The sequence below is a fragment of the Knoellia tibetensis genome (genome assembly GCF_048606415.1).
Taxonomy (GTDB): Bacteria; Actinomycetota; Actinomycetes; order Actinomycetales; family Dermatophilaceae; genus Knoellia; species Knoellia tibetensis.
Window position 1 is genome coordinate 2,042,017 of sequence record NZ_JBMBWF010000001.1, and the last position, 110,842, is coordinate 2,152,858.

Annotated in this window: 115 protein-coding genes (2 of these 115 running past the window's edge); 68 read left to right on the forward strand and 47 right to left on the reverse strand. The window is 71.9% G+C overall.

Annotation, left to right across the window (positions count from 1 at the left end; all coding sequences use genetic code 11):
- The 3 genes in view from ACOJV7_RS09425 to ACOJV7_RS09435 are tightly spaced (at most 3 nt apart) and all read right to left on the reverse strand, a layout consistent with a single transcriptional unit that may run on beyond the window.
- On the reverse strand, positions 1-578 hold the 5' portion of the coding sequence (locus ACOJV7_RS09425; RefSeq protein WP_420189882.1) for an ABC transporter permease. It extends 337 nt beyond the left edge of the window; 578 of the gene's 915 nt are visible here — the first part of the coding sequence; the start codon lies at positions 576-578; the stop codon falls past the left edge of the window.
- On the reverse strand, positions 575-1,663 hold the full coding sequence (locus ACOJV7_RS09430) for an ABC transporter permease (RefSeq protein WP_420189883.1): 1,089 nt from the start codon (positions 1,661-1,663) through the stop codon (positions 575-577). The genes ACOJV7_RS09425 and ACOJV7_RS09430 overlap by 4 nt, the downstream gene beginning before the upstream one ends.
- 3 nt (positions 1,664-1,666) lie before the next feature.
- A complete protein-coding gene (locus tag ACOJV7_RS09435) occupies positions 1,667-3,496 on the reverse strand; it encodes an ABC transporter substrate-binding protein (protein WP_420189884.1) in 1,830 nt (609 codons plus the stop codon).
- Positions 3,497-3,678: 182 nt separating this feature from the next.
- On the opposite strand from ACOJV7_RS09435, the gene ACOJV7_RS09440 reads away from it, so the two are divergent.
- Positions 3,679-4,380: an alpha/beta fold hydrolase gene (locus tag ACOJV7_RS09440; RefSeq protein ID WP_420189885.1), complete on the forward strand. Its 702-nt coding sequence runs from the start codon at positions 3,679-3,681 to the stop codon at positions 4,378-4,380.
- A 95-nt stretch (positions 4,381-4,475) separates the two neighbouring features.
- Positions 4,476-5,768 carry a hypothetical protein gene (locus ACOJV7_RS09445; RefSeq protein WP_420189886.1) on the forward strand — a complete coding sequence of 431 codons (1,293 nt, stop codon included), beginning with the start codon at positions 4,476-4,478 and terminating at the stop codon, positions 5,766-5,768.
- On the opposite strand, the gene ACOJV7_RS09450 is transcribed toward ACOJV7_RS09445, so the two are convergent.
- The 4 genes from ACOJV7_RS09450 to ACOJV7_RS09465 are packed head-to-tail and all read right to left on the reverse strand — an operon-like array spanning position 5,746 to position 8,101.
- A complete protein-coding gene (locus tag ACOJV7_RS09450; protein ID WP_420189887.1) occupies positions 5,746-6,414 on the reverse strand; it encodes a hypothetical protein in 669 nt (222 codons plus the stop codon). The genes ACOJV7_RS09445 and ACOJV7_RS09450 overlap by 23 nt on opposite strands.
- Complete coding sequence (locus ACOJV7_RS09455) at positions 6,411-7,010, reverse strand: hypothetical protein (RefSeq protein WP_420189888.1); 600 nt, start codon at positions 7,008-7,010, stop codon at positions 6,411-6,413. The genes ACOJV7_RS09450 and ACOJV7_RS09455 overlap by 4 nt, the downstream gene beginning before the upstream one ends.
- Positions 7,007-7,627: a hypothetical protein gene (locus ACOJV7_RS09460; protein ID WP_420189889.1), complete on the reverse strand. Its 621-nt coding sequence runs from the start codon at positions 7,625-7,627 to the stop codon at positions 7,007-7,009. The genes ACOJV7_RS09455 and ACOJV7_RS09460 overlap by 4 nt, the downstream gene beginning before the upstream one ends.
- Positions 7,628-7,663: 36 nt before the next feature.
- Entirely contained in the window at positions 7,664-8,101 is a 438-nt protein-coding gene (locus ACOJV7_RS09465) for a MarR family winged helix-turn-helix transcriptional regulator (protein WP_420189890.1), read from the reverse strand.
- Between the two features lie 97 nt (positions 8,102-8,198).
- Here ACOJV7_RS09465 and ACOJV7_RS09470 point away from each other — a divergent pair, with 97 nt between their 5' ends.
- Both ACOJV7_RS09470 and ACOJV7_RS09475 read left to right on the forward strand, forming a co-directional pair.
- On the forward strand, positions 8,199-9,218 hold the full coding sequence (locus ACOJV7_RS09470) for an NADP-dependent oxidoreductase (RefSeq protein ID WP_420189891.1): 1,020 nt from the start codon (positions 8,199-8,201) through the stop codon (positions 9,216-9,218).
- A 107-nt stretch (positions 9,219-9,325) separates the two neighbouring features.
- Positions 9,326-9,658: a hypothetical protein gene (locus ACOJV7_RS09475; RefSeq protein WP_420189892.1), complete on the forward strand. Its 333-nt coding sequence runs from the start codon at positions 9,326-9,328 to the stop codon at positions 9,656-9,658.
- A gap of 8 nt (positions 9,659-9,666) precedes the next feature.
- On the opposite strand, the gene ACOJV7_RS09480 is transcribed toward ACOJV7_RS09475, so the two are convergent.
- Positions 9,667-9,855, reverse strand: a complete 189-nt coding sequence (locus tag ACOJV7_RS09480) for a hypothetical protein (RefSeq protein ID WP_420189893.1) — start codon at positions 9,853-9,855, stop codon at positions 9,667-9,669.
- A 58-nt stretch (positions 9,856-9,913) separates the two neighbouring features.
- Positions 9,914-10,720, reverse strand: coding sequence for a hypothetical protein (locus tag ACOJV7_RS09485; protein ID WP_420189894.1), 807 nt, complete (start codon positions 10,718-10,720; stop codon positions 9,914-9,916).
- Positions 10,721-10,921: 201 nt separating this feature from the next.
- Here ACOJV7_RS09485 and dnaK point away from each other — a divergent pair, with 201 nt between their 5' ends.
- The 8 genes from dnaK (at position 10,922) to ACOJV7_RS09525 (ending at position 19,618) form a co-directional block, all read left to right on the forward strand.
- Positions 10,922-12,823, forward strand: a complete 1,902-nt coding sequence (gene dnaK / locus ACOJV7_RS09490) for a molecular chaperone DnaK (protein WP_420189895.1) — start codon at positions 10,922-10,924, stop codon at positions 12,821-12,823.
- Positions 12,820-13,491: a nucleotide exchange factor GrpE gene (gene grpE, locus ACOJV7_RS09495; RefSeq protein WP_420189896.1), complete on the forward strand. Its 672-nt coding sequence runs from the start codon at positions 12,820-12,822 to the stop codon at positions 13,489-13,491. Before dnaK ends, grpE begins: the two co-directional genes overlap by 4 nt.
- A 79-nt stretch (positions 13,492-13,570) precedes the next feature.
- Positions 13,571-14,602 (forward strand): DnaJ C-terminal domain-containing protein, encoded by a 1,032-nt coding sequence (locus ACOJV7_RS09500; protein ID WP_420189897.1) that lies wholly within the window; start codon positions 13,571-13,573, stop codon positions 14,600-14,602.
- Between the two features lie 2 nt (positions 14,603-14,604).
- Complete coding sequence (locus tag ACOJV7_RS09505) at positions 14,605-15,063, forward strand: heat shock protein transcriptional repressor HspR (protein ID WP_420189898.1); 459 nt, start codon at positions 14,605-14,607, stop codon at positions 15,061-15,063.
- Between the two features lie 124 nt (positions 15,064-15,187).
- On the forward strand, positions 15,188-15,457 hold the full coding sequence (locus tag ACOJV7_RS09510; RefSeq protein ID WP_420189899.1) for a hypothetical protein: 270 nt from the start codon (positions 15,188-15,190) through the stop codon (positions 15,455-15,457).
- 191 nt (positions 15,458-15,648) lie between these two features.
- Positions 15,649-17,181: a multiple monosaccharide ABC transporter ATP-binding protein gene (gene mmsA, locus ACOJV7_RS09515; RefSeq protein ID WP_420190396.1), complete on the forward strand. Its 1,533-nt coding sequence runs from the start codon at positions 15,649-15,651 to the stop codon at positions 17,179-17,181.
- The gene (mmsB, locus tag ACOJV7_RS09520) at positions 17,178-18,428 is read left to right on the forward strand and encodes a multiple monosaccharide ABC transporter permease (RefSeq protein WP_420189900.1); all 1,251 of its coding nucleotides are present in this window, start codon (positions 17,178-17,180) and stop codon (positions 18,426-18,428) included. The genes mmsA and mmsB overlap by 4 nt, the downstream gene beginning before the upstream one ends.
- Positions 18,429-18,511: 83 nt before the next feature.
- Entirely contained in the window at positions 18,512-19,618 is a 1,107-nt protein-coding gene (locus tag ACOJV7_RS09525; protein WP_420189901.1) for a substrate-binding domain-containing protein, read from the forward strand.
- 131 nt (positions 19,619-19,749) lie between these two features.
- On the opposite strand, the gene ACOJV7_RS09530 is transcribed toward ACOJV7_RS09525, so the two are convergent.
- Complete coding sequence (locus ACOJV7_RS09530; RefSeq protein WP_420189902.1) at positions 19,750-20,505, reverse strand: FadR/GntR family transcriptional regulator; 756 nt, start codon at positions 20,503-20,505, stop codon at positions 19,750-19,752.
- Between the two features lie 137 nt (positions 20,506-20,642).
- Between ACOJV7_RS09530 and ACOJV7_RS09535 the strand changes: the two genes are divergently transcribed.
- The 7 genes from ACOJV7_RS09535 to ACOJV7_RS09565 all read left to right on the forward strand — a co-directional run bounded on the left by ACOJV7_RS09535 (position 20,643) and on the right by ACOJV7_RS09565 (position 27,132).
- Complete coding sequence (locus ACOJV7_RS09535) at positions 20,643-21,935, forward strand: ABC transporter substrate-binding protein (protein ID WP_420189903.1); 1,293 nt, start codon at positions 20,643-20,645, stop codon at positions 21,933-21,935.
- Between the two features lie 149 nt (positions 21,936-22,084).
- Positions 22,085-23,002: a carbohydrate ABC transporter permease gene (locus ACOJV7_RS09540; protein WP_420189904.1), complete on the forward strand. Its 918-nt coding sequence runs from the start codon at positions 22,085-22,087 to the stop codon at positions 23,000-23,002.
- Positions 23,002-23,817 carry a carbohydrate ABC transporter permease gene (locus tag ACOJV7_RS09545; RefSeq protein WP_420189905.1) on the forward strand — a complete coding sequence of 272 codons (816 nt, stop codon included), beginning with the start codon at positions 23,002-23,004 and terminating at the stop codon, positions 23,815-23,817. Before ACOJV7_RS09540 ends, ACOJV7_RS09545 begins: the two co-directional genes overlap by 1 nt.
- Before the next feature lie 3 nt (positions 23,818-23,820).
- On the forward strand, positions 23,821-25,002 hold the full coding sequence (gene dgoD, locus ACOJV7_RS09550) for a galactonate dehydratase (RefSeq protein ID WP_420189906.1): 1,182 nt from the start codon (positions 23,821-23,823) through the stop codon (positions 25,000-25,002).
- A gap of 8 nt (positions 25,003-25,010) precedes the next feature.
- Complete coding sequence (locus tag ACOJV7_RS09555) at positions 25,011-25,655, forward strand: bifunctional 4-hydroxy-2-oxoglutarate aldolase/2-dehydro-3-deoxy-phosphogluconate aldolase (RefSeq protein ID WP_420189907.1); 645 nt, start codon at positions 25,011-25,013, stop codon at positions 25,653-25,655.
- On the forward strand, positions 25,652-26,596 hold the full coding sequence (locus ACOJV7_RS09560; RefSeq protein ID WP_420189908.1) for a sugar kinase: 945 nt from the start codon (positions 25,652-25,654) through the stop codon (positions 26,594-26,596). Before ACOJV7_RS09555 ends, ACOJV7_RS09560 begins: the two co-directional genes overlap by 4 nt.
- Complete coding sequence (locus ACOJV7_RS09565; RefSeq protein ID WP_420189909.1) at positions 26,593-27,132, forward strand: gluconokinase; 540 nt, start codon at positions 26,593-26,595, stop codon at positions 27,130-27,132. The genes ACOJV7_RS09560 and ACOJV7_RS09565 overlap by 4 nt, the downstream gene beginning before the upstream one ends.
- 71 nt (positions 27,133-27,203) lie before the next feature.
- On the opposite strand, the gene ACOJV7_RS09570 is transcribed toward ACOJV7_RS09565, so the two are convergent.
- Entirely contained in the window at positions 27,204-28,025 is an 822-nt protein-coding gene (locus ACOJV7_RS09570) for an SGNH/GDSL hydrolase family protein (RefSeq protein ID WP_420189910.1), read from the reverse strand.
- A 133-nt stretch (positions 28,026-28,158) separates the two neighbouring features.
- On the opposite strand from ACOJV7_RS09570, the gene ACOJV7_RS09575 reads away from it, so the two are divergent.
- From ACOJV7_RS09575 to ACOJV7_RS09595, 5 genes are all read left to right on the forward strand, one after another.
- Positions 28,159-28,977: an SGNH/GDSL hydrolase family protein gene (locus tag ACOJV7_RS09575; RefSeq protein ID WP_420189911.1), complete on the forward strand. Its 819-nt coding sequence runs from the start codon at positions 28,159-28,161 to the stop codon at positions 28,975-28,977.
- Positions 28,978-29,007: 30 nt separating this feature from the next.
- Entirely contained in the window at positions 29,008-30,534 is a 1,527-nt protein-coding gene (locus tag ACOJV7_RS09580; protein ID WP_420189912.1) for an LCP family protein, read from the forward strand.
- 89 nt (positions 30,535-30,623) lie between these two features.
- Positions 30,624-33,188: an ATP-dependent chaperone ClpB gene (clpB, locus tag ACOJV7_RS09585; RefSeq protein ID WP_420189914.1), complete on the forward strand. Its 2,565-nt coding sequence runs from the start codon at positions 30,624-30,626 to the stop codon at positions 33,186-33,188.
- A 29-nt stretch (positions 33,189-33,217) separates the two neighbouring features.
- Complete coding sequence (locus tag ACOJV7_RS09590; protein ID WP_420189915.1) at positions 33,218-33,922, forward strand: LppX_LprAFG lipoprotein; 705 nt, start codon at positions 33,218-33,220, stop codon at positions 33,920-33,922.
- Positions 33,903-35,576, forward strand: coding sequence for an MFS transporter (locus tag ACOJV7_RS09595; protein ID WP_420189916.1), 1,674 nt, complete (start codon positions 33,903-33,905; stop codon positions 35,574-35,576). Before ACOJV7_RS09590 ends, ACOJV7_RS09595 begins: the two co-directional genes overlap by 20 nt.
- 488 nt (positions 35,577-36,064) lie before the next feature.
- On the opposite strand, the gene ACOJV7_RS09600 is transcribed toward ACOJV7_RS09595, so the two are convergent.
- Positions 36,065-36,592: a superoxide dismutase family protein gene (locus tag ACOJV7_RS09600; RefSeq protein ID WP_420189917.1), complete on the reverse strand. Its 528-nt coding sequence runs from the start codon at positions 36,590-36,592 to the stop codon at positions 36,065-36,067.
- Between the two features lie 146 nt (positions 36,593-36,738).
- Here ACOJV7_RS09600 and ACOJV7_RS09605 point away from each other — a divergent pair, with 146 nt between their 5' ends.
- From ACOJV7_RS09605 to ACOJV7_RS09615, 3 genes are all read left to right on the forward strand, one after another.
- The gene (locus ACOJV7_RS09605) at positions 36,739-37,281 is read left to right on the forward strand and encodes an RNA polymerase sigma factor (protein ID WP_420189918.1); all 543 of its coding nucleotides are present in this window, start codon (positions 36,739-36,741) and stop codon (positions 37,279-37,281) included.
- Entirely contained in the window at positions 37,278-37,922 is a 645-nt protein-coding gene (locus tag ACOJV7_RS09610) for a hypothetical protein (RefSeq protein WP_420189919.1), read from the forward strand. The genes ACOJV7_RS09605 and ACOJV7_RS09610 overlap by 4 nt, the downstream gene beginning before the upstream one ends.
- A gap of 76 nt (positions 37,923-37,998) precedes the next feature.
- Positions 37,999-39,849 carry a hypothetical protein gene (locus ACOJV7_RS09615; RefSeq protein ID WP_420189920.1) on the forward strand — a complete coding sequence of 617 codons (1,851 nt, stop codon included), beginning with the start codon at positions 37,999-38,001 and terminating at the stop codon, positions 39,847-39,849.
- A gap of 3 nt (positions 39,850-39,852) precedes the next feature.
- Here ACOJV7_RS09615 and ACOJV7_RS09620 read toward each other — a convergent pair whose 3' ends face one another.
- The 5 genes from ACOJV7_RS09620 to ACOJV7_RS09640 are packed head-to-tail and all read right to left on the reverse strand — an operon-like array spanning position 39,853 to position 44,186.
- Positions 39,853-40,734 (reverse strand): alpha/beta fold hydrolase, encoded by an 882-nt coding sequence (locus ACOJV7_RS09620; protein WP_420189921.1) that lies wholly within the window; start codon positions 40,732-40,734, stop codon positions 39,853-39,855.
- On the reverse strand, positions 40,731-41,516 hold the full coding sequence (locus tag ACOJV7_RS09625; RefSeq protein WP_420189922.1) for an exodeoxyribonuclease III: 786 nt from the start codon (positions 41,514-41,516) through the stop codon (positions 40,731-40,733). The genes ACOJV7_RS09620 and ACOJV7_RS09625 overlap by 4 nt, the downstream gene beginning before the upstream one ends.
- A gap of 4 nt (positions 41,517-41,520) precedes the next feature.
- Complete coding sequence (locus tag ACOJV7_RS09630; protein ID WP_420189923.1) at positions 41,521-42,135, reverse strand: response regulator; 615 nt, start codon at positions 42,133-42,135, stop codon at positions 41,521-41,523.
- Positions 42,132-43,622: a sensor histidine kinase gene (locus ACOJV7_RS09635; RefSeq protein ID WP_420189924.1), complete on the reverse strand. Its 1,491-nt coding sequence runs from the start codon at positions 43,620-43,622 to the stop codon at positions 42,132-42,134. The genes ACOJV7_RS09630 and ACOJV7_RS09635 overlap by 4 nt, the downstream gene beginning before the upstream one ends.
- A complete protein-coding gene (locus ACOJV7_RS09640) occupies positions 43,623-44,186 on the reverse strand; it encodes a hypothetical protein (RefSeq protein ID WP_420189925.1) in 564 nt (187 codons plus the stop codon).
- A gap of 163 nt (positions 44,187-44,349) precedes the next feature.
- Here ACOJV7_RS09640 and ACOJV7_RS09645 point away from each other — a divergent pair, with 163 nt between their 5' ends.
- Complete coding sequence (locus tag ACOJV7_RS09645) at positions 44,350-45,120, forward strand: SDR family NAD(P)-dependent oxidoreductase (RefSeq protein WP_420189926.1); 771 nt, start codon at positions 44,350-44,352, stop codon at positions 45,118-45,120.
- Positions 45,121-45,149: 29 nt separating this feature from the next.
- On the opposite strand, the gene ACOJV7_RS09650 is transcribed toward ACOJV7_RS09645, so the two are convergent.
- Positions 45,150-46,205, reverse strand: coding sequence for a TolB family protein (locus tag ACOJV7_RS09650; protein ID WP_420189927.1), 1,056 nt, complete (start codon positions 46,203-46,205; stop codon positions 45,150-45,152).
- Between the two features lie 138 nt (positions 46,206-46,343).
- Between ACOJV7_RS09650 and pyrE the strand changes: the two genes are divergently transcribed.
- The 8 genes from pyrE (at position 46,344) to ACOJV7_RS09690 (ending at position 52,788) form a co-directional block, all read left to right on the forward strand.
- The gene (gene pyrE, locus ACOJV7_RS09655; protein ID WP_420189928.1) at positions 46,344-46,898 is read left to right on the forward strand and encodes an orotate phosphoribosyltransferase; all 555 of its coding nucleotides are present in this window, start codon (positions 46,344-46,346) and stop codon (positions 46,896-46,898) included.
- Between the two features lie 113 nt (positions 46,899-47,011).
- Positions 47,012-47,779, forward strand: a complete 768-nt coding sequence (locus ACOJV7_RS09660; RefSeq protein WP_420189929.1) for a LemA family protein — start codon at positions 47,012-47,014, stop codon at positions 47,777-47,779.
- A gap of 10 nt (positions 47,780-47,789) precedes the next feature.
- Positions 47,790-48,215 (forward strand): FHA domain-containing protein, encoded by a 426-nt coding sequence (locus ACOJV7_RS09665; RefSeq protein WP_420189930.1) that lies wholly within the window; start codon positions 47,790-47,792, stop codon positions 48,213-48,215.
- Between the two features lie 125 nt (positions 48,216-48,340).
- The gene (locus tag ACOJV7_RS09670) at positions 48,341-49,117 is read left to right on the forward strand and encodes an SDR family NAD(P)-dependent oxidoreductase (RefSeq protein WP_420189931.1); all 777 of its coding nucleotides are present in this window, start codon (positions 48,341-48,343) and stop codon (positions 49,115-49,117) included.
- 75 nt (positions 49,118-49,192) lie between these two features.
- Positions 49,193-50,095, forward strand: coding sequence for an ABC transporter ATP-binding protein (locus ACOJV7_RS09675; protein WP_420189932.1), 903 nt, complete (start codon positions 49,193-49,195; stop codon positions 50,093-50,095).
- A complete protein-coding gene (locus ACOJV7_RS09680; protein ID WP_420189933.1) occupies positions 50,092-50,889 on the forward strand; it encodes an ABC transporter permease in 798 nt (265 codons plus the stop codon). Before ACOJV7_RS09675 ends, ACOJV7_RS09680 begins: the two co-directional genes overlap by 4 nt.
- A gap of 7 nt (positions 50,890-50,896) precedes the next feature.
- Complete coding sequence (locus ACOJV7_RS09685) at positions 50,897-52,159, forward strand: sensor histidine kinase (RefSeq protein ID WP_420189934.1); 1,263 nt, start codon at positions 50,897-50,899, stop codon at positions 52,157-52,159.
- Positions 52,156-52,788: a response regulator gene (locus tag ACOJV7_RS09690; RefSeq protein WP_420189935.1), complete on the forward strand. Its 633-nt coding sequence runs from the start codon at positions 52,156-52,158 to the stop codon at positions 52,786-52,788. Before ACOJV7_RS09685 ends, ACOJV7_RS09690 begins: the two co-directional genes overlap by 4 nt.
- A 17-nt stretch (positions 52,789-52,805) precedes the next feature.
- Here the strand turns inward: ACOJV7_RS09690 and ACOJV7_RS09695 are convergent, their stop codons facing one another.
- The gene (locus tag ACOJV7_RS09695) at positions 52,806-53,789 is read right to left on the reverse strand and encodes an NYN domain-containing protein (RefSeq protein WP_420189936.1); all 984 of its coding nucleotides are present in this window, start codon (positions 53,787-53,789) and stop codon (positions 52,806-52,808) included.
- Positions 53,790-53,831: 42 nt separating this feature from the next.
- A complete protein-coding gene (locus ACOJV7_RS09700) occupies positions 53,832-54,506 on the reverse strand; it encodes a DedA family protein (protein WP_420190397.1) in 675 nt (224 codons plus the stop codon).
- A gap of 103 nt (positions 54,507-54,609) precedes the next feature.
- Between ACOJV7_RS09700 and ACOJV7_RS09705 the strand changes: the two genes are divergently transcribed.
- Positions 54,610-54,894: a DUF7218 family protein gene (locus ACOJV7_RS09705; RefSeq protein ID WP_420189937.1), complete on the forward strand. Its 285-nt coding sequence runs from the start codon at positions 54,610-54,612 to the stop codon at positions 54,892-54,894.
- A gap of 64 nt (positions 54,895-54,958) precedes the next feature.
- Here ACOJV7_RS09705 and ACOJV7_RS09710 read toward each other — a convergent pair whose 3' ends face one another.
- The gene (locus ACOJV7_RS09710) at positions 54,959-55,447 is read right to left on the reverse strand and encodes a DinB family protein (protein WP_420189938.1); all 489 of its coding nucleotides are present in this window, start codon (positions 55,445-55,447) and stop codon (positions 54,959-54,961) included.
- A gap of 19 nt (positions 55,448-55,466) precedes the next feature.
- Between ACOJV7_RS09710 and ACOJV7_RS09715 the strand changes: the two genes are divergently transcribed.
- Together ACOJV7_RS09715 and ACOJV7_RS09720 are read left to right on the forward strand one after the other, a co-directional pair.
- A complete protein-coding gene (locus tag ACOJV7_RS09715; RefSeq protein ID WP_420189939.1) occupies positions 55,467-56,126 on the forward strand; it encodes a TrmH family RNA methyltransferase in 660 nt (219 codons plus the stop codon).
- 119 nt (positions 56,127-56,245) lie between these two features.
- On the forward strand, positions 56,246-58,255 hold the full coding sequence (locus ACOJV7_RS09720; RefSeq protein WP_420189940.1) for a HelD family protein: 2,010 nt from the start codon (positions 56,246-56,248) through the stop codon (positions 58,253-58,255).
- Here ACOJV7_RS09720 and ACOJV7_RS09725 read toward each other — a convergent pair.
- Positions 58,212-59,525 (reverse strand): acyltransferase family protein, encoded by a 1,314-nt coding sequence (locus tag ACOJV7_RS09725; RefSeq protein WP_420189941.1) that lies wholly within the window; start codon positions 59,523-59,525, stop codon positions 58,212-58,214. The two genes, ACOJV7_RS09720 and ACOJV7_RS09725, sit on opposite strands and share 44 nt — an antisense overlap.
- A 148-nt stretch (positions 59,526-59,673) precedes the next feature.
- On the opposite strand from ACOJV7_RS09725, the gene ACOJV7_RS09730 reads away from it, so the two are divergent.
- From ACOJV7_RS09730 to ACOJV7_RS09765, 8 genes are all read left to right on the forward strand, one after another.
- Positions 59,674-60,027 (forward strand): YciI family protein, encoded by a 354-nt coding sequence (locus tag ACOJV7_RS09730; protein WP_420189942.1) that lies wholly within the window; start codon positions 59,674-59,676, stop codon positions 60,025-60,027.
- A 9-nt stretch (positions 60,028-60,036) separates the two neighbouring features.
- The gene (locus ACOJV7_RS09735) at positions 60,037-60,399 is read left to right on the forward strand and encodes a YciI family protein (RefSeq protein WP_420189943.1); all 363 of its coding nucleotides are present in this window, start codon (positions 60,037-60,039) and stop codon (positions 60,397-60,399) included.
- Positions 60,400-60,415: 16 nt separating this feature from the next.
- Positions 60,416-60,784: a YciI family protein gene (locus tag ACOJV7_RS09740; protein ID WP_420189944.1), complete on the forward strand. Its 369-nt coding sequence runs from the start codon at positions 60,416-60,418 to the stop codon at positions 60,782-60,784.
- Positions 60,781-62,010, forward strand: coding sequence for an RNA polymerase sigma factor (locus ACOJV7_RS09745; protein WP_420189945.1), 1,230 nt, complete (start codon positions 60,781-60,783; stop codon positions 62,008-62,010). The genes ACOJV7_RS09740 and ACOJV7_RS09745 overlap by 4 nt, the downstream gene beginning before the upstream one ends.
- A 100-nt stretch (positions 62,011-62,110) precedes the next feature.
- The gene (gene fbaA / locus ACOJV7_RS09750; protein ID WP_420189946.1) at positions 62,111-63,142 is read left to right on the forward strand and encodes a class II fructose-bisphosphate aldolase; all 1,032 of its coding nucleotides are present in this window, start codon (positions 62,111-62,113) and stop codon (positions 63,140-63,142) included.
- 11 nt (positions 63,143-63,153) lie between these two features.
- A complete protein-coding gene (locus ACOJV7_RS09755; RefSeq protein ID WP_035945500.1) occupies positions 63,154-63,558 on the forward strand; it encodes a DUF3151 domain-containing protein in 405 nt (134 codons plus the stop codon).
- A gap of 242 nt (positions 63,559-63,800) precedes the next feature.
- Complete coding sequence (locus tag ACOJV7_RS09760) at positions 63,801-64,607, forward strand: hypothetical protein (RefSeq protein WP_420189947.1); 807 nt, start codon at positions 63,801-63,803, stop codon at positions 64,605-64,607.
- Positions 64,608-64,703: 96 nt separating this feature from the next.
- Positions 64,704-66,002, forward strand: coding sequence for an adenylosuccinate synthase (locus ACOJV7_RS09765; protein ID WP_420189948.1), 1,299 nt, complete (start codon positions 64,704-64,706; stop codon positions 66,000-66,002).
- Between the two features lie 171 nt (positions 66,003-66,173).
- Here the strand turns inward: ACOJV7_RS09765 and ACOJV7_RS09770 are convergent, their stop codons facing one another.
- Both ACOJV7_RS09770 and ACOJV7_RS09775 read right to left on the reverse strand, forming a co-directional pair.
- Complete coding sequence (locus ACOJV7_RS09770) at positions 66,174-68,393, reverse strand: HelD family protein (protein WP_420189949.1); 2,220 nt, start codon at positions 68,391-68,393, stop codon at positions 66,174-66,176.
- A 120-nt stretch (positions 68,394-68,513) separates the two neighbouring features.
- Positions 68,514-69,503 carry a helix-turn-helix transcriptional regulator gene (locus ACOJV7_RS09775; RefSeq protein WP_420189950.1) on the reverse strand — a complete coding sequence of 330 codons (990 nt, stop codon included), beginning with the start codon at positions 69,501-69,503 and terminating at the stop codon, positions 68,514-68,516.
- Between the two features lie 367 nt (positions 69,504-69,870).
- Here ACOJV7_RS09775 and purD point away from each other — a divergent pair, with 367 nt between their 5' ends.
- On the forward strand, positions 69,871-71,151 hold the full coding sequence (gene purD / locus ACOJV7_RS09780) for a phosphoribosylamine--glycine ligase (RefSeq protein WP_420189951.1): 1,281 nt from the start codon (positions 69,871-69,873) through the stop codon (positions 71,149-71,151).
- On the opposite strand, the gene ACOJV7_RS09785 is transcribed toward purD, so the two are convergent.
- Complete coding sequence (locus ACOJV7_RS09785) at positions 71,138-72,073, reverse strand: LLM class F420-dependent oxidoreductase (RefSeq protein WP_420189952.1); 936 nt, start codon at positions 72,071-72,073, stop codon at positions 71,138-71,140. The two genes, purD and ACOJV7_RS09785, sit on opposite strands and share 14 nt — an antisense overlap.
- A gap of 45 nt (positions 72,074-72,118) precedes the next feature.
- On the opposite strand from ACOJV7_RS09785, the gene ACOJV7_RS09790 reads away from it, so the two are divergent.
- Positions 72,119-72,565 (forward strand): VOC family protein, encoded by a 447-nt coding sequence (locus ACOJV7_RS09790; protein ID WP_420189953.1) that lies wholly within the window; start codon positions 72,119-72,121, stop codon positions 72,563-72,565.
- Positions 72,566-72,607: 42 nt separating this feature from the next.
- Here the strand turns inward: ACOJV7_RS09790 and ACOJV7_RS09795 are convergent, their stop codons facing one another.
- The 4 genes from ACOJV7_RS09795 to ACOJV7_RS09810 all read right to left on the reverse strand — a co-directional run bounded on the left by ACOJV7_RS09795 (position 72,608) and on the right by ACOJV7_RS09810 (position 76,042).
- Positions 72,608-73,216 carry an energy-coupling factor transporter transmembrane component T family protein gene (locus ACOJV7_RS09795; RefSeq protein ID WP_420189954.1) on the reverse strand — a complete coding sequence of 203 codons (609 nt, stop codon included), beginning with the start codon at positions 73,214-73,216 and terminating at the stop codon, positions 72,608-72,610.
- Positions 73,216-73,911, reverse strand: a complete 696-nt coding sequence (locus ACOJV7_RS09800) for an energy-coupling factor ABC transporter ATP-binding protein (RefSeq protein ID WP_420189955.1) — start codon at positions 73,909-73,911, stop codon at positions 73,216-73,218. Before ACOJV7_RS09800 ends, ACOJV7_RS09795 begins: the two co-directional genes overlap by 1 nt.
- Before the next feature lie 21 nt (positions 73,912-73,932).
- Positions 73,933-74,520: a biotin transporter BioY gene (locus tag ACOJV7_RS09805; RefSeq protein WP_420189956.1), complete on the reverse strand. Its 588-nt coding sequence runs from the start codon at positions 74,518-74,520 to the stop codon at positions 73,933-73,935.
- A gap of 61 nt (positions 74,521-74,581) precedes the next feature.
- Positions 74,582-76,042 carry an MFS transporter gene (locus ACOJV7_RS09810; RefSeq protein WP_420189957.1) on the reverse strand — a complete coding sequence of 487 codons (1,461 nt, stop codon included), beginning with the start codon at positions 76,040-76,042 and terminating at the stop codon, positions 74,582-74,584.
- 54 nt (positions 76,043-76,096) lie between these two features.
- Between ACOJV7_RS09810 and soxR the strand changes: the two genes are divergently transcribed.
- The 5 genes from soxR to ACOJV7_RS09835 all read left to right on the forward strand — a co-directional run bounded on the left by soxR (position 76,097) and on the right by ACOJV7_RS09835 (position 82,392).
- Positions 76,097-76,549 carry a redox-sensitive transcriptional activator SoxR gene (gene soxR / locus ACOJV7_RS09815; RefSeq protein WP_420189958.1) on the forward strand — a complete coding sequence of 151 codons (453 nt, stop codon included), beginning with the start codon at positions 76,097-76,099 and terminating at the stop codon, positions 76,547-76,549.
- A 31-nt stretch (positions 76,550-76,580) separates the two neighbouring features.
- The gene (locus ACOJV7_RS09820; protein WP_420189960.1) at positions 76,581-77,471 is read left to right on the forward strand and encodes a phosphoribosylaminoimidazolesuccinocarboxamide synthase; all 891 of its coding nucleotides are present in this window, start codon (positions 76,581-76,583) and stop codon (positions 77,469-77,471) included.
- A gap of 3 nt (positions 77,472-77,474) precedes the next feature.
- Complete coding sequence (locus tag ACOJV7_RS09825) at positions 77,475-78,149, forward strand: class I SAM-dependent methyltransferase (protein WP_420189961.1); 675 nt, start codon at positions 77,475-77,477, stop codon at positions 78,147-78,149.
- A gap of 78 nt (positions 78,150-78,227) precedes the next feature.
- Positions 78,228-82,139: a phosphoribosylformylglycinamidine synthase gene (gene purL / locus ACOJV7_RS09830; protein ID WP_420190398.1), complete on the forward strand. Its 3,912-nt coding sequence runs from the start codon at positions 78,228-78,230 to the stop codon at positions 82,137-82,139.
- Positions 82,140-82,143: 4 nt separating this feature from the next.
- Positions 82,144-82,392, forward strand: a complete 249-nt coding sequence (locus tag ACOJV7_RS09835) for a hypothetical protein (protein ID WP_420189962.1) — start codon at positions 82,144-82,146, stop codon at positions 82,390-82,392.
- Positions 82,393-82,432: 40 nt separating this feature from the next.
- Here ACOJV7_RS09835 and ACOJV7_RS09840 read toward each other — a convergent pair whose 3' ends face one another.
- Positions 82,433-82,894, reverse strand: coding sequence for a MarR family winged helix-turn-helix transcriptional regulator (locus tag ACOJV7_RS09840; protein WP_420189963.1), 462 nt, complete (start codon positions 82,892-82,894; stop codon positions 82,433-82,435).
- A gap of 45 nt (positions 82,895-82,939) precedes the next feature.
- Here ACOJV7_RS09840 and ACOJV7_RS09845 point away from each other — a divergent pair, with 45 nt between their 5' ends.
- Both ACOJV7_RS09845 and ACOJV7_RS09850 read left to right on the forward strand, forming a co-directional pair.
- The gene (locus ACOJV7_RS09845) at positions 82,940-83,167 is read left to right on the forward strand and encodes a hypothetical protein (RefSeq protein ID WP_420189964.1); all 228 of its coding nucleotides are present in this window, start codon (positions 82,940-82,942) and stop codon (positions 83,165-83,167) included.
- Between the two features lie 170 nt (positions 83,168-83,337).
- Entirely contained in the window at positions 83,338-84,072 is a 735-nt protein-coding gene (locus tag ACOJV7_RS09850; RefSeq protein WP_420189965.1) for a hypothetical protein, read from the forward strand.
- Between the two features lie 40 nt (positions 84,073-84,112).
- Here ACOJV7_RS09850 and ACOJV7_RS09855 read toward each other — a convergent pair whose 3' ends face one another.
- Both ACOJV7_RS09855 and ACOJV7_RS09860 read right to left on the reverse strand, forming a co-directional pair.
- Complete coding sequence (locus ACOJV7_RS09855; RefSeq protein WP_420189966.1) at positions 84,113-84,913, reverse strand: spermidine synthase; 801 nt, start codon at positions 84,911-84,913, stop codon at positions 84,113-84,115.
- An 84-nt stretch (positions 84,914-84,997) separates the two neighbouring features.
- On the reverse strand, positions 84,998-87,022 hold the full coding sequence (locus ACOJV7_RS09860) for a bifunctional metallophosphatase/5'-nucleotidase (protein WP_420189967.1): 2,025 nt from the start codon (positions 87,020-87,022) through the stop codon (positions 84,998-85,000).
- 167 nt (positions 87,023-87,189) lie between these two features.
- On the opposite strand from ACOJV7_RS09860, the gene ACOJV7_RS09865 reads away from it, so the two are divergent.
- From ACOJV7_RS09865 to ACOJV7_RS09875, 3 genes are read left to right on the forward strand one after another with little or no spacing between them, the layout of a single operon-like run.
- Positions 87,190-87,570, forward strand: a complete 381-nt coding sequence (locus ACOJV7_RS09865; protein WP_420189968.1) for a sterol carrier family protein — start codon at positions 87,190-87,192, stop codon at positions 87,568-87,570.
- A 7-nt stretch (positions 87,571-87,577) separates the two neighbouring features.
- Positions 87,578-88,438 (forward strand): LLM class flavin-dependent oxidoreductase, encoded by an 861-nt coding sequence (locus ACOJV7_RS09870; protein WP_420189969.1) that lies wholly within the window; start codon positions 87,578-87,580, stop codon positions 88,436-88,438.
- Between the two features lie 10 nt (positions 88,439-88,448).
- Positions 88,449-88,694: a hypothetical protein gene (locus ACOJV7_RS09875; protein ID WP_420189970.1), complete on the forward strand. Its 246-nt coding sequence runs from the start codon at positions 88,449-88,451 to the stop codon at positions 88,692-88,694.
- Positions 88,695-88,853: 159 nt separating this feature from the next.
- Here ACOJV7_RS09875 and ACOJV7_RS09880 read toward each other — a convergent pair whose 3' ends face one another.
- The 5 genes from ACOJV7_RS09880 to ACOJV7_RS09900 form a co-directional block, all read right to left on the reverse strand.
- Entirely contained in the window at positions 88,854-89,819 is a 966-nt protein-coding gene (locus tag ACOJV7_RS09880) for an NAD-dependent epimerase/dehydratase family protein (protein WP_420189971.1), read from the reverse strand.
- A gap of 31 nt (positions 89,820-89,850) precedes the next feature.
- On the reverse strand, positions 89,851-90,699 hold the full coding sequence (locus ACOJV7_RS09885; protein WP_420189972.1) for an anti-sigma factor: 849 nt from the start codon (positions 90,697-90,699) through the stop codon (positions 89,851-89,853).
- Positions 90,696-91,289 carry an ECF RNA polymerase sigma factor SigK gene (gene sigK, locus ACOJV7_RS09890; RefSeq protein WP_420189973.1) on the reverse strand — a complete coding sequence of 198 codons (594 nt, stop codon included), beginning with the start codon at positions 91,287-91,289 and terminating at the stop codon, positions 90,696-90,698. Before sigK ends, ACOJV7_RS09885 begins: the two co-directional genes overlap by 4 nt.
- Before the next feature lie 42 nt (positions 91,290-91,331).
- Positions 91,332-91,976 (reverse strand): fasciclin domain-containing protein, encoded by a 645-nt coding sequence (locus tag ACOJV7_RS09895; RefSeq protein ID WP_420189974.1) that lies wholly within the window; start codon positions 91,974-91,976, stop codon positions 91,332-91,334.
- 275 nt (positions 91,977-92,251) lie between these two features.
- Positions 92,252-93,853, reverse strand: a complete 1,602-nt coding sequence (locus tag ACOJV7_RS09900; protein ID WP_420189975.1) for a molybdopterin-dependent oxidoreductase — start codon at positions 93,851-93,853, stop codon at positions 92,252-92,254.
- A gap of 89 nt (positions 93,854-93,942) precedes the next feature.
- Between ACOJV7_RS09900 and purF the strand changes: the two genes are divergently transcribed.
- The 3 genes from purF (at position 93,943) to ACOJV7_RS09915 (ending at position 97,112) form a co-directional block, all read left to right on the forward strand.
- Complete coding sequence (purF, locus tag ACOJV7_RS09905; RefSeq protein WP_420189976.1) at positions 93,943-95,517, forward strand: amidophosphoribosyltransferase; 1,575 nt, start codon at positions 93,943-93,945, stop codon at positions 95,515-95,517.
- 16 nt (positions 95,518-95,533) lie between these two features.
- Positions 95,534-96,655, forward strand: a complete 1,122-nt coding sequence (gene purM / locus ACOJV7_RS09910; protein ID WP_420189977.1) for a phosphoribosylformylglycinamidine cyclo-ligase — start codon at positions 95,534-95,536, stop codon at positions 96,653-96,655.
- A gap of 67 nt (positions 96,656-96,722) precedes the next feature.
- Positions 96,723-97,112: a hypothetical protein gene (locus ACOJV7_RS09915; protein ID WP_420189978.1), complete on the forward strand. Its 390-nt coding sequence runs from the start codon at positions 96,723-96,725 to the stop codon at positions 97,110-97,112.
- Between the two features lie 82 nt (positions 97,113-97,194).
- Here ACOJV7_RS09915 and ACOJV7_RS09920 read toward each other — a convergent pair whose 3' ends face one another.
- The 7 genes from ACOJV7_RS09920 to ACOJV7_RS09950 all read right to left on the reverse strand — a co-directional run bounded on the left by ACOJV7_RS09920 (position 97,195) and on the right by ACOJV7_RS09950 (position 102,813).
- Positions 97,195-97,770 (reverse strand): cysteine hydrolase family protein, encoded by a 576-nt coding sequence (locus ACOJV7_RS09920; RefSeq protein WP_420189979.1) that lies wholly within the window; start codon positions 97,768-97,770, stop codon positions 97,195-97,197.
- Complete coding sequence (locus ACOJV7_RS09925; RefSeq protein WP_420189980.1) at positions 97,767-99,266, reverse strand: purine-cytosine permease family protein; 1,500 nt, start codon at positions 99,264-99,266, stop codon at positions 97,767-97,769. Before ACOJV7_RS09925 ends, ACOJV7_RS09920 begins: the two co-directional genes overlap by 4 nt.
- A gap of 73 nt (positions 99,267-99,339) precedes the next feature.
- On the reverse strand, positions 99,340-99,534 hold the full coding sequence (locus ACOJV7_RS09930) for a DUF3073 domain-containing protein (RefSeq protein ID WP_420189981.1): 195 nt from the start codon (positions 99,532-99,534) through the stop codon (positions 99,340-99,342).
- A 286-nt stretch (positions 99,535-99,820) separates the two neighbouring features.
- Positions 99,821-101,008 (reverse strand): Glu/Leu/Phe/Val family dehydrogenase, encoded by a 1,188-nt coding sequence (locus ACOJV7_RS09935; protein WP_420189982.1) that lies wholly within the window; start codon positions 101,006-101,008, stop codon positions 99,821-99,823.
- A 78-nt stretch (positions 101,009-101,086) separates the two neighbouring features.
- Positions 101,087-101,554: a nitroreductase/quinone reductase family protein gene (locus ACOJV7_RS09940; protein WP_420189983.1), complete on the reverse strand. Its 468-nt coding sequence runs from the start codon at positions 101,552-101,554 to the stop codon at positions 101,087-101,089.
- Between the two features lie 70 nt (positions 101,555-101,624).
- Positions 101,625-102,296: a DUF6766 family protein gene (locus ACOJV7_RS09945; RefSeq protein WP_420189984.1), complete on the reverse strand. Its 672-nt coding sequence runs from the start codon at positions 102,294-102,296 to the stop codon at positions 101,625-101,627.
- An 85-nt stretch (positions 102,297-102,381) separates the two neighbouring features.
- Entirely contained in the window at positions 102,382-102,813 is a 432-nt protein-coding gene (locus tag ACOJV7_RS09950) for a hypothetical protein (protein WP_420189985.1), read from the reverse strand.
- Positions 102,814-102,852: 39 nt separating this feature from the next.
- Here ACOJV7_RS09950 and fgd point away from each other — a divergent pair, with 39 nt between their 5' ends.
- From fgd to ACOJV7_RS09980, 6 genes are read left to right on the forward strand one after another with little or no spacing between them, the layout of a single operon-like run.
- Positions 102,853-103,875: a glucose-6-phosphate dehydrogenase (coenzyme-F420) gene (gene fgd / locus ACOJV7_RS09955; protein WP_420189986.1), complete on the forward strand. Its 1,023-nt coding sequence runs from the start codon at positions 102,853-102,855 to the stop codon at positions 103,873-103,875.
- Positions 103,872-104,414, forward strand: coding sequence for a DoxX family protein (locus ACOJV7_RS09960; RefSeq protein WP_420189987.1), 543 nt, complete (start codon positions 103,872-103,874; stop codon positions 104,412-104,414). Before fgd ends, ACOJV7_RS09960 begins: the two co-directional genes overlap by 4 nt.
- On the forward strand, positions 104,411-105,187 hold the full coding sequence (locus tag ACOJV7_RS09965) for an enoyl-CoA hydratase-related protein (protein WP_420189988.1): 777 nt from the start codon (positions 104,411-104,413) through the stop codon (positions 105,185-105,187). Before ACOJV7_RS09960 ends, ACOJV7_RS09965 begins: the two co-directional genes overlap by 4 nt.
- On the forward strand, positions 105,184-106,164 hold the full coding sequence (locus ACOJV7_RS09970) for a glucosyl-3-phosphoglycerate synthase (protein ID WP_420189989.1): 981 nt from the start codon (positions 105,184-105,186) through the stop codon (positions 106,162-106,164). Before ACOJV7_RS09965 ends, ACOJV7_RS09970 begins: the two co-directional genes overlap by 4 nt.
- Positions 106,161-107,033 (forward strand): dihydropteroate synthase, encoded by an 873-nt coding sequence (gene folP, locus ACOJV7_RS09975; protein WP_420189990.1) that lies wholly within the window; start codon positions 106,161-106,163, stop codon positions 107,031-107,033. Before ACOJV7_RS09970 ends, folP begins: the two co-directional genes overlap by 4 nt.
- Positions 107,030-107,689: a class III extradiol ring-cleavage dioxygenase family protein gene (locus ACOJV7_RS09980; protein ID WP_420189991.1), complete on the forward strand. Its 660-nt coding sequence runs from the start codon at positions 107,030-107,032 to the stop codon at positions 107,687-107,689. The genes folP and ACOJV7_RS09980 overlap by 4 nt, the downstream gene beginning before the upstream one ends.
- Positions 107,690-107,696: 7 nt before the next feature.
- On the opposite strand, the gene ACOJV7_RS09985 is transcribed toward ACOJV7_RS09980, so the two are convergent.
- The 3 genes in view from ACOJV7_RS09985 to ACOJV7_RS09995 are tightly spaced (at most 47 nt apart) and all read right to left on the reverse strand, a layout consistent with a single transcriptional unit that may run on beyond the window.
- Positions 107,697-108,341 (reverse strand): response regulator, encoded by a 645-nt coding sequence (locus ACOJV7_RS09985; RefSeq protein ID WP_420189992.1) that lies wholly within the window; start codon positions 108,339-108,341, stop codon positions 107,697-107,699.
- A complete protein-coding gene (locus tag ACOJV7_RS09990; protein WP_420189993.1) occupies positions 108,334-110,286 on the reverse strand; it encodes a sensor histidine kinase in 1,953 nt (650 codons plus the stop codon). The genes ACOJV7_RS09985 and ACOJV7_RS09990 overlap by 8 nt, the downstream gene beginning before the upstream one ends.
- Before the next feature lie 47 nt (positions 110,287-110,333).
- Positions 110,334-110,842, reverse strand: partial view of a hypothetical protein gene (locus ACOJV7_RS09995; protein WP_420189994.1) — the 3' portion only. It continues 208 nt past the right edge of the window; the window shows 509 of its 717 coding nt (coding positions 209-717); the start codon falls outside the window, past its right edge; its stop codon occupies positions 110,334-110,336.

The window sequence follows — 110,842 nt, forward strand, 5'->3', positions numbered from 1 at the left end:
TAGGGACGCGCCTCGACCGCGAGGGTCTGCGCGCGCACGAGCCGGGCCGTCGTCGGCCACGACGTCACACCTATGGCGATGACGATCGTCGACAGGCTGCGGCCGAGGACGGCGGCGAGTGCCACGGCGAGCACGAGCGTCGGCATGACGAGGAACCAGTCGGTGATGCGCAGCAGCAGCCCTGACAGCCAGCCCGAGAAGTGCCCGGCGAGGATGCCGATGAGCGAGCCGAGGGCGATCGAGATGAAGGTCGCGGCGAAGCCGACGGTGAGCGAGACGCGCGAGCCCCAGAGGATGAGGTCGAGGACCGAGCGACCCGAGCGGTCGGTGCCGAGCAGGAACTCACCGCTCGGCGGTTGCAGGGGCTCGCCGGGCGGGCGGGTGACGCTCAGCGCATCCTCGCCGACGAGCCACGGCACGAGGAGCGCCGAGAGGACGAAGGCGGCGAGCACGACGAGGCCGAAGAGCCCGGCGCGGTTCTGCCGGTAGGAGCCCCAGAAGGTGCCCACCGCACGGCGGCGGCGAGCCCAGGTGAGCTGGCGGGGAGACGCGTTCGCGGGGGAGGCGGCGGAGGTCATGGACGCACCCGGGGGTCGATGAGCGGGTAGATGAGGTCGGAGACCAGGTTCATGAGGATGACCGCCCCCGAGAAGATGACGAACAGCCCCTGCACGAGCGGCAGGTCGGGCACGCTCAGGCCCTCGTAGAAGAGCTTGCCGAGCCCGGGCCACGAGAAGACCGTCTCGACGAGCACGGCTCCGAAGAGCACGAACCCGATGTTGATGAAGACGAGCGTCGTCGTCGGCAGCAGCGCGTTGGGGACGGCGTGCTGGCGCTTGACCTCGGTGTCGCGCAGGCCCTTGGCTCGCGCCGTCGTGAGGTAGTCCGAGCCCATCTCGTCGAGCAGCGAGGACCGCATGACGAGGAGGTACTGCGCATAGACGACGGCGACGAGGGTCACGAGCGGCAGCACCATGTGGTGCGCCACGTCGAGCACGGCCTCGAACCCGGTCACGCCGGGTGTCTTCATGCCCGAGGTCGGGAACCAGCCCAGCCCCGAGGCGAAGACGACGATGAGGATGAGCCCGAGCCAGAAGCTGGGCACCGACCAGAGCGTCAGCGCGACACCGGTGTTGACGCGGTCGGCGGTGCTGCCGTGCTTCCACGCGCCCTGCACGCCGAGCCACAGCCCGAGCGCGGCCGAGACGGCGAGGCTGGCGCCGACGAGCAGCAGCGTCGGGCCGAGCCGCTCACCGACCATCGACAGGACCGGCCGGTTGTACTGGAAGGACTCCCCGAAGTCGAAGCGCAGCACCCCGAGCAGGTAGCTGACGAACTGCTCGAGCATCGGCTTGTCGAGCCCGAACTCGCGAGCGAGCGCCTCCTTCTGCTCGATCGTCACGGGGCGGCCGTGCGTCATGACGCGCACCGGGTCGCCGGGGATGATCCGGAAGAGGAAGAAGCTCGTGAAGATCACGGCCACGAGCGAGACGGCCGCACCGAGCAACCGCTTGCCGAGGTATGCCGCGTTGCGGCGCAGGCGGTCGTCGTCGCGCCCGCGTCGGTCGGCGGTGCCGACGACGCCGACGCCGCCGGCGGCGCCCCCACGGTCCCGCACCTCGTCGAGGTGCGGGACCGCGTCACTGGGTGGGAGCTCGGTCATCCGTCACTCACGGTCGTCGGCGGTGGTCCCACCGCGACGACGCAGGAAGACGGCGCCGGCCGCGAGGGCGGCGAGGACGACCGCACCGCCACCGAGCATGAGGCCCGAGCCGGTGCCACCGGACTCACCGGCGGCCTTGTCCTCCCCGCCGACGGGCGTCGCCGACCACCAGCTCCAGTAGCCGTCCTGGCTGTCGTAGTTGCCGCCCGGGTCGGGCTGCGGCTGCATCGAGGCGATGGTGTCGGAGCGGAAGGCCTCGAGCTGGTCGGCGTAGCCCCAGACGACGAAGATGTTGTCCTTGTAGAGCATCTCCTGCATCTGCTTGACGATCTCGGCCCGCCTGGGCTGGTCGAGCTCGGCCAGCTGCGCGGCATACAGCTTGTCGTACTCAGGGTTGCAGTAGTACGCGTCGGACAGGTAGGGGCCGCCGACCTTGGCGGGCAGGCCCGAGCACCGGTTGATGCCCAGGATGTAGTCGGGGTCGGGGTTGACGCTCCAGCCGGTCGTGAGGATGTCGTAGGTGCCCGCGTCGAGCAGGGCGCCAACCTCGGACACGGGCTCGACCTTGAGGTCGATGCCGGCCTCCTTGGCCCACTCGCGCATCATCTCGGCGGCCTGGACGTACTGCGGGTTGTCGGCGTGCACGTTGAAGCGGAACGAGAGCTTGGTGCCGCCCTTGGCGCGGATGCCGTCCGAGCCCTTGACGTAGCCGGCGCCCTCGAGAAGCGAAGCCGCCTTCGCGGTGTCGAAGCCGATGACGGCGTCGCCCTCGGGCTCCCAGTGGTAGTCCTTGTAGCGAGAGGGGATGTAGCCGCCGTTGGCCTCGCCGAAGCCGCCGTAGGCGGTCTTGTAGATCGCCTCGCGGTCGATGGTGCGCACGAGCGCCTCACGCACGACCGGGTCCTGCAGCGCCTTGTTGCCGTCACCGAAGGCGGTGCCGTCCTGGAGCTTCGCGCCGGGGTTGAGGGTGATCGCCTGGAAGCGCTTGCCCTTGGCCTTGTTGACGGTGATGTTGTCGGCGGACTCGAGCGCCTTGGCCTGCGCCGGCGTGAGACCAGAGACGAAGTCGACCTCGCCGGCCTTGAGCGCCTCGACCTGCGCATCGCTGTCGTCGATGTAGCGGAAGACGAGCTTGTCGAACTTGGGGGCGCCCCGCCAGAAGTCCTTGTTGGGGGTGAGGGTGATCGACTGGTTCACCTCGTAGGCGCTGACGACCCAGGGGCCACTGCCGACGATCGGGAACTCCGTGTCGTTGTTGAACTTCGAGTAGTCGCCCACGCCCTCCCACTTGTGCTTGGGCAGGATCGGCACGTCGAGCGCGAGCATCGTCGCCTGCGGTGCCTTGAGCTTGACCTCGAGGGTGCGCGGGTCGGGGGCGCTGACGCTCTCGAAGTTCTCGACGAAGTTGCCGTTCGCGGTCGCCGCGGCCTCGTCCTTCATCATCGTGTCGAAGGTCCAGCGGGCGTCCTCGGCGGTGACGGGCCGGCCGTCGGTCCACTTCGTCTCACGGATCTTGTAGGTCCACGTGAGCCCGTCCTCGGACGTCGTCCACGACTCGGCGAGGGCCGGGATCGTCTTGCCGGTCTTGGGGTCGTAGTTCGTGAGGAAGTCGTAGGAGAGCCGGCCGAGTGCGGTCGTGATCCGGCGCACGGCGAGGAAGGGGCTGAGCGAGTCGACCTCCTGGCTCACTGCGACCGTGAGGGTCTTCTCGTCCTTGGTCTCCGCCTGGGCGCCGGTGCCGCTGACGAGCGCCACGGCACAGGCGAGCAGGGTGACGAGCAGTCCGGAGAGCACGGTTCGGAGCCCCCGGCCGCCTTGGTTCGTGTGGAACATCTTCGGTCCTCGATCCTCGGGCCTACGCGGAGGATCGCCCCCGCGCCCCACGCGAAGGCGCGGTTGTCGATGAGGTCTACACGGCTCCGGAGGCTCCGTCAATAACTACCGCGAGGATGGCTCTGTTCCGTAACTTTCCGTCGCGCCCTTGCAGGGGGTGGCATCGCGGGCAGACTGGCGGCATGAGGAGGGAGACCCGACACGCCGCCGGCGTCGACCTCTCCGTGCTCGTGTGGGACGCCGTGAGCCCGGCCCACCCACCGGTCGTCCTCCTGCCCGGCACCGGTCTCACCGCCGAGAACTGGTCCGAGGTGGCGGCCGACCTCTCCCGCGACCGGACCGTCCGTGCCGTCGACCTGCGTGGGCACGGAGGGTCGGACCGGCCGGGCACCTACTCGGTCGAGCTCATGACCGCCGACGTCCTCGCGCTGCTTGCCTCGATGGGGGAGGAGAGCGACGTCGTCGGGCACTCGCTCGGCGGTCTCGTCGCCTGCCGGGTCGCCGCCCGTTCACCCCTCGTGCGACGTCTCGTCCTCGAGGACGTCGGTCTCCTGCGCCCCCGTATGCCGGCCGCCCCCGTCCGTCCCGACGGTGACCTCGCGTTCGACTGGGCCGTCGTCGAGCAGGTGCGACCCGAGGTCGACACCCCGGCGGCCGACTGGCCGAAGGTGCTGGCCGGTATCGCCGCCCCGGTCCTCGCGGTGGGCGGGGGCCCCACCAGCTTCGTGCCGCAGGAGTGGGTCGACGACCTCGTCGCAGTCGTGCCTCGCGCCACCACGGTCACCATCGACGTCGGGCACGAGGTCCACGCGGCCCGGCCGCGGGAGTTCCTCGACGCCGTGCGCGCGTTCCTCGACGCGGACGAGGTCGACTCGGCGTCCTGACTGGATATGCTCCGGGGCGTCAGGACGGCGCCAGGACGGCGTCACGCGACGTCCGTGGGGCGGCCGCACGGGCGACGACATTCGGGGGATGGGCGATGAACGACGAGATGAGGGTGCGCGACATCCCGGCGGTGCTCGTGTCCGCCTGGCGGGTGCTCCGCGTCTACTGGGCGCCCTTCGTCGTCATCGCCTGCCTCGGGCTGGCGCTGCGCAGCGGTGCGCTCTGGGTCGCCGTCGAGGTGAGCGACCACAACGCCTTCGTCGCCCAGCTCATCCTCGTCCTCGCACCGCTCGGCTTCCTGCTCGCGATGATCGCGATGCTCTGGATGACGCGCGGTGCCCTCCCCAACGTCGCCGAGCTGTCCCGCCGCGAGGCCCGTCAGGCGCCGACCGAGAAGCGCGAGATGCGGCTCGTCGACGTCGCGGTGAGCGTGCTCGTGCCCTTCCTCGCGGTCTACGTCTCCTACGGGCTGCTCAAGGAGGACCTCTACCGCTTCACCAACGAGGCGGCATACGACGAGTTCAACCAGTTCACGCTCGGGGAGCCGCCCGACATCGACTTCGCCGGCCGGCTCGCGATCTACGACTGGCAGGTGGTTCTCGCCATCGTCGTCATCGCCTGGGTGGTGCGCTACGCGCTGGGCCGGATCGAGAGCGTGACCCGCTTCCTCTGGCTCGCGTTCGCCGGTGCGCTCGTCGAGGTCTACTACACCTCGCAGGTCGCGCAGAAGATCGCCGACTTCCGCGAGGACGGGATCGCCTGGGTGCAGGAGCGCCGGGCGTCGCGCCTCGTCCTCGACCAGTACGACCAGGTCGTCACGTCACTCGGCCCGCTGGCGAACCCGGTCGACACCGCGACGACGTGGCTCTTCGGCCTGCTCGGCGCGGTCGACGCGGTCGTCATCGTGCCGCTCGCGTGGCTCACCGTCGGCGCCGTCGTCCTCGGGCACAAGCTCTCGGCTCCCGAAGCGCCCACGGCACAGCCGAACCCGCGCTGGGAGCGGATCCCGGCGCCGGTGCGCAGGGTCGGCGGCGGGCTCGTCGCCGACGTGCGCGAGCGGTGGTCGGCGTTCTGGAACGGCCTGCGGATGATGGCGACCGCGGGACTGCTGCCGATGCTCACCTTCTGCCTCGCCTTCCTCCTCGTCATCCGCATCCCGTGGCTCGTCGGGCAGCTGCTCCGTCTCGTCATCGGCCCGCTGCAGACCGACACCTGGCTCGCGATCTCGCCCATGGAGAAGGCCGTCGGCCTCGCGATCACCATGGTTCTCGCCGCCGCCCTGCTCGCCGCCGCCATCGACTGGCTGCTCGGGCCGAAGCTGCGTCCGACCGCTGACGCCCCCCAGCCGGCGGCCCCGCACGAGGTCAGTCCGGCAGCCGGAGCGTGACGTAGTCGGGGTTCTCGAAGGAGATCCGCACCTCGACGAACCGGGCGTCCTTTGGTGCGGCGACCGTCGGCGACGTCGACCACTCCCGCGGCCGTGGCAGCTCCTTGGGGGGAAGCGCTCCACGACGTTCGGTCTCGAAGATCGCGACGCTGGGTCCCGGCGTCTCCTCGGGAACGCAGTTGGTCACCGTGGGCCCGATGCCGTCTTGGACGTGGCCGACCCTGTACTGCCTGCCCCGGTCGTCGACGAGCGTCACCGCACAGTTCTTGAGGGTCTGGTCCGGCTCCGCGCGGAAGTCGAGGTCGACCGTGCGCGCGACCATGCCGTCGGCGAGCGTGAACTCGTCCCCGCCCCGGTCCTCGTATGCCGTGTCGGCACCTCCCAGCCCTGCGAGGCGCACCTCGTAGGTGCGGGTCGTGTCGCCGAGGGCGTCGGTGTAGTCCTCGGTGACCCGCACCCATTCGTCACGGTCGCCGGAGGCGATCTCGTGGTGCTGGCCGGACTGCCACCAGAAGACCGGGACGCGGTAGCCGTTCGCGGCGAGCATCGCGACGATGGCGACGGGCACGGCCGCCATCCACCAGCGGCTGGGCCGGCGGGGGCGGTCGGCGCGGGTGGGCGGCGTCGTCGTCTCCGTGGCGCTCATCGTCGGGCCTCCGCAGGCGGCACGGGTCCGCTCTCCTTGACGTTGACCGGGTCGGTGCCTGCCCAGAGCTCGTCGACCTCTGAGGCATCGATGCCGAGGTCGACCTCGGCGAGGTCGTCGCGGCGGAACTCGGACTCGTGCGAGGTCCACATCCCTCGGGTGGCGACGAGCCGCGCGCCCGAGAGGGCGCGCTTGGGCACGTCGAAGCAGATGCTCGCGTAGTGCTTGACGCCGGTCGACAGCTCGGCGCTCGTCACGCACTCGCTGCCGCGCGTCGAGGCGATCCAGCGGTGGTCACGACCGTCGACGAGGAAGAAGCCGGCCATGAAGACCGGCTCGCGAGTGGCGACGAGCTCGGTGTCGACGACGAGGAAGCGGCCGCCGGCGGCCGAGGCCGGGTTGCCCATGATCGTCGGCGTGACGTGGACGGCGGTGACCGTGACGTCGGCGTAGTCGAGGGCGACCTTCGCGCCGACGGTGCCGGCGTGCGTGAAGGGCTTGTCGGCGACGTCGCCCATAGGCACGTGGTCGGTGATGAGCCGGCCGATACCCATGGCCGCGAGGACGAAGGCGGCCAGGGCGATGCTGCGCCTCATGAGCGCCTCACGAGGGGGAAGGTCCCGCGCGACTCGATCTCGTCGCGGGCGACCCAGGCGTCCGGGTCGAGGGTCTGCTTGTCCTCCTCGCGGAACTCCACGAGGTTGGTGCTCAGCGTGAGCGAGTCCCCCTGCCACGGGCCCGAGGTCGTGTAGGTGAGCGCGAGCCGGTAGGTGAGGCCAGGGTTGATGTTCGACATCCGCGTCGCGTCCTCGACGAAGTAGAGGTCCGGACCGTCGACGACCTTGACCCCGCCACCGGCGACCGAGACGTTCTTCGTCAGCGTGACGGCATACTCCGGGCGGTCACCCGTCAGCGTCACCTTCATGTCGACGACGATGACCCGCTCGGAGGGATCGGGGGAGACCGCCGGCTTGAGGTCGGGCAGCTCGACGACCTGGTCGACGACGACCTCGTAGGGCCCGACCATGACGGCCTTGCCCTTGGCGATCGGCGCGGGCCCGGGCTCGGGCACCCCGGCGAGCCCGCCGAACGGAGCACTCGCGAGCAGCGCGGCGGCGACGCCGCCACCCACCTTCTGGCTCGCCGGCCTGCCCTTGACGAAGCCGCGGGCGCGCCCGAGCACGCCTCGCCCAGCCGTCACGTTCTCCCCCATGGCAGGGAGTGTAGGGAATCGCGGCGCCCCGGGAGGTCAGGAGCCGTCGGGGTCGCCGACCATCCTCTGCAGGAGGTCGCGCAGGGTCGTCCGCTCGGCCTGGGAGAGCTCGGCGAGCGGCTCCTTGGCGAACCCGAGCGACGCCCGCAGCCGCCGCGCGGTGCGAGTGCCCTCGGGGGTCGCCGCAGCGACCTTGACCCGGCGGTCCGCGGGGTCAGGGCGACGCTCGACGAGCCCGCGGGCCTCGAGCCGGTCGACGATGCCGGTGACGTTGGAGGGCTCGCAGCGCAGGGTCCGGGCGATTCTGCGCATGGGAAGCGGCTCGAGCGCGAGCAGTGCCAGCAGCCGTGCCTGGGCTCCGGTGAGCGAGTGCGCGGCCGCGGCCCGGTCGTACTCCGCGTGGTAGCGCGCCACCACGGACCCGATGAGGTCGACGACCTCGGAGGTGAGCGGGTCGGTGCGAGAGGTGGCCATGCCCTAACGATAGCCAAGTATTTGACAACCTGAAATATCTCGGAGCATGGTGTTTCACGTACTGAAGTTTTGTCCCACCCGAGGAGAGCCTCCACCCATGACCGCAGCACTTCCCACGTCCAGCCGTGAGTGGCACCTCGTCGCCCGCCCCCAGGGGTGGCCGACGACCGACGACTTCGCCCTGCGCGAGGCGCCGGTCAGCGCTCCCGCCGAAGGCAAGGTGCTCGTGCGCAACCTCCACTTCTCGGTCGACCCCTACATGCGGGGCCGGATGAACGCCGTGAAGTCCTACACCCCGCCCTTCCAGCTCGACCGCCCGATGGAGGGTGGCGCCGTGGGCGAGGTCGTCGTGTCCGCCGCCGAGGGCATCGCCGTCGGCGACCACGTCCTGCACGGGCTCGGCTGGCGCGAGTACGCCGAGGTCGACGGCGCCGCCGTCGTCACGGTCGACCCCTCGCGGGCCCCGCTCTCCGCCTACCTCGGCGTCCTCGGCATGACCGGGCTCACGGCATACGCGGGTCTGCTCGAGGTCGCATCCTTCACGTCCGGCGACGCGGTCTTCGTCTCGGGAGCGGCCGGTGCCGTCGGCAGCCAGGTCGGCCAGATCGCGAAGCTCAAGGGCGCGTCCCGCGTCATCGGCTCGGCCGGCTCCGACGAGAAGGTCCGCCTGCTCGTCGAGGAGTACGGCTTCGACGCCGCCTTCAACTACAAGAACGGCCCGGTCGCCGAGCAGCTGCGCCAAGCCGCTCCCGACGGCATCGACGTCTACTTCGACAACGTCGGCGGCGAGCACCTCGAGGCCGCGATCTCGTCGCTCAACGTCCGTGGCCGCGCCGTCATCTGCGGGATGATCGCGCAGTACAACGCCACCGAGCCGACCCCGGCTCCCCGCAACCTCGCGCTCGTCATCGGCAAGCGGCTCCGCCTGCAGGGGATGCTCGTGGGCGACCACGCCGCGCTCCAGCCGCAGTTCGTCGAGGAGGTCGGCGGCTGGCTGGCCTCCGGCGAGCTCACCTACGCCGAGACGCGGGTCGAGGGCATCGAGAACGGCGTCGACGCCTTCCTCGGGCTCATGCGCGGCGAGAACACCGGCAAGATGGTCGTCTCGCTCGGCTGACCGCGCCTCATGACGCCGACGCGGGCGACGACATCGCCGGTCGCGACCCGACGTGTGGGGACCTAACCCGGTTGTGTCCGAGCCCGTCCCGCTGGGACTCTCGGGAGATGACCGACGCCGCCCTGCAACCGCCCTACGACCGGCTGCTGGCCACCGCCGATGGGGTGGCCGACGCCAGGCCGGAGGTCGACCGCGAGATGGCGCGCGAGGTCTTCCGCGAGGCGGCCACGCTGCTCCACAACGGACTCGCGCTCGACGGCCTCGACGAGCACGATGCGGCCGCAGTCGTCGCCGGCCTCTGCGAGGACCTCGTCGCCGAGGACCCCGGAGCGGCGGTGCGGACTCGGGCGGACCGGGTCGTCACCGAGCCGGGGGAGCTGCACGACCCCAAGGGCGTGCACTCCTCGCTCCTCGTCTCGGCCGTCATCCTCCAGCTCTGACGGTCGCGTCAGCCCGCGAGCAGGCGGGCCCGCTCTGCCCGCAGTGCCTCGAGCCGCGCCCAGTAGGCCTCGCGCTCGAGGTCGCTGGCGACCTCGGCGGTCATGACGACATCGACGGCAACCGGCCGCTCCTCGCGGACGACCGGCCGCTCCTCGCGGACGACCCGCAAGCGCCTCGTGGTGCTCTCCTCAGCCATGGAGACACCGTAGGGCGGGCCACCGACAACGGGTGCCGGTCGGACTCGCGCCGCGTCGTCAGGCCATGCCCCACACGGCTCGGTGGGTCGGATACCACTGGTCGATGACGTCGAGGTCGAGGACCGAGTAGCTCGTCCGCGCACCGGGGCTCACCCAGAGCAGCGTGCCCGACGGGGAGCGGACGAAGAGGTGGCCGGTCGGCGAGAAGCCCGCCACCGAGCCGGGCACGGAGGTCCGCGTCTGCCACGCCACGGTGGAGTTCCGGCGGAGGACGAGGTTGCCGTCGGCCTGCATCGTCAGGGTGGACCGGGTCGTGCTGTTGGGGAGCTGGCCGTAGGTGGCGAGCATCCCCTCGCTCGGCAGGATGGCGCCCGGGCCGAGCGCCCCGGCGGTGGTCCCGCTCTGCCAGAGCACGGCGCCGGCGGCGTTCTTGAGCAGCAGGTTCCCCCAGGGGCTCAGCGTTGCCGTGACGATCCCGCGGTTCGCCGTGTTCGAGTGCCAGATGAGCGAGTGGTCGGCGCGGCGGAGGGCGAGGTCGCCGTTGCAGTGCAGGGCCAGGTAGGTGGCACTGGCACGGGTCACCTGCCGTGGGTCCGACCGGTTCCACGTCGTCGTCGCGAAGTAGCGATCGCCCTCGCCGCCGTACATCCGCACGTACTGCACGACCTCCATCGAGGAGGTGTACACGGCGAGGGTGTAGAGCCCGTTCGACAGCCTGTCGTTGGACGTCGTCGCGGTGATCCGGGTGCAGGCCTTCAGGCTGGCCGGGGTCGTCGCCTGCGCCGTGGGTGCGTGGCTCACCTGCGACGTCGCGAGGACGGCGACGAGCGATGCCGCAGCCGTCACGGCTCGCAGGATGCGCATGAGTAACCCCCAGATCTGGGCCCCACCGGCCCGCTGTCAGGACAGTAGCGGGTGCCGTGAGCTCGCGCGGAACAATCGCGAGCGACCGAGAGTTGAGCCAAGTGAACGCAAGTTTGGACGCACGGATTTGCCACCCGGCATACGGGCTCCTAACTTGAGTGACAGCAACTCAACCCACGCTCAACGCAAGGAGACAGTCACATGGCCCGTGCAGTCGGTATCGACCTCGGAACCACCAACTCCGCCGTCGCCGTCCTCGAGGGTGGCGAGCCCACGATCATCGCGAACGCCGAGGGGGGCCGCACCACCCCGTCGGTCGTCGCCTTCTCCAAGGGCGGTGAGGTCCTCGTCGGTGAGATCGCCAAGCGCCAGGCCGTGACCAACGCCGACCGCACCCTCCGCTCCGTCAAGCGCCACATGGGCACCGACTGGACGAGCGAGGACATCGACGGCAAGAAGTACACCGCGCAGGAGATCAGCGCCCGCACGCTCCAGAAGCTCAAGCGCGACGCCGAGTCCTACCTCGGTGAGCCCGTCACCGACGCGGTCATCACCGTCCCCGCCTACTTCGACGACGCCGAGCGCCAGGCCACCAAGGAGGCCGGTGAGATCGCGGGCCTCAACGTCCTGCGCATCGTCAACGAGCCCACCGCCGCCGCGCTCGCCTACGGCCTCGACAAGGGCAAGGAGGACGAGCTCATCCTCGTCTTCGACCTCGGTGGTGGCACCTTCGACGTCTCCCTCCTCGAGGTCGGCAAGGACCCGGAGGACGGCTTCTCGACGATCCAGGTCCGCGCGACGAGCGGTGACAACCAGCTCGGTGGTGACGACTGGGACGACCGCGTCGTCAAGCACCTCCTCACGACCGTCAAGAACAACACCGGCGTCGACCTGTCCAAGGACAAGATCGCCATGCAGCGTCTGCGTGACGCCGCCGAGCAGGCCAAGAAGGAGCTCTCCTCCGCCAGCTCGACGACGATCTCGATGCAGTACCTCTCGATGAGCGAGAACGGCCCCATCCACCTCGACGAGACGCTCACCCGCGCCCAGTTCGAGCAGATGACCAAGGACCTCCTCGACCGCACGAAGCAGCCGTTCCAGAACGTCATCAAGGACGCCGGGATCCAGCTCTCCGACATCGACCACGTTGTCCTCGTCGGTGGCTCGACCCGTATGCCGGCCGTGACCGAGCTCGTCAAGGAACTCACCGGTGGCAAGGAGCCCAACAAGGGCGTCAACCCTGACGAGGTCGTCGCGCTCGGCGCCGCCCTGCAGGCCGGTGTCCTCAAGGGCGAGCGCAAGGACGTCCTCCTCATCGACGTCACGCCGCTCTCGCTCGGCATCGAGACCAAGGGTGGGCTCTTCACCAAGCTCATCGAGCGGAACACGGCCATCCCGACCAAGCGCTCCGAGGTCTTCTCGACGGCCGAGGACAACCAGCCGTCGGTCCTCATCCAGGTCTTCCAGGGTGAGCGCGAGATCGCCCAGCAGAACAAGGCGCTCGGCACCTTCGAGCTCTCCGGCATCGCGCCCGCCCCCCGCGGCGTGCCGCAGGTCGAGGTCACCTTCGACATCGACGCCAACGGCATCGTCCACGTGACGGCCAAGGACCGCGGCACCGGCAAGGAGCAGAAGATCACCATCTCGGGCGGCAGCGCGCTGTCCAAGGAGGAGATCGACCGCATGGTCAAGGACGCCGAGGCCCACGCCGACGAGGACAGGAAGCGTCGCGAGGAGACCGAGACCCGCAACATGGCCGAGTCGCTCGTCTTCTCGACCGAGAAGTTCCTCAGCGAGTCCGGTGACAAGCTCACCGACGAGCAGCGCAGCCCGGTCGACACCGCGCTCGCGGACCTCAAGGAGGCGATCAAGCCCGAGTCGACGCTGTCGCGAGACGAGATCCAGGCCAAGATCGACCATCTCAACGAGGAGTCGCAGAAGATGGGCGCCGCGATGTACGCCGCGGCGGCCGAGCAGGGCGAGTCCGGTGACGTGCCCGGTGGCGAGGCCTCCGATGGCGCCGAGCAGGCCGGCGCCCAGGCCAACGACGACAGCGACGTGGTCGACGCCGAGGTCGTCGAGGACGACGAGGAGAAGAAGTGACCGACCCCCGTATGCCGGGTGAGGACGAGGTCGTCGACGCCGAGCTCGTTGACGAGACAGTCGACGAGTCCTCCGACGACGCGATCAACACCGAGTCCGCCAACGACGGTGAGGAGGTGGCCCCGGCCGGCGACGCCGGGGCCACCGCCCCCGCGGGCGAGCGCGAGCCCGTCTACGGCGACAGCGGCGACCGCGGCGACAGTGGCCGGGGCGGCGAGCACCCCGACACGGCGCTCGCGGCCCAGCGGCTCGACGACCTCCAGCGGCTCAACGCGGAGTACGTCAACTACAAGCGCCGCGTCGACCGGGACCGCGCCGCGGTCCAGGAGCGCGCCGTGCGTGACGTCCTCGACTCGCTGCTTCCGGTCCTCGACGACATCCAGCTCGCTCGCGAGCACGGAGACCTCGCCGAGGGCCCGTTCGTGGCGATCGCCGACAAGCTCGAGTCGAGCCTGGGCAAGTTCGGTCTGACCCGCTTCGGCGCGGTCGGCGAGCCCTTCGACCCGATGCACCACGAGGCGCTCATGCACTCCGCCTGGGACGCCTCCAACGCCGAGCTCCCCACCGACGCGACGACGACCACCGTCGTCCAGGTGCTCCAGCCCGGCTACCGCACCGGCGACCAGGTCCTGCGTCCCGCGCGGGTCGCGGTCGCCGACCCCGAGTGACGCGGCCCGGCACCACGCCGGTTCGCACGCCGAACGCCCCTGTGGCGCAACGGCATACGATGTCCGAAAGGAGGCGCTGATGGCGAGCCAGGACTGGTTCGAGAAGGACTTCTACGCGATCCTCGGCGTCCCCAAGGACGCCGACTCCGGTGCGATCAAGAAGGCCTACCGCAAGCTCGCGCGCACCCACCACCCCGACAAGAATCCCGGGGACGCGGCTGCCGAGCAGAAGTTCAAGGACATCGGCGAGGCCCACGCCGTGCTGTCCGACCCCAAGCAGCGTGAGGAGTACGACGCGGTGCGCCAGATGGCGCGCGGCGGCGCGCGCTTCACTGCCGGCGGGCCGGGCGGCAACGGCGGCTTCGACGACATCTTCAGCCACTTCGGCGGCGGTGGGCAGCGCGTCCGGTTCGACACTGGTGGTGGCTCCTACGGCGGCTACCCCGGCGGCGGCGGGGAGGACATCAACGACCTCTTGTCGCAGATGTTCGGGGGTGCGGCCGGTGGCGGTGGTCGTCCACAACCCGGGTATGCCGGCTACGGCGCCCCCCGCGGTCCCCGCAAGGGCGCCGACGTCCAGGCCTCCACGACCCTCCCCTTCCGGGACGCGGTCGAGGGCTCGACGGTGACCCTGCGGACCGCCGAGGGGCGCACGATCACCGCGCGCATCCCCGCCGGGGTCAAGGACGGTCAGAAGATCCGGCTGCGCGGCAAAGGCCAGCCGGGCGAGCCGGGTGCGGCCGCCGGCGACCTCATGCTCACCGTCGCCGTCGAGAGGCACCCGGTCTTCGGGCGCGACGGCGACAACCTCACCGTCGACCTGCCGGTGACCTTCGCGGAGGCCACGCTGGGAGCGACCGTCGCCGTGCCGACGCTCGACGGCTCGAGCGTCAAGGTGCGCATCGCGCCGGGCACCCCGTCCGGACGCGTGCTGCGCGTCAAGGGCCGCGGGGTCGCGGGCAGGTCCGGGACCGGTGACCTGCTCGCGAAGGTGCAGGTCGTCGTGCCCGCCGAGCTCTCCGAGCGCGCCCGCGAGGCCGTCGAGGTGCTGCGGGCCGAGGCCGAGGGCACCGACCCGCGGGCCGACCTCGCAGAGCGGGCCAGGGCCTGACCATGGCAGCGCGCCAGGGCCAGCCGCGACCGGACGACGAGGCACCCGTCTTCGTCATCTCGGTCGCGGCCGAGCTCGCCGGCATGCACGCGCAGACCCTGCGCCAGTACGACCGGCTCGGGCTCGTCACCCCGTCGCGGACCCGCGGCGGCGGTCGCCGCTACTCCGCCCGCGACGTCGCGCAGCTCCGCGAGGTCCAGCGGCTCTCGCAGGAGGAGGGCGTGAGCCTGGCCGGCATCGCCCGCATCCTCGAGCTCGAGAACTCCGTGGCCGCCCTGCGCGCCCGCGTCGTCGAGCTGTCCCGCGAGGTCGAGCGTCTCGAAACAGCAGCCTCGGGCGGCCCGCGCGTCTTCTCGGTCGGCCCCGGCGGCGAGATCTTCGCCAGCCGTCTCGGCGAGCGACCTCGTCGCCGCCCCGGGTCCGGCTCGGCGTCGCAGGCGCTCGTCCTCTGGCGTCCCTGACCCGCCACCCCTCCGCCCACAACTCGCCAATTCCTCCCGTTCGGTACACACGCACTCCGTACCGAACGGGAGGAATTGGCGAGTTGTGTCCGCGTGCTCGCCGGCACGGCATACGCTTCGGCTCGTGACCGAGCACCTCCTCCTCTTCCCCGAGCGCGGCACCGCCGACGAGATCGCGACCGAGCTCGCCGAGGAGGGCTTCACCGAGGTGCGGGTGCTGCGCGTCGCGCACGCGGGGGAGGACGACGCCGAGGACGCGGAGTGGGCGGTCCACATCCGCGAGGAGATGGTCGAGGACCCGGCCGGCCCGGTCGAGAGCGGACTGCGAGAGCGCTTCTCGGCCCTCGCCGAGGAGCGGGGCGGCTGGTACGACCCGGAGCCGACGATCCCCTGACCGGAGCGACTCCCGGGGAGACGCCCGATTTGTCCACTTCTGCTTGTCCACCGGACAAGCCGCGCGTCCGGCTCGAGAACGTCGCGCTCCTGACAGCGTCTGGGTCTAGCATCCAAGCACCGAGGCCACTGAGGTCCGCGGTGGCGATTCGACGAGGAGACGACGTGGCCGATCCGGCACCCATCCTTGAGATGACGGGCATCACCAAGACATTCCCCGGTGTCAAGGCTCTGTCCGACGTCAACCTGACGGTCCGTCGTGGTGACGTCCACGCGATCTGCGGCGAGAACGGCGCCGGCAAGTCGACCCTCATGAAGGTCCTGTCGGGCGTCCACCCGCACGGCTCCTACGAGGGCACGATCCGCTACAACGGCGCCGACGTGACCTTCAACAACATCCGCGACTCCGAGCACGCGGGCATCGTCATCATCCACCAGGAGCTGGCGCTCATCCCCGAGCTCTCCATTGCCGAGAACATCTTCCTCGGCAACGAGGAGACCAAGCGGGGCGCCATCGACTGGGTCAAGACCAACAACCGCGCCCGCGACCTCCTCGCGCGCGTCGGCCTGGCCGAGGACCCCGAGACCCCGATCAAGAACATCGGCGTCGGCAAGCAGCAGCTCGTCGAGATCGCCAAGGCCCTCGCCAAGGACGTGCAGCTGCTCATCCTCGACGAGCCGACGGCGGCCCTCAACGAGGAGGACTCGCGCCACCTGCTCGACCTCATCCGCGGCCTCCAGGCCAAGGGCATCACGTCGATCATGATCAGCCACAAGCTCAACGAGATCGAGGCCATCGCCAACGCGATCACGATCATCCGCGACGGCCAGACGGTCGAGACGCTCGACGTGCGCGCGGGCGCCGTCGACGAGGACCGCATCATCCGCGGCATGGTCGGACGCTCTCTCGAGTCGCGCTTCCCGGACCACACCCCCGAGATCGGCGAGGTGATGTTCGAGGTCAAGGGCTGGACCGTCGCCCACCCGCAGGTGCCCGAGCGGCTCGTCGCCAAGCAGTCCGAGTTCTTCGTCCGCCGCGGCGAGATCGTCGGGTTCGCCGGCCTCATGGGTTCGGGCCGCACCGAGCTCATGCGCTCGATCTTCGGCCACTCCTACGGCACGTGGCTCGGCGGCGAGATGACCCTCAACGGCAAGAAGGTCGACCTGCGCAGTGTGCCGGCGGCCATCGACGCGGGCATCGGCTACGTGACCGAGGACCGCAAGTCGCTTGGCCTCAACCTCCTCGACGACATCAAGACGACGACGGTCTCGGCCAAGCTCAAGAAGATCGCGCACAACCTCGTCATTGACCGGCGCGCCGAGCACTCGGCCGCGGACGACTACCGCAAGCAGCTGCGCACCAAGACCCCGTCGGTCGACTACGGCGTGGCCAAGCTCTCGGGTGGCAACCAGCAGAAGGTCGTGCTGAGCAAGTGGCTCTTCACCGACCCCGACCTGCTCATCCTCGATGAGCCCACCCGCGGCATCGACGTCGGCGCCAAGTACGAGATCTACGGGATCATCCAGCGCCTCGCGAGCCAGGGCAAGGGCGTCATCGTCGTCAGCTCCGAGCTCCCCGAGCTGCTCGGGCTGAGCGACCGGATCTACACGATCAGCGAGGGCCGGGTCACCGGTGTCCTCGACAAGGCCGAAGCCAACCAGGAGTCGCTCATGCGGCTCATGACCAGGACGTCGCAGTCCAGCACCCCGAAGGACGCTGCATGAACAAGATCAAGGAAATCTTCGGTGGGGACACCCGTCAGTTCGGGATGATCTTCGCCCTGGTCTTCCTCATCGTGCTCTTCCAGATCCTCACGGACGGGCTGACCCTCGACCCCGGCAACGTCATCAACATCTTCCAGGGCAACAGCTACATCCTCGTCATGGCGATCGGCATGGTGCTCGTCATCATCGCCGGCCACATCGACCTCTCGGTCGGCTCGGTCGCGGCCTTCGCCGGCATCGTCGTCGCCATCGCGATGCGCGACTGGGGCATCCCGTGGTGGCTCGGCATCCTGCTCGGCCTCGGCATCGGTGCGCTCGTCGGTGCGTGGCAGGGCTTCTGGGTCGCCCAGGTCGGGATTCCGGCCTTCATCGTCACCCTGGCGGGCATGCTCATCTTCCGCGGCGCCAACCAGTACGTCGGCAAGTCCAACACGGTCCCGGTGGGCGAGGAGTTCCAGACCATCGGCGCGGGGTACCTCCCCGAGGTCGGCCCCAAGACCGGCTACAACAACCTCACGGTGCTCATCGGCATCCTCGTCTGTGCGGCGATCATCGTCGGCACGCTGCGCAACCGGCGCAACCAGAAGAAGATCGGCGCCGAGCTCGAGGACGGCACCGTCATGTGGATCCGGCTCGCCCTCATCTCGGTCGCCATCCTCGCCGTCGCGCTGCTCATGGCCTCGGGTCGCCCGGGGACGTCGCTGCCGATCTCGGCGCTCATCCTCGGCGCCCTCGTCCTCCTCTACGGCTTCATCTCGACGCGCACGATCATCGGTCGCCACGTCTACGCCGTCGGTGGCAACAGGCACGCCGCCGAGCTGTCGGGCGTGCGCTCCAAGCGGGTCAACTTCCTCGTCATGATGAACATGTCGGTCCTCGCCTCGCTCGCCGGGATGATGTTCGTCGCCCGCTCCAACGCCTCCGGTCCCTTCGACGGCGTCGGCTGGGAGCTCGACGCGATCGCGGCGGTCTTCATTGGTGGTGCCGCCGTCACCGGTGGTGTCGGCACCGTGGTCGGGGCCGTCATCGGTGGTCTCGTCATGGCCGTCCTCAACAACGGCCTCCAACTGCTCGGCGTCGGCGCCGACATGACCCAGATCATCAAGGGCCTCGTGCTCCTCACCGCCGTCGCGTTCGACGTCTACAACAAGAGCCAGGGCCGGCGCTCGATCACCGGCCTCCTCATGCAGAACTTCGGTGGCCGGGCGACCAAGGAGACGGGCGAGACCGTCAAGCAGGAGTCCTGAGCCGCGCCACCGCACAACTGAATAGGCACGACAGTGACGCTTCCGCCCCGGGTGCGCCACGGCATACGAAAGAAAGAGACGACATGCGTTCCCTCACCAAGCTGATGGCGGCCACCGCCGTCGCCGCACTCGCTCTGACCGGCTGCGGCCGGGCGGACGAGGACACCCCTGCCTCGGGCTCCGACAGCTCCGCCTCCGGCGGCGCCGGCGGCTTCGGGGCCGACTCGCTCATCGGTGTCTCGCTCCCGCAGAAGACCTCGGAGAACTGGGTCCTCGCCGAGCAGCTCTTCAAGGACGACCTCGCAGGGGCCGGCTTCAAGGCCGACGTCCAGTTCGCCAACGGTGGTGTGGGCGAGCAGCAGAACCAGATCCAGTCCATGGTGACCAAGGGCGCCAAGGTCATTGTCGTCGGGGCCATCGACGGCGCCCAGCTCGGCACCCAGGTCAAGGCGGCCAAGGACGCCGGCGCGACCGTCATCGCCTACGACCGCCTCATCAAGAACACCGACGCGGTCGACTACTACGTCGCCTACGACAACTTCAAGGTGGGCGAGCTTCAAGGCAACGCGCTCCTCGAGGGCATGAAGGCCAAGAAGCCGAGCGGCCCCTACAACATCGAGCTCTTCGCGGGTTCGCCCGACGACGCCAACGCGCAGGTCTTCTTCGACGGCGCCATGAGCGTCCTCAAGCCGAAGATCGACGACGGCACGCTCAAGGTCACCTCGGGCCAGACGAACTTCAACCAGGCCGTGACCCAGGGCTGGAAGGCCGAGAACGCGCAGAAGCGCATGGACACCCTCCTCTCGGCGTCCTACTCCTCGGCCGCCCTCGACGGCGTCCTCTCGCCGAACGACACCCTCGCCCGCGCGATCATCACCTCGGTCAAGGCCGCCGGCAAGCCCGTCCCGGTCGTCACCGGTCAGGACTCCGAGGTCGAGTCCGTGAAGTCGATCATGGCCGGCGAGCAGTACTCGACGATCAACAAGGACACCCGCAACCTCGTCAAGGCCACCATCGAGATGGTCCAGGCGCTGCAGAAGGGTGAGAAGCCGACCGTCAACGACGACAAGTCCTACGACAACGGCGTCAAGGTCGTCCCGGCCAACCTGCTCGAGCCGCTCATCGTCACCAAGACGAACGCCAAGGAGGCCTACGCCAACGACCCGACCCTGTCCAAGCTCACCCAGTGAGCTGAGACCTCTCGGTCCGATGGCCTCGGCCCCGTCACCCTCGTGGTGGCGGGGCCGAGGTGCGTCCGGGAAACCGAAGCGGTATGCCGTCCGCCCCGTATGCCGTCCCCCAGGGGAAAGTGCCTCTGCCGTCAGGCCTCGACGGCTGCCTCGGCCTCGTTGCCCTGCTGTTCCCAGAGCTGGCGGGTCTCGCCCATCGTCCGGTTCATGATCGCCACCATCGCCTCGTGGGCGCGGTCGCCGTCGCCGCGCTGGATAGAGGCGGCGACGTCGCTGTGCAGCTGGAGGGCGTCGACGTGGGGGTGGTGGGGCATGAGGCCGTAGGCATGGCGGCCGGCGAGGACCTCGGCGACCTGCTTGTGCAGGTGCTCGAACATCTCGTTGCCCGAGGCGGCGAGCACCCGCTTGTGGAACTCGACGTCGAGGCCCAGGAAGTCGTCCATCCGGCCGTCCTGGCCCGCGGCCCAGAGCTGGCCGGCGAGGGTGACGAGCTCGGAGGCCTCGAGCGGCTTGGCGCGCTCGGCCGCGAGGCGCGCGGCCTGCGGCTCGACGGCCGTGCGCAGCTCGGTGATGGAGCGGAGCTGGGTCAGGCGGCCACCGGTCGCGAGGCGCCAGCGGATGACGAGCGGGTCGTAGACGTTCCAGGCCGACCGGTCGTGCACCACGGTCCCGACCCGGCGGCGCGAGGTGACGAGGCCCATGGACGACAGCACCCGCAGCGCCTCACGGACGACGGAGCGCGAGACGGAGTGCCGCGCCATGAGGTCGTCGATGAAGAGGATCGTGCCGGGGGAGAGCTCGCCCCCGCAGATCGAGAGTCCGAGGGACTCGACGAGGCGCCCGTGGAGGCCGGAGGAGTCGTCATCGTGGAGCGCATCGGTGGGCACGTCACAAATCATACGAGCGAGCGCAGACTCTTGCACAAGTCTGACTTATGACCTTATGCTCGCTGACAAGACGGACGAGAGTCCGCCGCGGCGACGGCTCCAATGGCGGGGCGGCCGAGCAATCCAAGGAGATCGACGTGTTGCGACGCTCAGCAATCGGATCGACCCTCGCACTCGCCGCGGCGCTCAGCCTGGCGGCGTGCGGTGGCGGTGGCGACGACGAGGGCAGCGGGTCCAAGACCCTGCAGGTGACCCTCGCGAACCACGTGTGGACCGAGAACATCAAGGCGGCCCTGCCCGAGTTCGAGAAGAAGACCGGCCTCAAGGTCGAACTCACCCAGCTCGGTGAGGACCAGCTCTCCGACCAGTACAACGTCAAGCTCAACGCGGGCACGAGCGACCTCGACGTGATGATGTACCGCCCCCTGCAGGAGGGCAAGCTCTTCGGCAAGAACGGCTACCTCTCCGACATCACCGAGGACACCAAGGGTGCCTCGGAGTGGAACTGGGGTGACTTCCAGGCCGGCCCGGTCGAGGCGACCACCTACGACGGCAAGGTCGTGGGCGTCCCGCTCATCACCGAGACCGAGGTCCTCTACTACCGCAAGGACCTGCTGCAGAAGGCCGGCTACTCGGCGCCCCCGAAGACGCTCGACGAGCTCAAGGAGGCAGCCGCCAAGGTCCAGGCCGCGAACCCCGGGGTCGCCGGCTTCGTCGCCCGCACCGGCAAGTCCGCCGCCGTGACCCAGTTCTCGGGCTTCCTCTACAGCTTCGGCGGCAAGTGGGCCGACGACTCCGGCAAGGCCGCCGTCGCCTCGCCCGAGGCCAAGCAGGCCTACGCCTACTACGGCGGGCTCATCCACGACCACGGCCCCAAGAACGTCAGCACCGACATGAGCTGGCCCGAGGCGATGGCGATCTTCACCCAGGGCCAGGCCGCGTTCTACACCGAGGCGAGCTCGCTCTACAAGAACGCCACCGACCCGGCCAAGTCCAAGGTCGCCGACACGGTCGGCTTCGCCCCCTTCCCCGAGGGTCCGGCCGGCTCGAAGCCCTACAACGTCCCGTCGTGGGCGCTCGGCATCAACGAGGCCTCCGAGAACAAGGCGAACGCCTGGAAGTTCATCGAGTGGGCGACGAGCAAGGAGCAGACGCTCGCCAACCAGAAGGCCGGTGTCCCCGGTGCCCGCACGTCGGTCGCGGGTGACGCCGACGCCACCTCGACCTACCCGAAGGACCTCGTCGAGGCCGCCAAGGCCGGCGCCGAGAACGGTGTCGGCTTCGACCGCCCGCAGGTCGTCAAGGTCCCCGAGGCGCGTGAGCTCGTCGGCCAGCCCATCGTCGACGCGATCACGGGCAAGGACTCGAGCGCCGCTGCCGACAAGGCGGCAGAGGCCTTCCAGGCCCTGCTCGACGACGAGAACAAGTGACGTTGTGGCCCTCCCCGGGCCCACGTCCTGACGTCCTGACCGCCTGACGTCTCGACCCCGGTGGCCGCGCCGCGCGAGTGGCGCGGTCACCGGGACGGGACGGCACGGCATACGACTTCCTTACCGACGGCACACGAAGGCGCACTCCGATGTCTGCTGACGCTCTCCCCGTGACGGGCACGTCCGGGTTCTCCCGATGGGCCAACACCCACCGCAAGTGGCTCTTCGCCGCGCCCGCCATGGCGTTCGTCGTCGTGCTCATCATCTTCCCGGTGGCGTGGACGCTCTATCTCAGCCTCACGGACGCCGAGGGCTCGGTCCGCGCAGAGAAGGAGTTCGTCGGCGCGCAGAACTACCTCGACGTCCTCGCCGACACCGCCCGCTTCTGGCCGGCCGTGTGGCGCACCGTGCAGTTCACCGGTGTCGTCCTCCTCGTCGAGGTCGTCCTCGGCATGGCGATCGCGCTGCTCCTGTGGCGCCCGTTCCGCGGTGAGAAGTGGGTGCGGGTCGCGATCCTCATGCCGCTCGTCGCGACGCCCGTCGCCGTCGGCATGATGTGGCGGCTCATCTTCGACCCCAACATCGGTGTCGCCAACCAGGTCCTCGGCTGGTTCGGGATCCCCGAGCAGCCGTGGCTCGCCGGCCCGAGCTCGGCGCTGTGGACCACGATGCTCATCGACATCTGGCAGTGGACGCCGATGGTCGTCCTCATCCTCCTCGCCGGGCTCACCTCGCTCTCGGACGAGCCGCAGGAGGCCGCGCTCATCGACGGCGCCAGCGGGTGGCAGCGCTTCCGCTACATCACCCTCCCGCTCATGAAGTCGACGATCATCGTCGCCGTCCTGCTGCGCGGCATCGACGCGCTCAAGACCTTCGACATCCTCTATGCCACCAAGGGCAAGGGCGGCGGCAGCTACCACGAGGTCGAGACGCTCAACGTCTACGCCTACGGCCTGAGCTTCGACTACAACGAGTACGGCACGAGCTCGACCGTCCTCATTCTCTTCTTCCTCATCATCATCGGGTCGATGTGGGCCCTCACGTCACGTCGGAAGGCGGACTACTGATGCGCGGCGGCACGGCATACAAGACGTTCCGCGTCGGGGCGCTCGTCCTCGTCGTCCTCGGGCTCCTCATGCCCCTCATCTGGATGGTCGCGGCGTCGCTCAAGACCAACGTCGACATCTACGACTCGAGCAAGGCGCTGCTCTTCTCGCCGACGGTCGACAACTACAAGACCGTCCTCGAGCAGGCGAACTACGTCACCTTCATCCTCAACAGCCTCTGGGTCGCGTTCGTCTCGACGGTGCTCTCGCTGCTGCTCGGCGTGCCGGCGGCCTACTCGATGAGCCGGTTCTCGATGAAGCGCTCGGCGCTCGTCGTCCTCATGGCGCGCGTCATCCCGGGTGTCTCGCTGCTCGTGCCGTGGTTCTACGTGTTCAGCAACCTCAAGCTCGTCGGCGGCTTCACGGTCCTCGTGCTCAGCCACATGTTCGTGTCGCTGCCGCTCGTCGTCTACATCATGATGGGCTACTTCGACGGGCTGCCGCTCGAGCTCGAGGAGTCCGCCCAGGTCGACGGGCTCACCCCGATCGGGGCCTTCCGCCTGATCACCCTGCCGCTCTCGACACCGGGCATGGCGACGGCGGGGATCCTCGCCTTCATCTTCTCGTGGAACAACTTCATGTTCGCCCTCGTGCTGTCCGGGGCGAAGACGAAGACCCTGCCCGTGGCGATCTTCGACTTCGTCGGGTACGCCGCGATCGACTGGGGCGGCCTCATGGCGGCGGCGACCGTCGTCACCGTGCCGATCATGGTCATCGCCCTCCTCGCACAGAAGTACGTCGTCTCCGGCCTCACCGCCGGCGCCACGAAGGGCTGACCCATGACGTCGACCACCGCCACCACCGCGTCCACCGGGTCCGTCATCGACCGCGTCGAGACCTTCCTCGTCGCCCCCCGCTGGCTCTTCGTCCGCATCGAGACCTCGGACGGCCTCGTCGGCTGGGGCGAGGCGACCTGCGAGGGTCGCTCCGAGACCGTGCGCACCGCGGTCGAGCAGCTCGCCGAGGTCATCCTCGGGGGCGACCCCGAGCGGATCGAGGACCACTGGGCCGTCATGACCAAGGGCTCGTTCTACCGCGGCGGCCCCATCCTCGGCAGCGCCGTCTCCGGCATCGACCAAGCCCTCTGGGACATCAAGGGCAAGAGGTACGCCGCACCCGTGCACCAGCTGCTCGGGGGCGCCGTCCGCGACCGTGTCCGCGTCTACGGCTGGGTCGGCGGCGACGAGCCGAACGAGGTCCGCGACCACATCGCGGAGCAGGTCGCCGCGGGCCTCACCGCCGTGAAGATGAACGCGAGCGGGCGCATGTCGCCGCTCGGGACCGTCGCCGAGGTCGACGGCGTCGTGGCCCGGGTCGCCGCTGCGCGCGAGGTCCTCGGGGAGCACGGCGACGTCGCCGTCGACTTCCACGGCCGGTTCAGCCTGGCGGGCGCGCGCCGGGTCGCCCCGCTGCTCGAGCCCTACCGTCCGCTCTTCCTCGAGGAGCCGGTGACGCCGGAGAACTCGCACCTCATCGCGCAGTTCGTGCAGTCGACGACGACGCCGGTGTCGACGGGTGAGCGGCTCTACTCCCGCCAGGAGTTCCTGCCGGTTCTCCACGCCGGTGTCGCGGTCGTCCAGCCGGACCTCTCGCACGCCGGCGGCATCACCGAGGTGCGCAAGATCGCCGCTCTCGCCGAGGCCTACGACGCCGCGCTCGCGCCACACTGCCCGCTCGGTCCGCTCGCGCTCGCGTCATCGCTGCAGGTGGCGTTCGCGACGACGAACCACCTCATCCAGGAGCAGAGCATCGGCATCCACTACAACCGTGGCGCCGACGTCCTCGACTACCTCGTCGACACCGAGCCGCTCGAGTTCGTCGACGGTCACATCGCCCGGCTCACCGGTCCCGGCCTCGGCATCGAGATCGACGAGGCTGCCGTGCGCGCCGCCGACAAGGTCGGTCACGCCTGGCGCGGCCCCGTGTGGCGCCACCCCGACGGCGCGTTCGCCGAGTGGTGACGGGCTCGATGGGTCCCGGTCAGCTGCGCGAGGTGCTCGCCTCGCACCCGGTCATGGCGATCGTGCGGGGGACGTCCGCGCAGGCGTCGCTCGACGCCGGTCGAGTCCTCCTCGAGGAGGGCATCCGGCTCGTCGAGGTCACCCTGACGACGCCGAATGCGCTCGCGACCATCGCGTCGCTGCGCGAGTCTGCGCCCGCGGGCGCCTTCGTGGGCGCCGGCACGGTGCTCACCGACGAGGACGTCGAAGCCGTCGCTCGCGCGGGTGGGGACTTCGTCGTCACGCCGGCGGTCGTGCCGGCTGTCGCCGCTGCCGCCCGACGCGGGATCCCCTGTGCCGCGGGGGCTTTCACCGCCACCGAGTCGTATGCCGCGTGGTCGGCCGGCGCTGACGTCGTCAAGCTCTTCCCTGCGTCCGCCGGTGGGCCCGGGCTGCTCAAGGCGCTGCGTGACCCCTTCCCGGACATCGCCTTCATGGCCGTCGGGGGAGTGGGCGTCTCGGAGGCCCGCGCCTACCTCACCGCCGGGGCTGTCGGCGTCGGTGTGGGTGGTCCGCTCGTCGGTGACGCCGCCTCCGGTGGGTCGCTCGACGCGCTCCGGGGCAGGGCTCAGGCGTTCGCCTCGTGGGCTGCCGACGCAGGTCAGTCGTCATGACGGCTGACGTCGTCACGCTCGGCGAGGCGCTGGCGTCCTTCCGCTCACCCGGGCCGCTGGGCTTCGGTGTGCCCGTCACGCCGGACCTCGCGGGCGCCGAGACCAACGTCGCCATCGGGCTCTCGCGTCTCGGCCACCGCGTCGCGTGGGTCGGCCGGGTCGGGTCCGACCCCTTCGGCGAGGCCGTCGTCCGCACCCTGCGTGGTGAGGGGGTGGGCGTCGAGGACGTCGTCGTCGACGGCTCGGCGGCGACCGGGCTCATGTTCCTCGAGCAGCGCGCCGCCGACCTCACCCGCGTCCACTACGTCCGCGCCGGCTCGGCGGGGTCACGGCTCGGGCCGGACGACCTGCCGCTCGACGCGATCCGCTCCGCGCGACTGCTCCACGTCACCGGTGTCACCCCGGCGCTGTCGCCGACCGCCGCAGAGGCCGTGAGCCGTGCCGTGTCGGTCGCCCGTGAGGCCGGCGTTCGGGTGAGCCTCGACGTCAACCACCGCGCCCGGCTGTGGAGCCGCGACGCGGCCGCGCCGGTGCTGCGCGCCCTCCTGCCGGCCGTGAGCCTGCTCGTCGCCGGGGAGGACGAGCTCGGCATCGTCGCCGACGGTCCCGAGGACGAGGCCGTGGCCGGTCTGCTCGACAGCGGCGTCGACGCCGTGGCCGTGAAGCGCGGCGCATCCGGTGCCAGCCTCTTTACGTCCGACGGTCGCTCGGACCGTGGGGCCGTGGCGGTCTCGGCCGTCGACACGGTCGGCGCCGGCGACGCCTTCTGCGCGGGCCTCCTCTCGGCCGTGCTCGACGACCGCGCCGACGGTGACGCGCTCGACCGAGCGGTCGCCCTCGGGGCCTGGGCCGTGAGCACCCGGGGCGACTGGGCCGGGCTGCCGACGCGCTCCGAGCTCGGTGACCTGACCTCGCTCGGTCCCGGCGAGACGCTGCGATGAGCGCGGACAGGACCGCCCGCCACGTCGTCGTCATGGGCGTCTCCGGGAGCGGCAAGACGACGGTCGCGCACGGTATCGCCGAGGCGACGGGCTTCGAGTTCGCCGAGGCCGACGCGTTCCACTCCCCGGAGAACATCGCCCGGATGGAGCGCGGCACCCCGCTCACCGACGCCGACCGCTGGCCCTGGCTCACGGCGCTCGCCGAGTGGATGGCGGCGCGTGACGAGGCCGGGGTCTCGACGATCATCACCTGCTCGGCGCTGAGGCGGTCCTACCGCGACGTCCTGCGCACCGGCCCCCCGTCGGTGGCCTTCGTGCACCTCGATGGTCCCGCCGACGTCATCAGGGACCGGCTGTCGGTGCGCTCGGGCCACTTCATGCCGTCGAGCCTGCTGCAGTCGCAGATCGACACCCTCGAGCCGCTCGACCTCGACGAGAGCGGGGTCGTGCTAGACCTGCGGAAGTCGCCGGAGGATCTCGTCGACGACGCCGTCGCCTGGCTCTCCGGCGGTGACGGGGCCGACGCGGTGCCCTGAGGCGCGGAGGTGGTCACGGTCCGCGCAGCTGCCGGCCGGCCCTCTCCGAGCGGAGGGGGCACTGCCTCGACCTACTCGGCCCCCCGAGCCACGGCCGGACGGGATCGGCGACGGGCGAGCCGCTTCATCCCCTCGGCGGGGCGGATGGGCTCGGGCCACTTGGGCTGTGCCGTGTCACCGTCGTAGCGGCCGCTGAGCCGGCGGCGGACGAGGGGCAGGACCTCGGTGCGGAGGAAGCGCCCCTCGTCGCGGACGGCCCGACGCCAGTCCCGCCGCTCGGGCTCTCCGAGGTCGCGCAGCCGCAGGGTGTGCGGCACGCCGAGCTCGTGCAGCACGAAGGCCGCCATCCGCTTGTGCCCGAGCCGGCTCATGTGGATCTTGTCCGGCGCCCACAGCCGCCGGTCCTCGTACTCGCGCATGAGCGTGTGGTCGAGCAGCGTCGCGCCGTGGGTGCCGGCGAGGTCGCGCACGGCGTCGTTGAAGGCGAGCACCCGGCGGCGCAGCGGCTCGAGCAGCGCGGTCGTCCTCGTGTCGAACGCCGTGAACACGAGGACCTGGGCACCGGTCGACCCCAGGCGGAGCATCGCGGCCTCGTGCCGACGGACCAGCGAGTCGAGATCGGTGCGCAACGAGAGGATGTCGTTGCCGCCGGCATAGAACGAGACATGGGTGGGCTCGAGCGCGAGAGCGGCGTCGACCTGCTCGGCCACCACCTGGTCGAGGACCTTGCTGCGGATCGCGAGGTTGGCGTACTCCCACCGTGGGTCTGCCCGTCCGAGCTGGCGGGCCATGCGGTCGGCCCAGCCGCGGAAGCCGTTGGGGTAGTGGAGGTGCGGGTCTCCGACCCCTTCGCTGAAGGAGTCGCCGACGACGACGAGACGGCCCGGGTGCACGACGCCTGTCTGCCATGTCGACGCCGTCGGGCGCCAGTGCGACGTGCGCCGGTCCCCTGATGTTCGCCGCGACGTTCCCGGCCCGTCGCGTGAGGGCCACGGGAGCGGCGGCCGGACGGCATACGGTCCGCTCGTGACCAGGTTCGTCGCCCTGGGCGACTCGCTCACCGAGGGCGTCGGCGACCCACACCCGGCGTGGCCCAACGGGCTCCGTGGCTGGGCCGACCGCTTCGCGGCACGCTTGTCGGTCGAGGACCCCCTCGTCGAGTACGCCAACCTTGCGCTGCGCGGGCGGACGGCCCGGGACGTCGTCGTCGACCAGCTGCCCGCGGCGCTGCGGTTGCAACCTGACGTCGTCACCGTCTGGGCCGGCGGCAACGACATCCTGCGGCCGGTCGTCCGGCTCGACGACGTCCTGGCGTCGGTCGAGCACGCGCTCGATCGCCTCGCCGGCACGGTGGGCACCGTCGTCGTCTTCACCGGCTTCGAGCTGAGCGGTTCGCCCGTCCTGCGTCCGGTGAGCTCGAGGGTGCGCGCGCTCAACGCCGGCCTGCGCGAGGTGGCCCGGGCCCGTGGCGTGCTCGTGGCCGACGTCTCCGGGCGGCAGGAGTGGGCCGACCGCCGGCTGTGGGCGCCGGACCGGGTGCATCCGTCGCCGCTCGGCCACGAGCGCCTCGCCTCCATCGTCGGTTCCGTGCTGGGCCTGGGGCCGCCCGCGACACCGGACGTCGCCGGCCTCCCGTCGCCGCCACGCCGGTTGGCCGCCTCGGCGCGCGAGGAGCTTCTCTGGTGGCGCGAGCACGTGGCGCCCCACGTGCGTCGCTGGGCCAGCGGTGCCTCACGCCGGGAGGCCGTCCCGCCGAAGTGGATCGAGCCCGTGCGACCGGCCGGCTCGGCGCCGTGGTTCGGCAGCGACAACGATCCGGCGCGAACTTCGGTCCAGCCTCACTGATCCCGTGGCGTCGCGCGGCATGATGTGCTCGTGCACAATGACGACGCCCGCCGCCGACGCGGCACCTGGCGCGAGGACGACGTCGACGACAACCACGACGGCGACGACAGCGACGCGGTCGACTACGACGAGGACGACGTCGACGAGTACGACACGACGGGCGGGTCCGGCCGCTTCTTCGGTCTCACCGCGCTGAGCACGGTCCTCCCCGGTGCCGGGCTCATCCCCACCCGTCGGCGGGGCCTCGGGCTCGCGCTCGTCGCGGGCGCTCTGCTCCTCGGCTCGCTCGTCCTCTTCTATGCCTGGCGCAAGGGGTTCGTCGTCGCGGCTCTCGACCTCGCCGTGCGCCCACGCATCCTCGTCATGCTGCTCGTCGCCACCATCGTGGGCTCCCTGCTCTGGTGTGCGGGCATCCTGCTCACCGCCAGGGAGACCGCCCCGCGCGGCCCCGGCACCGGCCGGCGGGCGCTGTTCGCCGCGGTCTGCTGCCTGCTCGTCCTCGCACCCGCGGTGACGGCCGTCCGCTACCTCACGATCCAGCACGACGTCGTCCAGGTCCTCACCGGGGGCAACCTCGCGGGTGGCGGCAGCGAGGCGGAGGCCAACGCCTGGGCGGACAAGCCGCGCGTCAACGTCCTGCTCCTCGGCTCGGACGCGGGTGACGACCGCATCGGCGTCCGCACCGACTCGATGATGGTCGCGAGCATCGACACGGAGAACGGCCAGACGGTCCTCTTCAGCCTGCCCCGCAACCTCGAGCGCGCGCCCATCCCCTCGTCGAACCCGCTCTCCAAGCTCTACCCGAACGGCTACGACTGCGGTGACGAGTGCCTGCTCAACGGGATCTGGACCCTCGCGACCGACCACGCCGACCTCTTTCCCGGCGACAGCAACCCGGGCCTCACCTCGACCCGCGACGTCATCGGCGAGATCCTCGGGCTGACGATCGACCGCACCCTCGTCGTCAACCTCCAGGGGTTCCAGTCGCTCGTCGACGCCATGGGCGGGGTCGACATCAACGTCAAGGAGCGGGTCTGCGTCTCGTGCAAGCTCGTGGGCGGGCGGATCGTCTTCGCGCACGGCAAGGAGCAGTGGATCGAGCTCGGACCGCAGCACCTCGACGGCTTCCACGCGCTCTGGTACGCCCGGTCGCGGGCGGGCAGCGACGACTTCAGCCGGATGCGCCGCCAGCGCTGCGTCACCGGTGCGATCATCGACCAGGCCAACCCCGTGCAGCTGCTGCGCAACTACCCCGACCTCGCCAAGGTCATCAAGGACAACCTCACCCTCGACATCCCCACGTCCGAGCTGCCGGCGTGGGCCCAGCTCGTCGGCACGGTGCAGAAGGACGGCTCGATCCGCAGCCTGCCGATCACCAACAAGGTCGTCCGGGTCGCGAACCCCGACTACGAGAAGATCCGCAGCCTCGTGAAGTCCGCGATCGAGCCCCGGGACGCCACGGCCACCCCGTCGCCCTCGACCCCGCCACCGACGACGAGCACGCCCACCCCGAGCGAGCCCACCGACGAGGTGCAGGACCTGGCAGCGACCTGCTGACGAGCACAGAGTTGAGTGGAATCAACTCAACCCTGTGCTCGTTGCACCTGACGAACCCGTGACCTCACGATCCTCAGGAGACAGCCACGATGGAACTCACGCCGACGACCAAGGTCGCCGAGGCGCTCGCGCTCGCTCAGCGCACCGCCCAGGCAGCCGGTCATCCGGAGATCACCCCCGACCACCTCGCCCTCGCGCTCGTCGAGCAGCCCGACACGTCGACCCCGGCGCTGCTCGAGGCCGCCGGCACCACGGTCGAGGCCGTCACGACGGCCGCGCGCTCCGCGCTGTCCCGTATGCCGGTGAGCTCCGGTCCCAGCACCGCCACCCCCTCGCTCGGGCAGGCGGCGCTTGGCGTGCTCCAGCAGGCAAGCACGCTCATGTCCGCCAAGGGCGACACCCACCTCGCCACCGACCTCCTCGTCCTCGCCCTCGTCGAGAAGGGCGCGCTGCCCGGTGTCGACCGGTCGGCGGGCAAGGACGTCGAGGCCCGCATCGACGAGCTCCGGGCCGGTCGCAAGGTGACCTCCGAGGCGCAGGAGAGCGGCAGCGAGTCGCTCGAGAAGTACGGCACCGACCTCACCGCCATGGCGCGCGACGGGCGGCTCGACCCCGTCATCGGCCGCGACTCCGAGATCCGACGCGTCGTCCAGGTGCTCTCGCGCCGGACGAAGAACAACCCCGTCCTCATCGGCGAGCCCGGTGTCGGCAAGACGGCCGTCGTCGAGGGTCTGGCCCAACGCATCGTCGACGGCGACGTGCCCGAGTCGCTGCGCGACAAGCGGCTCATCAGCCTCGACCTCGGCGCGATGGTCGCGGGCGCGAAGTACCGCGGCGAGTTCGAGGAGCGGCTCAAGGCCGTCCTCGAGGAGATCAAGGCGAGCAACGGCCAGATCGTCACCTTTATCGACGAGCTCCACACCGTCGTCGGAGCCGGCGCGACCGGCGAGGGCGCGATGGACGCCGGCAACATGCTCAAGCCGATGCTCGCCCGCGGCGAGCTCCGGCTCGTCGGTGCGACGACCCTCGACGAGTTCCGCGAGCACGTCGAGAAGGACCCCGCGCTCGAGCGCCGCTTCCAGCAGGTCTTCGTCGGCGAGCCCTCGGTCGAGGACACCGTCGCGATCCTGCGCGGGCTCAAGGAGCGCTACGAGGCGCACCACAAGGTCGAGATCGAGGACTCCGCCCTCGTCGCCGCAGCCTCGCTCTCCGACCGCTACATCACCGGGCGGCAGCTCCCCGACAAGGCCATCGACCTCGTCGACGAGGCGGCCTCCCGCCTGCGCATGGAGATCGACTCCAGCCCGGTCGAGATCGACGAGCTCCGTCGCGCCGTCGACCGGCTCAAGATGGAGGAGCTCCACCTCGAGCGCGAGACCGACGAGGCCTCGGTCGAGCGCCTCGCCCGCCTTCGCGAGGACCTCGCCGACAAGACCGAGCAGCTGTCGGCGCTCAACGCCCGCTGGGACGCCGAGAAGTCAGGGCTCAACCGGGTCGGCGACCTCAAGGCGCAGGTCGACGACGCCCGTACCCGTGCCGAGCGCCTCCAGCGCGACGGCGACTACGAGGGCGCCTCCCGTCTGCTCTACGGCGAGATCCCCGAGCTCGAGAAGCAGCTCGCGGCCGCGAGCGAGGCCGAGGTCGCCCGTGGTGGCGACGACCTCATGGTCAAGGAGCGGGTGGGGGCCGACGACATCGCCGAGGTCATCTCCGCCTGGACGGGCATCCCGGCCGGACGCCTCCTCCAGGGCGAGACCGAGAAGCTGCTCTCGATGGAGACGATCATCGGCTCCCGCCTCATCGGCCAGACCTCGGCGGTGCAGGCCGTCTCAGACGCGGTGCGCCGCAGCCGCGCCGGCATCGCCGACCCCGACCGGCCGACGGGCAGCTTCCTCTTCCTCGGCCCCACCGGTGTCGGCAAGACCGAGCTCGCGAAGTCGCTCGCCGACTTCCTCTTCGACGACGAGCGCGCCATGGTCCGCATCGACATGTCCGAGTACTCCGAGCGCCACGCCGTAGCCCGCCTCATCGGTGCGCCGCCCGGCTACATCGGCCACGAGGAGGGCGGCCAGCTCACCGAGGCGGTCCGTCGTCGTCCCTACTCCGTCGTCCTCCTCGACGAGGTCGAGAAGGCCCACCCGGAGACCTTCGACATCCTCCTGCAGGTGCTCGACGACGGCCGGCTCACCGACGGCCAGGGCCGCACGGTCGACTTCCGCAACGTCATCCTCGTCATGACGAGCAACCTCGGGAGCCAGTTCCTCATCGACCCGACGCTTGACCCGGATGCCAAGCGCGAGGCCGTCCTGGCGGCGGTGCGCTCGGCCTTCAAGCCCGAGTTCCTCAACCGGCTCGACGAGGTCGTCGTCTTCGACCCGCTGAGCCGCGACGAGCTCGCGCACATCGTCGAGCTCCAGGTGCGCGCCCTCGGCACCCGGCTCAAGGACCGCCGGATCGACCTCGAGGTCACCGACGCGGCGCGCGAGTGGCTCGCCGAGACCGGCTACGACCCGGCATACGGGGCTCGTCCGCTCCGCCGGCTCGTCCAGAAGGAGATCGGTGACCGGCTCGCACGCGCGCTCCTCGCAGGACAGGTGCGCGACGGCCAGACCGTCACGGTCGACCGGGAGGGCGACGGCCTGACCCTCCGGTGACGACAGGCCCGGCCAGTAGGGTGTGCGCCATGCGACGACGCGCTCTGCTGGCCGGGTCGGTCACGGCCGCCGCCGCGACCCTCGGACTCCTCACCGCGTGCTCCGGCGGCTCCGAGCCCGAGACGAAGGCCGACCCGAAGACCGCGCTCGCGGAGGCCAAGGCCGTCTTCGACGGCGCGAAGTTCGTCGGTCTCACCCTGTCGAGCAAGAACGTCCCGAAGACCGAGAACGGCGTCACCGGCGCGATCGGCACCGGTGAGATCAGCGCGACCGAGCCGAAGTTCAAGGGCAACGTCACCGCGACGATCAAGGGCGTGAGCGGGTCGGCCGAGGTCATCACGATCGGTGACACGGCATACATGAAGTTCTTCACGCCGGACTACAACCCGACCGACCTGACGGAGCTCGGCGCGCCCAACCCGTCGAACTTCTTCGACCCGGCCAAGGGCATCTCGCAGCTCCTCGCCGACACGGTCGACCCCCAGGAGGGCAAGGAGGTGCGCGACGGGGCGGCGGTCCTCCAGCAGTACTCCGGCACGCTCCCCGGCTCGCGGATCAAGGAGCTGTTCAACCTCGGCGACGGCAAGGGCACCTTCGAGGTGACCTACGGCATCACGAAGGACGACCGGCTCCAGCTCGCCGACATGACCGGGCCGTTCTTCGCCGGGACGACGTCGACCTTCACCCTGCGCCTCAAGGACTACGGGACCGCGGTTGAGATCACCCGCCCCTAGGAGCGACGAGCCACTGGCCGCCACCGCTCGCCCCCGGGCGCTGCTCGCGACCGCCTCGGTCGCCGTGGCGCTCGCCGCCGCCGACACCTATGTCGTCGTGCTGGCGCTCACCGACATGATGTCGGGGGTCGGCATCGGGATCGACGCCCTCCAGCGTGCGACGCCGATCGTCTCCGGCTTCCTCCTCGGCTACATTGCGGTGCTGCCGCTCATCGGCCGGCTCGCCGACCTCACGTCGCGACAGCGTGTCCTCCTCGGCTGCCTCGCCGTCTTCGTCGCCGGCTCGGCGGTGACGGCGCTCGCGGTCGAGCTGCCGGTGCTCGTCGCCGGTCGCGTCATCCAGGGCGTCGGCGGCGGCGGGCTCGTCCCAGCAACCCTCGCGATCGTCGCCCAGCTCTGGGACCGTGACCGCCGCGGCACCCCGCTCGGGGTCGTCGGCGCGGTGCAGGAGCTCGGGTCGGTCCTCGGCCCCGTGCTCGGTGCGGCCGTCCTCGCCGTCGCGGACTGGCGGGCGATCTTCTGGCTCAACGCGCTGCTCGGTGTCGCCCTCGCCGCCGCCGTGGTCGCCGTCGGCGGTGGTATGCCGTCCCGTCCCCGCCCGCTGCCCGTGGCCGTCTCGCTCGTCGCGGCCGCCGTGACGTGGCTCGCGCTCGCCGCCCCCGAGGCGCTCGTGACGTCGGTGTCGCTCGGGGTGCCCTTCGTGCCCTTCGGGTCGGCGACGTCGCGGCTGGCGACGCCGGTCGGCGTGGTCGCGCTCGTGCTCGTCGTGGTGGCCGTGGGTCTCTGGGTCCGCGGGGCCTGGCCGGTGCTGCGACGGGCCGACCTGCTCGGCGCCCTGCTCCTCGGGGGCGCGCTGGGCTGCATCGTCCTCACCTTCGCGGCGGCCGACCCGGAGAAGGAGGTCGTGGGGCCGCTCGGGTTCGCGCTCCTGCCGGTCGCCGTGGCGCTCTCCGGTCTCTTCCTCCTCCACCACCGGCGTGCCGGGCAGCCGCTCGTCCCGCGAGGGGTCGTGGTCGGTCGCACTCGCTGGGCGCTCGTCGTCTCGCTGTGCGTGGGCGTCGCGCTCGTCGCCGTCATCGTCGACGTGCCGCTCCTCGCCCGCCTCGTGCACACCGAGAGCGAGACGGTCGCGGCCTTCGTCCTCGTGCGCTTCCTCGTCGCCGTGCCGGTCGGTGCGCTGCTCGGCGGGTGGTCGTTGCGCCGTGTCGGTGACGGGCTGGTGAGCGGTGCAGGTCTCGCGCTCGCCGCCGCCGGGCTCGTCGTCATGTCGACGTGGGGCCGCGGCTCGCTGGGGGAGTGGACGGCGACGCCCGTCCTCGCCCTCGTCGGTCTCGGCATCGGGCTCGCGCTCGCACCGGTCAACAACGCGGCCCTCGCCGACTCACCCGAGGACGCCCACGGCACCGCGAGTGCGCTCGTGGTCGTCGCCCGGATGATCGGCATGGTGGTGGGGCTTGCGCTGCTCACCGCGATCGGGCTGCACCAGTACTACGCCGCCGTGGCCTCACTGCCCGACCAGACCAACGCCCAGGCGCTCCTCGACGCGGCGGTCGTCCAGGCCGAGTGGGTCTTCCGTGGGGCGGCGCTCGCTGCTGTCGCGGGGGCCGTCGCCTCCGCCGGGCTGGGCCTCGGCCGACGACGCCGCGGCGCCTGACCGCTTCGGCTCCCAGCCCGTGAGGGCGAGTCGTGCGCCGGCCGCGAGGACTGCGCAGACGGCATACATGACGACGAAGCCGGCCGCCGTGCGGAGGGTGAGGGGCTCGTCGGCGGTCTCGCCCAGCAGCGCCAGCATCCCGATGGACCCGGCCAGGACCACCACCCCGACGGCCCGCACCCAGCCCCGCCGTGACGCGGCGAGCGACAGGCCGAGGACCGCCGGGGCGAGGAGCATGCCGGGCCCGAAGAAGAGCAGCACGGCGGGCAGGGTGACGAGCTTCCACCACCGTGACCCGCGGCGGAGCCTGGCGAAGTGGGCCGCGGCCAGGACCAGTCCGGCGACGGCGAAGACGCCGAGGATGAAGGCCGTGCCCTCCCAGCTGAACTGGGGGTCCTCGGTGAGCAGCGCCATGAAGCCGCGCGCCACCGTACCGAGCCCGATGCCGAGCAGCAGGCCGGCGACGAGGTGTCGGAGCAGGCGCACCGTCACCACTCCACCGTCTTGCAGGCGAGCCGCGGTCCGGCGCCACCGGTCTGCGGGTTCGTCGGGTCGGCGTGGATGACGACCGACCGCTTGCCGTGCTCGGGCACGAAGGGCACGCTCGCCGTGCCGGTCCCCTCGCCGTCGACGACGGTGAAGTCGAGCCAGATCTCGGTCCGGTCGTTGACGGCCACGGGGGAGTGCCCGGCGTGCGCGTCGGAGTTGTAGTGCCCCATGGCGGCCGCGCCGTCACCGGCGACGCACGGACCGTCGTGGAGGTGGGCACCGAAGGTGCGGCCCTCGGCGTCGGCCCCGATGCCGTCGACCGTGAGGACGGCGTGGCTGCCCTGCGCCGACTCGACGAGCTGGACCCTGGCGCTCGCGCCGTCGAACGGGCCGGCCGCGGCGGGGGCGAAGTCGCGGAGCGGGCCGCTCGTCCGCAGGAATGGTCCGAACGCCAGCGCGGGGGTGGCGGTGAGGAGGACGATGGCGGTCGTCCCGACAGCGACCCGGGAGCGGGTGGAGGTGAGCATCACAGGTGTCCTTTCGGCGTGGTCGGCAGGGTGCCGACACCACTGCAGACGGCCCTCGTCGGCTGTCGGGTGACCTCGAGAACTCACAGGAAAATCCTTTCCCGGTCGGTCACCCGGACCCCCCTGCTCGCGCGTCTGTCAGGGCGATGGAGACCCTCGCCGAGCGCCGGATGGCCGCAACCGACCCCGGGGTGGGCGCCAGGACCGACCCCGACGTCGTCGCGCTCTTCGCGCAGGAGGCGGCCTCCCTCACCCGGCTCGCCCGGTTCTACCTCGACGACCGCACGGCCGCCGAGGACCTCGTCCAGGAGGCGTTCATCCGTTTGTCCCGCAACGCAGGTCGGATCCGCCACGGCGGCAGCGCGGCGGCATACCTCCGTTCGATCGTCATCAACCTCGCGCGAGACCACAACCGCCGCGGCCTGGTCTCGCTCCGCCACCGACCGCCGGCGCTGCCCGATGCGCCCTCCGCGGAGGAGGACGCGGCGACACGGGCCGAACGCCAGGAGGTCATCGACGCGCTCCGCGACCTGCCGCGCCGCCAACGGGACTGCGTGACCCTGCGCTACTACCTCGACCTCGGCATCCCCGACATCGCCGAGACCCTCGGCCTCTCGCACAACACCGTCAAGACCCACCTGCAGCGAGGGCTCGCCGGCCTCGCCCAGACCCTGGAGGGCAGCCGATGAGCGACATCGAGGACCGGCTCACCCGTGTCCTGCACGACTACCCGGTCGAGCCCTCGCCCGACCTCTTCGAGCGCGTCGTCGAGAGCATCGACGCCGACCGCGTCCGTCGTCGCGCCGCCGCGCGCTGGTCGCTCGTCGGCGCCCTCGTCGTCGTCGCGGCCACCACGGCCGTCCTCACCCTCACTCCCCGCTCAGAGAACGGAACCCTCGCCATGCCCTGGTGGATCCTCGAAGTCGCCACGAACCTCGTCCTCCTCGGCATGGCGCTGTGGCTCGGGCCGTTCATCAAGAGGTTCGGCCGGGCCTATGCCGCCGACGTCTTCCATGACAACCCGCTCACGGGCAAGAGCTACATCGTCCTCACCGACATCGTCTACTACCTCATCTTCGCGGCCTTCATCCTCTTCACCCTCCAGGTGGCGCCCAACCCCGACTGGGCCCTGGCCCAGCCGATCACCGACGTCACCGCCGCGCAGGTGAAGTTCGAGCTCATCCGGATCGGCGGGATCCTCCTCATCATCGGGATCCTGCACGGGCTCAACATCGTCCTCATGCCCGTCCTCGGGAGGCTCTTCTCCCTCAACCGCCGGCTGCCGGACAAGGTCGCCGCCCGGCTGGGCGACGAGCACTCGCTCCGCTGAGCGGAGAGGCGCCGTCGCTGAGCGGAGGGGCGCCGTCGCCGAGCGGGATCGACGGCGGCACCCTAGGTTGGGCTCCATGGCCCCGACGTCGCGCGCTGCCCGCACCCTCGCCCTGTCCACCGCCGCTGCCGTCACCGCCTGCGGCGTCTTCCTCGCGGGAGGGTCCGCCCGGGCGGCCGACCCGACGACGATGACCCCCATCGGTGGTGGCTACACACTCGCGACGCTCCAGGGCTTCGCCCGCGCGGCGGCCGACGGCGCGAGCGGGCCGACGGTCGACATCGTGGTCGTGCCCTCGTCCTACGGCGACGCACCGGCGGACCGCGAGGAGAACCTCACCCTCGCGCAGCAGCGCACCGACGAGGTCGACGCGGCCTGCGACGCCGTCCTCACGGCACCCTTCACCGGGTGCACCGCCGTGCTCGCCCCGCTGCTCGACCGTGCCGACGCGGAGGACCCGGCGAGCTCGGTCATGGTGACCGACCAGACCGACGGGGTCTTCATCCTCGGGGGCGACCAGGGCCTTGCGATGTCCGTCCTCGCCGACACCCCCGCGGAGGCGGCGCTCGAGGCGGCCTTCGCCCGTGGCGCCGCCGTCGGTGGCACGAGCGCCGGAGCCGCCGTCGAGTCGCGCTCGATGATCAACGGCTACGTCGGAGAGCTCGGCCCGTGGGACGGCCTCCGTCGCGACAGCTCGCTCGTCTGGTGGGGCGACGACGCCGACCGCGAGCGCGGGCTCCGCTTCGGCTCGACGCAGGCCATCTACGACCAGCACTTCTACCAGCGCGGGCGCTTCGGCCGTCTCCTGTCGACGCTCGCGTCCTCGGACGAGCGCTTCGGCGGGGCGAGTCGGCTCGGCGTCGGCGTCGACTACGCCACCGGGGTCCGCAACACCGCTGACACGACCCTCTCAGGTGTCTTCGGCGCCTCCTCGGTGGCCGTCCTCGACCTCGAGACGCTGTCCTCACCGGTCGCGTGGGTCGGACCGAACAGCGTGCTCTCCACCCGCAACGTGCTCACACACCTCCTCCCGCCGGACGCGGCAGGCAACGCCACGGCATACGACTTCGTGGGGCGGACCGTGACGCGCAACGGGGCGCCGGTCGCTGCCCCGACGCCGGCGCCGGCCTCGGGGCCGAGCATCGCCGGGGCTGCGGGCACCGTCTATCTCGGCGGTGACGTCGTGGGCGGTGGGTCGACCGCCGTCGTCGACCGCTTCGTGGCCGACACGCAGGCGGCGGTCGCGGTGGGTGCCCAGCCGCGCGTCGTCCTGCTCGCCGCGTCGTCGAAGGACAAGAAGGCGATCAAGGCCTACACCGACGCGCTCAAGGCCGCGGGTTGGAAGGGCTCGGTCGAGGTCGTCGAGGCCGACAGGAAGTCGAAGGTCGTGACGACGGGAGCCGCCGGCGTGCTCCTCGCCGGCGAGACCCCGGCGTCCGTCGCGTCCGCCGTCGGGAACCCGGCCTTCGCCGACAAGGTCCGCACGGCCGTCCTCACGTCGCCCGTGGTCCTCGCCGACCGGCACCTCACCGCCGCCCTCGGCACGTGGTTCTCGACGAAGGCCGACCCGACCGACATGAACTACGAGGACGAGGCGATCGCGAGCTTCCGCACCGGCGACGGGCAGTGGCAGCGTGGGCTCGGGCTCGTGACGGGCTCGCTCGTGCCGTCGCTCACGCTCGACTACCGCTGGGGCAAGCTCTTCGACCTCGGCGCCCTCGAGGGTGGTCAGGTCGCGTGGGGCCTCGGCGAGGACACCGCGGTGCGGGTCCCGCCCGGCGCCGCGGCCACGGTCCTCGGCCCCGGATCGGTCGTCGCGCTCGACCCCCGTGGCGCGGACTTCTGGACCGGTCCCAACGGAGCGATCGGCGCGGTCGGGGTGCTGCTCAGCACCTTCGGTGACGGCGAGGCGCTGTCGCTGGGCTGAGCCTCAGCGCGCGTCGACGAGGTCGATGAGCACGTCGGCGACGGTGTCGGTCGCCTCGTGCGTGAGCATGTGCCCCTTGCCGGGCAGGACGGTGAGTCGTGACCCCGGTATGCCGTCGTGCAGGCTGCGTGCCCACCTCACCGGCGTGAGGCGGTCCCTCGTGCCGACGAGCACGTGCGTGGGCACGTCTGCGAATTCGGCGAGGGCCGCGGTCTCGTCGTGGTCGCGGATCGAGGCGAAGTAGCGACCGGTCGTCGCGAGGGAGGTGCCGGCGATCGTGCGGACCGTCGACCTCACGTGGGCACGGTCGGCGCCCTCGCCGAAGTTGAGGTTGCGCAGGACCGAGCGCGGGACGAACATCCCCATGCGCAGCAACGGAACTCGCGCCGCGACCGCCATCGCCAGCGCCTCGCCGCGCACCTCCGGGCGTCCCTCGACGGACGCTGTCGTCGCGACGAGGGCGACGCCGCGGACGCGGTCACGGACGACGGAAGGGTGGCGGCCGGCATACGCGAGGACCGTCATGCCGCCCATCGAGTGTCCGCCGAGGACGAGGGGTCCGGTGGGGGCGACGGCCTCGACGACGGCAGCGAGGTCGTCGGCGAGCGCCTTGATCGACTGCGACCTCACCGAGCCCCAGGTGGACCGGCCGTGACCGCGCTGGTCGTAGGTGACGACGCGAACGGCTCTGTGTGACAACAGCTCTCGCACGACCGGCTCCCAGCTTGCGCGGGCGAGCGTCCAGCCGTGGGCGAGGACGACCGTGGGTGCGTCATCGACCGGGTCGCCGGTCGGGAGGAACTCGGTGGCCGCGAGGGTCGCGCCGTGGGGTGCCGGGACCGACAGGGTGCGCTCGGTGGGTCCGGTGGTGCGGGCGGAGGTCACCGGTCGGCGACCTCGATGACGACGGGGGCGTGGTCGCTCGCGCCCTGGCCCTTGCGCTCCTCGCGGTCGATGACCGCGCCCTGCACGCGCTCGGCGAGCGGCTCGGAGGCGAGGATGAAGTCGATCCGCATGCCGCGCCGCTTCGGGAACGCCAGTCGCTGGTAGTCCCAGTAGGTGAAGTCGCCGGGCTCGGTGTGCGGTCGCACGACGTCGGTCACGCCCGCGTCGAGGACGGCCTGGAAGGCGGCGCGCTCGGGCGGGCTCACGTGGCTCCTGTCGCGGTAGTACTCCATCGACCAGACGTCCTCGTCCTGGGGCGCGATGTTCCAGTCGCCCATGAGCGCGAAGGGCGAGCCGGTCGCGGCCCACGCCTGGGTCTGGACGCGCAGGATGTCGAGCCAGGCGAGCTTGTACTGCATGTGCGGGTCGGTGATGTGCCGGCCGTTGGGGACGTAGAGGGACCAGAGCCGTATGCCGTTGCACGTGGCGCCGATCGCGCGCGCCTCCTCGACGGCGGGTTCGCCCCACTGCGGCAGGTCGGGGAACCCGCGGCTCACGTCCTCGAGGCCGACGCGGCTGACGATGGCGACGCCGTTCCACTGGTTGAGGCCGTGGTGGGCGACCTCGTAGCCCAGCGCCGCGAAGCGGTCGTGCGGGAACTGGTCCTCCCGGCACTTCGTCTCCTGGATGGCGAGGACGTCGACGTCGGCTCGTTGGACCCAGGCCTCCACGCGGTCGATGCGGGAGCGGATGGAGTTGACGTTCCAGGTGGCGATGCGCACCCGGTCACACTAGGTGGTCCTTGGCCCAGAGGGCGGCACTCGTCCGGTCGGCGACCCCCAGCTCGCGAAAGACCTTGCCGAGATGCGCCTTGACCGTGCGCTCGCTGATGCCGAGGGCGCGGGCGATCTGCTTGTTGGCGAGCCCGTCGGCGACGAGCCGGAGCACCTGCTCCTCACGGCTGCTGAGCCCGTCGCCCGCTCGTTGCCCTCGGGTCGGCAGGAGGACCTGGGCCACCCGGGGGTCGAGCGGCGCATGGCCGGCGGCCGCCGCGCGGACGGCGGCAAGGAGGCTCGCGGGCTCGCCGTCCTTGAGCTGGTAGCCGACGGCGCCGGCGTCGAGCGCGGCCGTGACCCGGGCCCGGTCCGAGAACGACGTGAGCACGACGACCCGCGACTCGGGCAGCTCCTCGAGCACGGCCGCCGTGGCGGCGACCCCGTCCATGCCGGGCATCGAGAGGTCCATGAGGACGACCTCGGGCCGCAGCTCGGTGGCGAGCGAGACCGCGTCGGCGCCGTCCGCCGCCTGCCCGACGACGGAGATGTCCCCGCTCGCCTCGAGCAGGGTGGTGAGGCCGGCGCGGACCATCGCGTGGTCGTCGACGACGAGCACTCGGATCACGAGGCTGCTCCTTGGTCGGGGAGTCGGAGGCGCCAGCGGGTGCCGTGGCCGGGTGCAGTCTGCAGGGCGAGCTCGGCGCCGGCATCGGAGGCCAGGTCGGCGAGGACCTTCATGCCGAAGTGTCCGGAAGGCGGGTCGGCGATGACGGCGGGGTCGAAGCCGGGGCCGTCGTCCGCCACGAGGAGCGTGACGCCGTCGTCCTCGCGAGCGAGGCGGATCAGGACGTGGCAGGGCGCGGCGTGCGTCGCCGCGTTCCGCACGCACTCCTGGGCGATCCGGTGGATGAGCCGCTGCTCGTCCTCGGGGAGCGTGATGGCCGGGTCGACGTCGAGCTCGACCTCGACGTCGCGCCCGTGGGTGGTCGCGGCGACGTCGGAGAGCACGGTTGTCGGATCGGCCCCGGAGAGGCTCTCGGGATAGATCTCGACGAGCAGCGAGCGCAGGGCCCGGGCGTTGCCGCGGGTCGCGACGGCCAGCCGTTCGAAGGTCGCGGCGAGCGCGGTGTCGCCACGACGGGCCGCCTGCTCCGCCGCACCCGAGGCGGCGAACGACGACGCGACGAGCTCCTGCACCGGGCCGTCGTGCAGGGTGCCCGCGATGCGGCGGCGTTCGGCGTCCGAGGCCTCGAGCGACCGTTCGAGGGTGCGCTCACGGTGACGGGTGACGTCGCGCAGCCGCCCGAGGAGCCGGGACAACACCGGGGTCATGAGGACGACGAGGAGCAGCAGGCTGCTCAGCGTGACGCCGACGAACCCGCGCCGCAGCTCCGCGGCCCGCTCGCTCACGACGTCGTATGCCGTGTAGGTCTCGAAGAGCATCTCGCGACCGGTGGGGGTCCACACGGGTCGGTAGACCTCGAGCAGCCGGCTGCCGGTCTCGAACTCGTTCTCGGTCTCGTCGAGCTGCGAGACCTCCGCGATGGTGCGGGGGTCGGCGAGGGCGTCCCGCTGGTCCTGCGACAGGCTGAACGTGCGCCCGATGAGGTGGGCCTCGTCGGCATAGACGATCGTCCCGTCGGGTGACCAGATCTTGACCCGGACGATCTCGTCGCCGATGACGACGTCGCGCACGACCTCGTCGAGGGCTGCGGACGAGCCGTCCACACCGTCGAGGAGGTCGTCGGTGAGCAGCGGGGTGATGACCGCCTGGGCGATGAGGTCGGCAGCGGCGGCGGCGTCGTTGACGGCCTCCCGCTCCGCGAGCCGCCCGGCCGCGAAGGTTGCGAGCGCGGCGACGACGACGAGGACGAGCGCGAGGGCGCCGACCATCTGGGTGAGGACGCGCCGCGGCGTGACGACGGGCGAGAGGTCGGCGCGGGCGCCGGGGGTGGAGACGAGCGTCCAGCTCGGCTCGGTCGGCTCGGTGGGCGCGCTCGACGCGGGCGAGAGAAGCTCGTCACCGAGGCTGCGGTCGTCAGAGAGGCTGCGGGGACGCGGCTGGGCCGCCGCGGTGGGTGCCGCGGCGGCCGGGTCGGGGGCGGCTGCCACTCAGTCATCGCCTCCGTGCCCACCGTGGTCGTCGGTTCCGGTGTCGTCCGACCCTCCGGAGCCGCTCGAGCCCGACCCGCCGGAGTCGGAGCCGTCGGAGCCGTCGGAGCCGTCGGAGCCGTCGGAGCCGGAGTCGTCGGAGCCGGAGTGCCGCGAGCCCGAGTCGTCGGAGTCGGTCGTGCGCCGATCGTCGCCCGGCTCGGTGCGCTGGTCGCGCGGGGTGTCGCCGCCGTGGTCGTCCGTGGTCGTGTCGTCGTCGTGGTGGGCGGTCGAGCCCGAGGAGCCGGAGCCGGACGAGCCGGAGCGGGAGCGGTCCGACCGTCGGTCGTCGCCCGGCTCGATGCGCTGGTCGCGGGGCGTGCGGCCGCCGTGGTCGTCGCTCGCCGAGGGGCTCGGGCTCGACGAGACCGACGGCGTGGGCGTCGAGGTGATGCGGACGACCTGGCCACTGGCCGGCACCCGCACCGGGACCGCTTCGGAGAACGAGGCGTTGGCCCACAGACCGATGACGGCGGGGCAGACCGCGACGGTCATCCCTGCCAGAACCATTCCCATGCGCTTCATGATGTCTCCTGGGTCGTGAGGATGTGAGGTGATCAGCGTCAGCCGCGCCCATGGGCCCGCGCCATTGGGCGATGGTCGTAGTACCCCGTGAGGTGGGCGGACGGCATACGACGTGGGTCACGGGCCCCGGCACCCCGGCGCGGGGCCGGCATACGGTGAGCGCATGACCACAGCACTCGTCACCGGCGCCACGGCCGGCATCGGTCGTGAGTTCGCCGTCCAGCTCGCCGCTCGTGGCGACGACCTCGTGCTCGTCGCCCGCGATGTCACCCGGCTCGGCGCCCTCGCCCAGGAGCTGCGGTCGCGCCACGGAGTCGAGGTCGAGGTGCTCCCGGCGGACCTCACGGACCGGGAGGCGATCGGCCGGGTGGCCGGGCGAGTGGGGTCGGCGGACGACCCGGTGGACCTGCTCGTCAACAACGCGGGCTTCTCGCTCAAGGGTGCCTTCCTCGACCACGACATCGCCGACGAGGAGGCCCAGTTCGACGTGCTCGCGCGGGCCGTGCTCGTGCTGTCCCACGCCGCGGGGCGGGCCATGAGGGACCGCGGCCGCGGTGCCATCGTCAACGTGTCGTCGGTGGCGTCGTTCATCGCCTCCGGGACCTACTCGGCGGACAAGGCGTTCGTCACCGTCTTCAGCGAGGGCCTCGCGGCCGAGCTCGCGGGGTCGGGCGTCACGGTGACGGCGCTGTGCCCCGGCTTCACGCACACGGAGTTCCACGAGCGGGCCGACGTCGACATGTCGCGGCTGCCGGAGTTCGTCTGGCTCGACGCCCCCCGCCTCGTCCGCGACGCGCTCGCCGACGTGGAGAAGGGCAAGGTCGTGTCGGTGCCGAGCCCGCTCTACAAGGTCGCCGTGGCGGCGGCCCGGCTCGCGCCGCGCCCGCTCGTCCGGGCGGTGTCGAGGTCGGCGCACCGGCCCCCTTCCACCTGACGGCACGGGTCCGGACCGAACCGGGGCCGTCAGGGCGGGACGGGGCCCCAGTCGAAGTGGTTCTCGTCTCGGCTGGGGGAGTCGACGAGGATCCGCACGTTGGAGCCGTCGGCGTCCATGGTGCAGGCGGCGTCATCCTTGCCCGTGACGACGCCGACGCACCCGAGGACGAGCCGCGTGCCGTCCGGTGAGAACTTCGGCTTGAACCCGCCCCGGCTCGCCGTGGCAGGGAAGAGCACGGTGGGTGTGCCGGACCCGTCCGCCGGAACCCGCTCGACCTGGTCGTGTGGGACGGTGTCGGTGATGCCCGCCCAGACGTTGTAGACGATCGACATGCCGTCGCGCGCCCAGTCCGCGTGCTCGGGCCACGTCCCCGCGGCCGGCAGGGCGCGCTCCTTGCCGGTGGACAGGTCTCGGACCATGAGCGAGGTGGTCAGCTTCTGCCCTGCCTGGGTGACCCGGACGAAGAGGACCGAGGTGCCGTCCGGCGAGACCTTGGGCTCGATGTCCCACGTGTCGGGGTTGCCAATGCGTTTCTGCTGCGAACCGTCGGCCTTCATCAGCCAGATGGTGGTCCGGTAGCCGCTCCCCGCGACGATCGGGCTGTGGACGTAGACCAGCGAGGAGCCGTCGGGCGTCCACGCGGGTGACCCGTGCTCGCCGGGACCGGACGTGAGGACCCTGACGTCGCTGCCGTCCGGCGCCATCGTCGCAACCTGCCAGGAGCCGTCCGCGAGCCCGACCGTGTAGGCGATGCGGTCGCCTTGTGGCGACCACTCGGGGTAGGCCGACTCGCCCTTCGTCAGCTGCACCTCGTCGCTCCCGTCCGGGTCGATGGCGTAGAGGGCCACGACCTGGCCGTAGCCGTCGTCGACTCGGGTGATCCTGCCGAAGACGATGCGGCCGTCCGGGTCTGGACGGCCCGTGCCGGGGTGCGTCGAGGACGCCGACCCCGACGAGCTCGTGCCGGCGGCCGGCGTTCGTGTCGGCTCCGCCGTGTCCCCGCCCCCGGAGGAGCATGCGACGGCGGCGAGGGCGACGACTGCACCGAGGCAGGTCGCACGTCCGGCAAGCGGTCCTCGCATGGGCGTCCTCCCGTCGGGACGAGATGGTTCGTCCTCGCACGGTAGCGACGTCACGGCACACGGGGAATGGCACGGGGAGCACCGCCGAGCCCACCCGTCGGGCCAGCCCCCGCGTCGGGGGTGGGTAGCCTCGGGCGCGTGACTGACATCGCCGCCGACCGTGCCCGCCTGCTCCAGATCATCAAGGACAAGGCCATCGTCCACGGCCGCGTCACCCTGTCATCCGGCAAGCAGGCCGACTACTACGTCGACCTGCGCCGGGTCACGCTCGACGGTGAGGCGAGCCCGCTCGTCGGCCGGGTCATGCGCGACCTCGTCGCCGACCTGGAGTTCGACGCCGTCGGTGGTCTCACGCTCGGCGCCGACCCCGTCGCGACATCGATGCTCCACGCGGCCGCGGCTGCCGGGGAGCGCCTGGATGCCTTCGTCGTGCGCAAGGCCGGCAAGGCGCACGGGCTCCAGCAGCGCATCGAGGGGCCGTCGATCGAGGGCCGCCGGGTGCTCATCGTCGAGGACACCTCGACGACAGGAGCGTCGCCGCTCGACGCCGCGAACGCTGCGAAGGAGGCCGGAGCCACGGTCGTCGGCGTCGCGACCATCGCCGACCGGGCGACCGGTGCGGCGCAGGTCTTCGACGAGGCAGGTCTGGGCTACCGGCACGCCTTCGGGCTCGAGGACCTCGGACTCGCCTGAGCCGAGCGTCGCCCGAGGCGAGCGCAGCGCGAGCCGAACGCTCGCGCATCCCGGGGCGGACGGCATACAGGTCCTAGGATCGCGAGCGAAGCGCCACCGACAGGGGAGTTCTCATGATCACCGCCATCATCATCATCGTCGTCGTCCTGCTGCTCGTCGGCGTCGTCGTCGGGATGTACAACGGCCTCATCAAGCTGCGCAACCTCGTGCAGGAGGCGTGGCGCCAGATCGACGTCGAGCTCACCCGGCGGCACGACCTCATCGGCAACCTCGTCGAGACGGTCAAGGGCTACGCCGCCCACGAGCGCGGCACCCTCGAGGACGTCATCAAGGCCCGTAGCGCGGCCATGGCGCCGAACCAGTCGCCCGGCCAGCAGGCCGAGAGCGAGAACATGCTGAGCCAGGCGCTCGGTCGCCTCCTCGCCATCGCCGAGGCCTACCCGGACCTCAAGGCCAACCAGAACTTCATGGCCCTCCAGCAGGAGCTGACGAGCACCGAGGACCGCATCGCCTCGGCCCGCCGCTACTACAACGCGACCGTCCGTGACCTCAACACCAAGGTCGAGACGGTCCCGACGAACTTCATCGCGGGCATGTTCGGCATCAGGCAGGCCGAGTACTTCGAGGCCGTCGGCGAGCAGCGCGAGGCGCCCAAGGTCGACTTCGGCCAGCGCGACGCGACGATCCCGCCGCCGAGCGGCTACGCGCCGAGCGCGCCCAGCGCCTCGACCCCGCCCGGCCCGCAGTCGCCGGCCCAGACGCCCGCCGCCCCCGCCGCTCCGGAGGCGACGCCGACCGTCGAGCAGACCCAGCCGATCGACCCGGCCGGCCCCACGAACCCCGGCGAGGGTCCCGCGGCCCCACCCGCGCCGCGCGTCTGAGGCCGTCCGCGTGACGATCCTCCCCGGCCGCCGCGCCGTCGCCGCCCCGTGGGTGGCCGAGGTCTGGGTCGACCCGCAGTGGTACGAGTGCCAGAGCAGCCCCGACCGGCTGCCCGCGTTCGGTCCGCCGACCCTGGTCCCGCTGCACGACAGCCAGGTCCTCATCGGCAGGCACAGCGAGGCGATGTCGGTCAGCCCGCACATCGACTGCGAGGGTGACGCGGGCGTGAGCCGGCGGCACGCCCGGCTCACTCGCCACGGCCCCGGCTGGGTGGTCGAGGACCTCGGCTCGGCCAACGGCACCTACGTCTCCCCGAGCATCGGCGACATCCCCGACGAACCGATCGACGCCGGGCACGCGATGGGCTCGGGCCACGTGCTCTACCTCGGCTCGTGGACGCGGATCGTCCTCAAGCAGGAGTCGACGAGCCGCTGACACGGGGCCGGGGACGGGGCGCCGGACGACTTCACCCCGGAACCTCGCACTTCGGAGCGGAACGGTTCCCACCTCCAGTGCGACAAACCCACTTCAGGCGGGAAGGTCGAGGCGAGAATGGCGGCATGAGCCAGTCAGTCCTCGACACGTTCTCGCTCGCCGGCCGCACGGCCCTCGTCACCGGCGGCTACCGCGGGCTCGGCCTCGCCTTCGCCCGGGGGCTCGCGCAGGCCGGCGCCGACGTCGTCATCGGGGCGCGTGACGAGGCGGCCTCGCGCAGTGTCGCCGCCGACCTCGCCGCCGAGACGGGCCGTACCGTCGTGGGCCTCGGCCTCGACGTCACCGACCGCGAGAGCGCGACCCGCGCCGTCGGGGCCGCGGTCGAGGCGACCGGTCGGCTCGACGTCCTCGTCAACAACGCCGGCGCCTGCGTCCACCGTCCCGCCCTCGAGGTGCCCGACGACGAGTGGGACCTCGTCCTCGACACCAACGTCCGCGGCCTGTGGATCATGAGCCAGGTCGCGGGCCGGCACTTCGCCGACCAGCGCAGCGGCGTCATCGTCAACATCGGGTCGATCTCGGGACAGATCGTCAACCGCCCGCAGTGGCAGCCGGCATACAACGCGTCGAAGGCGGCCGTCCACCAGCTGACGAAGTCGCTCGCGGCCGAGTGGGCGCCGATGGGCATCCGCGTCAACGCGGTCGCCCCCGGCTACGTCAAGACGGAGATGGCGCCCGTCGACGACCCGGCGTTCAAGCCTCGCTGGATCGACGACGCACCGATGCAGCGCTACGCCCTCCCCGAGGAGATCGCGCCGACCGTCGTCTTCCTCGCCTCCGACGCCTCGAGCTTCATGACCGGCTCGGTCGTCGTCGTCGACGGTGGCTACACGACGTTCTGAGTCCACCGGTCGGTGGACCCGGCGTCCACCCGCAGGTCGGTGCGCGCGGGCACCCGAGCCGAGGATGCTGGAGGCATGACAGCGATCAGCATCCGCGGGCTCGTCAAGGCCTATGGCGACAAGCGCGCCGTCGACGGGCTCGACCTCGACATCAAGACGGGCGAGGTCTTCGCCCTCCTCGGTCCCAACGGCGCCGGCAAGACGACGACCGTCGAGATCCTCGAGGGCTTCCGCACCGCCGACGCCGGCACCGTCGAGGTCCTCGGCACGGACCCGCGCGACGCCGATCGTGCCTGGCGCAACCGGATCGGCATCGTCCTGCAGACCTCGTCCGGCCTCGACCTGCTCACCCCGCGCGAGATTCTGGCCTCGACCGCGCGGGCCTACGCCACCCCTCGCGGCGTCGACGAGGTCCTCGCGTCCGTCGGCCTGCAGGAGAAGGCGGACGAGCGCATCGCCGGTTTGTCGGGCGGCCAGCGCCGTCGCCTCGACGTCGGCCTCGGCATCGTCGGCCGGCCGGAGCTGCTCTTCCTCGACGAGCCGACGACCGGGTTCGACCCCAAGGCCCGGCGCGACTTCTGGGGGCTCATCCGGTCGCTCGCCGACGAGGGCACGACGATCCTGCTCACGACCCACTACCTCGACGAGGCCGAGCACCTCGCCGACCGCGTCGGGGTCATCGCGGCCGGCCGGCTGCTCGCCCTCGACACCCCGGCCAACCTCGGCGGAAGGGCGGACGACGAGGCGACGGTGTCCTGGACCGAGGACGGGCGCCGCCAGTCGCTCGTCACGCCCACACCGACGCTCGAGGTCCAGCGGCTCGCCGAGCGGTTCGGTGGCGAGGTGCCCGAGCTCGCCGTGAGCCGCCCCTCGCTCGAGGACACCTACCTCTCGCTCATCGCCCCGCACGTCACCGAGCACGCCGCGGACGAGTCCGCAGACCAGCTCGGCGACCCGACCCGGAAGGTTCCGGCATGAACGCCGTCGCCCTGGGACTCGACCGCACCGTTCTCGAGCTCAAGATGTACTCCCGCGAGAAGGAGTCGGTCTTCTTCTCCTTCCTCTTCCCCATCCTCATGCTCACGCTGTTCTCGGTGATCTTCGGCGACGTCATGGACGCCAGCGGGTCGCCGATGAGCGCAGCGAACTTCTTCCTGCCGGGCATGATCTCGGCCGGCATCCTCCTCACCTCGTTCCAGACGATGGCGATGTCGGTGGCGGTCGAGCGCGACGACGGCACGCTCAAGCGGCTGCGCAGCACCCCGATCCCGCCGGTGTCCTACTTCCTCGGCAAGGTCGGCCTCGTGGCGACGACCGCCCTCGCCCAGCAGGTGCTCCTGCTCGCCGTCGCGCGGTTCGCGTTCGGCGTCGACCTCCCCGACACGGCGTCGCGGTGGGTGACCTTCCTGTGGGTCTTCGGGCTCGGCGCGTTCGCCGGGACGGTTCTCGGCACCGCCTACAGCTCGCTGGCGTCGGCGCGTTCGGCGGGAGCCGTCGTCGTCGCACCGATGCTCATCCTCCAGTTCATCTCCGGCGTCTACTTCGCCTTCACCGACATCCCCACGTGGGTGCAGCAGATTGCGTCGGTCTTCCCGCTCAAGTGGATCGCGCAGGGCATGCGCTCGGTCTTCTTCCCCGACGCCCTCGCCTCGATGGAGATGGCCGGGAGCTGGGAGCACGGCCGGACCGCGATGGTCCTCGGCGTCTGGGCGGTCGGCGGCCTCGTCCTCTGCGTCCTCACCTTCCGGTGGTTCAAGCGCGGCACGACATGATGGCCCCGTGAACCCAGCTCCCTCACCGTCGTGCGAGCCGTCGCCCGCGTCGCCGACCGCGGAGTCGACCGAGTCGTCGACCGAGCTGTCGAGCGACCAGCTCGCGGCGGTCTGGCGCGGCCAGGCGAAGTGGTGGCACCTCGGCTGCTACACCCTCGTGGCGACGGCCATCGTCGTCGCGCTGCTCGAGCCGCCCGGTCCGCACGGCCGCTGGCCGACCCTCGCCCTCCTCGGCGGGATCGCCCTCGCCTACACGCTCTTCGGTCGCCGCGCGATCATGCGCGAGGAGACCGTGTATGCCGTTCTCTACCAGCTCTGCGCCTGGACCTGCCTCCTCACGATCATCGCCCTCGACCCCGGGTTCGAGTCGTGGCTGCTCTTCTTCTGTCTCTTCCCGCAGATCTGGGCGACGTTCGAAGTGCGCCCCGCCCTCATCGCCACGGGTCTCGCGCTGCTCGCACTGTTCACGGCCGCCGTCGCCCCCGCCGACGACCCCAGTGCCGAGGTCCCGGGCGCGCTCGTGTCGGTCGTCATCTCGTTCGCACTCTCGGCCGCGCTCGGCATGTTCATCCACAGGATCATCGGCGAGGCCGAGCGCCGAGCCGGGATCATCGACGAGCTCCGGTCGACGCGGGCCCAGCTCGCCGCCGTCGAGCGCGCACAGGGCGTGCAGGACGAGCGCAGCCGGCTCTCGCGCGAGATCCACGACACCCTCGCGCAAGGGTTCACCTCGGTCATCGCGCTGTCACGGGCCGCGACCTCGGCGCTCGACCGTGGTGACGTCGCCACTGCCCGCGAGCGGCTCTCGATGATCGAGGGCACGGCCGTCGACAACCTCGCCGAGGCGCGCGTCATCGTCGCGGAGCTCACCCCCGGCCACCTCCAGTCGCGCACCCTCGTCGAGGCGCTCGCGAGGCTCACCGACACGGTGACGCGCGAGACCGGCATACGGGTCACGTCGTCCGTGGAGGGTGAGCCGGCACCGCTCGGCGGCAACGCCGAGGTCGTCCTGCTGCGTGGTGTGCAGGAGGCGCTGTCGAACGTGCGACGGCACTCCGGAGCGGCGTCGGCCGCGGTGACCCTCGCCTACGAAGCCGAGCGGGTCGCCCTCGAGGTGACCGACGACGGCGCCGGCTTCGACCCGGCCTCGACCCCACCCGGCTTCGGCCTCGACGGGCTGCGCGCCCGCGCAGCGGAGCTCGGCGGAGAGGTGAGCATCGGCCGCGGGACCCCTCGCGGCACCCGACTCGTCATGGAGCTGCCCCGATGATCCGCGTCCTCGTCGTCGACGACCACCCCGTCGTGCGGGCGGGCATGGTCGCCCTCCTCGGCGAGCTCGACGACGTCGAGGTCGTCGGCGAGGCCGGCAACGGTGCCGAGGCCTTGGCGCTCACCCCGCGACTGTCGCCGGACGTCGTCCTCATGGACCTCCGTATGCCGGTCATGGACGGTGCCGACGCCACGGCCCGCCTGCGCGAGCAGCCCGACCCCCCACAGGTGCTCGTGCTCACGACCTACGACACCGACGCCGACATCGTGCGGGCCGTCGAGTCGGGCGCGCGCGGCTACCTGCTCAAGGACACCCCGCCCGACGTCCTCGCGGACGCGATCCGGCGGGCGGCCCTGGGCGAGACGGTCCTCGCCTCACCCGTGGCGGCGCGCCTCGCGGAGCGGCTGCGGGCGCCGGCGCGCACCGAGCTCACCCCGCGCGAGCTCGAGGTGCTGCGGGCGGTGGCGCGTGGGCTCTCGAACGCCGAGGTCGGACGCGAGCTCTACATCGGTGAGGCGACGGTCAAGACGCACCTGCTGCGGATCTTCGCCAAGCTCGAGGTGACCGACCGCACGGCCGCCGTCACCGCGGCATACCGACTCGGTCTGATCTCTGTCCCGAAGGCCTGACCGGCTCGAGACGGTCCTCAGCGCAGGCGCACCAGGAGCTGGCCGTTGTCGAGGACCTTCGTGTCCACAAGGCTCTCGTGCGCCTCGACGAAGTCGCGGAACGAGGAGTGGCCCAGCGACTTCTCCTTGAAGGTCGAGTCAAGGCGCTGCATCTGGCTCTTGACGCTCGAGGAGTACTGCCAGCCGTCGTCACGTCCCGAGCCGACCTGCATCGCGCGTCGCAGCAACGCGGTCGCCGCGGGCTCGGAGCTGGTCGTGGCGGCGGAGCTGAAGGTCGGGGTGGTCGCCGTGGCCACCGCGGTCGCATCCGGGGCCCTGGTGGTGGCCTTCTTCGTCGCGGCCTTCCTGCTGGCGGCCTTGCGGGCCTTCACAGGCGGGTCGACGGCGGGGGCGTCCTCGGCAGGGCTCTCCTCGGCGGTCGTCCCCGGCAGTGGCCGGTCCTCGACCCCCGGCAGGTCGCCGTAGGAGCTGAAGGCATCGCAGGCGGCGACGAGGGCACGGCTGGTGGAGCCGGTGACGCCGATCCCCGCGACGAAGCGGCCCATCCTCTTGCACCTCTGGGCCAGCGGGATGTAGTCCGAGTCGCCACCGACGATGACGACGTGGGTGAGGTCGGCGTGCTGGAAGAGGTCGTCGACGGCGTCGATGGACAGCCGGATGTCAGCGCCGTTCTTGGTGCCCGAGGTCGCGAACAGCTGGACGAGGTCGACTGCCCTGTCGATGAGCTGGTGCTTGTAGGCGGCGTTGGCGGCCACCGACCAGTCGGCGTAGGCGCGCACCAGGGCCACCGTCCCGTAGGAGGAGGCGTAGTCGATGATCGCGCCCAGGTCGACGTTGGCGTCCGCGAGCCGGGCACTGACCTCGCCCTCGGAGCCGTCCCCCGGGGAGTGCCGCCGGGCGTCGTCGCGGCGCCAGTGACCGGCTCCGTGCAGGTCGTCGTAGCGCGAGATCACGACGTTGTCGAAGTCGATGTACACAGCGACGCGGGCGTTCTCGTTCATGGCTCGACGATAGCCGCGCGGGGTGCGTGTGGTGCTGGCGCCTCAGGCGTCGTCGCGGCGGACGTCCTCGACGACCTCCGCGGTCTCCTCGACAACGGTGCGGGTCGCGCTCCGGTGACGGAGGAACTCGAAGACCATCGGCAGGACCGAGAAGGCGACGATGAGCAGGATCGCTGCCTCGAGGTTGTCGTGGATGAACTGCACGCCACCGAGGGCATGTCCGAGGAGGGTGAGGCCGGTCGCCCAGAGGACGGCGCCGACGGCGCTCCACACGAAGAAGTGGCGGCGGTCCATCCGTGAGACGCCTGCGACGACGGTGATGAAGGTGCGCACGATCGGCACGAACCGGCCGATGACCAGCGCCTTGGCGCCGTGCTTCTCGAAGAAGGCGTGGGTCTGGTCGAAGTACTTCTTCTTGAGGAAGCGCCCCTCGTGCTCGTAGAGCGGAGCACCGACGGCACGCCCGATCTCGTAGCCGGTGACGTTGCCGAGGAACGCCGCGGCGCTGAGGATGAGGCAGGCGAGCCAGATGTTGACGTCGATGTCACCGCGGGCGATGAAGAGCCCGATCGAGAAGAGCAGCGAGTCACCCGGGAGGATCGGGAAGAGCAGCCCGCACTCGATGAAGACGATGGCGACGCCGACCCAGAAGAACTGGGAGCCGAAGCGTTCGAGGAGCCACTGGGGGTCCATCCAGTCGGGACCGAGTGAAGGCATCATCACGGGCGCAAGGGTATGCCGTCGCGCTGGGCGTTCGCTGGACGCATCCGGACACGGGCGCGTGCCATAGTCGAAGGACCGATACCACCCAGAAGGAGCCATGCCCCAGGGAAAGAGCGGGTCGAAGGACCCCGGACCGAGCATCAAGGACCCCGAGCTCTACGAGAAGCTGCGCGACGACGGCGCGAGCAAGGAGAAGGCCGCCCGCATCTCCAACGCCGCGGCGGCGACCTCGCGCTCGGAGATGGGCGAGCGCGGCGGGTCGGCCGAGGACTACGAGGACCGCACCGTCGAGGAACTGCGCGACCGGGCCAAGGAGCTCGACATCGAGGGTCGGTCGTCGATGAGCAAGGACGAGCTCATCGACGCCCTGCGCCACCACTGACGCAGTCACCAGACGCAACCACGAGGCCCAACCACGAAGCGCCTGCAGCACCGCGGCGAGCAGGTCAACTGCTCCGGCGCCCGTCGATGACCTCGCGGAGCAGGTCGGCGTGCCCGAGGTGCTGGGCGTACTCCTCGATGAGGTGGACGACGACGTCGCGCACGTTGAGCTGCCCGTGGTGCCCGCCGTCGACGACCGCGTCCATGTCGTCGTGCTCGGAGAGCCAGCGCTCGCCGAACTCGGACTCGGCGCGCCACGCGGCCCACGCCTCGTCGACGCACTCCTGCGTGCCGACGGCACCGTTCCAGTCGTCGTCCTGGCGGGGCGGACCCCAGAGGCGCTCGGGCCTCCCACCGTCGAGCGTCCGCCGCCACCAGCCACGCTCGACCTCGGCGAGGTGGCGGACCATCCCGAGCAACGACATCGTCGAGGGCGGTACCGAGCGCAGCGCGAGCTGCTCGGGCGTCAGCCCCGCGCAGGTCGCGACGAAGGCCGCGCGCCGGCTCCGCAGGTAGTCGGCATAGGTGTCCCTCTCGTCCAGCAGCTCTCCCATGCCTGACATCGTGGTGTCCATGACCGACAGCAGCAACCGAGTCGACGACGTCGGAGTCGGTCCCTGGGAGGGCCCGTGGCCCGACGACGACCGGCTGGACCCCGAGCTGCTGCGCGATGGCGACCGGCGCAACGTCGTCGACGCCTACCGCTACTGGCGGCACGAGGCGATCGTCGCGGACCTCGACACGCGGCGCCACGACTTCCACGTGGCGATCGAGAACTGGGAGCACGACTTCAACATCGGCTCGGTCGTCCGCACCGCCAACGCGATGGGAGCCGCCGCGTTCCACATCGTCGGCCGCCGGCGCTGGAACCGCAGGGGTGCCATGGTCACCGACCGCTACCAGCACGAGCACCACCACGCCACGCCCGGCGAGCTGGCGTCGTGGGCGCGGGCACACGGCATGCGGCTCATCGGGATCGACAACCTGCCCGGAAGCCGTGCGCTGGAGACCTGCGACCTGCCGCGCGGCGCCATGCTCGTCTTCGGTCAGGAGGGGCCGGGGCTGTCGGACGCGATGCGCGCCGAGTGTGAGGCGACGCTGCACATCGAGCAGTTCGGGTCGACGCGCTCGATCAATGCCGGAGCCGCTGCGGCCATCGCGATGCACGCGTGGGTGCGGCGCCACGTCTTCGACCAAAGCGTCGGCGACGCGCCATCACCGGGAGCACACTGACCGGATGGCCGATGGCCGGCTGTCGTGGTGGACCGGCATGAGGGTGACCCTCGCGCGTCCGTGACCTAGGCTGTCCCACCCCCCCACACACACCTGAGCTCAGGAGAGGCGACGTCGTCATGCCCACTCATGAGGAGCTCACCCACGAGCGCGCCCACCTCGCGAACGCGCGCGCCGAGCTGGCCCGGATGCGCGAGCGCACCCTCGCCCTCGACATCCAGGGCGGCGACGCCGTCTCGTCCGAGCGGCTCGCCGAGACCCTGTGGCGTCGTGCGCGCTCGCTCGAGGACGACCCCACGACCGCGCTCTTCTTCGGGCGCGTCGACCTCGACACCGACGAGCGCTGGTACATCGGGCGTCGTCACGTCACCGACGACATGGGGGACCCCCTCGTCATCGACTGGCGCGCGCCGGTGTCGACGACCTTCTACCGCGCCTCGCACACCGATCCGCTCGGCGTGCGGCTGCGTCGCCGGTTCGGCTACGACCGTGGTCGGATCACCGCGATGGAGGACGAGCACCTCCTCGACGCGACCGAGCCCGACGCGACCTCGCAGATCCTCGCGACCGAGATCGAGCGGCCCCGCGTCGGCCCGATGCGCGACATCGTCGCGACCATCCAGCCCGAGCAGGACGCCCTCGTCCGCGTGGACGCGACGACGACGGTCTGCATCCAGGGGGCGCCCGGCACCGGCAAGACCGCGGTCGGCCTCCACCGCGCGGCGTGGCTGCTCTATGCCTTCCGCGAGCGGCTGAGCCGCAGCGGCGTCCTCGTCGTCGGCCCCAACGAGGCCTTCCTCGACCACATCGGCGCCGTGCTCCCCACCCTCGGTGAGGTCGAGGTCAAGCACACGAGCATCGAGGCGCTCACGGCGTCGGTGCCGGTGAGGGCGACCGAGCCCACCGACGTCGCCCGGCTCAAGGGCGACGCACGCATGGCGCAGGTGCTCCACCGGGCCGTGTGGTCCCACCTCGTGCCGCCGAGCGAGGCCATGGTCGTGCCGCGCGGGTCACGGCGTTGGCGGGTGCCGGCATACGACATCGCGCCGCTCGTCGACGGGCTCGCGGCGCGCGACGTGCGCTACGAGGCGGCGCGCCAGCTGCTGCCGCAGCGGCTCGCCCACGCCGTGCTCGTGCGGATGGAGGCGTTGGGGGAGTACCCGGACGACCGCGTCCAGGACGCCGTCGCGCGCAGCGCGCCGGTCAAGGCGTATGCCGGCTCGATCTGGCCCAAGGTCGAGCCCCGCGCGCTGCTGCACCGGCTGCTCTCAAACGCCGACGCGCTCGCGGCGGCCGCCGAGGGCATCCTCACTGAGGGAGAGCAACAGCTGCTGTTGTGGCAGAAGCCCTCTCGCACAGCGGGATCCGCAAAGTGGACCCTCGCGGACACCTGGCTGCTCGACGAGCTCGGCGACCTTCTCAACCGGACTCCGAGCCTCGGTCACGTCGTCCTCGACGAGGCGCAGGACCTCTCGCCGATGCAGCTGCGCGCCGTCGGCCGGCGCTGCTCGACGGGCGCCGCCACCGTACTCGGCGACATCGCGCAGGGCACGACCCCGTGGTCGACGGCGTCGTGGTCGGAGACGCTGGCCCACCTCGGCAAGCCCGAGGGTGTCGTCTCCGAGCTGCGGCGCGGGTTCCGCGTGCCCGCCACTGTCATCGAGTTCGCGGCACGGCTGCTGCCGACCGCCGCCCCGGGTCTCGCCGCGCCGCAGTCGGTCCGCGCGAACCCCGGCCGGCTCGACCTCGTCGCGGTGGACCAGGACGACGACGTCGTCGCCGCCACGGTCGAGCACGTCGACCGGCTGCGCGCGCTCGAGGGCAGCATCGGTGCGATCGTGCCCGACGCACGGGTCGCGGAGGTGTCGGCCGCGCTGACGGCGGCGGGCATCGAGCACGGCACCCTCGGCGCCGACCACGGGGACGTCGACCACCAGGTCGACGTCGTGCCGGCGACGGTCGCCAAGGGCCTCGAGTTCGACCACGTGCTCGTCCTCGAGCCGGCCGAGGTCGCCGAGGCCGAGCCCGACGAGCGCACCGGTCTGCGCCGCCTCTACGTCGTGCTCACCCGCGCCGTCTCCGACCTCACCGTCGTCCACGCCCGGCCGCTGCCGGCGCCCCTGGCCTGAGAAGGAGCAGCCCGACGGCCGCGATCGTCAGCACCGGCCACCACCAGTGCACGCCGTCGTCGCCGACGACGCCCTGTGCGGCCATGAGGCCGAGACCGGCGCAGGCGACCGCCGCCACGACCACCGGGAGCCAGACCGGGGGCGGCGAGGAGTCGTCCGCGGCGGGGGTCTCGAAGCGGCCCAGCGCGGCGACCGCCCCAGCGGTGACGACACCGAGGAGCGCCCACCACAACGGCCGGGTCATCCACCACCCGGCGCTCACCGGATCGATGCCGAGGCCTGGTCCGCCGAGCAGGAGCAGCGCACCGATGACGAGCACCATCGCCGTGAGGTGCCACAGGTAGAGCGTCATGATGCGCGTGTTGACGAGCACCGTCGCTGTCCAGACGCGTGGGTGACGCAGCCACCGCGCCAGCAGCGGCTCCAGCGCGAGGACGAGCCCGGCCTGGAGCAGCCCGAGCGACAGCATCGTCACGCGCGTCGGGTAGGAGTTGTTCACGGCAGCGCCGTCGAGGCCGATCATCGACACCGGGTAGGGCCCGAGCGCGACGAGGGCGAGCGTCGCCAGACCGCCGACCGCGGCGAGCAGCAGCCGGCGTCCGGTCCCGGCAAGCCGCCCGTCGAGCCAGGCGTAGCCGAGCTGCGAGACCGTGGCCCAGACGACGACGTAGTTGGCGAACCCGACGAGAAGGAGGTCGGCGCCGATCGACACGAGGTCGACGAGCCCGCCGAGCACCACCCCAGCGGCCACCGACGCCCACCCGAACCGCTCCCACAGCCACAACGTCGCCGGCGCGAGGGCGCACACGACGACGTAGGCCGCGAGGAACCACGTGGGCACGAGAGCGACCTGCGACGCGGTGCGCAGCGTGCCCGCCGGGACACCCGCCTCCCAGGCCGCACCGGTGGCCGCGAGCCAGAGCAGCAGCAGCGGCACGACCGGGACGAGGAGGCGACGCAGGCGCGAACGGAGCCAGCCGGCATACGGGAGGTTCCGGCGGCGGGCGGAGCGCCACGAGAGGGCGTTCGCGTAGCCGCCGACGACGAAGAAGACCGGCATGACCTGGAAGACCCACGTGAGCGGGTGAGTCCACTGTGCGAGCCCGAGGAGGTGCCCGACGACGAGCTCGCCGTCGCGGACCTGCACCGCGGCCATGAGCCAGTGCCCGAGGACGACGACGAGGATCGCCCCGGCGCGCAGCAGGTCGACGACGCGGTTGCGCTCGGCGGGGGTGGCGCGGGCGAGGTCGCGCACGGTGGAGAGGTCCATGGGGACAGCGTGGCGGTTCGGTGCCGGGCCGCGCGTGAGTACGACGACCCAGCCCGACAGGACCCGGTTGTCGATCCGCGTGTGGTTCGCTCGTCACAGGGGTGGAGGTCGCACCCGCGGCCCCATCCGACCGACCAGAGGAGAACCGATGAGTCGCCACCTGCTGCTGCTGCCCGCACCCGAGGCGGAGTGGGCCCAGCTGCCGCCCGAGGAGCACGAGAAGGGGATGCGTTCGCACGAGCAGTTCCACGAGGACCTCGCGTCCGGTGGGCACACCCTGCTCGTCACGAGCCCGCTCACGCCCTCGGCCGAGGCGACGTCGATGCGACCCGACGGGTCCGGGGGAGCGCTCGTCACCGACGGACCGTTCACCGAGTCCGCGGAGCAGGTCGTCGGCTTCTATCTCGTCGAGACCGACGACGAGGCCGACCTCCGTCGCATCTGCACCGAGTTCGCCGCCCGCGGCGAGCTTCTCGAGCTCCGCACCCTGGTCGAGGACTGAGGAGGAGAGATGAAGGAGTACGTCGTGCTCATCGTCGGGGACGCCGACCGCTGGTGGACGTCCATGTCCGACGAGGAACGAGCCGCCGGGTATGCCGTCTACGGCCGTTTCGGAGAAGAGCTCGAGAAGCGTGGCCACACGGTCACCGGCGGTGCGGAGCTGCACCGCACGAGCACTGCACGGACGATCAGGGCGGGCGGGGGACCGGTGACCGAGGGCCCGTTCGCCGAGTCCGCCGAGAGCGTCGGCGGCTTCTACCAGGTCCGCACCGCGGACCTCGACGACCTCATGGAGTGCTGCCGCATGCTCGCCGAGCTCGGCGACGGCATCGAGGTCCGGCCTGTCGTCACCGACGAGGAGCGGGCGTCATGACCGAGGACGACCGGGAGTGAGGCGCTACCTCGTCCTCCTCGCCTACGAGCCCGGTGGCTGGGAGGCAGCCGGACCCGAGGAGCGGCAGGCCTACGTGGACGGCCACGACGCCTTCCACCGGTTCGTCGACGAGCACGGCCGCCGCATCTCCGGCGCCCCGCTCGCCGACGCCGACACCGCGACGACGGTCCGCCACCGGGGCGACCGCCGCGTCCTCACCGACGGGCCGTTCGCCGAGACGACCGAGATGGTCGGCGGCTACTACGACGTCGAGCTGCCCGACCTCGACGTCGCCATCGAGGCCGCCTCCCTCCTCCCGCGCGCGTATGCCGTGGAGATCCGTTCCGTCGTCGAGCTCGACGCGGGCGGGAACCAGGTCGGGTGACGCCGCTCGAGCGCGTCGTGCGCGAGGAGTGGGGCCGGCTCGTGGCCCTGCTCCTCGCGCAGTTCCGCCGGCTCGACCTCGTCGAGGACGCGCTGGCGGAGGCCGTCGCCACGGCACAGGAGAGCTGGACCGAGGAGTCGACACCGGCCAACCCGGCCGGCTGGCTCATGACCGCAGCGCGACGCCGCATCCTCGACCGGCTGCGCGCCGAGGCGATGGCGGCCCGCAAGGAACCGCTGCTCACGGTCGAGGCCGAACGCCGACCTCAGGAGGGAGTCATGGTGGACGACGGTTCCGTGGTCGACGACGACCTCCTGCGGCTGGTCCTCATGTGCGCCCACCCCGCGCTCTCGCCCGAGAGTGCGAGCGCCCTCTCGCTCCGCCTCGTCATGGGCATCTCGACAGCCGACATCGCCCGGCTCTTCCTCGTGCCCGAGGCGACGATGGCCGCCCGCATCACCCGGGCCAAGAAGAAGGTCGTCGCCGCCGGCATCCCCTTCGCCATCCCCGGGACCGACGCGATCGGCGAGCGGCTCGACGTCGTCGCGCACACGGCATACCTTGCGTTCACCGCCGGCTACGCGCCCGGGAGCGGGCCCGACCTCGTGCGCGCCGAGCTGGCCGGCGAGGCGATCCGGCTCGCCCGCGTGACCATGGGGCTGCGGCCGAGCGACACCCTCGCCTTCCTCGTCGTCCTCACGACCCTCCAGCACTCCCGGCGCGACGCGCGCGTCGGGCTGGACGGGTCGCTCGTCCTCCTCGCCGACCAGGACCGCGCTCTGTGGCACCACGACGAGATCGCCGGTGCGCTCGCGCTCCTCACGCGGCTCGAGGCCAGGCCCGGCCCGGCGTCGCCGCTCGCCCGCAGCTACCGGGTGCAGGCGCTCATCGCGGCCGAGCACGCGAGTGCCCCGACCGCCGCCGACACCCGCTGGGACCACATCGCCGACCTGTATGCCGTGCTCGAGCAGCTGTCCCCGTCACCGGCCGTGCGGGTCGCGCGAGCCGTCGCCGTCGCGGAGGCCAAGGGGCCGAGGGCCGGGCTCGCGCTGCTCGACGGGGTCGAGATGGCCGGGCACCGGCTGCCCGCGGTGCGTGGAGAGCTGCTCGCCCGGGCAGGTGACGCGGAGGCGGCTCGGGCGTCGCTGGCCGAGTCGATCGCGCTGTGCGACAACGAGATCGAACGGCGGCACATGGAGCAGCGGCGCGACGAGCTCGTGGGCTGAGTCCGGGGTTACCGGCCGGTCTCTGGGCACGGTGTTGCCACCACGACCCTGCGTGGAAAGATCGGAAGCGATCCGGCTTCGCCACTGACGAGGAGACCCCATGCCCATCGCAACTCCCGAGATCTACGCCGACATGCTCGACCGGGCCAAGAGCGGCTCGTTCGCCTACCCGGCCATCAACATCACCTCGAGCCAGACCGTCACGGCGGCGATCCGCGGCTTCGCCGAGGCGGGCAGCGACGGCATCATCCAGGTGTCCACCGGTGGTGGCGAGTACGCCTCGGGCTCGACGATCAAGGACATGGTCACCGGAGCCAAGGCGCTCGCGGCCTACGCCGAGGAGGTCGCGAAGAACTACCCCGTCAACATCGCGCTCCACACCGACCACTGCCCCAAGGACAAGCTCGACGGCTTCGTGCGCCCGCTCCTCGCGGCGAGCGCCGAGCGGGTGAAGGCCGGTGGCCTGCCCATCTTCCAGAGCCACATGTGGGACGGCTCGGGCGTGCCGCTCGACGAGAACCTCCAGATCGCCGAGGAGCTGCTCGCGGCGTGCAAGGCCGCCAACGTCATCCTCGAGATCGAGGTCGGTGTCGTCGGTGGCGAGGAGGATGGTGTCGCCAACGAGATCAACGACCAGCTCTACACCACGCCCGAGGACGCCATCGCGACCGTCAAGGCGCTCGGCGCCGGCGAGAAGGGCCGCTACCTCACGGCGCTCACCTTCGGCAACGTGCACGGCGTCTACAAGCCGGGCAACGTCAAGCTGCGCCCCGAGATCCTCAAGACGGCCCAGGAGGCCGCCGCCGGTGAGCTCGGTCAGGGCGCCGACGCGCGTCCGTTCGACCTCGTCTTCCACGGCGGGTCCGGCTCGACCGCCGAGGAGATCGCCGCGGCCGTCGACTTCGGCGTCGTCAAGATGAACGTCGACACCGACACCCAGTACGCCTTCACCCGTCCGGTCGCCGAGTGGATGCTGCGCAACTTCGACGGCGTCCTCAAGATCGACGGCGAGGTCGGCAACAAGAAGCAGTACGACCCCCGCGCGTGGGGCAAGGAGGCCGAGGCCGCGATGGCCCGCCGCGTCGTCGAGGCCTGCGAGAACCTCCGCTCCGCCGGCACCCACCAGGCCTGAGGGCGCACGTCATGAGCGACAACCTGCTCGGCATCCCCGAGACCCGCCTCCCCGTCGACCCGGCCGCCCGGCTCCTCGACGAGGGCGTCGCCGCGGACCAGGTGGCCGCGGCGAACCCGACATCGTCGCTCGCGTGGGCCACCCTCGCCGAGGACGCGCTCGCCGACGGCCGTACCGTCGAGGGCTACGCCTACGCCCGCACGGGCTACCACCGCGCCCTCGACGCGCTCCGACGCAACGGTTGGCGCGGTCAGGGTCCCGTGCCGTGGGAGCACGAGCCCAACCGCGGCTTCCTCCGCTCCCTCGCCGTGCTGTCGCGCGCGGCCGGGCTCATCGGGGAGACCGACGAGGAGCGGCGCTGCGCCGACTTCCTGCGCGACTCCTCGACGACGGGGGCGCGCGAGCTGGGGCTCTGAGGCCCGCCCGGCGCTCCCGCGCCGGGCCCGCCCACGACAGCAGAAGAGAGGGGCTCGGACCTGTGGTCCGAGCCCCTCTCCAGCCCCTGCCAGGGAGCGCCGCGCTGAAAGCGCGTTCACGTCCGCGTGTCCCCTGCCACGTCGGGCGTGCGCGCCCATCATGCGCCATGTCACGCGGAATCTGCGACACTTAGATGCCAATGGCAGCAACCTGCCAGTCGCCGAGCACGAGGAGGCCCCGCATGGCGCTGACCTCAGGAAACGTCACCTCGCCGGCGCGGCTCCTCGAGGAGTACTTCGACCGCGAGGACGCCAGGATCGAGGAACGACTGCGCGACCTCGGCCAGATCCGGGACCTCGTCGGGCGTCTCGCGCAGGGCAGCTCGACCACCGCGACGCCCGGTGTCGAGCCGATCAGCGAGGAGATGGCGCCGACCGTCGTCCAGCGACTCATCCACGAGTCGAGCGGCGTCCTGCGCAACCTCGTCATGGTGGTGGACGCCGGCCCGGCCCTCGACGACGTGACGATGCGCGACAACCAGCAGTGGGTCGCCGCGGGCAACGTCCAGCGCACGATCTATCCCGCCCACGCGCTCGACACCCCGCAGGGGCTGCAGTGGCTCCGGTCGTGGTCGACGGTCGGCGAGGAGCAGCGGCTCCTGCCCGAGGTGGGCTCCGAGTATGCCGTCTTCGGCGACGTCGGCGCGGTCGGCCTCCGTCGGTGGGGCGACGTCTCCTCCGGCTACGTCCTCATCCGCGACCCCCTGCTCATCTCGACCCTCGCGGCCTACTTCGACCTCGCCTGGGAGCACTCCCACCCCGTCCCGTATGCCGCGGGGGCGGCCGGCGACGCGCGTCTCGTCGAGCTCCTGGGAATGGGGCTCAAGGACGAGGCCATCGCCCGCTTCCTCGGGGTCGGCCTGCGGACGGTGCGCCGCCGGATCGCCGCCCTCATGTCGATCCACGGGGTCGACACCCGCTTCCAGCTCGGTGCCGCGCTCGCGGCCTCGCGCCCGGCGGCATCGATGGCCGGACGGCATACCCGATAGGCTGGGTTCCACTTCGGGCCCGTCGCGAACGCCACGCGCCGGGCCTCGCGCATGTCACGCAGACGCGGCACCGCCGCGCAGGAGAGGACTCACCAGATGCCGGCAATCGTGCTCGTCGGAGCCCAGTGGGGCGACGAAGGCAAGGGCAAGGCCACCGACCTCATGGGCGAGGACGTCGACTACGTCGTCAAGTTCAACGGAGGCAACAACGCCGGCCACACGGTCGTCATCGAGAAGGACGGCGTGGTCGAGAAGTACGCCCTGCACCTCCTGCCCTCCGGCATCCTCACGCCGACCGTCACGCCGATCATCGGCAACGGCGTCGTCGTCGACCTCGAGGTGCTCTTCCAGGAGCTCGACGGGCTCGAGGAGCGCGGCGTCGACACGAGCAAGCTCCTCATCAGCGCCAACGCGCACGTCATCGCGCCCTACAACCGCACCCTCGACAAGGTCACCGAGCGCTTCCTCGGCAAGCGCAAGATCGGCACGACCGGTCGCGGCATCGGCCCGACCTACGCCGACAAGATGAACCGCGTCGGCATCCGCATCCAGGACCTCTTCGACGAGGGCATCCTGCGGCAGAAGGTCGACGCCGCGCTCGAGCTCAAGAACCAGGTGCTCGTCAAGATCTACAACACCCGTGCCGCCGAGGCAGACCGCGTCGTCGAGGAGCTCCTCTCGTATGCCGACCGGTTGCGTCCCATGGTCGCCGACACCGCGCTCGTGCTCGAGCAGGCGCTCAACGAGGGCAAGAACGTCCTCCTCGAGGCCGGCCAGGCGACGCTGCTCGACGTCGACCACGGCACCTACCCGTTCGTGACGTCCTCGTCGGCGACCGCCGGTGGCGCGTGCACCGGCTCGGGCATCCCGCCGACCCGGGTGTCGCGGGTCATCGCGATCCTCAAGGCCTACACGACCCGTGTGGGCGAGGGCCCGTTCCCCACCGAGCTCGACGACGACAACGGCGAGTTCCTGCGCAAGACCGGCGCCGAGTACGGCACGACCACCGGCCGCCCCCGCCGCTGCGGCTGGCTCGACGTCGTCATCGGCCGCTACGCCACGCGCATCAACGGCGTCACCGACTTCGTCATCACCAAGCTCGACGTCCTCACCGGGCTCGAGAAGGTCCCGGTCTGCGTCGCCTACGACGTCGACGGCGTGCGCCACGACGAGATGCCGGTCGGGCAGACCGACTTCCACCACGCGACGCCGATCTACGAGGAGCTCGACGGCTGGTGGGAGGACATCTCCGGCTGCCGCACCTTCGAGGAGCTGCCCGCCAACGCGCAGGCCTACGTGCTGCGCGTCGAGGAGCTCATCGGGGCCCGCGTCTCGGCGATCGGTGTCGGCCCCGGCCGCCACGAGATCATCGAGCGCCACGCCCTCCTCGACTGACCCTCAGCCAGCCGCCCCTTCCGTCCCACCATGCCCACGCAGAGCGTGGGACCCGCCGCCTGAAGTGGGTTCCTCGTACATCAGGTGGGAAAGGTTCTGCTCAGAAGTGCGACCTTCCCACCCCCAGTCCGTTTCGGCGCGGCCCGGCGGCCGACCTGCGGGCCGACCGGGTCAGACGGCGGCGGCCGGGCGCAGCACCGTCATCCGGTGCGCGGCCCGGGTGAGGACGACGTAGAGCACGCGCACCCCGCCCGGTGACTCCTCGACGATGGCGTCGGGGTCGAGCACGACGGTCGCGTCCCACTCGAGGCCCTTGGTCGACAGCGGGTCGATGACCTGCACCCGGCCGTCGCCGACCCCGTCGACGTGGGCGACCCGGTCGGCCCAGCGCGCGGGCACGATGACGGCGATGGAGCCCTCGACCTCGCCGAGGAGGTCGTCGACCGCGCGCTCCACGGCCTGCACCGGTGACCCGTCGACGACGTCCAGCGGATCGATCCCGGTCTCGCGCACCGCTGCCGGGATGTCGGCGTCGGGCACGAGCGGCAGGATGACGTCGCGGGCGTAGTCGAAGATCTCGCGCGCGTTGCGGTAGTTGGTGTCCATGTGGAACCCGCGCACCTCGTGGGTGCCGTAGGCCTCGACCCGCGCGGTCCGGGCCTCCTCGAGGTCGCCCCACGACGCCTGCGCGGCATCGCCGACGACGGTCCACGAGGCGGTGCGGCCCCGCCGGGCGAGCGTGCGCCACTGCATCGGCGACAGGTCCTGCGCCTCGTCGACGAGCACGTGCGCCGAGCCCGACGGCCGGTCGATCCGTCCGTGGAGCAGCCGCCCGCGGGCGTCCGCCGGCGTGACGACGCTGCGGGCGGAGGTTTCGCCGACGCGGCGGTCGACCCCGGCGCGCACGTCGAGCACGCCGTAGGACGAGAGGTCGTCGAACTCCTCGATGTCATAGAAGCCGCGCTCCTCGGCCTCCGGCTCCTGCACCTGCCCGAGCCGGGCCGAGAGGTCGTCGATGAGCGCCACGTCGGCGACCGACCACGTGCCCAGCTCGAGCGCCTCACGCATCGAGTGGGCGAGCGCGGCCGCCTCCTCCTGGTCGAGGACCCCGCGGGCGAGGGTGTAGGCGTGGTCGGTGTCGGCGAGGGTGAGGAGCACCTCGCGCGGGTCGAGCTGGCGCCACCACGAGGCGACGAACTCGTCGATGTCGCGCGAGGAGTCGAAGGCGTCGAAGAACTCGTCGCGGTCGCCCTGACGCACCGAGCGCCAGGCCTCCTGCGCGAGCTCCTCGCGGGCTGCCTTGGTCGCGAGGTTGTGCTGGCCGGAGCGGAGCACCTGGCGCCGGATGCGGTGCAGGACAGGCTCGTCGAGCCGCACGGCGTGACCGTTGACGAAGACGCGCAGCTGCGACGGTGCACCCTGCGGAGGCCGTGAGGCCGCGCGCGACAACACCCGACGGATCCGCAGTGAGCCCTTGACCGCCGCGACCTCGGGGGCGTCCAGACGGGTGGCCGTCACCCCGTCGACGAGGTCGCCGAGTGCGCGCAGCGCCACGCTGTCCTCACCGAGCGATGGGAGCACCCGTTCGATGTATGCCGTGTAGGCCGCCGACGGGCCGACGACGAGGATGCCGCCGGACTCGAAGCGGCGGCGCTCCGAGTAGAGGAGGTAGGCCGCGCGGTGGAGTGCGACGACCGTCTTGCCGGTGCCGGGTCCGCCGGTGATCTCGGTGACGCCGCGTGAGGGGGCGCGGATCGCCTCGTCCTGGTGACGCTGGATCGTCGCGACGATGTCGCGCATCTGCCGGCCACGGCTGCGGGTGAGCGCTGCGATGAGCGCGCCGTCACCGACGACGACGATGTCCTCGGGCGCCTCGGGGACCATGAGGTCGTCCTCGACCCCGACGACGGTCGCGCCCTTGCAGCGCAGGACGCGCCGGCGCAGCACCCCCATCGGGTCGACCGGGGTCGCGCGGTAGAAGGCGGACGCGGCCGGTGCCCGCCAGTCGATGACGAGCGGCTCGTAGTCGTCGTCACGCACGCCGAGGCGTCCGATGTGCCGGACGTCGCGCTCGGACGCAGGAGTGTCGACCGAGCCGAGGTCGAGCCGCCCGAAGACGAGCCCTTCGTACTGCTTCTCGATCGCGGAACGGCGCTTCGCGGCGGCATACACGAGGGCGTCGCGCTCGAAGAGCCCGGTGAGCTCCTCGTCGCGGACGTCTCCGGTGCGGCTCGTGCGGCCGCGGGCGAGGCCGTCGGCCTCGACGTCGGCGGCGCGGGCGCCGGCCTTCTCGAGCTCGGCGTAGACGCGGTCGACGTGGGCCTGCTCGAACGCGATCTCGCGGGCGACGTCCGCCGAGGTGTCAGGCGCACCGGGGCGCGTGCTCGTCACTGTCGAGGCCCTCCCTGAAGAGTGACGTGGGTGTGGGTGCGGGGAACGCACGGAAGGAACGAGTCTACGCGCGCGAGAACCCTCGCACGGACGCCTCACGCACAACCGGCCCGGCTCGTCTCAGATGAGCCCGCGACGCCCCGCGATCGCGCCCGCCTGGAAGCGGGTCGTCGCACCGAGCTCGACCATGATGGCCCGGACCCGGCGCTCGACGGTCCGCTGCGAGATGTCGAGCTGGCGCGCCATCGTGAGGTCGCTCGCCCCGGCCGCGAGCAGGGCCATGATCTGGCCGTCGCGCTCGGTGAGCCGCGCGACCGAGACCGAGCGGGGCGTGCGGGGGAGCGGCGTCGCGAGGGCGAAGAGGCCGAGGCACATGTCCATGAGCGCGCTCGCGAGCTCGCGCTGCTGGACCTGGAGCGAGCCGCCGCCGGAGTCGAGGTGCGAGATGTCCACGAGCGCGGAGGTGCGGTCGACGGCGAGCACCGAGAAGGCGAGGTGGGGGGTCAGGCGCACGTCGATGCCGTCGGCGCGCATCGCCTCGAGGGCGGCGAACGCCCCTCTCACCTCGAGGATCGACTGCTCGAAGACGACCTGCCGCTGCAGGCCGGGGCTCGCGCTGCTGCGGTGGGCGATGGCGATCGACTCGGGGTGCGAGATGACGAGCTCGTCCATCCGCCGGCTACGGGCGAAGAGGCGCACGCACCGGTTCTCCGCTCGCCGGGCCAGCCGGAAGTAGGCCGCCTCCACCTCCTCGACCGTGTCGAGGATCGAGACGTCACGGTTGGACGTGGTGCCCCCGGCTCCCGCGCGGGCCTCGTTGTACATGTGGGTGAGACCCTCGACCGCCGACCGCGTCGTGCGGGCCTGCCGCTCGAGGTCCGCGGCCCACGCGGGGAGCGTCGTGTCCGGCGGGAAGACCTCGATGAGGTCGGCACGCGAGGCGTTGACCATCCCGCGCGCCTCGAGGTTGGCCAGCGCCGCCGCGATCTCGCTCTCGGTGAGCCCCTCGCGCAGCAGCGCACTGCGCCGGGGGGACGGATGGCGCAGCAGGAGGAGGTAGACGCGGGTGGTCAGCTCGTCGATGGCGAGGCGGACGGCGGGGTCGCTCACCGGCCCAGACTATGGCGGGATCACGACATTGTCAGGAATCCGCCGCGGTTTGGTTTGAATGAAGGGTGAACGACGTGTCATGGTGTGACACGTCGACCTCGTCGACGTTCGTGCAGAGCGCCGGTTCCCCCCAACCGTGAGCGCCGCACGAACGGGCGCGGCGCACCCGGGGGTACCCCCCTGCTCCCCGGGCGCGCCGCGCCCACATCTTCGTCCGGGCCCGTTCGTGGTCGGGCAGGCCCGGCGTATGCCGTCCGCGCGCCGCCGCTCCCGGCCGCCGGGCCGCCACTCCCGGCCGCCGGACCGCCGCTCCCGGCCGCCGGACCGCCGCTCCCGGCCGCCGGACCCAGCCCTAGGCTTGCCGTCCATGAAGGTCCTCGTCCTCGGCTCAGGTGCCCGCGAGCACGCCATCGTCCGCAGCCTCGTCGCCGACCACGCCGTCGACGCCGTCGTCGTCGCCCCGGGCAACCCGGGCATCGACGCGATCGCTCTGTGCGAGCCCCTTGCCGACGTCACCGACGCGGCCGCCGTGCTCGCTCTGGCCCAGCGCCACGCGCCGGACCTCGTCGTCATCGGTCCCGAGGCGCCGCTCGTCGCAGGGGTCGCGGACGTGCTGCGAGACAGCGGGTTCGACGTCTTCGGCCCCTCCGCCGAGGCTGCCCGGCTCGAGGGCAGCAAGGCCTTCGCCAAGGAGGTCATGTCGGCTGCCGAGGTCCCGACCGGACTCGCGCACCTCTGCACGACCGTCGACGAGGTCGCCGAGTCGATCGACGCCTTCGGCCCGCCCTACGTCATCAAGGACGACGGCCTCGCGGCGGGCAAGGGCGTCGTCGTCACCGACGACCGCGACGAGGCGCTCGCCCACGCCGAGGCCTGCCTGGCCAAGCCTGACGGCCGGGTCGTCGTCGAGGAGTTCCTCGACGGGCCCGAGGTGTCGCTCTTCGTCATCTGCGACGGCGCCCGGGTCGTGCCGCTCAGCCCGGCGCAGGACTTCAAGCGGGTCGGCGACGACGACGCGGGCCCGAACACCGGCGGTATGGGCGCCTACAGCCCCTTGCCGTGGGCGCCCGAGGGCCTCACCGACGAGCTCGTCGCCCGCGTCGCCCAGCCGACGGTCGACGAGATGCGGCGGCGTGGCACGCCCTTCGCGGGGGTGCTCTTCATCGGGCTCGCGATGACGAGCCGCGGGCCCCGCGTCATCGAGTTCAACGCCCGCTTCGGCGACCCCGAGACCCAGGTCGTCCTCGCCCGCCTCCTCACCCCGCTCGGCGGGTTGCTCAAGGCCGCCGCGACCCAGCGGCTCGACGAGTACGACGCGCTGCGGTGGTCCGACGAGGCCGCGGTCACGGTCGTCGTCGCCTCGCACAACTACCCGGGCACCCCGCGCACCGGCGACCCGGTCACCGGGCTCGGCGACGTCGAGGGCGTGCCCACGGCATACGTGCTCCACGCCGGGACGGCGCTCGACGAGGAGGGGGCGCTCGTCTCCGCGGGTGGCCGGGTCCTGTCCGTCGTCGCGACGGGGGCCGACCTCGCACAGGCGCGGGAACGGGCCTACGCCGCCGTCGACCTCGTCGGGCTCGAGGACGGCCACCACCGCAGCGACATCGCGCTCAAGGCCTCGCGCGGCGAGGTCAGGGTCGGCTGAGCTGCGGCAGGACCTTGCCGGCGAACTCCTCGATGTGGTCGAGGTCGGCGAGGTCGAGCACCTGGAGGTAGACCCGGCTCGCGCCCGCCTCGGAGTAGCGGCCCAGCTTGTCGACGACCTCGTCGGTCGAGCCGGCGAACCCGTTGCTCCGGAGCTCGCCCACCTCGCGCGAGATCGCGGCGGCCCGTCGGGTCAGCGTCGCCTCGTCGTCGCCGAGGCAGAGCACGCCCACCGCCGACAGGGTGAGGTCGTCCGGATTCCGCCGCCGGTCCTCGCAGGCCGCCCGCACCCGCTCGAAAAGGACCCGTGACTCCTCGGGCGACTGGAACGCCGCGTTGAACTCCGATGCGTAGCGCGCGGCTAGCGCCGGGGTGCGCCGCTTGCCGGAGCCGCCGACGATGATCGGGACGCCACCCTCCTGCACCGGCTTGGCGAGCGCGGGAGCGTCCACCATCGGGTAGTGCGACCCGTCGTGCGTCCAGGTCCGACCGACCGGCGTCGACCACAGGCCGGTGATGACGGCGAGCTGCTCCTCGAGCCGGTCGAAACGTTCGCGGACGTCCGGGAAGTCGATCCCGTATGCCGTGTGCTCACCCTTGAACCACCCCGCACCGATGCCGAGCTCGACGCGCCCACCGGACATCTGGTCGACGCCGGCGACGGCGACGGCGAGCGGGCCGGGCAGTCGGAAGGTCGCTGCCGTCACGAGCGTCCCGAGCCGGATCCGGGTCGTGTCACGGGCGAGGCCGGCGAGCGTGACCCACGCGTCGGTCGGCCCGGCGCCCCCGTCCCCGGACATGTGCAGGTAGTGGTCGGACCGGAAGAACGCGTCGAAACCGGCGTCCTCGGCGGTGCGGGCGACCGCGAGGAGGTCGTCGTAGGTGGCTCCCTGCTGCGGCTCGGTGAAGATCCGGACGTCCATGCCCCAACCCTACGGAGCGTCGGTGCTCGCCTCTAGGTTGACGGCATGGAGACGGTTCCCGAGCTCGGCATCACGTTCGACTGCGCCGACGCGCAGGTCGTCGCGGCGTTCTGGTGCCGCGCGCTCGGCTGGGTCGAGGCACCGCCACCGGAGGGCTGGGCCGACTGGCCGAGCTTCCTCACCGACCACGACGTCCCCGAGGACGAGTGGGGCGACGGTGCGACGATCCGCCCCGCCTCGGGGGGCGGCCCGTCGATCAGCTTCCTCAAGGTGCCGGAGGGCAAGACGGTCAAGAACCGCGTCCACCTCGACGTCAAGGTGAGTGGAGGCCGGCACGTCGACCAGGACGTGCGCGAGCGCAGGATCCGCGAGAAGGAGGAGGACCTCGTCGCCCACGGCGCACGGACGTTGCGGGAGGACCACCGCGACGACGGCCGGCTCGACCACGTCGTGATGCAGGACCCCGAGGGCAACGAGTTCTGCGTGGTCTGAGGTGCGTGTCGTCTGAACGTGTGGCCCGAGCCGCGCGTCGTCTCAGTCGTCGACACCACGGGCGCTCAGCGCCTCGCCGAGCCGGTCGGCGTGCCGCAGCGAACGCACGATGAGCGGCACCGCGAAGGCCCGTGGGCTCGACCGAAGCCCTCTCGCGTGCTGTGCCTCGCGCACCTCCTGCGCGAGCCCGAGGACGACGTGGACCGACCGGATGCCGAGGGCGAGCACGAGCCCGACCCGCTCCGGGTCGACGCCGAACCTCCGGAGCCACCCGCACACTCGCACGACGGCGTCGACCATCGCCGTCGTGCGCGTCGTGAGCGTGACGAGCCCGGCGAGGAGGACGAGCGTGACGAACGACCCGACGACGCCGACCCCCGTGCGCCAGGACGCGAAGACCCACTGGAAGGCGAGCAGCGGCACGGCGACCCAGGCGAGAGCGAGCACCTGCCGGCCGAGCGCGCGCAACGGGAGGCGAGCCACGGCATACAGGATCAGGACCGCACCGAGCGCGACGGCGACCTGGCCCGGCGCGCGCCAGACGGCGAGGGCCACGCCGGCGCCGAGGAGGGCGAGAAGCTTCCACCCGGCACCGAGCCGGTGGACCGGTGAGCCGCCGGGGAGATAGAGCGGGACCGCGGTGACGGGCATCAGCGGGCGACGAGCGAGCGGTAGGCCGCCACGGCCGCGGCGGGCGGGCCGTCGTGGACGACGCGGCCGTCGTCGAAGACGAGCACGCGGTCGAAGCCGTCGAGCAGGCCGAGGTGGTGGGTGACGAGGACGACCTGCTGCGAGAGCCCGTCGACGAGGCGCCGGACCATCTCTGCGTTGCGCAGGTCGAGCAGGGTCGTCGGCTCGTCGAGGACGAGCAGGTCGGGCTCGGTGACGAGGACACTGGCGAGCGCGAGGAGCTGCTTCTGGCCGCCCGAGAGCAGGTGGGCCGGGTGGTCGGCGTGGCCTTCGAGCCCGTATGCCGTGAGCGCACCCTGGGTGCGTGCGCGGACCTCGTCCTTGGTGAGGCCGCGGCGGCGCAGCCCGAAGGCGATGTCCTCGGCGACCGTCGGCATGACGATCTGCGCGTCGGGGTCGGTGAAGCAGAAGCCGACCCGTCGGCGGACCTCGCGGCCGTCGCGGACGGTGTCGCGGCCGTCGACGGTCACCGTGCCCGCGTCGGGGTGGACGAGGCCGTTGAGGAGCCGGACGAAGGTCGACTTGCCCGAGCCGTTGGCGCCGATGACCCCGATGCGGTGCTCGGTGAGGGTGACGTCGACGTCACGCAGGACCGGTCGCCGCGTCGCGCCGTCGCCGAAGGAGTGGCTGACGGACGCGACGCGGATCTCGGGCACGGCGGGTGGGTCGGGCGAGCGTCAGGCGGAGACGCGGTCCGGGGTGGCGGGCTGCTCGCGGCGCGCGGGGATGAGGCCGGGGTAGGCCGCGTGGACGCCCGCGGCGACGACGGCGGTGAGGACGGCCTTGACGACGTCACCCGGCATGAAGACGGCGGCGAGCGTCGTGGCCTTGACGAGTGAGACGCCGAGGACGATCGCCATGCCGATGATGCCGACGACGTTGAGGGCGAGGACGCCGCCGAGGATGTTGGCCATGACGCCGAGGTGGAGGCGGTAGGGGCGCCCGATGCGCTCGGTGAGCAGGCCGACGAGGTAGGCGGCGACGGGGAAGCCGACGAGGTAGCCGACGCTCGGTCCGGCGAAGACGCCGAGGCCACCGCGACCGCCGGAGAGCAGCGGCAGGCCGATGGCGACGAGGACGAGGAAGAGCAGCACCGAGAGGGCGCCGCGCTTCGACCCCAGGATGGCGCCGGCGAGCATGATGCCCATCGACTGCGCGGTGATCGGGACGGCGCCACCGAAGGGCGAGACGGCCGGGACGAGGCCGAGCGCGGCGATGACGCCGGCGAAGATGGCCACGAGGGACAGGTCACGGGACGAGAGCATGGGTCGTACTGTGCCAGCCCGTGAGCGGTTTGCGGCAGGGGCATCCGCCCCCGGGAACGACCTACGCGCGCAGCCGGTGCGTGAGCGCCAGGGCGGTCGCGGCGGCCGCAATCGAGATACCGATGAGTAGGGCGAAGACCCCTCCGTCGAGGGTGTCCGCGCGGGCCGCGATGAGCGCGCCACCCCCGGCAGTGGTGAGGGCGCTGCCGAGGCTCGCGCCGATCTGCGAGGCGGCGGTCGCCTGCCCCTGCTCGTGCGGTGGCGCGAGCGTGAAGATCTCGGTCGCCAGGCTGGGGGAGGAGAGCCCCATGCCGGTCGCGGCGAGCGCCCACCCGACGAGCCCGGGCACGAGCTGGAGGACGCCGAGCGCGATGAGGAGCGGGCCGACGCCACCGAGGGCGATGAGGGCGAGGCCGAGCCGGACGCGCGCCGCGGCGTCGAGGCGCCGCTGGACGGCGTCGAGGCTGTGGACCGCCGAGCCGAGCGCCCAGAAGACGCCGGTGACGCTGAGGCTGATGCCGGCGAGCGCGGGCCCGACGTCGTGGGTGACGTCGAGCATGAGCGGCAGGTAGCCGCCGATGCCGCCGAAGGCGACGACGAGGAGGGTGCGCAGTGCGACCACGGCCGGTATGCCGGGTGCCACCGTGAGCGTCCCGGGCGGCAGTGCGGACCGGATCGTGACCGCCAGAGCGACCCCGCCGACGGCGAGGGCGACGAGCCCGGCGACGCGGTGGTCCCCGCCGTCGAAGGCGAGCGGACCGCCGACGCTGAGCAGCGCGACGGCGCTCGCGAGGCCCACGGCGGGTGCGAGCGGCTGGCCGCTCTGGCTTGCGTCCGCAGCTCTGGTGGCCAGGCCGTCGTCCTGCCGGACGTTGTCGCGGCGCAGGGCCGGCAGGAGCAGGAGGAGTGCGGGCACGAGGAGGAGCGTCGGCAGCAGGAAGACGAGCCGCCAGCCGACAAGGGCCTCGGCCGCACCCGCCGCGCCGGGCCCGAGCAGGCTGGGCAGGATCCACGCGGCGGCGAAGGTCGCGAACACCTTGGCGCGCAGGTGCTCGGGCAGGGCCCGGGCGGCGAAGACGAGGGTCGAGACGTCGATGAGCCCCTCCGCGACACCGGACAGCCCGCGCCCGAGGAGGAAGACGCCCATCGACGGCGCGGCGGCGGTGACGAGCTGGGCGGCGGCGAAGGTCGCCAGCCCGGCGAGCAGGACGGTGCGTGCCCCGGCCCGGTCGACCCAGCGCCCGGCGACGACGACGGCGACCATGAACGTCACCATCGAGGCCGCGTTGGCGGCGCCGAACCACGCGAGCCCGTCGAGGGCCCGGGTCGCGGTGGGCATGATGCTGATGACCGCGCGGTTCTCGAAGGCACCGAGCGTGACGAGGGCGATGATGCCGACGGCCACAGGCAGGTGGCGCCTGCTGAGGAGGCGCTCCGCCTGCTCGGCAGGCTCGGCCGGCGCGGACGGTGCGGCCGGCTCGCCGGGGGAGGCGGGGGTGGGCACGGCGGCCGTCGAGGTCATGCAGGGCATCCTGTTATCTCAAGCGCACCTGAGATCAAGCCGTAGGCTGCGGGCGTGGACAAGAACGACCTGCTGCCCATCGGTGAGGTCGCCGCGCGTAGCGGCGTCTCGGTGCCGACGGTCCGGTTCTACGAGGAGCGCGGTCTCATCTCGAGCGTGCGCAACGCCGGCAACCACCGCCGCTACGGACGGCATACGCTCCGGCGGATCGCGGTCGTGCGCGCGGGGCAGCGGTTCGGTCTCAGCCTGGGCGAGATCGGCGAGGCGCTCGCGACCCTGCCGCAGGACCACCCGCCGACCAAGGGGGACTGGGCCCGGCTCTCGAAGGTGTGGCACGCCGCCCTCACCGCCCGCATCGACGCCCTCGTCGAGGTGCGCGACGGGCTCACCGGCTGCATCGGCTGCGGCTGCCTGTCGATGACGAGCTGCCCCATCTACAACGCCGAGGACGCCCACGCCGCCGACGGCCCGGGGGCCCAGCGCTGGCCCGCCGCCGCCCGCGCGTGAGCGGACGCCCCCGGCTGCGAGAATCGGCGCCATGACGACGCCCGGCGCGCAGACCCCGCTCGAGATCCCCGGCTTCACCCACCTCTACTCGGGCAAGGTCCGCGACCTCTACGTCCCGAGCGGGCGCGACGACCAGCTCCTCCTCGTCGCCTCGGACCGGATCTCGGCGTTCGACTTCATCCTCGACCCGCCGATCCCGGACAAGGGTGCGGTCCTCACGCAGCTGTCCCTGTGGTGGTTCGACCAGCTCGCCGACCTCGTGCCCAACCACGTCGTCTCGACCGACGTGCCTCTCGTCGTCGCCGGGCGCGCCGTTCTCGTGCAGCGCCTCGACATGGTGCCGGTGGAGTGCGTGGCCAGGGCCTACCTCACCGGCGGTGGCCTGCGGGAGTACCTCGCCGACGGCACGGTGAGCGGTCTGGCGCTGCCCGAGGGCCTGCGCGACGGTGACCGGTTCGACGCGCCGCTCTTCACGCCGTCGACGAAGGCGCCGATGGGCGAGCACGACGAGCCGATGTCCTTCGAGGCGGTCGTCGCCGAGGTGGGCTCCGAGCGCGCCGCGGAGCTGCGCGACCTCACGACGCGCATCCTCGCCCGCGGCAACGTAATCGCCGCCCAGCGCGGCATCCTCATCGCCGACACCAAGGTCGAGTTCGGCGTCGACTCCACCGGCGCCCTCGTCCTCGCCGACGAGGTGCTCACCCCGGACTCGTCGCGCTTCTGGCCGGCCGACGAGTGGGAGCCGGGCCACTCCCAGCCGAGCTTCGACAAGGAGTTCGTGCGCGAGTGGCTCCTGTCGGCCGAGAGCGGCTGGGACAAGGCGTCGGGCGAGGCGCCGCCTGCGCTGCCGGACGACGTCGTCGAGCGGACCAGGGCGAAGTACGTCGAGGCCTACGAGCGACTCACCGGCCGGACGTTCTGACCCATGGCGGCGAGAGGCACCGAACCGCGCCGCTGGCAGCAGGAGGCGGACCGCCTCGCGCAGGCGAGCATCGAGCGGGGTGACCCGACGAGCTGGTTCGAGGAGCTCTACGCCGCCGGCGAGGCCGGTGAGGTGACGATGGCCTGGGACCATGACGACCCGCAGCCGCTGCTGGCCGCGTGGTTGCGCGAGCACGGCGTGCGCGGTGAGGGCCGCACAGCCGTCGTCGTGGGCTGCGGGCTCGGCGCCGACGCCGAGCACGTCGCGTCCCTCGGGTTCCAGACGACGGCCTTCGACCTCTCGCCGACCGCGATCCGCACCGCCCTTGGGCGCCACCCGGACACGAAGGTCGACTACCGCGCGGCCGACCTCTTCGACCTGCCGGAGGGCTGGCGGCAGGCGTTCGACCTCGTCGTCGACGTCTACACCGTCCAGGCCCTTCCCCGAGAGCTGCGCGAGCGGACCGTCGGCGCCATCGCGGACCTCGTCGCGCCGGGCGGCACCCTCGTGGCTGTCCAGGGCGTCCTGCCGCCGGACGACGACGGCTCCGGGCCGCCGTGGCTCCTCACCGGCGACGACGTCGCGCTCTTCGCCGGCCACGGTCTGAGCGAGGTCGAGGTCGTGGCCGACGGGTCGCTGACGGACTACCCCTGCTGGCGCGCGGTCCTCGCCCGCTGAGCCGAGTTTCCGGGCCCCTCGGGGTGGCGGCTAGCCTGTCACTCGGCCCGGCCGCCCCTCCCTGGAGACGCCCCCGTGATCGATCGCACGCACGACCTCGCCCTGACGACCGTCGAAGGGGGGTCAGCGCTCTCACCCTTCAGGGCCGCCGCCCTCCTCGCCCGCCTGCGGGCGGTCGACCCCGACGTCACCGGGGTGAGCGCCCGCTTCGTCCACTGGGTCGCGAGCGAGCAGCCCCTCGACGACGCCGGACGCGCCACCGTCGAGCGCCTCCTCACCTACGGCGACACGTATGCCGTCCCCTCGCCCTCCGAGGGCCCGCGGACGACCGTCGTCGTCGGCCCTCGCCTCGGCACGATCTCGCCGTGGGCGAGCAAGGCCACCGACATCGCGCACAACTGCGGCATCGACGTCCGCCGGGTCGAGCGCGTCACCGAGTTCACCGTCGAGGGCGTCGAGCCCGGCGCCCCGACCGACCCCGCTGCCGGCGAGCGCTGGGCCGCTCTCGCCGCCCTCCTGCACGACCGCATGACCGAGACCGCGCTCCCGACCCGCGAGGCCGCGGCCGCGCTCTTCGAGGAGCGGGAGGCCGAGCCGATGGAGCACGTCGATGTGCTCGGTGGCGGTCGCGCGGCGCTGGAAGGCGCCAACACGGCATACGGGCTGGCCCTGTCGGACGACGAGATCGACTACCTCGCTGAGTCGTTCACCGGGCTGCGGCGCAACCCCACCGACGTCGAGCTCATGATGTTCGCGCAGGCCAACTCCGAGCACTGCCGGCACAAGATCTTCAACGCCGACTTCGTCGTCGACGGCGAGCCGCAGACGCGCAGCCTCTTCGGGATGATCCGGCACACCGAGTCGGTCGCCGGCGAGGGCACGGTCGTCGCCTACAAGGACAACGCCTCGGTCATGCAGGGCCGGCGGATCGAGCGGTGGCTGCCCGAGCGCGGTGACGGGCCGACGCCCTACGTCGCCCGTGAGGAGGACGTTCACGTCCTCATGAAGGTCGAGACGCACAACCACCCGACCGCCATCTCGCCGTTCCCCGGCGCCGCGACCGGAGCGGGTGGCGAGATCCGCGACGAGGGCGCGACCGGACGCGGCTCGGCGCCCAAGGCCGGGCTCACCGGGTTCGTCGTGTCCAACCTGCACCTGCCCGGCACGTCGGAGCCGTGGGAGGCCGACCCCTACGGCGCGCCCGACCACATCGCCAGCCCGCTCGACATCATGGTCGAGGGCCCGATCGGCGCCGCGGCCTTCAACAACGAGTTCGGCCGCCCGGGCATCGGCGGCTTCTTCCGGGTCTACGAGCAGACCGTCGACGGCGTTCGCCGCGGCTACCACAAGCCGATCATGAGTGCGGGCGGCCTCGGCTCGATCAGCGCCGACCAGACCGAGAAGGTGCGCTTCCCGGCCGGGACGCTCCTCATCCAGATCGGCGGGCCGGGTATGCGGATCGGCATGGGCGGGGGCGCGGCCTCCTCGATGGCCTCCGGCACCAACGCCGCCGACCTCGACTTCGACTCCGTGCAGCGCGGCAACCCCGAGATGGAGCGGCGCGCGCAGGAGGTCATCAACTCGTGCTGGGCGCTCGGCGCCTACAACCCCATCCTCGCGATCCACGACGTCGGCGCGGGAGGGCTCTCCAACGCCTTCCCCGAGCTCGTCGACGACGCCGGCCTCGGTGCCCGCTTCGACCTCTCGGCGGTGCCGCTGGAGGAGTCCGGCCTCGCGCCCAAGGAGATCTGGGTCAACGAGAGCCAGGAGCGCTACGTCCTCGCCATCGCGCCCGAGTCGCTCGAGCTGCTCGAGTCCTTCGCCGAGCGCGAGCGCTGCCCCCTCTCGGTCATCGGCGTCGCGGCCGACGACGCCCAGCTGCTCGTCGCCGGCGACTCCGACGATGACGTCCCGATCGACATGCCGATGGAGGTCCTCCTCGGCAAGCCGCCGCGCATGACCCGCGACGTCAGCCGGGTCACGTGGGCTGGCGGAGAGGCGCTCGACGCGAGTGCCGTCGACGTGCGTGAGACGGCATACGCCGTCCTGCGTCACCCGACCGTCGCGAGCAAGCGCTTCCTCGTGACGATCGGCGACCGCACGGTCGGCGGTCTCACGCACCGCGACCAGATGGTCGGACCGTGGCAGGTCCCGGTCGCCGACGTCGCGGTCACCCTCGCGGACCATGCCGGCTTCGCGGGTGAGGCCATGACGTCGGGGGAGCGTATGCCGCTCGCCTCGGTCGACGCCCCCGCCTCCGGTCGGATGGCGGTCGGCGAGGCGCTCACCAACCTCATCGCGGCGCCGATCGCGTCGCTGTCGTCGGTGAAGCTCTCGTGCAACTGGATGGCCGCCGCGGGCGAGACCGGTGAGGACGCCGCGCTCTACGACACCGTGCAGGCCGTCGCCATGGAGCTGTGCCCGGCTCTGGGCATCTCGGTGCCCGTCGGCAAGGACTCGATGTCGATGCGCACCCGCTGGACCGACGCGGCGTCCGGTGAGGCGAAGCAGGTGACGTCGCCGGTGTCGCTCGTCGTGTCGGCGTTCGCCGCGTTGCCCGACGTGCGCGGGACGCTCACGCCTCAGCTCGCCGCGGACTCGGCCCTCGTGCTCATCGACCTCGGTGCCGGAGCGAACCGTCTCGGCGGGTCGATGCTCGCGCAGGTGTCGGGCGCGTTCGGCGGCGAGGTGCCCGACCTCGACGACCCGTCGCGGCTCGTCGCACTGGCCCGGGCCGTGCACGAGCTGCGTTCTCGCGGGCTGGTGTCGGCCTATCACGACCGCTCCGACGGTGGCCTGTGGGCGACCGTGTGCGAGATGGCGTTCGCGAGTGGGATGGGTGTGGAGGTGTCGGTCGACTCGGTCGAGGCGCTCTTCACCGAGGAGCTCGGCGCCGTCCTCGGTGTGCCCGCCGCCTCTGTGGGCGAGGTTCGCGAGGTCCTCATCGCCGCCGGTGTCGGCGAGCTCACCACCGTCGTCGGTGGCACGCACCCCGAGCGCCGGGTCACGGTCAACGTCGACGGTCAGGTCCGGATCGACGAGCTGCTGCGTGACCTCGCCCAGGCGTGGGACGAGGTGTCGTGGCGCATCTCGGCTTTGCGTGACAACCCCGCGTGCGCCGACGAGGAGCACGCGGCGTTCGGCGCCGACGACGACCCGGGCCTGCGGGTCTCGACGACCTTCGACCCCATCGAGGACGTCGCTGCCCCGTTCATCTCACTCGGCGCCAGGCCGCGTGTGGCGATCCTGCGCGAGCAGGGCGTGAACTCGCACGTCGAGACGGCCTACGCCTTCCACCGGGCGGGGTTCGAGACGCTCGACGTCCACATGACCGACCTCCAGAGCGGGCGCGCGTCGCTCTCCGACGTCGTCGGGCTCGTCGCCTGCGGTGGCTTCTCCTACGGCGACACCCTCGGCGCCGGCGAGGGCTGGGCGCGGTCGGTGCTCTTCAACGACGCGCTCACCGGGCAGTTCCACGACTTCTTCCACCGCGGCGACACCTTCGGCCTCGGCATCTGCAACGGGTGCCAGATGTTCGCCGCGCTCGCGGACCTCATCCCCGGCGCCGAGGCGTGGCCGCGCTTCACCCGCAACCGGTCCGAGCAGTACGAGGCGCGGCTCTCGCTCATCGAGGTGCTCGACTCACCGTCGATCTTCACGTCCGGAATGGCGGGCTCGCACCTCCCGATCGCCGTGGCGCACGGCGAGGGGTTCGCGAACTTCTCGACCCGAGGTGACGCGGCCGCCGTGGAGCGCGTGGCGCGGTACGTGACGGGCGACGGGTCGGTCGCCACGGCATACCCGCACAACCCCAACGGCTCACCGGACGGGCTCACGGCGGTGACCACCCCCGACGGCCGGTTCACGGCGATGATGCCGCACCCCGAGCGGGTGCAGCGCAACGCGCAGATGTCGTGGACGACGGGGCGGGTCGAGGACGAGTCGCCGTGGATGCGGATGTTCCGCAACGCCCGCACCTTCATCGGCTGACGCGGTGCTCAACCGGCTCCTCGATCCACTGGACGTCGACCGCCTGCGCCCCTGGGGCTGGGTGGTCGTCGCGCTGATGTTCGCGGTGAGCCAGGTCGAGAAGCTGCTCGACGACGACGCCAGCTGGATCCCGTACTTCGACTGGGTGCTGGTCGCCGTGGGCGTGGGCTGGCTCGGGTCGACGTTGCGTGAGGCGTGGCGTCACGAACGCGACTGGCGACAGGGCCGGACCGTGGTTCACCGCACACCCTGACGGGCTCGCCGAGGACTGCCGAAGCCTCGCGTGGGAGCGGTCAGCCCCGGGCGGCGGTGATGAGGCGGGTGAGGCCGTCGCGCAGGTCCTCGAGCTCGGACAGCTCCATGCCGAGCCGGTCGAGGATCGCGGGCGGCACCTGCTCGGCGCGCCTGCGCAGCCGGGAGCCCGCGGGGGTGAGCGAGACCGCGAGGGCGCGCTCGTCGCGAGGGTCCCGTTGCCGAGTGATGAGCCCGCCGGCCTCGAGCCGCTTGAGCAGCGGCGAGAGCGTGCCCGGCTCGAGGCTCACGCGCCGCCCGAGCTCGCTCACCGTGAGCGGGGTCTCCTCCCAGAGCGCGAGCATGACGAGGTACTGCGGGTGCGTGAGCCCCATCGGCTCGAGCAGCGGCTTGTAGAGCGCGATGACGTTGCGCGAGGCGACTGCGAGGGCGTAGCAGACCTGTCGGTCGAGGGCGAGTAGGTCGGTGCCCGCGGCTGCCGTGGTGGTCTTCGACGTCGTCACGGTGCGAAGCCTAGCCGTTCCTGCGATATCATGAGTACACTAACCATGAGTGCACGAAGGAAGTGGGAGTCGATGGCCAAGCCCGAGAACGAGGGCCTGTCGCTGGGCTACCGGATCGGCTATCGCATCCAGTACGCCATGTGGGAGGTCTTCGGACCGGCCCAGCTCGGCGCGGGCGACGACCCGCAGATGCGCCTCAAGCGGCGCCGCCAGGCCAAGGTCGACGCGGCGCGCGCGGCCCGGATCGCCCGAGAGGCCGACACCGCAGCCTGAGCCCTCGCGGCGGTCCCTCAGGGTCAGTCGCGGACGATGGCGAACGGGTCCTCCTCGTCCGATGACGCGACGCGGGCTGCCCGAGCTCGTGTCGCCTGCAGGTGGAAGGACGCGTGACGCCTACCCTGTCGCGGAAGGTGCGGAGGGGCTGCACCGGCGGGAGGGGACCCATGGACCTGCGTAGCATGTCGACCGAGCGACTGCTGGGGGTGACGGCCCGCCTGCTGGCGGCGTCCGCCGTGCTCGTCGTGGCCGGGCTCGGCCTGGTCACGTGGTCGGGCTGGCGACAGATCGGACGGTCGTACGGGCCGGACGGCACGGCCCCGACGGGCGAGATGCCTCGCTCGGCCAGAGTCGCCATCGCGGTGTTCGAGTCGAGCTTCCGCCCTGCCGGTCTGCAGCTCACGGTGGCGGCCGTGCTGGTGGCCGGCGCCGTCGTGGCACTCCAGCTCCACCCGGGTCGCCCGCACCTCGGTTCGTTGCGTTGGGAGGTGCTGGGTGCGGGCTCGGCCGTCCTCTTCGTGGCAGTGGTGTTCGTCAGCGCCCACGCGTTTGTCATCACTGCTCCAGACAGCGTCGATGGCGACGTGTCGAAGTACATCGGCCTGCAGCCGATGACCGAGGCGGCGCTCATCAACCTCCTGCCGATGGGTGCAGCCCTGCTGACGCTGGTAGCTGCCGCGCTGTGGTGGCGCACCCTCGGGTGGGCGACCGATGACGACGTGGAGGAGGAGTCGACCGACGAGGACGACCCCTCCGAGGACGACACGTCAGAGGACGCAGAGGACGCCGAGCCCGTGCACGAGCGCCGCTTGACGCCCGTGGCTCGTGACGCCTCGACGGGTGGGCCCGCTGTCGACTACTCGCGGGACTGGTCGCCGGAGGACTTCCGGCCGCCCCGCTGACCTTGCGAAGTTGCGGCGCGGCCCGCGCCAGTCGGGTGGGTCAGTCGGGCGGGGCGGGCGACATGGCGGTGTCGCCGGCCGCGGCGCTGAACGGCTGCGCGCCGGCGCTCCGCGCCACCACCTCGCTCGGCGGGACGACCCCCGTCGGCAGTGGCTGTCGCGCCGCAGACCGCCGCAGGTCGTCCAGCGGCAGCTCGTCGCGTGACGCGACGAGCACGACGTTGCCGAACCCCTTCGCCTTGAGCACCCCCTGCAACCCCACGTATGCCGTCCGCGCACCCGGGCCCATCGCCTCACGGGCTCCCGCGGCGACGCGCGCGGCATACCGGAGTCCGGGCCGGTCGCCGAGGTTCGCGAGGAGCAGGCCGCGCGGCACGAGGACCCGCGCGACCTCACCCAGCCACTCGACGGTGGTGAGGGAGGCAGGGACCTGCCCGCCGGCATACGCGTCGAGGACGACGAGGTCCGCGCTGGCCGAGGCGAGGCCGGCGATGCCGTCCTCGCCACGCTGTGGCCGGACCCGGATGCGGTGACCGCGCGGGAGCGGCAGCTCGCGGCGGACGGCCTCGGTGAGGGCGGCGTCGGGCTCGAGGACGATCTGCGGCGACCCCGGCCGCGTGGCCTGCACCCACCGCGCCAGCGTCAGCCCGGCGCCGCCGACGTGGGTGACCCTCAACGGAGCGGGTCGCGCGAAGACGGCGTCGATGGCGAGGGCGAGCTGCTGGACGTACTCGAAGACGAGCACTGTCGGGTCGTGGAGGCAGACCGCGGACTGGGCGTGGCCGCCGACGGTGATCCACGTGACGTCGCCGTCCTGCTCGAAGACGGGCTCGTCGGTCACGCCCCACAGCCAAGCACCCCCCGCGCCGGCGTGGTGCGGGGGGTGCGTGGACCGGTCAGGACCGAGGTGGAGCGGTCGCGGGCGTCAGCCCTTGACGCGCACCGGGATCCAGGCCACCGAGCCCGAGGGCTGGGCGACGACTTTGATGTAGGCCGTGCGCGGCGAGTCGTCCGGCAGGATCTTGCCGGTCAGCTTGAACGCCACGTCGGCCGCACCGTCACGGGTCGGGACCGGCTCGGTGAGGCGGCCCTGCGTGACGGGGAACGAGCCGATGCGGCGGCCGTCGATCGAGACCTCGACCGAGCTGCTGCGCGGAGCGTTCGCCGAGGCGAGGTCGAGGCCCTCGACGCGGAACGACGTCGTCTTGCCGTAGCTGACCGCGGTCGGGGCGCCGAGGACGGCGATGCCGTGCTGCTGCGTGGTCGGGGAGACCGGGCTGTTGGCCTTGAGCCAGTCGACGAATGCGTTCTGGTCGACGAGGCCGGCGTCACGGTAGTTCGTGCCCTGCAGGAAGGTGCCGAAGTTGTCCGGCTTCGTCCCGACGTTGGTGATGAGGAACGACGACGACGTGATCGTGTAGGTCTCGGCCGGGTCGATGGCCTTGCCGTCGATGAAGACGCCGGTGATCCGGTCGCCCTGCGCACGGGTGGCGTCGTAGGTGTAGGTGACGTTCTTCGACAGGCCCATGGCGAGGAACGGACGCGACGCGCCGGCCGGCTGCCACTGCTCCTCGAGGATCTGCTTGACCTGCGCGCCGGTGTAGTCGGCGACCTTGAGCGCGTTGCCGAAGGACAGGACGGTCGCAGCCTCGGCGAAGGTCACGGTGCCGTCGGTGTCGTAGAGCAGGTCGGCGCGCACGCCACCGGGGTTCATCATGCCGATGTCGGCGCCGAGGTCGCGGCCCGGAGCGTTGACCGACTCGACGTACTGCTGGGCGATGATGTTGGACATCGCCGACTCGCGGCCACGGTCCTCGCCACCGGAGGTGGTGCGACCGCGGGTGATGTCCGCCGTGACCTCGCCGACCTTCTGGTTGGCGATGGGCGCCGCATACTGGATCGCGTCGTCGATGATCTTCGCGGCAGCCTGGTAGGTCGGGTTCGCGAGGCAGGCCGCGCTCGGGGCCGTCGCCGGGATGTTCGCGGCGTTGTAGGCCGTGACCTTCTTGGCGGTGGCGTCCCAGCCGAGCTGGATCTTGCCGACGGCCGCGGCGTACTGACCGGTCTGGAGCACCGGGCGGGTCGAGCCGGTGGCCTCACCGGGGATCTGGACGTCGTAGACGTAGGCCTGGTGGGTGTGACCCTGGAGGATCGCCGCGACCTTCGACGACGTGTCGTTGACGAGGTGCGCGAAGACCGGAACCTTGAGCTGGTCGGCGAGCGTGCCGGTCGTCGACGAGTAGGGGCCGCCCTCGTGGTACTCGGCGATGATGACGTCGGCCTCGCCGTTGGCGGCGTTGCCGTCGGTGAGCTGGATCGCGACCCGGTTGACGCCCTCGACGGGGTCGATGAAGTCGAGGTTCGCGACGCCCGCGCCCTCGACGAGGTTCGGCGTCTCGCTCGTGACGCCACCGACGACGGCGACGCGCACACCGGCGACGTCGTAGGTCTCGTACTGCTTGAGCGCCGGGGTCTGCGTGCCCTTGAAGAAGACGTTGGCACCGACGTACTCGAAGTCCGCGCGCGGCTCGACCCGCTGGGTGAGGTCCTCGTAGCCCTGGTCGAACTCGTGGTTGCCGACCGAGGAGGCGTTCATGCCGATCGCGTCGAGGAAGTCGAGCGTGGGCTCGTCGTTCTGGATCGACGAGGTGAACGGCGAGGCGCCGATGAGGTCGCCGGCGCCGAGCGTCAGGGTGTTCGCCGCGCCGAGGGCCTCGCGCTGGGTGAGGATCGTGCAGGCGAAGTTCTTGCCCAACGTGCCCCTGCCGTCGGTGTCGATGCGACCGTGGAAGTCGTTGAGGTTGAGAATGTTGATCGGGGTGGTGCCGGCAGGAAGGGGCCCGCCGTTCATGTTGGTCGCTGCCGAGGCCGTCGTCGTGGCCGTCATCGTCGCCGAGCCGGCGAGGACGAGGCCGGTCGCGACCGCAGCGAGCTTGCTGCCGTGCTTCATGGTTCCTCCGGGTGAAAACCGCGCGTCGTCGCCGGCAGGGGCTCGGCAACCCGGCCCATACTGCCCGACAACACCGACGGCGTCTCCCACTCTCCATAACTCTTTCTGACATCCGGGGAAACGGTCACCCCTCCGGTCCCGTCGGTGCCCCGTCCTACGATGCCCGTATGCCGTCCCGTCGCCGCGTGCCCGTCGCCGCCGGTCGAGTGGCGCTCGCCTCGTGGGTGGCGGACCCGGAGGGCGCCGACCGCACGACGACGGCGACGGCGGTGCGGTTCTCGCTCGAGGAGCTCGGTGCGAGGGCCCCCGGGCGCAGCGTCGAGGTGCGGGTGCCGCCGTTCGGCGTCGTCCAGTGCATCGAGGGGCTCCAGCACCGCCGGGGAACCCCGCCCAACGTCATCGAGACCGACGCCGCCACGTGGCTCGCGCTCGTCGTCGGCACGCTCGACCCGGCCACGGCGGCCGGTGAGGGGCGCCTGCGGGTGAGCGGCACGCGAGCCGACCTCACGGCATACCTGCCCCTCTTCCCCGACCCCGACGGACGGTGACCTGACAGTGCGACACGGGATCTCGATCCTTCCCGACGCCCCCTGGCGCGAGGCCGGGCCGCGATGGAGTGCGGTCGAGGAGATGGGCTTCGCGCACGCATGGGTCTACGACCACCTCGTGTGGGGCGGGCTGCCCGACAGCGCGTGGTTCCCGGCGGTGCCGACGCTCGCCGCGGCCGCCGGGGTGACCTCGACGATCCGGCTCGGCACGTTCGTCACGTCGCCGAACTACCGTCACCCCTACGTCTTCGCCCGCGACGTCCTCGCCCTCGACGACCTGTCCGGCGGGCGGCTGCTCTGCGGGCTCGGCACCGGCGGCGACCTCGACTCCGAGGTGCTCGGCGAGTCCCACACGGTCAAGGAGCGGGTCGACCGCTTCCACGAGTACGTCCCGCTGCTCGACCGGCTGCTGCGCGAGGACCACGTCGACCACGACGGCGACTGGTATGCCCTGCGTGACGCGCGGACCCTGCCCGGCCCGGTGCGCGACCGGGTGCCCTTCGTCGTGGCCGCCAACGGGCCGCGGTCGCTGCGGCTCGCCGCTCGGTTCGGCCAGGGCTGGGTGACGACGGGGGTGCGTGGTGCCGAGACGCTCGACCAGTGGTGGACGGGCGTGGCCGGCCTCGTCGAGCGGTTCGACGACATGGAGGGCACGAGCGGCATAGACCGCTACCTGCTCCTCGACGCGTCGCCGCGGTTCTCGCTCGAGTCGGTCGACCTCTACGAGGAGATGACCGGCCGCGCCGCCGAGCTCGGCTTCACCGACACCATCACCCACTGGCCGAGGGCTGAGTCCCCGTATGCCGGCTCGCTCGCGACCCTCGAGGCCGTTGCCTCCGATGTCGTCGCCGCTGCGCACGCGAAGTAGCGTGGGGTCCGTGAACGAGATCCGCCGCCCCAACCACCTCCGCGTCCTCATCATCGGAGCGGTGCTGGGGTTCGCGCTGGGCGCCTTCTTCGGGGTCTATCGCGGTCTCGAGTCCTCGGCGCGCACGACTGCCGGTGAGTACTCCACGTCGACCGCGGTCGGCTACCTCGGGCTCCTCGGCGCGATCGTCGTCGGACTCCTCGCGGCCGGGGTCTCGGTGCTCGTCGAGTCGATCTCCGAGCGCCGCAACCGGTGAGCCCGCGGACGCGGCTGGTCCTGGGCCTGGTGCTCGTCCTCGTCGGTCTCGTTTGGTTCCTCCAGGGCGTGGGCGTCCTCGGAGGGAGCGTGATGTCGGGCGTGACCCTGTGGGCCGTCGTCGGGCCCGCGGTGGCGCTGGTCGGCCTGAGCCTCGCGCTCAGCGGGCGCGGAGGGCGACCACCGTCTGCGTGAGGCCCTCGGAGAGCGGGCGGCAGGTCCAGCCCAGCTCGTGCTCGGCCTTGGCGCGCGTGCCGGTGTAGCTCGCCAGCGCCGCACGCAGCGACTCCGGGTGGTAGCTCGCCGGCAGCGGCAGGACCCCGGCCACCGGTCGCAGGGCCCGCTCCATGACCCGCACCACCGACGTGGGCACGGTCCGTGGCGGCCGGGTGCCCGCGATCTCGGCGACCCGGCCGAGCAGCTCCGACAACGTGGCCTGCTCGCCCGCGAGCATGTAGTCCTCGCCGGCGACCCCACGCTCCATCGCGAGGACGTGTCCGCGCGCGACATCGGCGACGTGGGTCCACATGAGCGTCCCGCCGCCCGTGGGCACCTGCGGACGCCTGCCGGCGACGACCTGGGCCATGAGCTCGCCGACCTGCGAGGTGTCGCCGGGGCCGTAGATGCCGCCCGGCATGACCGTGACGACCGGCAGGCCTCGGGCGGCGTAGTCGTGGGCGACCTCGTGCGCCTCCGCCTTGGTGCGGTCGTACTCCGTGATGTGCCCGCCCGTGTGCCGGTGGGTCTCGTCACGCACGACGCCGCCGGTGTCGGAGTTCACCGCCAGCGTGCTCGTGTAGACGACCTTGGGCGTGTGCGCCCGGCGGGCGGCGGTGAGCACGTTGCGGGTGCCCTCGACGTTGACCCGCCGGCCGGGGGAGCGGTCGCGCTCGCCGAGCTTGTACCAACCGGCCACGTGGAAAAGCCCGTCGGCGCGGTCGAGCAGCCGGTCGAGGGCCGCGTCCGAGTCGAGGTCGCCCTCGACGAGCTCGGCACCGACGGCGTTCATCGCCGAGGCCCGCGCCGGCGTGCGGACGAGGGCGACGACGTCGTGCCCGGCCTCGACGAGCTGGCGGGCGAGCTCGCCACCGACGAACCCGGTGGCGCCGGTGAGTGCGTATCTCATGGCGGCCATTGTCCACCGCGCCCGGCTGAGGTCAGGCGAACGAGAAGAGCGCGACCGGGTTGCTCGTGGGGTGCTCGGAACCCGACTCGGGCTCGAGGGTGATGCCGGCGCCGGTGGCGGTCGAGGCGTCGCCCTGCAGCATCACGGTGACGGCCGAGCCCGACGTGGGGATCATGCCGGCGCTCACCATGCCCTGCCCGGGGACGTCGAACCAGAGCTGGTAGGCCTTGCCCGACGGCGGCGTGGGCATGGCGTCGGCGACGAAGACCGCCTGCTTGTGCGACGGGCTGCGGACGAGGGCGATCTCGGAAGTGCCCATCGGCAGCTCGAGGCGCTGGGCGTCGTCGGCCTGGAGGACCTGCTCGGTGGCGGTGAGCTGCGGCGGAGCGTCGTCGCGCCACGGCTGCCAGACGAGGCCACCGACGGTGAGGACGGCGGCGGCGACGGCGGCGGCGAGCCAGGGCCGCATCCGGTTGCGGCGACGCGCGGCCAGCTCGTCGACCACGACGTGCGAGGAGTGGGAGCCCTGCGGGATCTCCGAGTGGTTCGCGGAGGAGTCCGCAGGCCCTTCGGGGGCGGCCGGCGACGGCGGCACCGTGGGGTCGGGAGCCGTCGTGCGAGCAGGGACAGATGACTCGACCGACTCCAGCGGGGAGAGCTGGCGGGTCTGGGACACGGCGGAGAGGACCGACGCGCGCAGGGCCGGCGGGGGAGGCAGCTCGACGTCGGCAGCGATGGTGGCGGCGGCGGCGCGCAGCTCGGCGACCTCGGCGCGGCAGTCCGCGCACTCGCCCAGGTGCAGCTCGAAGGAGCGGCGCTCCTCCTCCGTCACGGCGTTGACGGCATACGCGCCTGCGAGCGCGTGCGTGTCAGGGTTCATGCCGTCACCTCCAGGGTGTCTCGAAGTCGGATGAGTCCGTCCCGGATCCGGGTCTTGGCGGTGCCGAGCGGGATGCCGAGGAGGGCTGCCACCTCGGTGTGGGTGTGCCCGCCGAGGTAGGCGAGCTCGACCGCACCACGTTGGGTGTCGGTGAGCGAGGCCAGCGCCCGGCGGACGCGTTCCTGGTCGAGGCGCACCTCGACCTTCTCGAGCGTCGAGTCGTGCTCACGCTCGGTCGTCGTCACCTCGTAGGTGACCTCGCGCGCCTTGCTCGCCTCGGCGGAGCGGACCCGGTCGACGGCCTTGCGGTGCGCGATGGTGAGCATCCAGGCCAGCGGCGACCCCTTCGAGGAGTCGAAGCGGGTGCAGTGGCGCCAGATGTCGAGGAAGGCCTCCTGGGTGACCTCCTCGCTCTGCGCCCGGTCGCGCACGACCCGGACGACGAGCCCGTGGACCCGGGCTGCCGTCGCGTCGTAGAGCTCGGCGAACGCCGCCTCGTCGCCCCGGGCCGATCGCCCGAGGAGACCGGCGAGGTCCGGTCCCATGGCAGCGGTCGGCGAGGGGTTGCCCTCGTCGCCGACCGCTGCCATGTGGACCATGATCGCCTACGTCCTGTTGTTCGTGCTCGCCGGTCAGGAGGCCGGGAGCAGGACGCCGTCGATGATGTAGACGGTCGCGTTGGCGGTCTGGACGTTGCCACAGGCGACCTTGGCCTCACCGACGGTGAAGTCCTCGCCGCTGCCGGCCACCGTGATGGTGCCGCCACCGAGGGTCTTGTGGTCACCGGCGAGCTTGTCGGGGCTGATCTTGCCCTCGACGACGTGGTTGGTGAGCACCTTGGTGAGCAGGCCCTTCGGGTCGGCCATCGCGGCGTCCATCGTGGCCTTCGGGACCTTCGCGAACGCGTCGTTGGTCGGCGCGAAGACGGTGAGCTCGGGGGCGCCGTTGAGGGTGTCGACGAGGCCGGCCTCCTTGACGGCGGAGACGAGCGTCGAGAGGAGCGGGTTCGCGCTCGCGGCGGTGGCCACCGGAGCGGTGGACATGCCGTCGAACGAGCCGGCACCGCTGGCGGGCACCTGGCTGCAGGCGGCGCCGAACGGCTCGCTCATCATGTCGTCGGACGGCGACTCGGAGGCGCTCGCGGACGGGCTCATGGACTCCGAGGTCGACGAGCTGGCCGCGGTGTCGGCGCTGTCGTCCGAGCTGCCACAGGCGGCGAGGCCGAGCGGGAGCGCGAGGGCCAGGGCGAGGACTGCGGGACGGTGCGTGAGCTTCATGATCGTCTCCTTCATGGGGGTGGATGACACCCGTTGTTCGGTGCTGCTCACGTGCCGGATGGGTTCTGTCCCAACCTTTTTGGAATCTTCTTCGGTATGCCGTCCACCCACCGGCAGGAGCAGCTCACCCTTGCGTCCGGCAAGGTGACGTCCTGGCAACCACAGTTGCGGACGCAAGGAGCAAGGGCTCTGTTGCGTCCGGCAAGGTGGCGTCCTGGCAACCACAGTTGCGGACGCAAGGGGGAGGTGAGGGGAGGGTCCTGGCGAGGGTCGCGTCAGTCGACGAGGACGGGGATCGAGTGCCAGCCGGTCGCCCCGCGAGGGAAGGGCTCCGCGCGCTGCTCGATCTGGACGTCGCCATTCATGTCGGTGGCGCGGACGGTGAGCTCGTGCCGGCCGGCCCTGGCGTCCCACTCGAGGAACCACTGCCGCCAGTAGTCGACGTTGGCGTCGGGTCCGAGGGTTGCCTCGCGCCACGGCTCGTCGTCGATGCGGACCTCGACCTTGGCGATGCCCCGGCCCTGGGCCCAGGCGACGCCGCCGATGACGTTGCGGCCCGGGCGGAGGTTGGCGAGCCCGCGCGGGGTGTCGATGCGCGACTGGGTGAGGATGCGCCCGTCCGTCGCCCACTCGCGCTCGGTCCAGTAGGCCTTCTTCGCGGCGTACGTCGTCGCGGTGAGGCGCTCGACCCACTTCGTCGACCCGACGAAGCCGTAGAGGCCGGGGGTGACGAGGCGCACGGGGTAGCCGTGGCGACGGGGGAGCGGCTCGCCGTTCATGCCGATGGCGAGCAGGGCGTCCCGGTCGTCGGTGAGCGCCTGGACGGGCGTCGAGATCGTCATGCCGTCGACGCTCGTGCTGAGGATCTGGTCCGCGGACTCGCGCACACCGGCCCGCTCGAGCAGCTGCCGGACGGGGACGCCGAGCCAGCGGGCGCCGCCGATGTAGCCGCCGCCGACCTCGTTGCTCACGCAGCACATCGTGATGTCCTTCTCGACGAGGTTCATCGAGGAGAGATCGGCGAAGTCGATGCTGAAGGGCGAGTCGACCTCGCCGTCGATCGACAGCTCCCAGGAGTCGACGTCGACGCGGGGGATGACCAGGGCGGTGTCGATCCGGTAGAAGTCCTTGTTGGGGGTGCGCCACGGCACGATCCCCTTGACCTTGCCCTCGATGCCTGCGGGCAGCGGAGCCAGCGTCTGCGCGGGGGTGGGGAGGGTCATCGTCGAGGGGGCGATGGCGTCGGCGGTGAGCTTCTGGCCGAGGGCGCCGACCGCTGCAGCGCCGACGGCGGTGGCGCCCGCACCGAGCAGGAAGCTCCGGCGGCCGGTCGACACCTCCTCGCCGGTGGCGCGGGCGTTGTGGTCGGTCGGGCTCTCCGGTCCCGCAGCAGCGTTCGCGGATCCTGAATCGACGACGGCGGCCTCGCGCCGGGTCACGAGCCCGAGCAGGAGCGTGAGCACGCCGACGCCGACGAGGCCGGTGACGAGGCCGGGGACGATGTCGAGCTGACCGGCGGTGGGCCGCAGGACGGCGGCCGCCGCCGCGAGCGTTGCCAGTCCGACGATGACGAGCCGCCCCGCCAGCGGGCGGGTGCGTGACACGAGGCCGGCCGCGGCGGCGAGCAGCAGGGTGACGACGGCGACGCTGCCGATGAGGATCGGCTTGTCGGCCGTGCCCATCGTGCGCACCGCCCACTCCTTGACCGGCGTCGGCGTCGCGTCGATGACCTGCGAACCCACGGCGAGCACGGGGGATGCCTCGGGCGCGACGAACGCGGCCACGAGGTGACCGGCGGCGGCACCGGCGGCCGCGGCGAGCAGGCCGCTCACGGCATACGGCCAGCGGGGGTGCGACGTCGGAACGGAAGCGTCCATGACAGGTCATTCGGTGCCGGACTCGAGGCGGATGGGTCGGCCGGCCCGGCCGTCGTCGAGGTCCCGCGCGGTCGTGGGACACTTGGAGTGTGGCACGCGGAGACGGACGACTGACCCACGACCTCCTCCCCGGTGAGAAGGGCCCGCAGGACGCCTGCGGGGTCTTCGGAGTCTGGGCTCCCGGCGAGGACGTCGCCAAGCTGACCTACTACGGGCTCTACGCCCTCCAGCACCGCGGCCAGGAGTCGGCCGGCATCGCCACGAGCGACGGCCGCCGCCTCCTCGTCTACAAGGACATGGGCCTCGTCTCGCAGGTCTTCGACGAGCGCTCGCTCGGCTCGCTCAAGGGCCACCTCGCCATCGGGCACTGCCGCTACTCGACGACCGGCGGGTCGACCTGGGAGAACGCCCAGCCGACGCTCGGCGGCCACGACGGCGGCACCCTCGCGCTCGCGCACAACGGCAACCTCATCAACTCCGCCGAGCTGCGCGACCTCGTCGACGAGGTGAGTGGCGAAGGCCGCCACCCCGGCGAGCTCGGCCGCGGCAACACGACCGACACGGCCCTCGTCACCGCGCTCCTCACCGCCGACCCGGACCGCACGGTCGAGACCGCCGCCCTCGACGTCCTCCCGCGCCTGCGCGGCGCCTTCTGCTTCGTCTTCATGAACGAGCACACCCTGTATGCCGCCCGCGACCCGCAGGGGATCCGTCCCCTCGTCCTCGGTCGCCTCGAGCGCGGCTGGGTCGTCGCCTCGGAGACTGCCGCGCTCGACATCGTCGGTGCGTCGTTCATCCGCGAGGTCGAGCCGGGCGAGCTCATCGCCATCGATGAGGACGGCCTGCGCTCGCAGCGCTTCGCCGAGACCGACCGCAAGGGCTGCGTCTTCGAGTACGTCTACCTCGCCCGCCCCGACACGACGATCAACGGACGGGTCGTCCACGAGGCCCGGGTCGAGATGGGTCGGACGCTCGCCCGCGAGCACCCCGTCGAGGCCGACCTCGTCATGCCGACGCCGGAGTCGGGCACGCCCGCGGCGATCGGCTACGCGCAGGAGTCGGGCATCCCCTACGGCCAGGGGCTCGTCAAGAACGCCTACGTCGGGCGCACCTTCATCGCGCCCTCGCAGACCATCCGCCAGCTCGGCATCCGCCTCAAGCTCAACCCGCTCAAGGAGGTCATCAAGGGCAAGCGGCTCGTCGTCGTCGACGACTCGATCGTCCGCGGCAACACCCAGCGCGCGCTCGTCCGGATGCTCCGTGAGGCCGGCGCGGCCGAGGTGCACGTGCGGATCTCGTCGCCGCCGGTGCGCTGGCCCTGCTTCTACGGCATCGACTTCGCGACCCGGGCCGAGCTCATCGCCACCGGCATCGGGGTCGAGGAGGTCTGCAACTCGATCGGCGCGGACTCCCTCGGCTACATCTCCGAGGACGGGATGGTCGCGGCGACCGATCAGGAGCCCGAGCGGCTCTGCACCGCGTGCTTCACCGGCGTCTACCCCGTCGAGCTGCCGTCGGCCGACCGGCTCGGCAAGGGGCTGCTCGAGCTCGAGTTCCCCGTCGACGCCGCGGGAGTGGACCCGACCGACGCCGGCACGCTCGACGTCGACCGCGTCTCGGTGACGGCCTCCGGTGGGGCGGCCGAGGCCGTCCGCCGGCCCTGACCCTAGGCTGACCGACGTGAGCGACCAGGGCGAACAGATCACGTATGCCGCTGCCGGAGTCGACGTCGAGGCGGGCGACAAGGCCGTCGAGCTCATGAAGGCCGACGTCCGCCGCGCGACCCGCCCCGAGGTCCTCGGTGGGCTCGGCGGCTTCGCCGGCATGTTCGACGCGAGCGCCCTCGCGCGGATGGACCGCCCGGTCCTCGCGACGAGCACCGACGGCGTCGGCACCAAGGTCGCCATCGCCCAGGCGCTCGATCGGCACGACACTATCGGCTTCGACCTCGTCGGCATGGTCGTCGACGACATCGTCGTCTGCGGCGCCGAGCCGCTCTTCATGACCGACTACATCGCGACCGGCAAGGTCGTCCCCGAGCGCATCGCCGCCATCGTCGGCGGCATCGCCCGCGCCTGCGAGCAGGCCGGTGTCGCTCTCGTCGGCGGCGAGACGGCCGAGCACCCGGGCCTGCTCGACCCCGACGAGTACGACGTGGCGGGAGCGGCCACCGGTGTCGTCGAGTACGCCGACGTCCTCGGCCCGCAGCGAGTCCGTCCAGGCGACGTCGTCCTCGGTATCGCCAGCTCGGGCCTGCACTCCAACGGCTACTCGCTCGTCCGCCGCGTCGTCGCCCACGCCGGCTGGGAGCTCGACCGCCACGTCGACGAGTTCGGCCGCACGCTCGGCGAGGAGCTGCTCGAGCCGACCCGGGTCTACTCGCGCGACCTGCTCGACCTCATCCGCACCGACGGGGTCGACGTCCACGCGCTGTCGCACGTCACCGGCGGCGGGCTCGCCGCCAACCTCGCCCGCGTCCTTCCGTCCGACGTCTTCGCCCGGGTTGACCGTGCGACGTGGACCCCGCCGCCGGTCTTCACGACCGTCCAGCGCCTCGGCAACGTGTCGCAGGCCGACGTCGAGCGGACGCTCAACATGGGCGTCGGGTTCGTCGCGATGCTGCCCGGCGACCACGTCGACCTCGCGGTGCGCACGCTCGCCGGCCGTGGCCTCGCCGCCTGGACGATGGGCGAGGTCACCGCGCTCGAGGATGCGCGCGTCGAGGACGGTGTCGAGGTCGTGCGAGGCGCCAAGGGCGTCGACGGCGGCTCGGTCCAGGTCGTCGGCGACCACCCCGCCTGAGCAGCCGACTCCGGCCTGAGCAGCCGAGCTCAGGACACGAGCCGGGTGCCCCCGGCATCCTCGGAGGGTGACCGACCCGACCGGCCAGACCCACGCGCTGGAGCCGTACCTGCCTGCGGTCCGCGACCCCACGCGCGTGGCCCGGCGCTGGGCGGTCTGTGTCCTCACAGCGGCGACGGTGGCGCTCGCGGCCTGGCTCACGCTCGGCCTCGTGGCCGTCTGGCTCGTCGGCTCCACCATCGAGGCCGTCTCGGCGCGGGACATAGGCACGCTCGACGTCGCGGGTCTCCTCGTCACCACGCTGCCGGGTCTCGTCGGCGGGTGGGCCGTCGGGCTGGGTGCCGCAGTGCTGCTGGGGCGCGGCGAGGCGATGGGTGCGCGGGCGGCCGGCGTGGCGGCGGGGCTCCTCGGCGTCGTCGTGGGCGCGGCACTCCTCGCCGCGACCGGCGCCGTCTGACGGTCGCCACGGGGGGCTCCGGACCTGCCTTCCCGGCCGTGTGCACTGCTGCGCCCGAGCGCAGCAGTGCACAGAGCCGAACTCAGACGATCGTCACCTGCGGGGCGAACATGCTCATCGCCCCGAGCGCCTGCTCGTGCATCGCCACGCTCGAGCCCGCGCACGCCTCCGCCACGACCCGCACGCTCGCGCCCGCGTCGGCCGCCGGCAGGGCGGTCGAGATGACGCAGCAGTCGGTCGCGACGCCGACCAGGGCGAACCGCGGCTGCTCGCCGATGACCGCGCGCAGCCCTGCCGTCCACTTGCCGAAGGTCGGCTCGGTGACGACGTGGTCGGTGAGGTTCGCGAGCTCCGGCACCACGGCATACAGGGGGTCGGAGCCCGGGACGAGCGCGAACTGCCAGTCGTCGTAGTAGTCGGCCCACGAGCCGCCGAGGTCCGGGTCCGCGACGAAGCGCGTGACGACGACCCGACCCCTGTATGCCGTCGCGAGACGGGTGATGCGCGGGACCACCTCGGACCACATGGGTGAGCCCCACGGGCTCGCGACGGGGTCGGCGAAGACGGCCTGCGGGTCGATGACGACGAGCCACTCGTCGTCGAGCGGGGTGACCTCGTCGACGGGGAGGCGACCAGCCGGGGGAGCGGCGCTGCTCACGCCCGGGACTCCTGGGCACGCACCTTGGCGCCACGGGCGACGTAGGTGACGACGAAGGAGAGAACGAGGGCGAGGAGGACGCCGAGGTTCGCGTAGGCGAAGGTGCCCTCCCAATACGCTGGCGAGTCAGCTGTGCCTTCGATGAACGTCCCTAGGCCGAGCGGGTCGAGGAGGAAGCCCTGCCAGTTGTTCCACGAGGCGTCGTCCGCGAAGCTGTTGACGACGAGGCCCCAGCCGAGCACCGAGGCGACGACCATCGTGCCGATGGAGACCCAGTCGAAGGCGCCGTAGCGGCCCGAGGAGTCGAAGAGGGCGTCGTCGTCGTAGTCGCGCTTGCGCAGGGCGATGTCGGCGATCATGATCCCGGCCCACGACGCGAGCGGCACGCCGAGCGTGATGAGGAACGACTGGAACGGGTTGATGAAGCTCTCGGCGACGAAGACGACGTAGAACGTGCCGAGCGTGAGGATGATGCCGTCGATGAGCGCGGCCATCGGGCGGGGGATGCGCACGCCGAGCGAGAGCAGGGTCAGCCCGGACGAGTAGATGCCGAGCACGGCGCCCGAGACGAGCGAGAGGATCGCGGCGACGAGGAAGGGCACGAGCACCCACGTCGGCAGCAGCGTCGCCAGCGTGCCGATCGGGTCGGCGCCGATGCCGTCGAGGACCGCCTGGTCGGAGCCCGCGAGGGCCAGGCCGTAGCAGACGAGCAGGGCCGGGGCGAGGGCTCCGCCGAAGGTGTTCCACCCGACGATCGCGGCACCGCTCGCGTCACGGCGCTGGTAGCGCGACCAGTCGGCGGCGATGTTGATCCAGCCGAGTCCGAAGCCCGTCATGACGAGGACGAGCGCACCGATGACGGCGCCGATGCCGCCGGACGGCAGGGACGAGACAGCAGACCAGTCGATGTGCGTGAAGGTCATCGCGACGTAGAGGAGCGTGATCGCGCCGGTGACCCACGTGAGGACCGACTGCATCCGCATGATGACGTGGTAGCCCGCCACGGCCGCGAGCACGATCATCGCGGCGACGACGACGGCGGCGACGACCTTGGTCGCCGTGCCCCCGCCCCAGCCGAGGCGCTCGAAGATCGTCGCGGTCGCGAGGACGGCGAGGATGGCGAGGAAGGTCTCCCAGCCGATCGAGGTCAGCCAGGAGATGACCCCGGGCACCTTCTGCCCCTCGACCCCGAAGGCGGCACGAGAGAGCACCATCGTCGGGGCCGAACCCCGCTTGCCGGCGAGCGCGATGATCCCGCACAGGGCGAAGGACACGACGACTCCGAGGATCGTCACGACGACCGCCTGCCAGAAGGAGATGCCGAAGCCGAGGACGAAGGCGGCATACGAGATGCCGAACACCGACACGTTGGCGGCGAACCACGGCCAGAAGAGGTCACGAGGGGCCGCGGTGCGGGCCGACTCGTCGATGATCTCGATGCCGGTGGTCTCGACGCCGAGCCGCTTGGCAGCGTCGGCACTGCGCACGTCTGTCATGTGCGCGAGCATGACAGATTCCCCGCGGCACGATGTGCATGCCGCACGAGGTGTCGTGCGTGGACGTCAGGCGTCAGCGACGCCCGGAAGCCCACTTGTCGTAGTCGTCGTCCTCGTCACGGTCGGACCCGGTGACCCGGGTCGGCGTGGGGGAGGACGAGCTCCCGTGAAGTTCTCGCTCAAGCGCGCTCAAGTCGGTGTCGGGGCTGAAGTACTTCAGCTCGCGTGCCACCTTGGTCTGCTTGGCTTTTGCTCGGCCGCGCCCCATGGCGTGACCCCCTCGTGCGTCTGCCGGGACGGCATACCCGAAGGGACGGCCCCGAAGGGGTCATCCCGTGCAGGCTGTGGTCCCGGGAATCGTGTGTGTGTCGTGGGGCCAACGCTACATCAGCCCGGGGCATTTCCGCGCACGGGTCCGGTTCTCGGCCGTGTCCCTCGCGTTCCCGCGCCGCGGCGCCTCGGCGCTCCTGAGAAGCCCGTATGCCGGGTGCCCACCACGGGAGGTGGGAACCTGGCATACGGGCAGGTCGGCCGCGGTGACCGGGTGCGGGAGGTCAGTCCTGCGGGAGCCAGATCGTCGAGGAGCCGGCTGCCATGCGCTTCTCGGCGATGTGGTCGGCGGCTGCGGCAGGGCTCTCGCCGCGCTCGTCGGCGGTGCGGAGGACCTCGAGAGTGTGCTCGAAGATCTCGGTCGCGCCACGCTTGGCCCGCTCGAAGTCGAAGCCGCGGAGCTCGTCGCTCACCTGGATGACGCCCCCGGCGTTGACGAGGAAGTCGGGGCAGTAGGTGATGCCGCGTGCCACGAGGCGGTCGGCGGTGCCGCCGTCGCCCTCGGTGACGAGCTGGTTGTTGGCGCCGCCGCAGACGATGCTCGCCCTGAGCACGTCGACGGTGTCGTCGTCGAGGGCGCCGCCGAGGGCGCAGGGGGCGTAGACGTCGATGTCGCTGCGCACGAGGGCCGCGACGTCGCCCACGACCTCGACGCCTGGGTGGGCGACGAGCAGGGCGTCGACGGCGGACGAGTTGACGTCGGTGACGACGACGTCCGCGCCGTCCTCGAGGAGGTGGCCGGCGAGGATGCGACCGACCTTGCCGACGCCGGCGATGCCGACCCGGCGGCCCTCGAGGGTGGCCTCGCCCCAGAGGTGCTGGGCCGCGGCGCGCATGCCCTGGAAGACACCGAATGCGGTGAGGACCGAGGAGTCGCCGGCGCCGCCGTTCTCGGGGGATCGGCCGGTGGCGAAGCGGGTCGTCTCGGCGACGACGTCCATGTCCTGGACATAGGTGCCCACGTCGCACGCCGTGACGTAGCGACCGCCGAGGCTCTCGACGAACCTGCCGAACGCGCGCAGCAGCTCCGGGGTCTTGTCGGTCGTCGGGTCGCCGATGATGACGGCCTTGCCGCCACCGTGCGGGATGCCGGCGACGGCGTTCTTGTAGGACATGCCGCGCGAGAGGCGCAGGACGTCGGCGAGCGCGTCGTCGTGGGTCGCGTAGGGGTAGAAGCGCGTGCCGCCGAGTGCCGGGCCGAGCGAGGTGTCGTGGATCGAGATGATCGCGCGCAGGCCGGTCGCGGGGTCCGAGCAGAGGACGACCTGCTCGTGGCCCGAGGTGTCGGTCGGGTTGTGCCGGACGTGCGGGCCCTGCTGGTCCTGCAGGGCGGGCGATCGGTGCGGCGCGGGGGCTTCGGCGGCCTCGGGGGCCTCGGCGGTCCCGGGGACGGTGACGGACGACGCGGTCACGGTGGTGACTCCTTTGTCAGTGAGGGCTGCGGGATGGTGCAGCGGTGCCATGGCGTGGGTCTCACGCACACCCTCAGGCTAGTCGCGTCGAGACCTGCGGGTCGCCGCGTCCAGGGCCGGTCCGAGGGGGTGCAGCCGGGCGACCGGGATGGTGCGGCCGGACCTCCGCTCGTACTTCGCGACCGTCGGTATCTGCGCGAGGACGACGTCTCGCCAGACCCGAGCCCGCTCGTCGTCGGCCAGCACCTCGGGGCGGACCCGGGAGGCGGTCGTCCCGATCTCGACGGTCGCCTCCGAGACCTGCCGAAGGTTGCGGAACCAGTCGGGTTCGGCGGGCGAGCCGCTCCCGGTGCCCCACACGAGGTGGGCGTCGCCGTCGTCGAGGTAGCGGACCATCGTCGAGCGTGGGAGCCCGGTCCGCCGTCCCGGGGTGGTGAGCATGAGGACGCCGCCGACCTTGCCGCCGCCGTCAAGACGCCCCTTGAACGCCCGGTGCATCCACACCCCGATCGCGTTGCCGCGAGCCCTCATCGCTCGGGAAGCCATGGCGGCCACCTCCTCTGCCCAGAGTCCGCTGGTCGGCGGTGGGGGTCAATGGGCGGCTCGGGCCAGCCCGTCAGCCCTCGACGCCGGTCGTCTCGTGCGGCTCTCCCACGGGCTTCGACTCGGGCGAGCCGCGCTCGCGCAGGTAGATCGACAGAACGACCATGCTCGCCACGGCGAGAAACTCGGACTGCCAGTTCTGCAGCGTCCGGCCCCAGAAGTCGGGGTCGGCGAGGTAGGCGGCCCGACCCACGGGCTCCTTGAGGTCGCGGATGAGGTCGGCGTTGTGTGCGGCCCGGCCGGCGACGTACTGGGCGGACCACGACCCGAGGAAGATGAGCCCCATCGTCAGCCCGAGCGAGTGTGAGTACAGGGAGCGGCGCCAGCCCTCGGCCTTCGCGAGCGACGGCGAGTCGGGCTTCGCATGGCGCCCCACCTTCTGGTCCTTGTCGCTCTCGCGGCCGGTCTTGTCCAGCGGCTTGGACTCGGGCGAGCCCTTCTGGACGAACCAGACGGTGAGGACGATGAAGAGGAGGAACTGGAGGTACTCGGACTGCCAGTTCTCGGCGACGTCGACGGCGAACGTCGACGACGACAGGTACTCGCCGAGCCCGATCGTCGGCAGCCCGCGGTCCCGGGCGTCGCCGTTGAGCTCGGCGACCCCCCACAGCGCCTGTCCGGCGAGGGACAGCAGGAAGAGGGCGCCGAAGACGAGGCCCAGCCCGTGGTCGCGAAGCCGCCTCACCGGCCCATCACCCCCATGGACAGGCACCAGACGAGGCCGAAGCCGATGACGACGAGCCAGCCGATGAAGGACACCTTCATGCCGTTCACGGTCCTTCCACCTCGCAGTCGTAGGGCAGGTCCTTGCCCGTGGGCTCGCATCCCGCGGCGGTGACCCGCCAGCCCTGGTCGAAGCGCGCGAGGAAGAGCACCTGGTCCCCCCAGCGCACCATGGCGTCGCGTCCGTAGACGTCGACCTGCGGCTCGCCGGAACCGGGTGCGGACCCGGCTGCGTCCGGCAGGACATCGGCGCACTTCTCACCGTCGGCCTCGACCTCCTCGAGCGTCGCGGGAGCGAGGAGGCTGCACCCGTTCTCGGGGGCCGAGGCCGCAGCTGCGAGGAAGCGGGTCGCGGTGTCGGTGACCGGATCGTTCTCGGCCGAGCCGCGTCCTGCGCAACCGGGAAGCAGCAGCGCCAGGGTGGCTGCGACGGCGGCGGAGCGGGCCGGCATACGACGTCTGTGCAGGTCAGGGGCCACGTGCCCACTATGGCACCAGCATGGGGAAGGATGACGGACATGCGCATCGGCTACAAGGCTTCGGCCGAGCAGTTCGCCCCGGCCGAGCTCGCGGGATACGCCGTGCTCGCCGAGGAGCTCGGGCTCGACTCGGTGACGATCTCGGACCACTTCCAGCCGTGGCGGCTCGAGGGCGGGCACGCGCCCAGCTCGATCGCCTGGCTGTCGTGGGTGGCGGCCCGGACCGAGCGGGTCCTGCTCGGGACGTCGGTGATGACCCCGACCTACCGCTACAACCCGGCCGTCGTGGCGCAGACCTTCGCGACGCTCGGGTGCCTCGCGCCCGGGCGGGTCATGCTCGGTGTCGGCACCGGCGAGGCGCTCAACGAGGTGGCCGTCGGCTCGGTCCCCGAGAGCGGATGGCCGGAGTTCAAGGAGCGGTTCGCCCGGCTGCGCGAGTCGGTCCGGCTCATGCGCGCGCTGTGGACCGAGGAGTCGGTAACCTTCGAGGGCGACTACTACCGCACCGAGGACGCCCGGATCTTCGACCGTCCCGACACGCCCGTGCCCGTCTACGTCGCCGCGGGCGGCCCGACCGTCGCCCGGTATGCCGGCCGGTCCGGTGACGGCTTCATCTGCACCTCGGGCAAGGGCCGCGAGCTCTATGCCGACTCGCTGCTGCCCGCCGTCGCCGAGGGCCTCGAGAAGTCCGGACGCGACACCGGCAGCATCGACCGGATGATCGAGATCAAGCTCTCGTGGGACCCGGACGCCGAGCGCGCGCTCGAGAACACGCGCTTCTGGGCGCCGCTGTCGCTGACCGCCGAGCAGAAGCACTCGATCACGAGCCCCGCCGAGATGGAGCGGGCCGCCGACGAGCTGCCCATCGAGCAGGTCGCGAAGCGGTGGATCGTCGCGTCGACGCCCGAGGACGTCGTCGAGGCGGTGCGGGAGTACACCGACCTCGGCTTCGACCACCTCGTGTTCCACGGACCCGGCGGCGACCAGGAGCGCTTCCTGCGGACCTTCGCCGAACAGGTCGTGCCGGGCCTGCGCGAGCTGACCGTAGGGTCGCCGTCATGACCGCCGCCGCCACCGCGATGAGCTCCACCGAGCTTGACGTCGCCTCCCTCGTCATCCGCCTCGCGCTCGGCCCGATGCTCGTGCTGCACGGGCTCAACAAGGTGCAGGGCGGGCTCTCGGGGACGGCCGGCTGGTTCGAGTCGCTCGGCCTGCGCCCGGGGTGGCTGCACGCGAGGTTCGCGGCGTTCACCGAGATCGGCGCGGGAGTCCTCGTCACGTTCGGACTGCTCAACGGGCTCGCGGCGATGGCGTTCGTCGGCCTCATGACGGTCGCGGCGCTCACCGACCACCGCGGCAAGGGCTACTTCATCTTCAAGGGCGGCTGGGAGTACGTCGTGCTCGTGGCGATCGTCGCGGTCGCGCTCGCGGTGCTCGGGCCCGGCCGGTGGTCGCTCGACAACGCCTTCGGTCTCGACCTCGCCGGGCTCGGCTGGGGTGCGCTGGCCGCCCTCGGCGGTGTCGGCGCCGCCGGGGCGATGCTCGCGGCGTTCTACCGCCCGCCGGCCAAGAACGGCTCGGCCTCCGGGGCCTCCGCGTGACCCAGGAGGGCGCGGACTCCGTCCTCGTCGAGGTCGAGGGCGCGGTCGGCCGCGTCACCCTCGCCGCACCCGCCCGGCTCAACGCGGTCGACGTGCCGATGCTCGAGGCGGTGGCCGACGCGGTGCGCCGCCTCGACGCCGACCCGGCCGTGCGGGTCGTCGTCCTCTCCGGACAGGGCCGGGCCTTCTGCGCCGGTGCCGACCTCTCGGTGCACCTCGACGAGGGCGACCTCGACGGAACCCTTCGCGGCGTCGGCGCCGTGACCCGTGCGGTCGTCGAGGCGGGCACACCCGTGCTCGGGCTCGTTCCGGGAGTTGCCGCCGGAGCCGGGCTCGCGATGGCGCTCGCGGCCGACTACGTCCTCGTCGCCGACGAGGCGACCCTCGTCCTCGCCTTCGGTGCCCTCGGCCTCATGCCCGACGGCGGCGCCACGGCCCTCGTCGTCGCCTCGGTCGGCCGGGCCCGCGCCCTGCGCCTGGCGCTCACCGGCGAGCGGCTCACCGGGGCCCAGGCCGCCGACTGGGGGCTCGTCGCCGAGTCGGTCCCGGCGGACGACTTCGCGACGCGGGCCGACGAGCTCGTCGCCCACCTCGCCGCCCTCTCGCCCACGGGCACCGCGCGCACGACGGCGGCCATCACCGCCGCGGCGCTCGACCTCGACGCGACGCTGGCGCGGGAGGACGAGGGGCAGCACGCGCTCCTGCGCACACCCGACTTCGTCGAGGGGCTCACGGCCTTCCGTGAGAAGCGACGCCCGACGTTCGGGACGTGACCCGCGCGATGGGGCGAACGGCATACCGGGCGTCGGACTGGACGCCGGAGCGGGTCCTCGAGCGCAAGGGTGAGCACACCGTCTCGGTCGTGGTCCCGGCGAGGGACGAGGAGGCGACCGTCGGTGCGGTCGTCGAGCGGATCCGTGCCGACTTCGTGCGCGACGGCGGTGGCGGGCTCGTCGACGAGGTCGTCGTCATCGACTCCGACTCGAGCGACCGGACCGCCGAGGTGGCTCGCGCAGCCGGCGCAGAGGTGTTCTCCGCCAACGAGATCCGCCCCGACCTCGGCTCGGTGCCGGGCAAGGGCGAGGCACTCTGGAAGGCGCAGCACGTCACCCGCGGCGACCTCCTGGTCTTCGTCGACGCCGACCTCGTCGACTGGGGCACGCACTTCGTCACCGGGCTGCTCGCGCCGCTCCTCGTCGACGACGCCGTGCAGCTCGTCAAGGCGGTCTACGACCGGCCGATGATCGACGCGACCGGCCGCGAGGAGGAGTCGGGCGGGCGGGTCACCGAGCTCGTCGCCCGGCCGTGGCTGGCACTGCATCGGCCCGGTCTCGCGGGCGTGGTGCAGCCGCTCTCGGGCGAGTGGGCGATCCGGCGCAAGGCCTTCGAGTCGTATGCCGTGCCGGTCGGCTACGGCGTCGAGATCGCCGCGCTGGTCGACACCTACGACACGCACGGCATCGACGCCATCGCGCAGGTCGACCTCGGCCGTCGCACCCACCGCCATCACCGGCATGACACCCTCGGCCTCATGGCAGTCCAGGTGCTCGCGGCGGCGGACCGGCGGCGTGACCGGTCCCGTGGCGGGCCGGTGAGGGCGGAGGAGACGGTGGGGCTCACGCAGTACGCGCGGGGGCAGGCGGGGTTCGAGCCCCGCCTCACCGCCGTCGCGACGGGTGAGCGGCCTCCGGCCGACAGCGTCCGTATGCCGGCCCACGCAGAGCGTGGGACCCGCGCGGAGTCGCGATGAGCCACCTCACCTTCCGGCTCGGTCGCCGGGAGTTCGACGCGCGGTCGCGCCTGGTCATGGCGATCGTCAACCGGACGCCGGACTCGTTCTACGACAGGGGCGCGACGTGGCGCGAGGATGCGGCGTTCGACCGCGTCCGCCAGGTCGTCGCGCAGGGTGCTGACATCGTCGACATCGGCGGCATCAAGGCCGCCCCGGGCGTCGAGATCGGCGAGGAGGAGGAGAAGGAGCGGGTCGTCGACTTCGTCGCCGCCGTCCGCGCCGAGCACCCCGACCTCCTCATCAGTGTCGACACGTGGCGCGCGTCCGTCGGCCGGGCCGTCCTCGAGGCCGGCGCCGACATCCTCAACGACGCGTGGGGTGGCGTGGACCCGGGCCTCGTCGAGGTGGCGGCCGAGTTCGACGCCGCGGTCGTCTGCACCCACACCGGCGGCGTGACGCCCCGGACACGACCGCACCGGATCGAGTACGACGACGTCGTCGCGTCCGTCGTCGAGTCGCTCGTGGCGCAGGCCGACCGGGCCGTGTCGGTGGGCGTGGCCCGCGAGAGGGTCGTCATCGACCCGGCCCACGACTTCGGCAAGAACACGTGGCACTCGGTCGAGGTGACGAGGAGGCTCGACGAGCTCGTCGCGCTCGGCTGGCCGCTCCTCGTGTCGCTGTCCAACAAGGACTTCGTCGGTGAGTCGCTCGACCTGCCCGTGGGTGAGCGCCTGACCGGAACCCTTGCGGCGACGGCGATCTCGGCCTGGCACGGCGCCCACATCTATCGCGTTCACGAGGTCGTCGAGACCCGGCAGGTGCTCGACATGGTGTCGGTGCTCGCCGGGGACCTCCCGCCGGCCCGGACGGCACGGGGGCTCGCGTGATCACCGACGTCGTCGTCGTGCCCGGCGCGCCGCTGCTGCTGCCCGAGTACCAGGGGCGCGTGCCCGCGGTGCCCGGCCTGCTCGAGGCGTGCGTCGCCGCCGTGCGGGACGCCGTGGCGACGGCCGCCCACGTCGTCGTCGTCCACGCCACCGACCGCGAGCCGCGGAGCACTCGGCCGGCGGTGGGGCTGCGGGTCGCCGACCACCTCCTCGCCTCGACGCACCTCGGGTTCGAGGTCGAGCACGTCGCCGTGCCCTGGGACGCCCCCACCGAGGAGTGCATCGCCCTCGGACGAGGGGTGTCCGCCGACGCCGACACCACGTTGCTCGTCGTCGCCGACGGCTCGGCGCGCCGCACCGAGAAGGCGCCGGGCCACCTCGACGCGCGCGCCCACGAGGTCGACGACGGAATCGTCGCGGCCGTGCGGGGCGCGGCCGACGGGGGTCTCGACGACCTGCTCGAGCTCGACGCCGACCTCTGCGCGGACCTGCTCGTCGCCGGTCGCGCTCCGCTCCAGGTGCTGGCCGCAGCGGTGGGCGCGCCGACCGACAAGGATGGGGGAACGGCATACCCCGGCTTCGAGGTGGTGACGTGCGAGGTGAGCGACCCGTTGGGGGTTCTCTACGTCGTCGCGCACCTCGCCCGCGCGCGCTGACCGACAGTCAGTCGATGCCCAGCCCCTCCTCGCGGGCCCGGACGACGGCCGCGGCGCGGTCGCGGACGGCGAGCTTGGTGAGGACGTTGGAGACGACGTTGCGGACGGTCTTGGGGGAGAGGACCAAGCGACGGGAGATCGTGAGGTTGTCGTGGCCGCGGGCGACGAGGTCGAGCACCTCGCGCTCGCGGTCGGTGAGGTCGGGGAAGGGGACGCGAGCGACGGACCGTCCCGACGTGAGCGCCGTGACAGCCCGCGCGGCGACGGCCGACCCGAGGATGACGTCGCCGTTGGCGACGGCGCGCACCGCTCGCTCGACCTCGTCGGGGCTGGCGCCCTTGAGGAGGTAGCCGCGCGCACCCACACGCATGCAGGACGCGACGGCGTCGTCGTCCTCGCGCATCGTCACGACGAGCACGCGCGCGTCCTGGTGGCGCCGGACGATCTCGCGGGTCGTCTCGATGCCCGAGTCCGCGCCGAGGTTGAGGTCCATGAGGACGACGTCGATGTCGGCGAGCGGCAGGGCGAGGGCCTCGGCTGCGTCGCTCGCCTGGCCGACGACCGTGATGCCGTCGAGCGATGCGAGGAGGCCGGCCATGCCCATCCGGAAGACGGGGTGGTCGTCGACGACGGCGACGCTGATGTCAGCCACGGGCCACCGCCACACCCTGCGGCAGGAGCGCCTCCACCAGGGTGCCTCCGGTCTTCGGTGAGGTGATCGACAGGGTGCCGCCGAGCTCCTCGGCGCGCTCCCGCATCGACCGCGTGCCGACCCCCGACCGGACCTCGGCCGAGAAGCCCCGGCCGTCGTCGGCGATGGTCAGCCGCAGCCCTTCGGGCGTCGACGTCGTGGTCACGTGCGCGGACTGGACGCCGCTGTGGCGCAACGTGTTGGTCACCGCCTCCGCGACGATCGCGTAGGCCGCGGCGGCGGTCTGCGGGTCGAGCGCGTCGTCGTGGCCGAGGTCGAGCGCGATCTCGACACCGTCCTCCGCGTGGCGGGCGGACAGCTCGGCGAGGGCAGCGGCGAGGCCGAGCTCGTCGAGCACCGGCGGGAGCAGGTGGTGCGAGAGCGTGCGGACGTCGGTGACCCGCTGGTCGAGCTCGGACTGGAGGGTCGAGAGCAGCTCGGCCGCCGCCGAGGGGTCGGTCGCCATGAGGTTGCGTGCGCCCTGGAGCCCGAGCCGCAGTCCCGCGAGCGAGGGGCCGAGACCGTCGTGGATCTCGCGTCGGATGACGCGGCGCTCCTCGAGCCGGGCCCGCGACAGGCGCGCCCGGGCGTCGTCGACGTCGGCGGCGGCGCGGGTCACGGCGGCGGCGGTCGCGACGACAGTGGCGAGGTCGCCGAGCATCTGCTCACCGCGCGACCCGAGGCTCTCGCCACCGGGAAGGGTGACGGCAAGCTCGCCCACGGGTTCGCCTCGGTGGTCGAGCGGGACGCGCACGGGGTGGGCACCCGGCATACCCCAGACGACGGGTTCGCGGTCAGGAAGGGCGACGGTCACCGACTCGAGGCGCATCGTGGCGCCGATGTCGGCGGCGAGGCCGCGAAGGAGGTCGTCGGTCGTCTCGGCGAGGCGCAGGTGGCTGCCGAGCCGGCGGACGACGTGGTCGGGGGAGGCGGCGACACCGTAGACCAGGCGGTGAACGCGCTGCTCGAGCCAGAACCGCGTCGGCTGGACCGCGACGGCGACGACCCCCGCGCCGACGAGACCTGCTCCGTCGCCCGGCAGGAGGCTCGTCGCGACGACGGTGGCGACGACGTAGACCGCGACGAGGGAGACCGTGACGAGGCCGGCGAGGACGGTGCGGCTCACGGCGAGCTGGAGCCCCCACATGCGGCTGCGGAGCACGGCGACGAGGATCGCCGCTGGATAGACGGCCTGCGAGAGCAGGTGGAGGACGGGTGTCGTCCAGACCGGGAGGGGCAGCGAGCCGTACGGCAGCAGCAGGGGCACGAACGAGAGGGCGAGCAGGGCGGCGCCGAGGGCGAGCCAACCGAGTCCGTTGCGCTCGGCGACGGGACCGCGGCGGCGTCGGTGCTCGACCGCCCCAGCGGCGACGAGCCCGAGGACGACCGCGATTACGAGCAGGATCGTGAAAGGTGCCCGGGCGTCGAGCAGCTGGGTCACGAGGAAGGCGATGACGACGGCGCTGCCGGCGACGACGCCCCACTTCGCCCGGCCGAGGGGGTGGTCACGCACGAGCCACGGCACGACGAGGAAGAGGGCGAGTGTGCCGGGGACCCAGGCGGTGCTCTGGAGCCACTGGACGAGGTCCGCTCCGGGGAGGCCGGGCCGCTGGGCGGCGAGGGCGGGGTAGCCGAAGCCGAGGGCGGCAACACCGCCACCGACCGCCGCGAGGGCGAGGAGCCAGCCGACGGGGTGCGGGCGGCGGGAGACGATGAGCGCCGACACGGTGCCGTAGACGCAGGCGACCGCGACGTCGACGACGAAGAACCAGACGCCCTCACCGAGGGCAGGACGCGCCATGACGACGAGCGCCACCGCGAGCACCGCGGTGCCCCAGGCGGTCGCGGCGATGACCGCGGCCGCCCGGGGCTGGCCGACCCTCGGCAGGGCGTCGGAGGGGCTCATGATGTCGGCACCATAGCGTCGGTTCACGGTGCTGATCAGGCCGTTTGTCAGACCCGCGAGCGGGTGGCGCGGTCGCCGAGGGCGAGGCCCAGGGCGGTGACGAAGAGCCAGACCGGACCCGTCATGCCCGCCATGTACTGCAGCGGCGAGATGCCGAGGAGGAGGGTGAGCCCGCCGAGGACGATCCCGACCCAGCCCAGCCAGCGCGAGACCGCCCCGTGGCGCAGGGCGCTCACCGCGACGGCGACACCGGTGGCGCCGGCTCCGACCCACAGCCACGGGATCGTGCCGACCCAGTGGTTGAAGAAGACGGCCGACTCGGGGACGAGCCCGTTGCCCGGGTCGGAGACCCCGAAGACGAACTCGGTGGTGAGGCCGGAGCCCATGAGACCCGCGACCGCGACGAGGCCGAGACCGGCGGCCGCGACGTCGGGGAGGAGGCTGCGGCTCGGCAGCTGGTCGGCGAGGCGACGACGCAGGCCGGCCGCGAAGACGAGCAGCAGCACGACCGAGACCATCGTCGCCGTGTGGAAGACGAGGATCTGCGGGACGAGCT

Coding starts and splice junctions, on each gene's coding strand:
- ACOJV7_RS09710 (WP_420189938.1), bottom strand. CDS start 55,447: ATGGGAGAGCTGCTGGACGAGAGGGACACCTATGCCGACTACCTGCGG.
- ACOJV7_RS09485 (WP_420189894.1), bottom strand. CDS start 10,720: ATGCGCATCCTGCGAGCCGTGACGGCTGCGGCATCGCTCGTCGCCGTC.
- ACOJV7_RS09785 (WP_420189952.1), bottom strand. CDS start 72,073: ATGGACGTCCGGATCTTCACCGAGCCGCAGCAGGGAGCCACCTACGAC.
- ACOJV7_RS09500 (WP_420189897.1), top strand. CDS start 13,571: ATGGCGAGCCAGGACTGGTTCGAGAAGGACTTCTACGCGATCCTCGGC.
- ACOJV7_RS09725 (WP_420189941.1), bottom strand. CDS start 59,525: ATGGACCTCTCCACCGTGCGCGACCTCGCCCGCGCCACCCCCGCCGAG.
- ACOJV7_RS09560 (WP_420189908.1), top strand. CDS start 25,652: ATGACGGCTGACGTCGTCACGCTCGGCGAGGCGCTGGCGTCCTTCCGC.
- ACOJV7_RS09480 (WP_420189893.1), bottom strand. CDS start 9,855: ATGGCTGAGGAGAGCACCACGAGGCGCTTGCGGGTCGTCCGCGAGGAG.
- ACOJV7_RS09925 (WP_420189980.1), bottom strand. CDS start 99,266: ATGACAGACGTGCGCAGTGCCGACGCTGCCAAGCGGCTCGGCGTCGAG.
- purD (WP_420189951.1), top strand. CDS start 69,871: ATGAAGGTCCTCGTCCTCGGCTCAGGTGCCCGCGAGCACGCCATCGTC.
- ACOJV7_RS09735 (WP_420189943.1), top strand. CDS start 60,037: ATGAAGGAGTACGTCGTGCTCATCGTCGGGGACGCCGACCGCTGGTGG.
- ACOJV7_RS09610 (WP_420189919.1), top strand. CDS start 37,278: ATGAGCGACATCGAGGACCGGCTCACCCGTGTCCTGCACGACTACCCG.
- dgoD (WP_420189906.1), top strand. CDS start 23,821: ATGACGTCGACCACCGCCACCACCGCGTCCACCGGGTCCGTCATCGAC.
- ACOJV7_RS09940 (WP_420189983.1), bottom strand. CDS start 101,554: ATGGCTTCCCGAGCGATGAGGGCTCGCGGCAACGCGATCGGGGTGTGG.
- ACOJV7_RS09730 (WP_420189942.1), top strand. CDS start 59,674: ATGAGTCGCCACCTGCTGCTGCTGCCCGCACCCGAGGCGGAGTGGGCC.
- ACOJV7_RS09565 (WP_420189909.1), top strand. CDS start 26,593: ATGAGCGCGGACAGGACCGCCCGCCACGTCGTCGTCATGGGCGTCTCC.
- ACOJV7_RS09640 (WP_420189925.1), bottom strand. CDS start 44,186: ATGAAGCGCATGGGAATGGTTCTGGCAGGGATGACCGTCGCGGTCTGC.
- ACOJV7_RS09650 (WP_420189927.1), bottom strand. CDS start 46,205: ATGCGAGGACCGCTTGCCGGACGTGCGACCTGCCTCGGTGCAGTCGTC.
- ACOJV7_RS09700 (WP_420190397.1), bottom strand. CDS start 54,506: ATGCCTTCACTCGGTCCCGACTGGATGGACCCCCAGTGGCTCCTCGAA.
- ACOJV7_RS09435 (WP_420189884.1), bottom strand. CDS start 3,496: ATGTTCCACACGAACCAAGGCGGCCGGGGGCTCCGAACCGTGCTCTCC.
- ACOJV7_RS09450 (WP_420189887.1), bottom strand. CDS start 6,414: ATGAGCGCCACGGAGACGACGACGCCGCCCACCCGCGCCGACCGCCCC.
- ACOJV7_RS09430 (WP_420189883.1), bottom strand. CDS start 1,663: ATGACCGAGCTCCCACCCAGTGACGCGGTCCCGCACCTCGACGAGGTG.
- ACOJV7_RS09440 (WP_420189885.1), top strand. CDS start 3,679: ATGAGGAGGGAGACCCGACACGCCGCCGGCGTCGACCTCTCCGTGCTC.
- ACOJV7_RS09765 (WP_420189948.1), top strand. CDS start 64,704: ATGCCGGCAATCGTGCTCGTCGGAGCCCAGTGGGGCGACGAAGGCAAG.
- ACOJV7_RS09805 (WP_420189956.1), bottom strand. CDS start 74,520: ATGCTCTCGTCCCGTGACCTGTCCCTCGTGGCCATCTTCGCCGGCGTC.
- ACOJV7_RS09790 (WP_420189953.1), top strand. CDS start 72,119: ATGGAGACGGTTCCCGAGCTCGGCATCACGTTCGACTGCGCCGACGCG.
- ACOJV7_RS09455 (WP_420189888.1), bottom strand. CDS start 7,010: ATGAGGCGCAGCATCGCCCTGGCCGCCTTCGTCCTCGCGGCCATGGGT.
- ACOJV7_RS09860 (WP_420189967.1), bottom strand. CDS start 87,022: ATGAAGCACGGCAGCAAGCTCGCTGCGGTCGCGACCGGCCTCGTCCTC.
- ACOJV7_RS09820 (WP_420189960.1), top strand. CDS start 76,581: ATGACGACGCCCGGCGCGCAGACCCCGCTCGAGATCCCCGGCTTCACC.
- ACOJV7_RS09465 (WP_420189890.1), bottom strand. CDS start 8,101: ATGGCCACCTCTCGCACCGACCCGCTCACCTCCGAGGTCGTCGACCTC.
- ACOJV7_RS09675 (WP_420189932.1), top strand. CDS start 49,193: ATGACAGCGATCAGCATCCGCGGGCTCGTCAAGGCCTATGGCGACAAG.
- ACOJV7_RS09850 (WP_420189965.1), top strand. CDS start 83,338: ATGGACCTGCGTAGCATGTCGACCGAGCGACTGCTGGGGGTGACGGCC.
- ACOJV7_RS09605 (WP_420189918.1), top strand. CDS start 36,739: ATGGAGACCCTCGCCGAGCGCCGGATGGCCGCAACCGACCCCGGGGTG.
- ACOJV7_RS09720 (WP_420189940.1), top strand. CDS start 56,246: ATGCCCACTCATGAGGAGCTCACCCACGAGCGCGCCCACCTCGCGAAC.
- ACOJV7_RS09540 (WP_420189904.1), top strand. CDS start 22,085: ATGTCTGCTGACGCTCTCCCCGTGACGGGCACGTCCGGGTTCTCCCGA.
- ACOJV7_RS09825 (WP_420189961.1), top strand. CDS start 77,475: ATGGCGGCGAGAGGCACCGAACCGCGCCGCTGGCAGCAGGAGGCGGAC.
- ACOJV7_RS09885 (WP_420189972.1), bottom strand. CDS start 90,699: ATGAACCCTGACACGCACGCGCTCGCAGGCGCGTATGCCGTCAACGCC.
- ACOJV7_RS09715 (WP_420189939.1), top strand. CDS start 55,467: ATGACCGACAGCAGCAACCGAGTCGACGACGTCGGAGTCGGTCCCTGG.
- ACOJV7_RS09590 (WP_420189915.1), top strand. CDS start 33,218: ATGCGACGACGCGCTCTGCTGGCCGGGTCGGTCACGGCCGCCGCCGCG.
- ACOJV7_RS09600 (WP_420189917.1), bottom strand. CDS start 36,592: ATGCTCACCTCCACCCGCTCCCGGGTCGCTGTCGGGACGACCGCCATC.
- ACOJV7_RS09680 (WP_420189933.1), top strand. CDS start 50,092: ATGAACGCCGTCGCCCTGGGACTCGACCGCACCGTTCTCGAGCTCAAG.
- ACOJV7_RS09990 (WP_420189993.1), bottom strand. CDS start 110,286: ATGAGCCCCTCCGACGCCCTGCCGAGGGTCGGCCAGCCCCGGGCGGCC.
- ACOJV7_RS09795 (WP_420189954.1), bottom strand. CDS start 73,216: ATGCCCGTCACCGCGGTCCCGCTCTATCTCCCCGGCGGCTCACCGGTC.
- ACOJV7_RS09810 (WP_420189957.1), bottom strand. CDS start 76,042: ATGACCTCGACGGCCGCCGTGCCCACCCCCGCCTCCCCCGGCGAGCCG.
- ACOJV7_RS09895 (WP_420189974.1), bottom strand. CDS start 91,976: ATGAAGCTCACGCACCGTCCCGCAGTCCTCGCCCTGGCCCTCGCGCTC.
- ACOJV7_RS09930 (WP_420189981.1), bottom strand. CDS start 99,534: ATGGGGCGCGGCCGAGCAAAAGCCAAGCAGACCAAGGTGGCACGCGAG.
- ACOJV7_RS09525 (WP_420189901.1), top strand. CDS start 18,512: ATGCGTTCCCTCACCAAGCTGATGGCGGCCACCGCCGTCGCCGCACTC.
- ACOJV7_RS09690 (WP_420189935.1), top strand. CDS start 52,156: ATGATCCGCGTCCTCGTCGTCGACGACCACCCCGTCGTGCGGGCGGGC.
- ACOJV7_RS09645 (WP_420189926.1), top strand. CDS start 44,350: ATGACCACAGCACTCGTCACCGGCGCCACGGCCGGCATCGGTCGTGAG.
- ACOJV7_RS09880 (WP_420189971.1), bottom strand. CDS start 89,819: ATGAGATACGCACTCACCGGCGCCACCGGGTTCGTCGGTGGCGAGCTC.
- ACOJV7_RS09705 (WP_420189937.1), top strand. CDS start 54,610: ATGCCCCAGGGAAAGAGCGGGTCGAAGGACCCCGGACCGAGCATCAAG.
- ACOJV7_RS09545 (WP_420189905.1), top strand. CDS start 23,002: ATGCGCGGCGGCACGGCATACAAGACGTTCCGCGTCGGGGCGCTCGTC.
- sigK (WP_420189973.1), bottom strand. CDS start 91,289: ATGGCAGCGGTCGGCGACGAGGGCAACCCCTCGCCGACCGCTGCCATG.
- ACOJV7_RS09755 (WP_035945500.1), top strand. CDS start 63,154: ATGAGCGACAACCTGCTCGGCATCCCCGAGACCCGCCTCCCCGTCGAC.
- ACOJV7_RS09760 (WP_420189947.1), top strand. CDS start 63,801: ATGGCGCTGACCTCAGGAAACGTCACCTCGCCGGCGCGGCTCCTCGAG.
- ACOJV7_RS09470 (WP_420189891.1), top strand. CDS start 8,199: ATGACCGCAGCACTTCCCACGTCCAGCCGTGAGTGGCACCTCGTCGCC.
- ACOJV7_RS09865 (WP_420189968.1), top strand. CDS start 87,190: ATGCCGTCCCGTCGCCGCGTGCCCGTCGCCGCCGGTCGAGTGGCGCTC.
- ACOJV7_RS09475 (WP_420189892.1), top strand. CDS start 9,326: ATGACCGACGCCGCCCTGCAACCGCCCTACGACCGGCTGCTGGCCACC.
- folP (WP_420189990.1), top strand. CDS start 106,161: ATGAGCCACCTCACCTTCCGGCTCGGTCGCCGGGAGTTCGACGCGCGG.
- ACOJV7_RS09845 (WP_420189964.1), top strand. CDS start 82,940: ATGAGTGCACGAAGGAAGTGGGAGTCGATGGCCAAGCCCGAGAACGAG.
- mmsA (WP_420190396.1), top strand. CDS start 15,649: ATGACGGGCATCACCAAGACATTCCCCGGTGTCAAGGCTCTGTCCGAC.
- dnaK (WP_420189895.1), top strand. CDS start 10,922: ATGGCCCGTGCAGTCGGTATCGACCTCGGAACCACCAACTCCGCCGTC.
- fgd (WP_420189986.1), top strand. CDS start 102,853: ATGCGCATCGGCTACAAGGCTTCGGCCGAGCAGTTCGCCCCGGCCGAG.
- ACOJV7_RS09670 (WP_420189931.1), top strand. CDS start 48,341: ATGAGCCAGTCAGTCCTCGACACGTTCTCGCTCGCCGGCCGCACGGCC.
- ACOJV7_RS09505 (WP_420189898.1), top strand. CDS start 14,605: ATGGCAGCGCGCCAGGGCCAGCCGCGACCGGACGACGAGGCACCCGTC.
- fbaA (WP_420189946.1), top strand. CDS start 62,111: ATGCCCATCGCAACTCCCGAGATCTACGCCGACATGCTCGACCGGGCC.
- ACOJV7_RS09900 (WP_420189975.1), bottom strand. CDS start 93,853: ATGGACGCTTCCGTTCCGACGTCGCACCCCCGCTGGCCGTATGCCGTG.
- ACOJV7_RS09460 (WP_420189889.1), bottom strand. CDS start 7,627: ATGGGGGAGAACGTGACGGCTGGGCGAGGCGTGCTCGGGCGCGCCCGC.
- ACOJV7_RS09660 (WP_420189929.1), top strand. CDS start 47,012: ATGATCACCGCCATCATCATCATCGTCGTCGTCCTGCTGCTCGTCGGC.
- clpB (WP_420189914.1), top strand. CDS start 30,624: ATGGAACTCACGCCGACGACCAAGGTCGCCGAGGCGCTCGCGCTCGCT.
- ACOJV7_RS09615 (WP_420189920.1), top strand. CDS start 37,999: ATGGCCCCGACGTCGCGCGCTGCCCGCACCCTCGCCCTGTCCACCGCC.
- ACOJV7_RS09960 (WP_420189987.1), top strand. CDS start 103,872: ATGACCGCCGCCGCCACCGCGATGAGCTCCACCGAGCTTGACGTCGCC.
- ACOJV7_RS09695 (WP_420189936.1), bottom strand. CDS start 53,789: ATGAACGAGAACGCCCGCGTCGCTGTGTACATCGACTTCGACAACGTC.
- ACOJV7_RS09555 (WP_420189907.1), top strand. CDS start 25,011: ATGGGTCCCGGTCAGCTGCGCGAGGTGCTCGCCTCGCACCCGGTCATG.
- mmsB (WP_420189900.1), top strand. CDS start 17,178: ATGAACAAGATCAAGGAAATCTTCGGTGGGGACACCCGTCAGTTCGGG.
- ACOJV7_RS09445 (WP_420189886.1), top strand. CDS start 4,476: ATGAACGACGAGATGAGGGTGCGCGACATCCCGGCGGTGCTCGTGTCC.